General features: G+C 63.9%; 105 protein-coding genes, 2 tRNA genes and 1 riboswitch (2 of these 108 cut by a window edge). Of the genes, 61 read left to right on the forward strand and 46 right to left on the reverse strand.

Going from position 1 to position 114718, the window contains the following annotated elements:
• From ACP15K_RS05575 to ACP15K_RS05625, 11 genes are all read left to right on the forward strand, one after another.
• Window positions 1-376 carry the 3' portion of an adenylosuccinate synthase gene (locus ACP15K_RS05575; protein ID WP_193142480.1) on the forward strand. Its footprint begins 920 nt before the window's first position, so the window shows 376 of its 1296 coding nt (coding positions 921-1296); its start codon lies beyond the left edge, outside the window; its stop codon occupies window positions 374-376.
• A 60-nt stretch (window positions 377-436) separates the two neighbouring features.
• Complete coding sequence (locus ACP15K_RS05580; RefSeq protein WP_193142479.1) at window positions 437-679, forward strand: DUF2842 domain-containing protein; 243 nt, start codon at window positions 437-439, stop codon at window positions 677-679.
• On the forward strand, window positions 676-1362 hold the full coding sequence (locus ACP15K_RS05585) for a thiamine diphosphokinase (protein ID WP_424990027.1): 687 nt from the start codon (window positions 676-678) through the stop codon (window positions 1360-1362). The genes ACP15K_RS05580 and ACP15K_RS05585 overlap by 4 nt, the downstream gene beginning before the upstream one ends.
• A 73-nt stretch (window positions 1363-1435) precedes the next feature.
• On the forward strand, window positions 1436-2215 hold the full coding sequence (rpiA, locus tag ACP15K_RS05590) for a ribose-5-phosphate isomerase RpiA (RefSeq protein WP_424990028.1): 780 nt from the start codon (window positions 1436-1438) through the stop codon (window positions 2213-2215).
• A 24-nt stretch (window positions 2216-2239) separates the two neighbouring features.
• Window positions 2240-3598 carry a glutathione-disulfide reductase gene (gene gor, locus ACP15K_RS05595; protein ID WP_193142476.1) on the forward strand — a complete coding sequence of 453 codons (1359 nt, stop codon included), beginning with the start codon at window positions 2240-2242 and terminating at the stop codon, window positions 3596-3598.
• Window positions 3599-3664: 66 nt separating this feature from the next.
• Window positions 3665-4813: an FtsH protease activity modulator HflK gene (hflK, locus tag ACP15K_RS05600; protein WP_193142475.1), complete on the forward strand. Its 1149-nt coding sequence runs from the start codon at window positions 3665-3667 to the stop codon at window positions 4811-4813.
• 11 nt (window positions 4814-4824) lie between these two features.
• Entirely contained in the window at window positions 4825-5706 is an 882-nt protein-coding gene (gene hflC / locus ACP15K_RS05605) for a protease modulator HflC (protein WP_193142474.1), read from the forward strand.
• Complete coding sequence (locus tag ACP15K_RS05610; RefSeq protein ID WP_193142473.1) at window positions 5703-5897, forward strand: DUF2065 family protein; 195 nt, start codon at window positions 5703-5705, stop codon at window positions 5895-5897. The genes hflC and ACP15K_RS05610 overlap by 4 nt, the downstream gene beginning before the upstream one ends.
• An 80-nt stretch (window positions 5898-5977) precedes the next feature.
• Complete coding sequence (locus ACP15K_RS05615; RefSeq protein WP_193142472.1) at window positions 5978-6862, forward strand: hypothetical protein; 885 nt, start codon at window positions 5978-5980, stop codon at window positions 6860-6862.
• Window positions 6863-6962: 100 nt separating this feature from the next.
• Window positions 6963-8462 carry a DegQ family serine endoprotease gene (locus tag ACP15K_RS05620; RefSeq protein ID WP_193142471.1) on the forward strand — a complete coding sequence of 500 codons (1500 nt, stop codon included), beginning with the start codon at window positions 6963-6965 and terminating at the stop codon, window positions 8460-8462.
• Between the two features lie 188 nt (window positions 8463-8650).
• Window positions 8651-9349: a DUF2270 domain-containing protein gene (locus tag ACP15K_RS05625; RefSeq protein WP_226925932.1), complete on the forward strand. Its 699-nt coding sequence runs from the start codon at window positions 8651-8653 to the stop codon at window positions 9347-9349.
• Window positions 9350-9371: 22 nt separating this feature from the next.
• Here the strand turns inward: ACP15K_RS05625 and ACP15K_RS05630 are convergent, their stop codons facing one another.
• The gene (locus ACP15K_RS05630) at window positions 9372-9734 is read right to left on the reverse strand and encodes an OB-fold nucleic acid binding domain-containing protein (protein ID WP_424990029.1); all 363 of its coding nucleotides are present in this window, start codon (window positions 9732-9734) and stop codon (window positions 9372-9374) included.
• A 126-nt stretch (window positions 9735-9860) separates the two neighbouring features.
• Between ACP15K_RS05630 and ACP15K_RS05635 the strand changes: the two genes are divergently transcribed.
• The 3 genes from ACP15K_RS05635 to ACP15K_RS05645 all read left to right on the forward strand — a co-directional run bounded on the left by ACP15K_RS05635 (window position 9861) and on the right by ACP15K_RS05645 (window position 11373).
• Window positions 9861-10184: a 2Fe-2S iron-sulfur cluster-binding protein gene (locus ACP15K_RS05635; RefSeq protein WP_193142469.1), complete on the forward strand. Its 324-nt coding sequence runs from the start codon at window positions 9861-9863 to the stop codon at window positions 10182-10184.
• 3 nt (window positions 10185-10187) lie between these two features.
• Window positions 10188-10907: an FG-GAP repeat domain-containing protein gene (locus ACP15K_RS05640; protein ID WP_193142468.1), complete on the forward strand. Its 720-nt coding sequence runs from the start codon at window positions 10188-10190 to the stop codon at window positions 10905-10907.
• Window positions 10908-10998: 91 nt separating this feature from the next.
• Window positions 10999-11373 carry a cupin domain-containing protein gene (locus ACP15K_RS05645; protein WP_193142467.1) on the forward strand — a complete coding sequence of 125 codons (375 nt, stop codon included), beginning with the start codon at window positions 10999-11001 and terminating at the stop codon, window positions 11371-11373.
• A gap of 216 nt (window positions 11374-11589) precedes the next feature.
• On the opposite strand, the gene ACP15K_RS05650 is transcribed toward ACP15K_RS05645, so the two are convergent.
• From ACP15K_RS05650 to purD, 3 genes are all read right to left on the reverse strand, one after another.
• Window positions 11590-12825, reverse strand: a complete 1236-nt coding sequence (locus tag ACP15K_RS05650; RefSeq protein WP_193142466.1) for an HlyD family secretion protein — start codon at window positions 12823-12825, stop codon at window positions 11590-11592.
• Window positions 12818-13237 (reverse strand): hypothetical protein, encoded by a 420-nt coding sequence (locus tag ACP15K_RS05655; RefSeq protein ID WP_193142465.1) that lies wholly within the window; start codon window positions 13235-13237, stop codon window positions 12818-12820. The genes ACP15K_RS05650 and ACP15K_RS05655 overlap by 8 nt, the downstream gene beginning before the upstream one ends.
• 120 nt (window positions 13238-13357) lie before the next feature.
• Window positions 13358-14623 (reverse strand): phosphoribosylamine--glycine ligase, encoded by a 1266-nt coding sequence (gene purD, locus ACP15K_RS05660; RefSeq protein WP_424990030.1) that lies wholly within the window; start codon window positions 14621-14623, stop codon window positions 13358-13360.
• Window positions 14624-14696: 73 nt separating this feature from the next.
• Between purD and xseA the strand changes: the two genes are divergently transcribed.
• The 17 genes from xseA to glmM all read left to right on the forward strand — a co-directional run bounded on the left by xseA (window position 14697) and on the right by glmM (window position 37161).
• Entirely contained in the window at window positions 14697-16289 is a 1593-nt protein-coding gene (gene xseA, locus ACP15K_RS05665; RefSeq protein ID WP_193142463.1) for an exodeoxyribonuclease VII large subunit, read from the forward strand.
• A 99-nt stretch (window positions 16290-16388) separates the two neighbouring features.
• On the forward strand, window positions 16389-18086 hold the full coding sequence (locus tag ACP15K_RS05670; RefSeq protein ID WP_193142462.1) for an NAD(P)H-dependent oxidoreductase subunit E: 1698 nt from the start codon (window positions 16389-16391) through the stop codon (window positions 18084-18086).
• A gap of 305 nt (window positions 18087-18391) precedes the next feature.
• On the forward strand, window positions 18392-19459 hold the full coding sequence (ftsY, locus tag ACP15K_RS05675; protein ID WP_193142461.1) for a signal recognition particle-docking protein FtsY: 1068 nt from the start codon (window positions 18392-18394) through the stop codon (window positions 19457-19459).
• Window positions 19460-19546: 87 nt separating this feature from the next.
• A complete protein-coding gene (locus ACP15K_RS05680; RefSeq protein WP_193142460.1) occupies window positions 19547-20449 on the forward strand; it encodes a DMT family transporter in 903 nt (300 codons plus the stop codon).
• 61 nt (window positions 20450-20510) lie between these two features.
• Complete coding sequence (locus ACP15K_RS05685) at window positions 20511-21122, forward strand: inner membrane-spanning protein YciB (protein WP_193142459.1); 612 nt, start codon at window positions 20511-20513, stop codon at window positions 21120-21122.
• A 39-nt stretch (window positions 21123-21161) separates the two neighbouring features.
• Window positions 21162-21239, forward strand: a riboswitch (SAM riboswitch).
• Window positions 21240-21275: 36 nt separating this feature from the next.
• Entirely contained in the window at window positions 21276-22469 is a 1194-nt protein-coding gene (metZ, locus tag ACP15K_RS05690; protein WP_193142458.1) for an O-succinylhomoserine sulfhydrylase, read from the forward strand.
• An 89-nt stretch (window positions 22470-22558) separates the two neighbouring features.
• Window positions 22559-23659, forward strand: coding sequence for a GTP cyclohydrolase FolE2 (folE2, locus tag ACP15K_RS05695; protein WP_193142457.1), 1101 nt, complete (start codon window positions 22559-22561; stop codon window positions 23657-23659).
• Window positions 23660-23986: 327 nt separating this feature from the next.
• Window positions 23987-25432, forward strand: a complete 1446-nt coding sequence (locus tag ACP15K_RS05700; protein ID WP_193142456.1) for a TrkH family potassium uptake protein — start codon at window positions 23987-23989, stop codon at window positions 25430-25432.
• Window positions 25433-25522: 90 nt separating this feature from the next.
• A complete protein-coding gene (locus tag ACP15K_RS05705; RefSeq protein ID WP_193142455.1) occupies window positions 25523-26461 on the forward strand; it encodes a glycine--tRNA ligase subunit alpha in 939 nt (312 codons plus the stop codon).
• A 64-nt stretch (window positions 26462-26525) separates the two neighbouring features.
• Complete coding sequence (locus ACP15K_RS05710) at window positions 26526-26996, forward strand: DUF6446 family protein (RefSeq protein WP_193142454.1); 471 nt, start codon at window positions 26526-26528, stop codon at window positions 26994-26996.
• A 6-nt stretch (window positions 26997-27002) separates the two neighbouring features.
• The gene (gene gltS / locus ACP15K_RS05715) at window positions 27003-28211 is read left to right on the forward strand and encodes a sodium/glutamate symporter (RefSeq protein ID WP_193142453.1); all 1209 of its coding nucleotides are present in this window, start codon (window positions 27003-27005) and stop codon (window positions 28209-28211) included.
• 9 nt (window positions 28212-28220) lie between these two features.
• Entirely contained in the window at window positions 28221-30296 is a 2076-nt protein-coding gene (gene glyS, locus ACP15K_RS05720) for a glycine--tRNA ligase subunit beta (RefSeq protein WP_424990031.1), read from the forward strand.
• A gap of 65 nt (window positions 30297-30361) precedes the next feature.
• Complete coding sequence (locus ACP15K_RS05725; protein ID WP_193142451.1) at window positions 30362-32911, forward strand: putative PEP-binding protein; 2550 nt, start codon at window positions 30362-30364, stop codon at window positions 32909-32911.
• Between the two features lie 274 nt (window positions 32912-33185).
• Window positions 33186-33776: a cell wall hydrolase gene (locus ACP15K_RS05730; RefSeq protein WP_424990032.1), complete on the forward strand. Its 591-nt coding sequence runs from the start codon at window positions 33186-33188 to the stop codon at window positions 33774-33776.
• A 57-nt stretch (window positions 33777-33833) separates the two neighbouring features.
• The gene (locus ACP15K_RS05735; RefSeq protein ID WP_424990033.1) at window positions 33834-34766 is read left to right on the forward strand and encodes a dihydroneopterin aldolase; all 933 of its coding nucleotides are present in this window, start codon (window positions 33834-33836) and stop codon (window positions 34764-34766) included.
• Window positions 34767-34783: 17 nt separating this feature from the next.
• Window positions 34784-35818, forward strand: a complete 1035-nt coding sequence (folP, locus tag ACP15K_RS05740; protein ID WP_193142449.1) for a dihydropteroate synthase — start codon at window positions 34784-34786, stop codon at window positions 35816-35818.
• Window positions 35815-37161: a phosphoglucosamine mutase gene (gene glmM, locus ACP15K_RS05745; protein ID WP_424990034.1), complete on the forward strand. Its 1347-nt coding sequence runs from the start codon at window positions 35815-35817 to the stop codon at window positions 37159-37161. The genes folP and glmM overlap by 4 nt, the downstream gene beginning before the upstream one ends.
• A 10-nt stretch (window positions 37162-37171) precedes the next feature.
• Here glmM and ACP15K_RS05750 read toward each other — a convergent pair whose 3' ends face one another.
• Together ACP15K_RS05750 and ilvC are read right to left on the reverse strand one after the other, a co-directional pair.
• Window positions 37172-38077 (reverse strand): DMT family transporter, encoded by a 906-nt coding sequence (locus tag ACP15K_RS05750; RefSeq protein ID WP_424990035.1) that lies wholly within the window; start codon window positions 38075-38077, stop codon window positions 37172-37174.
• Between the two features lie 75 nt (window positions 38078-38152).
• The gene (ilvC, locus tag ACP15K_RS05755; RefSeq protein ID WP_193142446.1) at window positions 38153-39175 is read right to left on the reverse strand and encodes a ketol-acid reductoisomerase; all 1023 of its coding nucleotides are present in this window, start codon (window positions 39173-39175) and stop codon (window positions 38153-38155) included.
• A gap of 131 nt (window positions 39176-39306) precedes the next feature.
• Here ilvC and ACP15K_RS05760 point away from each other — a divergent pair, with 131 nt between their 5' ends.
• The 3 genes from ACP15K_RS05760 (at window position 39307) to ACP15K_RS05770 (ending at window position 41430) form a co-directional block, all read left to right on the forward strand.
• Window positions 39307-39765 (forward strand): Lrp/AsnC family transcriptional regulator, encoded by a 459-nt coding sequence (locus tag ACP15K_RS05760; protein ID WP_193142445.1) that lies wholly within the window; start codon window positions 39307-39309, stop codon window positions 39763-39765.
• On the forward strand, window positions 39762-40241 hold the full coding sequence (locus ACP15K_RS05765) for an Lrp/AsnC family transcriptional regulator (RefSeq protein ID WP_193142444.1): 480 nt from the start codon (window positions 39762-39764) through the stop codon (window positions 40239-40241). The genes ACP15K_RS05760 and ACP15K_RS05765 overlap by 4 nt, the downstream gene beginning before the upstream one ends.
• A 64-nt stretch (window positions 40242-40305) precedes the next feature.
• A complete protein-coding gene (locus ACP15K_RS05770) occupies window positions 40306-41430 on the forward strand; it encodes an aminotransferase class V-fold PLP-dependent enzyme (protein ID WP_193142443.1) in 1125 nt (374 codons plus the stop codon).
• A gap of 69 nt (window positions 41431-41499) precedes the next feature.
• Here the strand turns inward: ACP15K_RS05770 and ACP15K_RS05775 are convergent, their stop codons facing one another.
• From ACP15K_RS05775 to ACP15K_RS05785, 3 genes are all read right to left on the reverse strand, one after another.
• Window positions 41500-42708: a UbiH/UbiF family hydroxylase gene (locus ACP15K_RS05775; RefSeq protein WP_424990036.1), complete on the reverse strand. Its 1209-nt coding sequence runs from the start codon at window positions 42706-42708 to the stop codon at window positions 41500-41502.
• 78 nt (window positions 42709-42786) lie between these two features.
• Complete coding sequence (locus tag ACP15K_RS05780; protein ID WP_424990037.1) at window positions 42787-42984, reverse strand: hypothetical protein; 198 nt, start codon at window positions 42982-42984, stop codon at window positions 42787-42789.
• 87 nt (window positions 42985-43071) lie between these two features.
• Complete coding sequence (locus tag ACP15K_RS05785) at window positions 43072-43722, reverse strand: pyrimidine 5'-nucleotidase (protein WP_424990091.1); 651 nt, start codon at window positions 43720-43722, stop codon at window positions 43072-43074.
• 93 nt (window positions 43723-43815) lie between these two features.
• Between ACP15K_RS05785 and ACP15K_RS05790 the strand changes: the two genes are divergently transcribed.
• The gene (locus tag ACP15K_RS05790; protein ID WP_193142440.1) at window positions 43816-44469 is read left to right on the forward strand and encodes a GntR family transcriptional regulator; all 654 of its coding nucleotides are present in this window, start codon (window positions 43816-43818) and stop codon (window positions 44467-44469) included.
• Window positions 44470-44476: 7 nt separating this feature from the next.
• Here ACP15K_RS05790 and ACP15K_RS05795 read toward each other — a convergent pair whose 3' ends face one another.
• Entirely contained in the window at window positions 44477-46387 is a 1911-nt protein-coding gene (locus ACP15K_RS05795) for a glycosyltransferase (protein WP_193142439.1), read from the reverse strand.
• An 84-nt stretch (window positions 46388-46471) separates the two neighbouring features.
• Entirely contained in the window at window positions 46472-47614 is a 1143-nt protein-coding gene (gene carA, locus ACP15K_RS05800; protein ID WP_193142438.1) for a glutamine-hydrolyzing carbamoyl-phosphate synthase small subunit, read from the reverse strand.
• Window positions 47615-47783: 169 nt separating this feature from the next.
• On the opposite strand from carA, the gene ACP15K_RS05805 reads away from it, so the two are divergent.
• On the forward strand, window positions 47784-48251 hold the full coding sequence (locus tag ACP15K_RS05805; protein ID WP_193142435.1) for a GatB/YqeY domain-containing protein: 468 nt from the start codon (window positions 47784-47786) through the stop codon (window positions 48249-48251).
• 53 nt (window positions 48252-48304) lie between these two features.
• On the opposite strand, the gene ACP15K_RS05810 is transcribed toward ACP15K_RS05805, so the two are convergent.
• The 4 genes from ACP15K_RS05810 to lipB all read right to left on the reverse strand — a co-directional run bounded on the left by ACP15K_RS05810 (window position 48305) and on the right by lipB (window position 52671).
• Window positions 48305-48871, reverse strand: a complete 567-nt coding sequence (locus tag ACP15K_RS05810; protein ID WP_193142434.1) for a DUF2244 domain-containing protein — start codon at window positions 48869-48871, stop codon at window positions 48305-48307.
• The gene (ctaD, locus tag ACP15K_RS05815; RefSeq protein WP_193142433.1) at window positions 48872-50530 is read right to left on the reverse strand and encodes a cytochrome c oxidase subunit I; all 1659 of its coding nucleotides are present in this window, start codon (window positions 50528-50530) and stop codon (window positions 48872-48874) included.
• A gap of 282 nt (window positions 50531-50812) precedes the next feature.
• Window positions 50813-51934 carry a hypothetical protein gene (locus tag ACP15K_RS05820; protein ID WP_424990038.1) on the reverse strand — a complete coding sequence of 374 codons (1122 nt, stop codon included), beginning with the start codon at window positions 51932-51934 and terminating at the stop codon, window positions 50813-50815.
• Between the two features lie 68 nt (window positions 51935-52002).
• Window positions 52003-52671, reverse strand: coding sequence for a lipoyl(octanoyl) transferase LipB (gene lipB / locus ACP15K_RS05825; RefSeq protein WP_424990039.1), 669 nt, complete (start codon window positions 52669-52671; stop codon window positions 52003-52005).
• A 185-nt stretch (window positions 52672-52856) separates the two neighbouring features.
• Here lipB and ACP15K_RS05830 point away from each other — a divergent pair.
• Window positions 52857-52943 (forward strand) — tRNA-Leu (locus ACP15K_RS05830).
• 60 nt (window positions 52944-53003) lie between these two features.
• Here ACP15K_RS05830 and ACP15K_RS05835 read toward each other — a convergent pair.
• Genes ACP15K_RS05835 through ACP15K_RS05860 form a run of 6 tightly spaced genes read right to left on the reverse strand, consistent with a single transcriptional unit; the run spans window position 53004 to window position 58509 of the window.
• Window positions 53004-53933 (reverse strand): AEC family transporter, encoded by a 930-nt coding sequence (locus tag ACP15K_RS05835; protein WP_193142430.1) that lies wholly within the window; start codon window positions 53931-53933, stop codon window positions 53004-53006.
• A gap of 3 nt (window positions 53934-53936) precedes the next feature.
• The gene (locus ACP15K_RS05840) at window positions 53937-54734 is read right to left on the reverse strand and encodes an MBL fold metallo-hydrolase (protein ID WP_424990040.1); all 798 of its coding nucleotides are present in this window, start codon (window positions 54732-54734) and stop codon (window positions 53937-53939) included.
• Complete coding sequence (locus ACP15K_RS05845) at window positions 54734-55552, reverse strand: TatD family hydrolase (protein ID WP_424990041.1); 819 nt, start codon at window positions 55550-55552, stop codon at window positions 54734-54736. Before ACP15K_RS05845 ends, ACP15K_RS05840 begins: the two co-directional genes overlap by 1 nt.
• A gap of 10 nt (window positions 55553-55562) precedes the next feature.
• Complete coding sequence (locus ACP15K_RS05850; protein WP_193142427.1) at window positions 55563-56681, reverse strand: DNA polymerase III subunit delta'; 1119 nt, start codon at window positions 56679-56681, stop codon at window positions 55563-55565.
• Entirely contained in the window at window positions 56678-57325 is a 648-nt protein-coding gene (gene tmk / locus ACP15K_RS05855; RefSeq protein WP_193142426.1) for a dTMP kinase, read from the reverse strand. Before tmk ends, ACP15K_RS05850 begins: the two co-directional genes overlap by 4 nt.
• Window positions 57322-58509 (reverse strand): D-alanyl-D-alanine carboxypeptidase family protein, encoded by a 1188-nt coding sequence (locus ACP15K_RS05860; protein ID WP_394355474.1) that lies wholly within the window; start codon window positions 58507-58509, stop codon window positions 57322-57324. The genes tmk and ACP15K_RS05860 overlap by 4 nt, the downstream gene beginning before the upstream one ends.
• 357 nt (window positions 58510-58866) lie before the next feature.
• On the opposite strand from ACP15K_RS05860, the gene ACP15K_RS05865 reads away from it, so the two are divergent.
• Window positions 58867-59601, forward strand: coding sequence for a VIT1/CCC1 transporter family protein (locus tag ACP15K_RS05865; protein WP_193142425.1), 735 nt, complete (start codon window positions 58867-58869; stop codon window positions 59599-59601).
• A gap of 333 nt (window positions 59602-59934) precedes the next feature.
• On the opposite strand, the gene ACP15K_RS05870 is transcribed toward ACP15K_RS05865, so the two are convergent.
• Window positions 59935-61326, reverse strand: a complete 1392-nt coding sequence (locus ACP15K_RS05870) for a multicopper oxidase family protein (protein WP_424990042.1) — start codon at window positions 61324-61326, stop codon at window positions 59935-59937.
• Window positions 61327-61701: 375 nt separating this feature from the next.
• Between ACP15K_RS05870 and ACP15K_RS05875 the strand changes: the two genes are divergently transcribed.
• From ACP15K_RS05875 to ACP15K_RS05890, 4 genes are all read left to right on the forward strand, one after another.
• Entirely contained in the window at window positions 61702-63096 is a 1395-nt protein-coding gene (locus ACP15K_RS05875) for a glutamate decarboxylase (RefSeq protein ID WP_193142423.1), read from the forward strand.
• Between the two features lie 40 nt (window positions 63097-63136).
• Window positions 63137-64006: a hypothetical protein gene (locus ACP15K_RS05880; RefSeq protein ID WP_424990043.1), complete on the forward strand. Its 870-nt coding sequence runs from the start codon at window positions 63137-63139 to the stop codon at window positions 64004-64006.
• Between the two features lie 291 nt (window positions 64007-64297).
• On the forward strand, window positions 64298-65074 hold the full coding sequence (locus ACP15K_RS05885) for a DUF2092 domain-containing protein (RefSeq protein WP_424990044.1): 777 nt from the start codon (window positions 64298-64300) through the stop codon (window positions 65072-65074).
• A gap of 268 nt (window positions 65075-65342) precedes the next feature.
• Complete coding sequence (locus ACP15K_RS05890; protein WP_193142420.1) at window positions 65343-66089, forward strand: outer membrane protein; 747 nt, start codon at window positions 65343-65345, stop codon at window positions 66087-66089.
• Between the two features lie 97 nt (window positions 66090-66186).
• Here the strand turns inward: ACP15K_RS05890 and ACP15K_RS05895 are convergent, their stop codons facing one another.
• From ACP15K_RS05895 to ACP15K_RS05920, 6 genes are all read right to left on the reverse strand, one after another.
• Window positions 66187-69807 carry an Ig-like domain-containing protein gene (locus tag ACP15K_RS05895; protein ID WP_424990045.1) on the reverse strand — a complete coding sequence of 1207 codons (3621 nt, stop codon included), beginning with the start codon at window positions 69805-69807 and terminating at the stop codon, window positions 66187-66189.
• 380 nt (window positions 69808-70187) lie between these two features.
• The gene (locus ACP15K_RS05900) at window positions 70188-71696 is read right to left on the reverse strand and encodes a malonate--CoA ligase (RefSeq protein WP_424990046.1); all 1509 of its coding nucleotides are present in this window, start codon (window positions 71694-71696) and stop codon (window positions 70188-70190) included.
• Window positions 71697-71706: 10 nt separating this feature from the next.
• Window positions 71707-73023: a malonyl-CoA decarboxylase gene (locus tag ACP15K_RS05905; RefSeq protein WP_424990047.1), complete on the reverse strand. Its 1317-nt coding sequence runs from the start codon at window positions 73021-73023 to the stop codon at window positions 71707-71709.
• Between the two features lie 153 nt (window positions 73024-73176).
• A complete protein-coding gene (locus ACP15K_RS05910; protein ID WP_424990048.1) occupies window positions 73177-73866 on the reverse strand; it encodes a GntR family transcriptional regulator in 690 nt (229 codons plus the stop codon).
• Between the two features lie 163 nt (window positions 73867-74029).
• On the reverse strand, window positions 74030-75022 hold the full coding sequence (locus ACP15K_RS05915; RefSeq protein ID WP_424990049.1) for an MBL fold metallo-hydrolase: 993 nt from the start codon (window positions 75020-75022) through the stop codon (window positions 74030-74032).
• 31 nt (window positions 75023-75053) lie between these two features.
• Window positions 75054-75440, reverse strand: a complete 387-nt coding sequence (locus tag ACP15K_RS05920; RefSeq protein WP_193142416.1) for a YciI family protein — start codon at window positions 75438-75440, stop codon at window positions 75054-75056.
• An 86-nt stretch (window positions 75441-75526) separates the two neighbouring features.
• Between ACP15K_RS05920 and ACP15K_RS05925 the strand changes: the two genes are divergently transcribed.
• Genes ACP15K_RS05925 through ACP15K_RS05955 form a run of 7 tightly spaced genes read left to right on the forward strand, consistent with a single transcriptional unit; the run spans window position 75527 to window position 81425 of the window.
• Window positions 75527-76411: a fumarylacetoacetate hydrolase family protein gene (locus ACP15K_RS05925; protein ID WP_193142415.1), complete on the forward strand. Its 885-nt coding sequence runs from the start codon at window positions 75527-75529 to the stop codon at window positions 76409-76411.
• The gene (locus ACP15K_RS05930) at window positions 76408-77073 is read left to right on the forward strand and encodes a malonic semialdehyde reductase (protein WP_193142414.1); all 666 of its coding nucleotides are present in this window, start codon (window positions 76408-76410) and stop codon (window positions 77071-77073) included. The genes ACP15K_RS05925 and ACP15K_RS05930 overlap by 4 nt, the downstream gene beginning before the upstream one ends.
• A 14-nt stretch (window positions 77074-77087) precedes the next feature.
• The gene (locus ACP15K_RS05935; RefSeq protein WP_193142413.1) at window positions 77088-77546 is read left to right on the forward strand and encodes an OsmC family protein; all 459 of its coding nucleotides are present in this window, start codon (window positions 77088-77090) and stop codon (window positions 77544-77546) included.
• Window positions 77547-77587: 41 nt separating this feature from the next.
• Window positions 77588-78661, forward strand: a complete 1074-nt coding sequence (locus ACP15K_RS05940; RefSeq protein WP_193142412.1) for a C4-dicarboxylate TRAP transporter substrate-binding protein — start codon at window positions 77588-77590, stop codon at window positions 78659-78661.
• A gap of 33 nt (window positions 78662-78694) precedes the next feature.
• Window positions 78695-79246: a TRAP transporter small permease subunit gene (locus ACP15K_RS05945; protein WP_193142411.1), complete on the forward strand. Its 552-nt coding sequence runs from the start codon at window positions 78695-78697 to the stop codon at window positions 79244-79246.
• A complete protein-coding gene (locus ACP15K_RS05950) occupies window positions 79243-80547 on the forward strand; it encodes a TRAP transporter large permease (protein WP_424990050.1) in 1305 nt (434 codons plus the stop codon). Before ACP15K_RS05945 ends, ACP15K_RS05950 begins: the two co-directional genes overlap by 4 nt.
• Window positions 80548-80558: 11 nt before the next feature.
• Entirely contained in the window at window positions 80559-81425 is an 867-nt protein-coding gene (locus ACP15K_RS05955; RefSeq protein ID WP_424990052.1) for a dioxygenase, read from the forward strand.
• A gap of 269 nt (window positions 81426-81694) precedes the next feature.
• On the opposite strand, the gene ACP15K_RS05960 is transcribed toward ACP15K_RS05955, so the two are convergent.
• From ACP15K_RS05960 to ACP15K_RS05980, 5 genes are all read right to left on the reverse strand, one after another.
• Window positions 81695-82771 (reverse strand): Ldh family oxidoreductase, encoded by a 1077-nt coding sequence (locus tag ACP15K_RS05960; RefSeq protein WP_424990053.1) that lies wholly within the window; start codon window positions 82769-82771, stop codon window positions 81695-81697.
• Window positions 82761-83627, reverse strand: a complete 867-nt coding sequence (locus tag ACP15K_RS05965) for an ABC transporter permease (RefSeq protein ID WP_319022485.1) — start codon at window positions 83625-83627, stop codon at window positions 82761-82763. The genes ACP15K_RS05960 and ACP15K_RS05965 overlap by 11 nt, the downstream gene beginning before the upstream one ends.
• Window positions 83624-84433, reverse strand: a complete 810-nt coding sequence (locus ACP15K_RS05970; protein WP_193142408.1) for an ABC transporter ATP-binding protein — start codon at window positions 84431-84433, stop codon at window positions 83624-83626. Before ACP15K_RS05970 ends, ACP15K_RS05965 begins: the two co-directional genes overlap by 4 nt.
• Window positions 84430-85398 (reverse strand): ABC transporter substrate-binding protein, encoded by a 969-nt coding sequence (locus tag ACP15K_RS05975; protein ID WP_424990054.1) that lies wholly within the window; start codon window positions 85396-85398, stop codon window positions 84430-84432. The genes ACP15K_RS05970 and ACP15K_RS05975 overlap by 4 nt, the downstream gene beginning before the upstream one ends.
• 132 nt (window positions 85399-85530) lie before the next feature.
• Window positions 85531-86457, reverse strand: a complete 927-nt coding sequence (locus tag ACP15K_RS05980; protein WP_319022484.1) for a fumarylacetoacetate hydrolase family protein — start codon at window positions 86455-86457, stop codon at window positions 85531-85533.
• A 135-nt stretch (window positions 86458-86592) separates the two neighbouring features.
• On the opposite strand from ACP15K_RS05980, the gene ACP15K_RS05985 reads away from it, so the two are divergent.
• The 3 genes from ACP15K_RS05985 to ACP15K_RS05995 all read left to right on the forward strand — a co-directional run bounded on the left by ACP15K_RS05985 (window position 86593) and on the right by ACP15K_RS05995 (window position 89040).
• Window positions 86593-87273: a FadR/GntR family transcriptional regulator gene (locus tag ACP15K_RS05985; protein WP_193142406.1), complete on the forward strand. Its 681-nt coding sequence runs from the start codon at window positions 86593-86595 to the stop codon at window positions 87271-87273.
• A gap of 192 nt (window positions 87274-87465) precedes the next feature.
• On the forward strand, window positions 87466-88149 hold the full coding sequence (locus tag ACP15K_RS05990; RefSeq protein WP_424990055.1) for a fumarylacetoacetate hydrolase family protein: 684 nt from the start codon (window positions 87466-87468) through the stop codon (window positions 88147-88149).
• Between the two features lie 63 nt (window positions 88150-88212).
• Window positions 88213-89040 carry a sulfite exporter TauE/SafE family protein gene (locus ACP15K_RS05995; RefSeq protein ID WP_424990056.1) on the forward strand — a complete coding sequence of 276 codons (828 nt, stop codon included), beginning with the start codon at window positions 88213-88215 and terminating at the stop codon, window positions 89038-89040.
• Between the two features lie 39 nt (window positions 89041-89079).
• Here ACP15K_RS05995 and ACP15K_RS06000 read toward each other — a convergent pair whose 3' ends face one another.
• A complete protein-coding gene (locus ACP15K_RS06000; protein ID WP_193142404.1) occupies window positions 89080-89499 on the reverse strand; it encodes a GlcG/HbpS family heme-binding protein in 420 nt (139 codons plus the stop codon).
• Window positions 89500-90053: 554 nt separating this feature from the next.
• Here ACP15K_RS06000 and ACP15K_RS06005 point away from each other — a divergent pair.
• Together ACP15K_RS06005 and ACP15K_RS06010 are read left to right on the forward strand one after the other, a co-directional pair.
• Window positions 90054-92927 (forward strand): FAD-binding and (Fe-S)-binding domain-containing protein, encoded by a 2874-nt coding sequence (locus tag ACP15K_RS06005; protein WP_424990057.1) that lies wholly within the window; start codon window positions 90054-90056, stop codon window positions 92925-92927.
• 10 nt (window positions 92928-92937) lie between these two features.
• Entirely contained in the window at window positions 92938-93621 is a 684-nt protein-coding gene (locus ACP15K_RS06010; protein WP_193142401.1) for a GntR family transcriptional regulator, read from the forward strand.
• A 38-nt stretch (window positions 93622-93659) separates the two neighbouring features.
• Here ACP15K_RS06010 and ACP15K_RS06015 read toward each other — a convergent pair whose 3' ends face one another.
• A complete protein-coding gene (locus ACP15K_RS06015) occupies window positions 93660-94670 on the reverse strand; it encodes a helix-turn-helix domain-containing protein (protein WP_424990058.1) in 1011 nt (336 codons plus the stop codon).
• A 185-nt stretch (window positions 94671-94855) separates the two neighbouring features.
• Here ACP15K_RS06015 and ACP15K_RS06020 point away from each other — a divergent pair, with 185 nt between their 5' ends.
• Window positions 94856-97360, forward strand: coding sequence for an arylsulfatase (locus ACP15K_RS06020; RefSeq protein ID WP_424990059.1), 2505 nt, complete (start codon window positions 94856-94858; stop codon window positions 97358-97360).
• 308 nt (window positions 97361-97668) lie between these two features.
• Here the strand turns inward: ACP15K_RS06020 and ACP15K_RS06025 are convergent, their stop codons facing one another.
• The 6 genes from ACP15K_RS06025 to ACP15K_RS06050 form a co-directional block, all read right to left on the reverse strand.
• Window positions 97669-98028: a RidA family protein gene (locus ACP15K_RS06025; protein ID WP_193142398.1), complete on the reverse strand. Its 360-nt coding sequence runs from the start codon at window positions 98026-98028 to the stop codon at window positions 97669-97671.
• Window positions 98029-98044: 16 nt separating this feature from the next.
• Window positions 98045-98776, reverse strand: a complete 732-nt coding sequence (locus tag ACP15K_RS06030; protein ID WP_193142397.1) for a DUF3726 domain-containing protein — start codon at window positions 98774-98776, stop codon at window positions 98045-98047.
• Entirely contained in the window at window positions 98773-100449 is a 1677-nt protein-coding gene (locus tag ACP15K_RS06035) for a hypothetical protein (protein ID WP_424990060.1), read from the reverse strand. The genes ACP15K_RS06030 and ACP15K_RS06035 overlap by 4 nt, the downstream gene beginning before the upstream one ends.
• 68 nt (window positions 100450-100517) lie before the next feature.
• Complete coding sequence (locus ACP15K_RS06040) at window positions 100518-102080, reverse strand: BCCT family transporter (RefSeq protein WP_424990061.1); 1563 nt, start codon at window positions 102078-102080, stop codon at window positions 100518-100520.
• A 34-nt stretch (window positions 102081-102114) separates the two neighbouring features.
• Entirely contained in the window at window positions 102115-103128 is a 1014-nt protein-coding gene (locus tag ACP15K_RS06045; protein ID WP_424990062.1) for a membrane dipeptidase, read from the reverse strand.
• The gene (locus ACP15K_RS06050) at window positions 103125-104576 is read right to left on the reverse strand and encodes an aldehyde dehydrogenase family protein (RefSeq protein ID WP_193142393.1); all 1452 of its coding nucleotides are present in this window, start codon (window positions 104574-104576) and stop codon (window positions 103125-103127) included. The genes ACP15K_RS06045 and ACP15K_RS06050 overlap by 4 nt, the downstream gene beginning before the upstream one ends.
• 90 nt (window positions 104577-104666) lie before the next feature.
• On the opposite strand from ACP15K_RS06050, the gene ACP15K_RS06055 reads away from it, so the two are divergent.
• A complete protein-coding gene (locus tag ACP15K_RS06055) occupies window positions 104667-105551 on the forward strand; it encodes a LysR family transcriptional regulator (protein ID WP_193142392.1) in 885 nt (294 codons plus the stop codon).
• A 320-nt stretch (window positions 105552-105871) separates the two neighbouring features.
• Here the strand turns inward: ACP15K_RS06055 and ACP15K_RS06060 are convergent, their stop codons facing one another.
• From ACP15K_RS06060 to ACP15K_RS06075, 4 genes are all read right to left on the reverse strand, one after another.
• Window positions 105872-107779 carry a DUF3604 domain-containing protein gene (locus ACP15K_RS06060; protein WP_193142391.1) on the reverse strand — a complete coding sequence of 636 codons (1908 nt, stop codon included), beginning with the start codon at window positions 107777-107779 and terminating at the stop codon, window positions 105872-105874.
• A gap of 277 nt (window positions 107780-108056) precedes the next feature.
• A complete protein-coding gene (locus tag ACP15K_RS06065) occupies window positions 108057-108419 on the reverse strand; it encodes a hypothetical protein (protein ID WP_424990063.1) in 363 nt (120 codons plus the stop codon).
• A 203-nt stretch (window positions 108420-108622) separates the two neighbouring features.
• Entirely contained in the window at window positions 108623-109090 is a 468-nt protein-coding gene (locus ACP15K_RS06070; protein WP_193142389.1) for a DUF411 domain-containing protein, read from the reverse strand.
• A gap of 288 nt (window positions 109091-109378) precedes the next feature.
• Window positions 109379-109468 (reverse strand) — tRNA-Ser (locus tag ACP15K_RS06075).
• 139 nt (window positions 109469-109607) lie between these two features.
• Between ACP15K_RS06075 and hisF the strand changes: the two genes are divergently transcribed.
• From hisF to ACP15K_RS06100, 5 genes are all read left to right on the forward strand, one after another.
• Entirely contained in the window at window positions 109608-110366 is a 759-nt protein-coding gene (gene hisF / locus ACP15K_RS06080) for an imidazole glycerol phosphate synthase subunit HisF (protein ID WP_193142388.1), read from the forward strand.
• A 3-nt stretch (window positions 110367-110369) separates the two neighbouring features.
• The gene (locus ACP15K_RS06085; RefSeq protein WP_193142387.1) at window positions 110370-110687 is read left to right on the forward strand and encodes a phosphoribosyl-ATP diphosphatase; all 318 of its coding nucleotides are present in this window, start codon (window positions 110370-110372) and stop codon (window positions 110685-110687) included.
• A gap of 70 nt (window positions 110688-110757) precedes the next feature.
• Window positions 110758-111399, forward strand: coding sequence for a MarC family protein (locus tag ACP15K_RS06090; protein ID WP_424990064.1), 642 nt, complete (start codon window positions 110758-110760; stop codon window positions 111397-111399).
• Window positions 111400-111633: 234 nt separating this feature from the next.
• On the forward strand, window positions 111634-112413 hold the full coding sequence (locus tag ACP15K_RS06095; protein WP_424990065.1) for a hypothetical protein: 780 nt from the start codon (window positions 111634-111636) through the stop codon (window positions 112411-112413).
• A 240-nt stretch (window positions 112414-112653) separates the two neighbouring features.
• Window positions 112654-113436: a hypothetical protein gene (locus tag ACP15K_RS06100; RefSeq protein WP_424990066.1), complete on the forward strand. Its 783-nt coding sequence runs from the start codon at window positions 112654-112656 to the stop codon at window positions 113434-113436.
• Between the two features lie 53 nt (window positions 113437-113489).
• On the opposite strand, the gene typA is transcribed toward ACP15K_RS06100, so the two are convergent.
• On the reverse strand, window positions 113490-114718 hold the 3' portion of the coding sequence (gene typA, locus ACP15K_RS06105; protein ID WP_424990067.1) for a translational GTPase TypA. Its footprint extends 589 nt past the window's final position; only the last 1229 of its 1818 coding nucleotides appear in the window; its start codon lies off the right edge, out of view; it ends in the stop codon at window positions 113490-113492.

The raw sequence follows: 114718 nt of genomic DNA on the forward strand, positions 1-114718 counted from the left end.
CTGCGGCTGGTTCGACGCCGCGCTTGTGCGCCAGACCTGCGCCACCTCGGGCGTGACCGGCATCTCGCTGACCAAGCTGGATGTGCTGGACGGGTTCGAAACCCTGAAGATCTGCGTCGGCTACGATCTGGACGGCGCGCGGCTGGACTATCTGCCCACCGCCGCCGACCAGCAGGCCCGCTGCAAACCGATCTATGAAGAAATGCCGGGCTGGTCCGAAAGCACCGAAGGAGCGCGCAGCTGGGCCGATCTTCCGGCCAATGCCATCAAGTACGTGCGCCGGGTCGAAGAGCTGATCGACTGCCCGGTTGCGCTTCTGTCGACCTCGCCGGAACGCGAAGACACCATCCTGGTGACGGATCCTTTCGCGGACTGATCCTTGACTTCCCCGCCCCGGCGCACAGTTGCCGGGGCAAAGGATGCGGAGAAATTGCCCATGGCCCTGTCGTACAAAGCCCGCCGTCGCTGGTCGCTGGTGATCCTGCTGGTGGGGATGCCGGCCTATGTTGTCGCGGTGGTCACCGTGCTGAACCTGCTGGACCGGCCGCCCTTCGTGGTCGAATTGCTGGTCTATGTTCTGCTGGGCCTGCTCTGGGCGATCCCGTTCCGCTTCGTATTCCGCGGCATCGGCAAGCCCGACCCTGACGCCGAAACCGGCGAGGAGGGCAAATCGCCGTGACAGCGCCCGAGCCTCTGGTCACCACGCAGACGCCGGTCACGCTGGTGGGCGGCGGCGGGCTGCGCGACAAGGATCTGCACACCTGCCTTACCCGTGGTCCCGTGCTGGTGGCTGCCGATGGCGGTGCCGATGCAATCCTGGGCCGGGGCTTGCGCCCGGACGCGGTGATCGGCGACATGGATTCGCTGACCGCGGCGGGGCGCGCGGAACTGTCCCCGCGGGTGCAGCACCACATCCCCGATCAGGACAGCACCGATTTCGAGAAATGCCTGACCCGAATCGCAGCACCACTGGTGCTGGGCGTGGGGTTCACCGCCCGGCGTCTTGACCACACGCTGGCGGTCTTCAACACGCTGGTCCGCCATCCGACCCGGCGCTGCGTGCTGATCAACAAGTCCGAGGCCATCACCCTGCTGCCGCCCGAGATCGCGCTGCCGCTGGAACCGGGCTGCCGCGTATCCCTGTTTCCCATGGGGGCTGTGACCGGGCAGAGCAGCGGGCTGGAATGGCCGATCGACGGACAGGGGTTCGCGCCGGATGGCGCCATCGGCACCTCGAACCGCGCCACCGGCCCGGTACATCTGACATTGGATGCGCCACGAATGCTGGTCTTCCTGCCGCGTGGACGACTGAATGTGCTGCTGGAAGCGCTGGAGGCCGCGTCTCGGTGGGCCGAAGGCTGAGCTTTTTGCCCTATTGCCCTCGCAGCCGGGTCAAAGGCTGCGTATAGATATGGCCAGTTGCAGGGAGTCACTGATGTCCGAACCTCTTTCTCAGGCTGATGCCGGAAAATTCGCCGCGGCGCGCGGCGCGGTGGATCTTGTCGAAGACGGTATGAAACTGGGGTTGGGCACCGGCTCGACCGCGAACTGGATGGTGCGGGCACTGGCCGCCCGTGTGGCGCGGGAAGGGCTGTCGCTGACCTGCGTGCCGACTTCGACCCGGACCGGCGATCTGGCGCGGGCGCTGGGTCTGAGGGTGGTCACGCTGGACGAAGCCGGATGGCTGGACCTGACCATCGACGGGGCCGATGAATTCGACCCGGCGCTGAACCTGATCAAGGGCGGCGGCGGCGCGCATCTTCAGGAAAAGATCGTGGCGGCGGCCTCGAACCGGATGGTGGTCATCACCGATCCCAGCAAGGACGTGGCGCAACTGGGCGCTTTCCCCCTGCCGGTCGAGATCACGCCGTTCGGCAAGGGCGTCACAAGCAAGCTGATCGACAAGGTGCTGGAAACCGCCGCCGTGGGCGCACGCAGCAGCCGGCTGCGGATGCAGGGTGATGCGCCCTTCGTCACCGACGAGGGCAACCACATCGTCGACCTGGCGCTGGCGCGGATCGACGCCCCGGCGGATCTGGCCGCAGCACTGCTGCAGATCCCCGGCGTGGTGGAAACCGGACTGTTCCTGGGCCTGTGTGACGCGGTTGTGATTGGCCATCCCGACGGGCGCGTGGAAACCCGTCGTGCGGATGGATCGGCGCCAGTTCTTGCCCGGGTCGACCCGGCCGAGGCAGCGGCCCTTCCGGCAGCATGACGACGCAGTTTCAGGAGACGCGGTATGAGTTTTGATTTCGACCTTTTCGTGATCGGTGGCGGGTCCGGCGGTGTGCGCGCGGCCCGCGTGGCGGCGCAGGGCGGGGCCAGGGTTGGTCTGGCCGAGGAAAGCCGTATGGGCGGCACCTGTGTGATCCGGGGCTGCGTGCCGAAGAAGCTGATGGTGTTTGCGTCCTCCTACCGCGCGGTGTTCGACGATGCGCGCGGCTATGGCTGGGACGTTTCCAACGGCGAGTTGGACTGGCCGGGGTTTCGTGGCAAGCTCGAGGCGGAACTGGACCGGCTGGAAGGGGTCTATCAGGGCATCCTGACCCGCAACGACGTGGACTGGCACAACCAGCGCGCCGTGATCCGCGATCCGCATACGGTGGAACTGGCCGATGGCACAACCTATACCGCCAAGCACATACTGGTCGCCACCGGCGGGCGTCCCTTCGTGCCCGAGATGGACGGTGCCGAACATGTCATCACCTCGAACGACATCTTCCATCTTGAGCAGTTGCCCAAGTCGATTCTGATTGTCGGCGGCGGCTTCATTGCATGTGAGTTCGCGTGCATTCTCAATGGTTTGGGCGTCGAAGTTACACAGTTTTATCGTGGCGCGCAGATCCTGCGCGGCTTCGATGACGAGGCGCGCGGGCTGGTGGCCGAAAAGATGATCGAAGGCGGCGTCACGCTGCACACCGGCACCAATGTGGTCGAGATGGAGGATCGCGGCGCCGAAGGCATCTGGGTCAAGGCCACCGACGGCTCGCACCGCACCTATGAGAAAGTCATGTATGCCACCGGCCGCGTGCCCAATACCGAGGGTCTGGGGCTTGAGGAACTGGGCGTCGAGATCGGCCGCCGCGGCGAAGTGGTCGTGGACCAGTATTCGCAGACCGCGGTGCCGTCGATCTATGCTATTGGGGATGTGACCAACCGGATCAACCTGACCCCGGTCGCGATCCGCGAGGGCATGGCCTTCGTGGAAACCGTGTTCAACGGCAACCCCACGGCACCGGATCACGAACTCGTGGCCTCTGCCGTGTTCACCCAGCCGGAACTGGGCACCGTGGGTCTGACCGAGGAGGCCGCCCGCGAACAGGAGCCGATCGAGGTCTACTGCACCTCGTTCAAGGCGATGCAGTCGGCCTTTGCGGGCCGCGACGACCGGGTGCTGATGAAACTGATTGTCAGTCAGGAAACGCGCCGCGTTCTGGGCTGTCACATTGTGGCACCGCAGGCCGGCGAGATGATCCAACTGGCCGCCATTGCGGTGAAAATGGGGGCCACCAAGGAACAGTTCGACGCCACCGTGGCGGTGCATCCGACCATGGCCGAGGAACTGGTCACCATGAAGGACCCCATGCGCACGGCTTGATATTCCCGCTCGTGCGCTCATCTAGAATTCAAGACGTCTTGAGACGAAACAGGAAGAAGGCTTCACATGGCAGGAAACAGCGGAGGTCCCTGGGGAAGCGGCGGAGGCCGTAATTCAGGTAACGGCGGCGGCGGCGATGGCAGCGGCGGCGACAATCGCGGGGGCGGGCGCCGTCCCGGACAGGGCGATCAGCCCCAGATCCCAGAAATCGACGAGATTGTCCGCAAGGGCCAGGAACAGCTCAAGGTTCTGATGGGCGGCCGCGGCGGCAAGGGCGGCGGCTTTGGCGGCGGTCCGAAGATGTCCAAGGGGGCGCTCGGCCTGGGCGCCATCGTGCTGGTGGGCGTTTGGGTGTTCGCCTCGCTCTACACCGTGAAGCCGGAAGAACAATCGGTGGAACTGTTCCTTGGCAAATACAGCCAGACCGGCAATCCGGGTCTGAACTTCGCGCCCTGGCCCCTCGTGACCTACGAGGTTCTGCCGGTGACGCGCGAACAATCCGAGGACATCGGAGACGGCCGCAACACCGGGGATGATGGCGGGCTGATGCTGACCACCGACGAAAACATCGTCGACATCGACTTCCAGGTGGTCTGGAACATCAACGACCCGGCGAAATTCCTGTTCAACCTGCGCGACCCGGTCCAGACCGTGCGCTCGGTGTCTGAATCGGCGATGCGCGAGATCATCGCGCGTTCGGAACTGGCGCCGATCCTGAACCGCGACCGCGGCATGATCGAAGCCAGCGCACAGGAACTGATCCAGTCGACGCTGGAAAGCTATGACAGCGGCATCAACATCGTCCGGGTCAACCTTGCCAAGGCCGACCCGCCGATCGAGGTGATCGACGCCTTCCGCGAAGTGCAGGCCGCCGAGCAGGAACGGGATCGACTGGAACGTCAGGCCGACGCCTATGCCAACCGGGTTCTTGCCGGGGCACGGGGTGAAGCCGCACAGCTTCTGGAAGAGGCCGAAGGCTATCGCGCGCAGGTCGTCAACGAAGCCCAGGGTGAGGCCAGCCGTTTCCTCGCCGTTCTGAAAGAATACTCTGCCGCGCCGGAAGTGACCCGCAAGCGTCTGTACCTGGAAACCATGGAGAAGGTTCTGGGTGACGTCGACAAGGTCATCCTGAACGACAATGGCTCGGGCACAGGGCAGGGCGTCGTGCCCTACCTGCCGCTGAATGAGCTGCGTCGCAACAGCGCCCAGCAATAAGGAGAATGAGCATGAAGAAAGCAACATTCCTGCTGCCGGCTGCGGTTGTGGTCGGGGCGCTGGTGCTGTCCTCGCTGTTCATCGTCGATGAACGTCAGAAGGCCCTGGTGCTGCAATTCGGCCAGATCAAGGCCGTGAAGGAAGACCCGGGATTGGCGATGAAGATCCCCTTCATCCAGGAGGTCGTGCGCTATGACGACCGCATCCTGTCGCTGGACACGCCGCCCATCGAAGTCACGCCGTCGGATGACCGGCGCCTGATCGTCGATGCCTTCGCGCGCTACCGGATCGCCGATGTGGTTCAGTTCCGACAGGCCGTTGGTGTTGGTGGGCTGCGCGTCGCCGAGGATCGTCTGGCCGGCATCCTGACCACCCAGACCCGTCAGGTTCTGGGTGCGGATGGGGTCACGTCGAACACCATCCTGTCGGCGGATCGGGCCGAACTGATGACCCGGATCCGCGACCAGTCCGCCGCGCGCGCCTCGGCGCTGGGGCTGGATGTGGTCGACGTGCGGCTGGTGCAGACCAACCTTCCGGATCAGAACCTTGACGCCACCTTTGCCCGGATGCGGGCGGAACGGGAACGCGAAGCCGCCGACGAGATCGCGCGCGGCGAGGAAGCGGCCCAGCGGGTGCGGGCGCAAGCCGACCGGACCGTGGTGGAACTGGTATCGGAATCCACGCGGGACGCCGAGATCACCCGCGGTGAAGCCGATGCTGAACGCAACCGCGTCTTTGCGCAGGCCTATGGTGCCGATCAGGACTTCTTCGAGTTCTACCGGTCGCTGACCGCCTATGAGCGGGCGATCAAGGGCGGCAATTCGTCCATGGTCATCACACCGGACAGCGAGTTCTTCGACTATCTGGATGGCTCCATGGGGCGCGATAATTGATCGTCCTGACGGCCATCGGGTTTGTCCTGGTGGCCGAGGGGCTGGTGCTGGCACTGGCCCCGAAGCGACTTGAAGATCTGGCCGCCTTTCTGGCCACGCTTTCCATCGACACGCGCCGGGCCCTCGGGCTTGGCGCGTTGGCGTTCGGGGTGTTGCTGTTGTGGCTGACCGGCGGCACCGGTGGCGGATAGATCGCTGTAGTCGTGGCTAATGTTGATCCGAACCGGGTTGGCCTGCGTAATCGAGATACCTTGCCTTATTGGAGTTCGCGATGCGTTCCGTTCTGGTCTCTGCCCTAGCCCTGCTTCCCCTGCCAGTCTTGGCGCAGGAACGTCCCGATCTGGCGACTTACGAGATCACCACGGGCGCGCTGTATCAATCGAAGGCCGATATCGACGGTGGCGGCTCGGTCAGCGCCAGCGCCGGGGTGGTGAACTTCGGCGCGTCCTTCCTGTTGACCCGCCGCACCGGCGTCGGCGTCGGCGTCGAGATCGGCCGGGGCCGCTATGACTTCGACGATGTGCCCGCCATCGGCAAGAGTTTCGACTATCGCAGCGACAGCATTTCGTTGTCTTATGACTTCCGCCTTGGCGATACGGGCTTCGGCTTCATCGCCCCGACCGTGCGCTGGAACGGCGAGATCGACGGCGACATGGACAAGGCGATGACCTGGGGCATGTTTGCCGGGGCGGCGTGGCGGGTCTCGCCCAACCTGGTGATCGGCCCGGCGCTGGGGATCTTCTCCAAGCTGGACGACGACGTGCAGGTGTTCCCCTTCCTGCTGGTGGAATGGGACATCACCGAGCGTCTGCAACTGGCCACCGGGGAAGGGCTCGGCGCCACCCAGGGGCCGGGTCTGGCACTGACCTACGCCCTGAACGACGCGTGGAGCGTCGGCATCGCTGGCCGGGTCGAGAACGTGGAATTCCGTCTGGACGACGACGCCAGCGTGCCGGACGGTATCGCCCGCGACCAGAGCTTTCCGCTGGTGGCCAGTGTCGGATGGGAACCCAACGACCAGGTCCGCCTTGCCGCCTTTGCCGGGGTGCAGACCAATGGCCGCTTCACGCTCAGCGACAAGGATGGCCGCAAGCAGGTGCAGCGCGACTATGACAACGCGCCGATCTTCGGGGCGATCCTGAACATCACCTTCTGACGCGGTTCACATCTTTCACGCAGGTGTGACAGCAATTGCAACGGCGAGGGAGTTGGCTTTTTCGTCGCGACACCCCCATATTGCGTATCAAACAGACCGCATGTTTCCGAGCGGCCTGCCTGAACGAACGAAAAAGGAGATCACAGTGCGCTTCAGCGATATTTCCCAACCCTCTCAGGTGCGGGCGGCCATCGTGGCGCTTGGGCTTGGCTTTGCGGTTGCCCTTGGACAGGGCCAGCCCGTCGAAGCCCGGGGTGCGCCTGACAGCTTCGCCGATCTGGCAGAACAGGTCAGCGACGCCGTGGTCAACATCACCACACGTACCACCGTTGCCACGGCCAGTGGTGAGAACATGCCGATCATTCCCGATGGCTCGCCGTTCGAGGACTTCTTCCGAGACTTCATGGATCGCAACGGCCAGGGCGACCAGCAGCGCCAGCGGCGCGGTTCGGCGCTGGGATCGGGCTTCGTGGTGTCGGAAGACGGCTATATCGTCACCAACAACCACGTCATCGAATCCGCCGACGAGATCATGATCGAGTTCTTTGGCGGCACCGAGCTTCCGGCGGAAGTCATCGGCACCGATCCGAAAACCGACATCGCGCTGCTCAAGGTCGACAGCGACACCCCGCTGCCCTTCGTCACTTTCGGCGACAGCGAAGCCGCCCGCGTGGGCGACTGGGTCATGGCCATGGGCAACCCGCTGGGGCAGGGGTTCTCGGTCTCTGCCGGCATCGTCTCGGCGCGCGGCCGGGCGCTGTCGGGCAGCTATGACGACTACATCCAGACCGACGCGGCGATCAACCGGGGCAACTCGGGCGGGCCGCTGTTCAACATGGACGGTCAGGTGATCGGCGTGAACACCGCGATCCTGTCGCCCAACGGCGGTTCCATCGGCATCGGCTTTGCCATGTCGTCCTCGGTGGTGAAGAACGTGGTCGACCAACTCAAGCAGTTCGGCGAAACCCGCCGCGGCTGGCTGGGTGTGCGGATCCAGAACGTGACCGAGGAACTGGCCGATGCGCTGGGACTTGAGACCGCCGAAGGCGCGCTGGTCACCGATGTGCCGGAAGGTCCGGCGCTGGATGCCGGGATGAAGTCGGGCGACGTGATTCTCAGCTTCGACGGCACCGATGTGAGCGACACCCGCGAACTGGTGCGCAAGGTCGGCAACACCTCGGTCGGCAAGGCCGTGCGGGTCACCGTGTTCCGCGATGGCAAGACCGAAACGCTGATGGTCACGCTTGGCCGTCGCGAGACCGCCGAAACCGTGCCGGCCGCCGCCGCCGCCAACGAACCGATCCAGGACACCGTCCTGGGCATGGATGTGACGGTTCTGAACGACGAGTTGCGCAGCCAGCTGGGTCTGGAAGAAGACAGCACCGGCCTGGTGGTCACCGATCTGGATGAAGACAGCGACGCCTTCGAGAAGGGTCTGCGCAGCGGTGACGTGATCGCCGAAGCCGGGCAGGAGAAGGTCAGCTCGGTCACCGACCTTCAGGATCGCATCGCCGATGCCCGCGAGGCTGGCCGCAAGTCGCTGCTGCTGCTGGTGCGCCGGGGCGGGGATCCGCGTTTCGTGGCGCTCTCGGTGGACTGACACCGATCATGTGATCAACGGATGGGGCGCCTTCGGGCGCCCTTTTTCGTGGCGGACGCCCGGAACGGAGCAACACGGATCGCTTGCCATTCATAGTAGCGCGCCAAAAATCCGGGCAGTTGGTGAACTTGTCCTAGGCGGGTCGCGGATGGGGTGCAATAGTCGGGAGGCACCAGACGGAAAGCCATATGACACATCCAAATTTCAAGCCCCAGGTCCAGGATCAGGCCGGAGAGTTCACGGCCGCTGAAATGGGGGCCTTGGCGCATCTCTATCGCGGCGAGGTTTACCGCAGCACGATCTGGCGCACCCGGCTGGACCAGACCACCAACTGGTCGGTGGTGACCACGGGGCTGGCCCTGTCGCTGACCTTTGCCGGACCCGAGGCGACGCCGCTGCCGCTGTTGCTGGTGGGTCTGCTGGTGGGCGTTTTCCTGATGTTCGAAGCGCGCCGCTATCGCTATTTCAACGTCTGGCGGGCGCGCTGCCGATTGATGGAAACCGACATGTACGGCCCGATGCTGCGCGGCGAGGGCGTGCTCATGGATGGCAAGTGGAACACGCTGCTGGCCTCGGACTATATCCATCCGACGTTTCATATCTCGTTCCTGCGGGCGATGGGGCGGCGGTTGCGGCGCAACTATGCCTATATCCTGTCGGTGCAGGCGGTGGCCTATTTCGGCAAGCTGCTGATCCATCCGGTTCCGGCCGCCGATTTCGCCGAGTTCATCCAGCGGGCCGCCATCGGCCCGGTCCATGGCGGCTGGGTCTTCCTGCTGGGGGTGGCTTTCCACGGCAGCTGGATCATCGTCGCGGTCTGGACGCAGATGATCGAAAAGCGGGTGCGGGCCGCGGCGGGGCGCAAGCATCTGATCTCGATCGCCTGACCGGCTGGCGCCGGGGCGCGGGTCACGAGGTCACAAGCGTGTCCAGCAGGGCCGAGATATCTTCGACCTGTTCGGCGACCACATGGGTGACAGAGTTCTCGCGCTGGATGCGCCCGGTCACCCGCAGCAGCCGCCCGGCGATCACGGCGCGGCGGTGCACGTCGAACAGCGATTTCCAGACCACCACGTTGACCACACCGGTCTCATCCTCAAGCGTCAGGAAGATTACCCCCTTGGCGGTGCCGGGCCGCTGGCGCACCAGCACCAGCCCGGCCACGGTTACCCGCGCACCATTGGGCGGGCGATCCAGCCAGGCGGCCGGCAGGGCCAGCGGCGGGCGGGGCCACTGGATGTCAGACGGGGCTGGGGTCAGGCTGCGGGGCATGTGAACAAAGATAGAACAATGCGACGATTTCACAAGGGCGCGTGCGGCTCTGGAAAATCCCGTCGCGCTGGCCTATGTCCCGCCTCAGCGAGAGTTTGCAAGTGAGCCAGGCAGAAGGGGCAGAACATGCCGAAGATCACCTATATCGAGCACAATGGAACCGAGCATGTCGTCGATGTGCCCGTGGGGCTGACCGTGATGGAAGGCGCGCGCGACAACAACGTGCCCGGGATCGAGGCCGATTGCGGCGGCGCCTGCGCCTGTTCCACCTGCCATGTCTACCTGCATCCCGACTGGATCGAGAAGGTGCCCGCCGCCGATCCGATGGAAGAGGACATGCTGGATTTCGCCTATGAGCCCGAGCCGGGGCGGTCGCGCCTGACCTGCCAGATCAAGGTGACCGACGATCTGGACGGGCTGGTTGTACAGATGCCCGAAAAGCAGATCTGAGCCATGTGTATCGGGCGGGCGGCGGTGCCGGGGCTGCTGGCAGGGGTGCTGGCGATGTTTCTGGCGCTGCCGGTCGCGGCCGAGATCACCGGCGCCCGCTACGCCGATCCCACCACCCGCTATCCGCATGCGGTGCTGGGCGATGGCATCGAACATGGCGCGCTGGTGCTGGAACGTGCCGACGCGCCGCCCCTGCGGCTGGTGTTGCCCGACACGCGGGTGTTCGAGGACACAGCGCCACGTCTGGCGGACGTGGATGGCGACGGGCAGGCCGAGGTTGTGGTGGTCGAAAGCGACCAGCGGCGCGGGGCGCGTCTGGCGATCTATGATGCCACCGGCCTGCGCTATGCCACCCCCTTCATCGGCACGCGGTTCCGCTGGCTGGCGCCGGCGGGGATCGCGGATCTGGACGGCGACGGCAGGATCGAGATCGCCTATGTGGACCGCCCGCATCTGGCCAAGACCCTGCGCGTCTGGCGCATCGAGGATGGGGCGCTGGTGCCGGTGGCAGACCTGCCGGGCGTGACCAACCACCGGATCGGAGAGCGTGACATCTCGGGCGGGGTGCGGGACTGCGGGCAGGGCGCCGAACTGGTGCTGGCCACGGGCAACTGGGGCGATCTGGTGGCGGTGCAGTTGCGAGAGGGTCAGTTGAGTGCCCGCCGCCTGGGCAAGCCCACCGATGCGGCGGGCTTTGACGCGGCCCTGGCCTGTGCCGACTGATCGGCTGGCCTGATCTCAGACTCTTCGGGAAACTCCGGTCCCATGCTAGGCTTCTCCCGGTCCGATGATTTTCGGTAAGGGAGGAGCCGCCATGCGTTACACGATACTGGATGAAGATGCCGAAGGGGTTTCCCACTTTCAGGAGGCCGATTTCCTGCTGGAAGAGACCCATTTCGCGCCGCCCGCAGCACCGATGCTGCTGTCCGAGAAGATCCCCGCAAGCGCGCTGGTGGCCCTGACCCTGCCCGCAGGCTGGGTGGGGGTTCCGCACAATTCGCCGCTGGAACAAGTGGCCTTCATCCTGCGCGGCCTGTTCCGGGTCGAGGCCGGGGACGGCGAGGTCCGTGATTTCGGGCCGGGTGACATCTTCTGGATGAAGGATGTGACGGGCGGTGGCCATGCCTCGCGCGCGATGAACGGCGAAGCGGTCGAGATGATGGTGGTGCAGTTCCCGACCGACGGATAGGGGGCGCTCCCGCCCCCGTTGCGACACCGTGCGGTGTCTGACGGGGTTGGGCCGTGCCGCGCCCTGACGGGCGCGGCGGTTGCGCGCACCGGTCCGCTGTGGGCCTGCAAGAATGCCAAGGGATACTGCTGAGAGGCGTTTGAGCGGCAGGTCTGCCCCTCAAGGCGCCGCGTCCATGGTCAGGGCCCGCCGGACCCGGAAAGCGCCCCGGTTGCCCTAGTGGCCGCCCGAGAACACCAGTGTCCGGACCGGCAGCAACAACACCTGTGCCCGCAAGATGATTGCGTGCAGCAGGCCGACCGTGTCCACCCCGTGCATCCCGAGCCGTGTCAAGAATGGCAGATCGGCGCTTTCCAGTTGCGCGTGAAAACTGGTGTAGGCGTTGGCGACACAGGAACTGCCGGGCGGAACCGCATTGGTCTGCCCTTCAAACAACGGTTGCAGGGTGGCGGTCAGCGACCCCGGTGCCGGCGCATTGCCCGGATCGAGCAGCCGGTCCGAGGGCCGGAACTGCCCCGAGGCGATCACCGGCTGCACCGAAGTCACCACCATCGGGATGATCTTGAACGGTTGCGTGGCGCAGGCGATCTCGGCCAGCATGCCGGGCTTGACGACCTGGCCTGTCAACTGTCCGAAACCTGCCAGAAACACACCCCGATCGAACTCATGCGGGATCAGGATGCCGGCCGGGCGCAGGACGGAGGAGATATAGTCGCCGACCTGCAGCCCGAATTGCTCGACCGTGCCGTCGACCCCGGCCACGACCAGAGTCTTGTCCAACTCGGCCTGTGCTTGCGCCAATTGCGCATTGGCGGTAGCCAGTTGCGCCGGGAGCAATTCGTTGATCTGGGTTTCGATGGCCGCCCGCTGGGCTTGCGCGGCGTCCACGGCGCCTAGCCGGGATTCGACCGAGTTCTGCAGCCGGTCGATCTCGCGCCCGGCCACCACATCGGGGTTGCGCGCCTGCAGGTTCAACTGGCGGGCCAGTTCATCTTCGGACTGTTCGAGCGCGCCGATGGCCTGATCGATGGTGCCTTCGGCGGCCGTGAGCTGATTTTGGGCCACCAGCGCGGCGGCCTCGATCTCGGCAATGCGACGGGTGGCGGTGTCCAGGGCGGTCTGCTGCGAGGAATCCTCGATCTTGAAGATCGGATCACCGGTCTTCACCTCCTGTTTCGAGATCACGTAGACAGCTTCGACCCGTCCGGCGATCTGCGGCAGGATGGTGACCGTGCGATAGTAGGACGATACAGCCGTGGTCGACGGGTGGAAGTAGAACACCGTTGTGATCAGGCCGATGGTCAGCATGAAGCACCCGGTCAGCCCCCAGCGCAATTCGTACCAGACTGTGAACAGGTTGATTTCCTGGCCGATCCGCTTGCCCTGTATCAGGCGGCGATACAGGTAGTCCGGCAGGATCGTGAAGAACGAGCAGAACATCAGTTCAAACATGATCGGTCTCCGCCGCCGGTTTGGCCGCATCCTCGCCGGTCACGGTTTCGGGCAGGCCCTGACGGCCGGTTGCCTTTTCCAGAGAGGCCGCGATGCTGCGTAACGGGGTCATGAAATCGGGGATGTCGAGAAAGACCAGCAGCAAGGCGCCCACCCAGAAGATGTTGTTGTGGGTGAACAGCGCCAGCAGGGTCATCACGCCGATCAACTGGAACTGGGCCGAGTTGGAGCTATGCGCCATCCGGTCGGGCAGGGAGTGCAGGTACAGATACAACACCCCCAGCAGCAGGATGGCGACCACCAGGAAGATCCCGACGTTCACCAGCATCTGGTCGGTCTGGCCCGGGGCGGTGATGAAGCGGGGCAGATGCTCTGGTGCGAGGGGGTGGATGGGCAAAGCGGGGTCGGCCATGGGGGGATATCCTTGTAGATGCGAAGGAGCCCGGGGCCGGGCCATTGCCTGGGGTCTACCAACCCGGATGACGCAAGGGCAAGGGTTCTCGCCCCTGGGGGAGCCAGGGGGAATCGCCCGTCAGTTCAGCGCGCGCCAGCCGATGTCGCGGCGGCAGATGCCCTCGGGCCAGTCGGTGCCATCGACCAGCGCATAGGCGCGGTCGCGGGCCTCGGCCAGGGTTGCGCCGCGCGCCGTGGCATTCAGCACCCTTCCGCCGTTGGCGGTAATCTTGCCGTCGACTTCCTTGGTGCCGGCGTGGAACATCATGTGAAAACTGTCGGCGGGCAGGGCGTCGAGGCCCTTGATCTCGCTGCCCTTGGCATAGCTGCCGGGATAGCCCTGTGCAGCGAGCACCACGGTCATGGCATGATCATCGGCCCAGGTGACCTGGGTGTCGGCCAGACGGCCTTCGGCGCAGGCGTGCAGCAGGTCGAAGGCCTGCGCGCCCAGCCGCAGCATCAGGGCCTGGCATTCCGGATCGCCGAAGCGGACGTTGTATTCCACCAGGCGCGGTGCGCCGTCCTGGATCATCAGCCCGACGTAGAGCACGCCCTGGTAGGGGGTGCCGCGCGCCACCATCTCGCGCAGGGTCGGATAGACGATCTCGGTCATGGTGCGTTCGGCGATCTTGTCAGTCAGCACCGGTGCGGGGGAATAGGCGCCCATGCCGCCAGTGTTGGGGCCGGTGTCGCCTTCGCCGATGCGCTTGTGATCCTGCGCGGTGCCCACGGGCAGGGCGACCTCGCCGTCGCAGAGCACGAAGAACGAGGCTTCCTCGCCCTCCATGAATTCCTCGATCACCACCTCGGTCCCGGCGCCGCCAAAGACGCCGCCGAACATGTCGTCGATGGCGTCCAGGGCTTCGGCTTCGGTCATGGCGACGATTACGCCCTTGCCCGCCGCCAGACCGTCGGCCTTGACCACGATCGGCGCGCCTTGTGCGCGGATATAGTCCTTGGCCGGGGCGGCTTCGGTGAAGCGCGCCCAGGCGGCGGTGGGGGCACCGGCGGCGTCGCAGATTTCCTTGGTGAAGGATTTCGACGCTTCCAGCTTGGCCGCGTCCGCCGATGGGCCGAAACACAGGATGCCGGTGGCGCGCAATTCGTCCGCCACCCCGGCGGCCAGCGGTGCCTCGGGGCCGATGATGACGAAGTCGATGGCGTTCTCGACGCAGAATTGGGCGACCGCCGGGCCATCATTGATGTCGAGGTCGGCCAGTTCGGCGATATCCGCCATTCCGGCGTTGCCGGGGGCCGCGATCAGGCGGTCGCATTTGGGGTTTTGCTGCGCCGCCCATGCCAGCGCATGCTCACGGCCCCCGCCGCCCAGGATCAGAATGTTCATCGCCGCCCTCCTTGGCCTTTTCGGCCTTGGGTTCTAGGGTGCGGGTCCGAGATGCGCAAGCAAAGGCCCGTCAATGTCCGACCTGTTCGAAGATCCAAGCCCCGTACCGGGGGACAATGCCCCCGAATTCACCGTTTCCGAGATTTCCGGCGCGGTGAAAAAGACCATCGAGGGGGGATTCGCCCGCGTCCGGGTGCGCGGCGAGCTGGGCCGTGTGTCGCGCCCGCGCTCGGGCCATGTCTATCTGGACCTGAAGGACGACCGGTCGGTGCTGGCAGGTGTGATCTGGAAAGGCCAGGCGGCCAAGCTGGCAACCCAGCCCGAAGAGGGGCTTGAGGTGATCGCCACCGGGCGGCTGACCACCTTTCCCGGCCAGTCGAAATACCAGATGGTGATCGACAGCATCACACCTGCCGGTGCGGGTGCCCTGATGGCCATGCTGGAAAAGCGCAAGAAGATGCTGGAGGCCGAGGGGCTGTTCGCGCCCGAGCGCAAGCGGCCGCTGCCCTATCTGCCCCAGATCATCGGCGTGGTGACCTCTCCCTCGGGCGCGGTAATCCGCGACATCCTGCACCGGCTGCGCGACCGGTTTCCGTCCAAGGTGCTGATCTGGCCGGTGGCGGTGCAGGGCGAGCGTTGTGCGCCAGAGGTGGCGCGCGCCATCGAAGGCTTCAACCGGATGACCCCCGGCGGTGCGCTGCCCCGGCCCGATGTGCTGATCGTGGCGCGCGGCGGCGGCTCGATCGAGGATCTGTGGGGCTTCAACGAGGAGGTCGTGGCGCGGGCGGCGGCGGCGTCCGAGATCCCGCTGATTTCGGCGGTGGGGCATGAGACCGACACCACGCTGATCGATTTCGTGTCGGACCGGCGCGCTCCGACCCCGACGGCGGCGGCGGAAATCGCGGTGCCGGTGCGGGCCGAGCTTCTGGCCTTTACCGAAGGCATGGGCGCGCGGCTGGCCGGGGCGCACGCGCGCAGCGCCGCACAGCGCGGCCAGCGGTTGCGGGATCTGTCGCGGGCGTTGCCGCGCCCGCAGGATCTGACCCGCCATGCAGAGCAACGGTTCGACGCGGTTTCGCAACGCCTGCCGGTGGCGTTGCGCAGCCGTGTGCATCAGGAACGCGCGCGTCTGAACAGCGCCAAGGGCAGCCTGCATCCGGGCCGCCTGAACGACCGGTTGGAGGCTCAGCGTCAGCGGCTGGCAGTGGCAGGCAAGCGGTTGGACCGGGCGGCCGAGACCTTCCAGTCGCGCCGCAAGCTGGATCTGGCGGGGATCTCGGGCCGGCTCAGCCTGCGCTCGATCCGGCAAAAGCAGGCGGCGGCACCCGGCGATCTGTCACGGTTGCAGGGGCGGCTGCGGCAGGCCTGGAAGGCGCGCATGGGTGAACGGCGGCAGGGGCTTGCGGCGCTGGAACGGTTGCGCGGCTCGCTGGGCTACGAATCCACGCTGGCGCGCGGCTTTGCGGTGGTGCGCGCCGGCGATACGCTGGTGACAAGTGCCGCATCCGGGGCCACCCAGAGCGCCCTGCAGATCCAGTTTCGCGATGGGGTGCTGGAGGCGGTGCCGGCGACCGACGGGGGCGCCGGGCCCGAGGCAAAACCCGCACCCAGTGGCAAACGCCGCAAGATCAAGGATATGCCGCCAGATCAGGGTTCGCTATTCTAGGTGCGAATGGCCCTGGCGGGCCGGAAAGCGTCGCTTCTGAAATGCAGGGAACGGTGCCTGCTGCGTAGCAAGAAACAATGGGTCGGAGGACGGTAGACTATGGCAGGGGACACCACAAAGGCGCTTGGCAAGGGCATCTGGAAATCGGCGCCCGGCAAGGGCCGCACGACGCCCAAGGGGCGGCAACTGAACGATGCCGCCTGGGACGAGGTGCGGGCGCTGCTGGGCGACCGTCCGCGCCGACGGGATCTGCTGATCGAGTTTCTGCACCTGATCCAGGATCGCTATGGCCATCTTGCGGCGGCGCATCTGCGGGGGCTGGCCGAAGAAATGCGCCTGTCACAGGCCGAGGTCTGGGAAGTGGCCAGCTTCTATGCCCATTTCGATCTGGTGAAGGAAGGCGAGACGCCGCCGCCATCCCTGACCATCCGGGTCTGCGATTCCCTGTCATGCGAGATGGCCGGGGCGCAGGCGCTGAAATCGGCGCTGGAGGCCGGCACCGATCCGGCGCAGGTGCGGGTGCTGCGCGCCCCCTGCATGGGCCGGTGCGACACTGCCCCGGTGGTGGAACTGGGCCATTATCACGTCGATCATGCCACGCCTGAAACGGTACTGGCGGCCGTGGCCGAAGGGCGCAGCCACCCGGTGATCCCCGACTACGAAGAACTGGCGGCCTATCGGGCCGAAGGCGGCTATGCGGAACTGGAAGCCCTGCGCGCCGCAGGCGATCCCGAAGAGGTGCAGGACCGCATCCTGCAATCAGGGCTGCGCGGTCTGGGTGGCGCGGGCTTCCCGTCGGGGCGCAAATGGTCCTTCGTGCGGGCCGCGGACGGGCCGCGCTATCTGGCGGTCAATGCCGACGAGGGCGAGCCGGGCACCTTCAAGGATCGCCACTATCTGGAACGCCGGCCGCATCTGTTCCTGGAAGGCATGCTGATCGCCGCCTGGGCGGTCGAGGCCGAGACCTGTTTCATTTATTTGCGCGACGAATACCCCGCCGTGCTGGAGATCCTGCACCGCGAAATCGCCGCCCTGGAATCCGCCGGGCTGATCGCGCCCGGGTTCGTCGATCTGCGGCGCGGCGCGGGCGCCTATATCTGCGGCGAAGAAAGCGCGATGATCGAATCGATCGAGGGCAAGCGCGGCTTGCCCCGGCACCGGCCACCCTATGTGGCGCAGGTCGGGATCTTCGGGCGGCCGACGCTGGTGCACAATGTCGAAAGCCTGTTCTGGGTGGCGCGCATCTGCCGCGAGGGGCCTCAGGTGCTGAATGCCCATGAGAAGAATGGGCGCACCGGGCTGCGCAGCTATTCGGTCTCTGGCCGGGTGGCGCGGTCGGGGGTTTATCTGCTGCCCGCGGGGTCCACCATAACGGATGTGATCGCGGCGGCGGGGGGCATGGCCGAGGGGCATGTCTTCAAGGCCTACCAGCCGGGCGGGCCGTCTTCCGGCATTCTGCCCGCCAGCCTGCATGATGTGCCGCTGGATTTCGACACGCTGCACCGGCACGAGACCTTCATCGGCTCGGCGGCGGTGGTGGTTCTGTCGGACAAGGACCGGGTGCGCGATGCGGCGCTGAACATGCTGCGGTTCTTCGAGGATGAAAGCTGCGGCCAGTGTACGCCCTGTCGGGCAGGCTGCGAGAAAGCCGTGCAATTGATGCAGGCGGAACGATGGGACCGGGGTTTGCTGGAAGACCTGTGTACGGTGATGGCCGATGCCTCGATCTGCGGGCTGGGGCAGGCAGCCCCGAATCCGATCCGACTGACCATGAAGCACTTTCCTGACGAGATCTGATCCTGTTACGCGGCGCGCCCTGACGGGCGCCCCACATGCTGGCCGGACCGGAGGTCCGGCGGCTGCCGCCCCGTGCCCGGCGTCGGGAGGGCGGCAGGGGGGAGACTGTGCTGAGAGGCGTCTGAGGGCGCGATGCGCGTCTTCAGAGCGCCCTTTCAAGGATGGAAGCTTGCCGCGCCCGCCTCAAGGGTGCGGGCTGCGCCCCGGCTGCGCCGCCCTTGATCCGGGCGCGGCAAGCGGGCGTGCTCTTCCATCCGGGGACACAGGCGGGTAGGGAAAGGCAGGTGTATTGAAAGGCTGAGCCGATGTCCTTCTTCTCGAAACTCAAGGATCGCATGTTCAAATCCTCCTCCAGGCTGGAGGAAGGGATCGACGCGATCGTGGAGGAGGAGGCGGAGGCAGCACCGCCCGCGCCCGAGGTGGCTCCGGCGGCAGCGGCACCGGCACCCGAGGCCCCGAAACCCGAGGCCAAACCCGCCGCCGCACAGCCGGGTTTGCTGGGGCGGCTGATGGGGCGCGCCGACACGACGGGGGCGCCGCGCCGGGCGCTGGACGATGACATGCTGGAGCAGATCGAGGATCTGCTGATCACCGCCGACATGGGGGTCGAGACCGCCAGCCGGGTGACGGCGGCGCTGGCGCAGGGCCGCATGGGCAGCAAGCTGTCGAGCCGTGAGCTCAAGCAGCTTCTGGCGCAAGAGGTGGCCCGGATCATGGAACCGGTGGCGCGCCCGATGCCGATCTACAACAAGCGCCCGCAGGTGGTGCTGGTGGTGGGCGTCAATGGCGCCGGCAAGACCACCACCATCGGCAAGCTGGCCAGCCAGTTTCGCGCGGCCGGGAAATCGGTGGTGATTGCGGCGGGCGACACCTTTCGGGCCGCAGCGGTCGAGCAGTTGCAGGTCTGGGGCGAGCGCGCGGGCGTGCCGGTGATGACCGCGCCCGAAGGTTCAGATCCCGCCAGCCTGGCCTTCGAGGCGATGACCCGCGCCGAACGCGATGGTGCCGATCTGCTGATGATCGACACCGCCGGGCGTTTGCAGAACCGCGCCGACCTCATGGAAGAACTGGCCAAGATCGTCCGGGTGATCCGCAAGAAGGATCCCGACGCGCCGCACAACACGCTGCTGGTGCTGGATGCCACCACCGGACAGAACGCCCTGAACCAGGTGCAGGAGTTCCAGAAGCTGGCCGATGTGTCGGGTCTGGTGATGACCAAGCTGGACGGCACCGCGCGCGGTGGGGTGCTGGTGGCGCTTGCCGACCGCTTTGGCCTGCCAATCCATGCCATCGGAGTGGGTGAGCAGATCGACGATCTGGCCCCGTTCGACCCGGAAGAATTCGCCGTTGCCCTGACCGGCCTGTCGGAATGATGCGGCCCGCGCACTCCTGCCATGTGGCCGCGCCGCAATGACGCGGGCATGATTGTGCAGCCGCGCCGAAGCAGGTAGCGACGGCGCATGAGCGAATGGCTGATCTCTCTGGAAGGCACCGAGGCCGGGCAGCAGGTGGCGCTGTTGCTGGCGCTGTCGGCGGCACTGTTGCACGCGGTTTTCGGGGCCTTGCAGAAGGGGCGTCACGATCCCTGGCTCAGCCGCGGGGCGATCGATTTCTGCTATGGTGCCATGGCCGCGCCCATCGCCCTGTTCGTGACGCCCTGGCCCGAGCCGCACATGTGGATCATCTTCCTGAGCGTCTTCTTCATCCACGCGGGCTACAAGATGCTGCAGGCGCTGGCCTATGAGCGCGGCGCCTATACGGTGGTCTATCCGGTGGTGCGGGGCACCGGGCCGCTGTTCACCGTGGTGGGGGCCTGGCTGATCTTCAACGAAAGCTACACCCCGATGCAGTGGATGGGGGTGGCTGTGCTGGTCTCGGGGATCTTCGGGTTGGCGATCTACAACCTGATCCACGTACAGCTTGACCGGCACACGCTGGTGCCGGCGTTGTGGCTGGCGGTGGCGACGGGGGGCTTCGTGGCGCTGTATACGACCTATGACGCCTATGGCATCCGGGCGACGGCGAATCCCTTCACCTTCCTGGCGTGGTTTTTCTTCCTCGATGGGCTGCTGATGCCGGTGTTGGCGCTGCGGCGCTGGCGGCGCATGGACGTGCGTCCGGCGCTGAAACCGCTGATGCTGCGCGGGCTGATCGGCGCTTTCATCGCCTATGGCAGCTTCGGCTCGGTCATGCTGGCAACGCGCATCGGCAAGGTCGGGCAGGCGGCGGTGTTGCGGGAAACCTCGCCGGTGTTTGCCGCCCTGATCGGCTGGCTGGTGCTTAAGGAAACCGTGGGGCCGCGCCGCATCGCGCTGATGTCGCTGATCGCCATCGGCGCGGTCATCGTCGAGCTGGGGGCTTGACCCCGGCGCGTGGGCATCCGATGTGACAGGCGACCCCGCGTGATCAGAGCAAGGAAGACCCATGGCCGGCCGCAAGATCAATCCCTACCTGAAACTGGCGCTGGAACTGGGCCCCGTGGTGCTGTTCTTCGTCGGCTACGTGCGGCTGAAGGAGCAGGTCTTCACATTCGGCGGCACAGAATACTCGGGCTTCATCCTGGTCACCGCGCTGTTCATCCCGATCCTGCTGGCGGCAACCGCCACCCTGTGGGCGCTGACCGGACATCTGTCGAAGATGCAGGTGGTCACGGCGGTTCTGGTGGTGGTCTTCGGCGGCATGTCCGTGGCCTTCAACGACGAGCGCTTCTTCAAGATGAAGCCCACGCTGATCTATGCGCTGTTCGCGGGCGTGCTGGGCTTCGGCTTGCTGCGCGGCCAGTCCTACCTGCGTTACGTGATGGAGGAACTGGTGCCGCTGGAGCACGACGGCTGGATGCTGCTGACCCGGCGCGTGGCGCTGTTCTTTGCCCTGCTGATGGTCGCCAACGAGGTGATCTGGCGCAGCTTTTCCACCGATGTCTGGGTGAATTTCAAGACCTTCGGCCTGCCGCTGGCCACGATGGCCTTCTTCATGGCGCAGACCCGCCTGTTTGCCACCTATGGCATCGAAGACGACAGCAATCCCGAGGCCTGAAACGCCATCCCCCTTGACGCAAGGCGCGGGGATTTGTATCGCGCCACCTGTGGCGCTTTGTTGCCGGATTGCGGGCCACGTTAAATATACCGCTAAAGAGGTCAGGCTTCGGCCGTCTTTTCTCCCGGTACATTGGTGAAAGGAGTTGGCCCGATGGCCAAGAACACGAATCCGTCCTGGAACACCCGCACCAAGCTGGTGCACAGCGGAACCCGCCGCAGCCAGTACAACGAGGTCTCCGAGTCGATCTTCCTGACCCAAGGCTTCGTCTATGACACTGCCGAACAGGCCGAAGCGCGGTTCATCGAAAGCGGCCCGGACGAGTTTATCTATGCCCGCTATGGCAATCCCACCGTGCGCATGTTCGAAGAACGGATTGCCGCACTGGAAGGGGCCGAGGATGCCTTCGCCACGGCATCGGGCATGGCGGCAGTCAACGGCGCGCTGGCGTCGATGCTGAAGGCCGGGGATCACGTGGTGTCGGCGCGGGCGCTGTTTGGATCGTGCCTGTACATCCTGGAAGAGATCCTGACCCGTTACGGTGTCGAGGTGACTTTCGTCGATGGCACCGATCTGGATGCCTGGAAAGCCGCGATGCGCCCGGACACCAAGGCGGTGTTCCTTGAGGCGATCTCCAACCCGACGCTGGAAGTGGCCGACATTCGCGGGATTTCGGACATCGCCCATGCGGTGGGAGCCCAGGTTCTGGTGGACAATGTGTTCGCCACGCCGGTGTTCCAGCGCTCGCTGGAACTGGGGGCGGACGTGGTGATCTATTCGGCCACCAAGCATATTGACGGGCAGGGCCGGGTGCTGGGCGGGGTGATCCTTGGTACGCAAGAGTTCATCCGCAAGACCGTGGAGCCCTACATGAAGCACACCGGCGGCTCGATGTCGCCGTTCACGGCCTGGGTGCTGCTGAAGGGGCTGGAGACGCTGGACCTGCGTTGTCGGGCACAGGCCGATGCCGCCACGATGCTGGCCAACAGCCTGCATGGACATGCCAAACTGCGCCGGGTGCTTTATCCGACGCTGGCCGATCATCCCCAGAAGGACGTGGCCGCGGCGCAGATGGAAGGCGGCGGCACGGTGTTGTCGATCGACGTTGCAGGCGGTCAGGATGCGGCGTTCAAGCTTCTGAACGCACTGGAGATTTTCACCATCTCGAACAACCTTGGCGATGCCAAGTCGATCGTCACCCATCCCGCCACCACCACCCATCAGCGGCTGCCGGATGACCAGAAGGCCGAACTGGGCATCACGCCGGGGCTGATCCGCATCAGCTGCGGTCTGGAGGATGCGGGCGATCTTCTTCAGGATCTTCTGAACGGACTGGAAGTGATCTGAGTCACGCCTGCTCACGTATGCTTGTGTGAGGCTGATTTTGTCCGGGGGATCGGGCATGATCGGCCAAGCGCCAGCCGAGGAGCCCAAGGATGAATATTCATACGCCGATGCAGGATCGTGAGCCGACAAGGGAAGACGCCGCCGAGGCGCTGGCGCTGTTGCGGCGCTGGGCGCGGCAGAGCGGTGTGCAGGAGGTCGACACCCTGCACCCTGGCATCGGGGCGCTGACCGGGCGCAATGCGGGGGCCTATCCCGATCTGGCCCGCGACTACCCGGCGGATTTTCAGGTGACACCGGCCTACAAGGCGGCTTTGCCGGACCTGCAGAACGGTCCGGCCAGCCTGATCAAGGGCGCGCGGCAGCAGATCCAGCACGTGGGCATTTCCAACTTCCGCCTGCCGATCCGCTTTCACACGCGCGACAACGGCGATCTGACGCTGGAAACCTCGGTCACCGGCACGGTCAGCCTTGAGGCCGAGAAGAAGGGCATCAACATGTCGCGCATCATGCGCACCTTCTATCGCCACGCTGAAGAGACCTTCAGCTTCGAGGTGATCGAGGCAACGCTGGATGCCTACAAGACCGATCTGGACAGTTTCGACGCGCGCATCCAGATGCGGTTTTCGTTCCCGGTGAAGGTCGACAGCCTGCGCTCGGGCCTGTCGGGGTACCAGTATTACGACATCGCGCTGGAACTGGTTGAACAGGCGGGCGTGCGCAAGAAGATCGTGCATCTGGACTTTGTCTATTCCTCGACCTGCCCGTGTTCGCTGGAACTGAGCGAACATGCCCGGCGCGAGCGGGGACAACTGGCGACGCCGCATTCCCAGCGCTCGGTGGCGCGGGTGTCGGTGGAACTGGCCGAGGATGCGCCCTGCCTGTGGTTCGAGGATCTGATCGATCTGTGCCGCCGGGCGGTGCCGACCGAGACACAGGTGATGGTCAAGCGCGAGGATGAACAGGCTTTCGCCGAGCTGAACGCCGCCAACCCGATCTTCGTGGAAGATGCCGCGCGCCTGTTTTGTGCCGAGCTTCTGGGCGATGCCCGCGTGGGCGATTTCCGGGTTGTGGCCAGCCATCAGGAAAGCCTGCACAGCCACGATGCGGTCAGCGTGCTGACCGAAGGCCCGACCTTTGCCGCCGAAAGCCTCGACCCCCGCCTATTCAATTCCCTGTACCACGTAGGGTGAGCGGCGTCCCGCAAACGGTCCGGGGGACCGTTTGAGCCGCGAACGGGCGGAGCCCCGGAAGAGCGGCGTCCCGCAAACGGTCCGGGGGACCGTTTGAGCCGCGAACGGGCGGAGCCCCGGAAGGGCGGCGTCCCGCATGCACGCGGGGCGCGGCAACGACCGCGGTGTAGGGCCGTGGCCCTCTGCGCCGGTGGTCCCGTAACCCTCAACCCTTGCGCCGAACACGGGGGCTGAAACCGGGGCAGAGGCGGCGCTGGCCCGCGCGCTGTTCGCCAAGGCATTGCGCCACTGCTTGACAGGAACCGGCGCGCGCCGCAGGACTGACGGATGATTGATATTCGCCCTGTTTCCTATGTGGTGGGTTTGCTGGTTGCGGTTCTGGGCGCCACGATGCTGGTGCCCATGGCCTTCGACCTGTCGCGCGGCGACGAGAACTGGCTGCCGATGCTGGTCAGCGCCGTGGCCTCGATGGCGGTGGGGATGTTCGTGGCGATGACCAGCGCCAATGGCGCGGGCGGGCGGCTGAACCTGCAACAGATCTTCCTGCTGACAACCACGGTCTGGCTGATCCTGCCGATTTTCGGCGCCCTGCCGTTCTATCTGGGTGCCCCCGAGGCGCGCTATGTGGATGCGTTCTTCGAGGCGATGTCGGGGCTGACCACCACTGGCGCGACCGTCCTGTCGGGGCTGGATACCATGTCGCAGGGGATTCTGCTGTGGCGCGGATTGCTGCAGTGGTTCGGCGGGGTCGGCATCATCGTCGTGGCCATGGTCTTTCTGCCCGCCCTGGGCGTCGGGGGCATGCAGATCTTCAAATCCGAAGGCTTCGAGACCGATGGCAAGATCCTGCCACGGGCCAGCCAGATCGCCTCGCAGATCTCGGTGATCTACCTTGTCCTGACGGTGTCCTGCGCGCTGTGCTACGCCGGGTTCGGCATGTCCGGGTTCGATGCGGCGGTGCACGCCATGACCACTGTGGCCACCGGCGGATTTGCCAACTACGACAGTTCCTTCGCCGCCTTCGGTCCCGCCGTTCAATATGTGGCCGTGGGGTTCATGATGCTGGCCGCGCTGCCCTTCGTCCGCTACGTGCAATTCGTGGCCGGTGCGCCCGAGCAGTTGTGGCGCGATCGACAGGTGCGCGGGTTCTTCATGGTCGCATGCGTGCTCGTGGTTTGCCTGTCGCTGTGGCAGTGGCAGCGGGCCGGCGTGGGCGAGGCCCCGTTTCGCGAGGCGTTGTTCAACACCGTTTCGATCCTGACCGGCACCGGCTATGCCAGCGCCGATTACATGCTGTGGGGCAGCTTTCCGGTGGTGTTCTTTTTCATCATCGGGCTGATCGGCGGCTGCGCGGGCTCGACCGCCTGTTCGATCAAGATCTTCCGGTTCCAGTTGCTTTTTGCCTCGCTCAACTCGCAGATCCGGCGCATCCATTCGCCCAACGCGCTGGTGATCCCGCGCTATGACGGCAAGCCGGTGAGCGAGGAGGTCCTGTCCTCGGTCATGGTTTTCTTCGCCGCCTTCATCCTGAGCATCGGTTTTCTGTCGGTCGGGCTGGGGATGACCGGGCTGGATCTGATCACGGCGGTGTCGGGCGCGGCCACGGCGGTGGCCAATATCGGCCCCGGTCTGGGGCACACCATCGGACCGGCAGGCAACTTCGCCTCGCTCAACGATCTGGCGAAATGGATGCTGTCGGCGGGGATGCTGCTGGGGCGGCTGGAACTGCTGGCGGTCTTTGCCCTGATGACCCCGCAATTCTGGCGCGCCTGACGGCTTTGCCGGGCACCGGGGGCGGGGCTTGATTGACCCTGTCGGGCCTCTTGCCTATGGAGAGGCGCGACCCGTTGCGAAAGGTGCCCCATGGATCCGAAATCCCGCCCCCGCAGTTTTCAGGACATCATCCTGCGGCTTCAGAATTACTGGGCCGAGAAGGGCTGCGCCATTCTGCAACCCTATGACATGGAAGTGGGCGCGGGCACGTTCCACCCCGCCACCACGCTGCGCTCTCTGGGCTCTCAATCCTGGGCGGCGGCCTATGTGCAGCCGTCGCGGCGGCCTACCGACGGGCGCTATGGCGAAAACCCCAACCGCCTGCAGCATTACTACCAGTACCAGGTGCTGATCAAACCCAGCCCGCCGGACCTTCAGGCGCTGTACCTCGGCTCTCTGGAAGCCATCGGCATCGACATGGAGCTGCACGACATCCGCTTCGTCGAGGATGACTGGGAAAGCCCCACGCTGGGTGCCTGGGGCCTGGGCTGGGAGGTCTGGTGCGACGGCATGGAAGTGTCGCAATTCACCTATTTCCAGCAGGTCGGCGGCCATGACTGCAAGCCGGTCTCGGGCGAGCTGACCTATGGGCTGGAACGTCTGGCGATGTATGTGCTGGGCGTCGATCATGTCATGGACATGCCCTTCAACGATCCCGACGCGCCCATCGCGCTGAAATACGGCGATGTGTTCCGCCAGACCGAGCAGGAATATTCGCGCTGGAACTTCGATCAGGCCAACACCGAGGTGCTTTTGAAGCAGTTCGAAGAGGCCGAGGCCGAATGTCAGGCCATCCTGAGCCAGCCCGCCGAGGATCCCAAGACCGGGCGGCGCATCGTCATGGCGCATCCGGCCTATGACCAATGCATCAAGGCCAGCCACATGTTCAACCTTCTGGATGCGCGCGGGGTGATCTCGGTCACCGAACGGCAGGCCTATATCGGCCGGGTCCGGACGTTGGCGAAGCTGTGCGCCGATGCCTTCGTGCAGACCGAGGCGGGTGGCTTCGTGGCGGGGGACGCGGCGTGACCCCGCAGCCCAATCGTTCCCGGCAGCCGCGCAGTCCGGCGGCGCGCCCGGTCAGAGGTGCCGCATGAATGGCAAGATCGTCGGAGGGGTCATCTTGGCGTTCGCAGTGATCGCGGGGGTGTCGCTCTACTACCTGCAGGTTTATCATTTCTACGACGAAGTCGCGACCGAGACCGTCGAGATCCGCCTGACCCCGATACAGGAAGGCGCGCCCGAGCCGATCCCCGCCGCAGGGATCGAGGCCATCGACGCGACCAGTTCACCGATCCGGTTTCGGGCCTGTTTCACCACGCCGCTCAGTCAGGCATTGTTGACCGAGACCTTCCGGCTTTACGACGGGGCCGAGCCGCTGAACGCACCCGCCTGGTTCGAATGCTTCGACGCCACCGAGATTGGCGCGGCGCTGCAAGAAGGGCGGGCCATCGCCTTTCTGTCCGAAGAAGGCGTCTCGCAGGGCGTGGACCGGGTGGTTGCGGTGTTTGACGATGGCCGCGCCTTTGCGTGGCACCAGCTGAACGCGGAATTCCGGGACTAGGCGCGCATGGACAGCTCCCCCCTGGTCATTCCCGAGTTTGTCGCCACCACGCTTGGCCTGCTGGTGTTCCTTGTGGGTGTGCAGGTCACGCGCAAGGTCCGGTTTTTGCGCGACTTCAACATTCCCGAACCGGTGTCGGGCGGGCTGGTCGCGGCGGCGATCACCTGGGCGATCTTCCTGGTGCTGGATCGCAGCGTCGAGTTCGAACTGGCCTCGCGCAACTATTTCCTCGTGGTGTTCTTCTCGGGCATCGGGCTGAACGCGCGGCTGTCGGATCTGGTGTCGGGCGGCAAGCCTTTGGCGATCCTGCTGGGGCTGACGCTGGTGTTCATCGGCGTGCAGAACGTGGTGGGCATCGGTGCGGCGCTGGCCTTCGGGATGCCCGCGCAACTGGGGGTGCTCATGGGCTCGGCCGCGCTGATCGGGGGCCATGGCACGGCCATCGCCTGGTCGCCCATGGTCGCGGACCAAAGCGGCTTTGCCGGAGCGGCGGAACTGGGCATCGCGGTGGCCACCATCGGGCTGGTGCTGGCGGCACTGATCGGCGGGCCGATTGCCAAATTCCTGATCGAACGGGGCAAGCTGACCCCGGACCGCCCGGAACAGAGCCATACCGTCGGCCTGGCCTTCAATGAGGTCGGCGAGGCCCGCATCACCCATGTGGATGTGATGCGCGTGCTGTTCGTGCTGCATCTGACCATCATCCTGGGCTATGTGCTGAGCCAGGCCATTGCCGCCACCGGGCTGAACCTGCCGCTGTTCGTGCCTTGCCTGCTGATGGGGATCGTTGTCGGCAATCTGCTGGGGTTGACCCCCCTCGGGCCACGGGTGTCGCGGACCCCGACCCTGGCGCTGATGTCGGATTTCTCGCTGGGCATCTTCCTGTCGATGTCGCTGATGTCGCTGCAATTGTGGACACTGGCTGGAATGGGCACGCTGATGGCGGTAACCATGGGGCTGCAGACCCTGGTAACAGTCCTGTTTGTCCTGCTGGCGGTGTTCCCGCTGATGGGATCGGGCTATCGCGGCGCGGTGCTGGCCGCCGGGTTTGCCGGGTTCGGGCTGGGCGCCACGCCCACCGCCATTGCCAATATGAACGCCGTGACAAAACGTTATGGCCCGTCGCCCATCGCCTTCGTCATCCTTCCGCTTGTCTCTGCCTTTTTCGTCGATCTGGCGAATGCGGCGGTGATCCAGACCCTTCTGAGTTTCTAGGACCCTTCCATGCCTGACCTTCTGATCGAGCTGTTTTCCGAAGAAATCCCCGCGCGGATGCAGGGCAAGGCCGGGGCGGACCTGAGGCGCATGGTCACCGACGGGCTGGTCGAGGCCGGGCTGACCTATGCCGGGGCGCAGGCCTTCACCACGCCGCGCCGGCTGGCGCTGACCGTGCAGGGGCTGAGCGCCGAAAGCCCCACCACCCGCGAAGAGCGCAAGGGCCCGCGCGTCGGCGCGCCGGACAAGGCCATCGACGGCTTTTGCCGCGGCGCAGGCGTCGCCCGCGAGGATCTTGAGGTGCGCGACGAGAAGAAGGGCCAGGCCTATTTCGCGATGATCGTGAAGGAAGGCCGCCCGGCGGCCGAGATCGTGGCCGAAGTGTTGGAAACGACCGTCCGCAACTTCCCCTGGCCCAAGTCCATGCGCTGGGGCAGTGGAGAGTTGCGCTGGGTCCGCCCGCTGCAGTCTATCCTGTGCCTGCTGAGCGATGAGGCTGGGGCCGAGGTGGTGCCGCTGGAGGTGGATGGGATCGTTTCAGGTGACGTGACCCATGGCCACCGTTTCATGGCACCCGATGCCTTCACTGTGACCTCGTTCGACGATTACGCCGCCAAGCTGAAGCGCGCCCATGTGATACTGGATGCCGAGGAACGCGCGGCGCAGATCTGGCATGATGCCACCAACGCGGCCTTTGCGCGGGGGCTGGAAGTGGTCGAGGACAAGGGCCTGCTGGCCGAGGTCGCCGGGCTGGTCGAATGCCCGGTGGTTCTGCTGGGCGAGATCGACGAAGCCTTCCGGGGCCTGCCCGCCGAGGTGCTGCAAACCTCGATGAAGGAACACCAGAAGTTCTTCTCGGTAGGCAAGGACGGCCAGATCACCCATTTCATCACCGTCGCAAATCGGGTGACGGCGGACGATGGCGCAACCATCCTTGCGGGCAACCAGAAGGTGCTGTTTGCGCGCCTGTCGGATGCCAAGTTTTTCTGGGAAAACGATCTGCGCGAAGCCCGCGCCGGCATGGGCACCTGGCTGGCGGCGCTGGACAATGTGACCTTCCACAACAAGCTGGGCAGCCAGAAGGCCCGCATCGACCGCATCGCCGCGCTGGCCCGCGAGATCGCGCCGCTGGTCGGCGCCGATCCCGAGGCTGCCGAGAAGGCCGCACAGGTGGCCAAGGCCGATCTGTCGTCGGAAATGGTCTATGAATTCCCGGAACTTCAGGGGGTTATGGGGCGATATTACAGCGAAGCCGCGGGCCTGATCGCCGATGTGGCGGCGGTGGCGCAGGAGCACTACGCCCCGCTTGGTCCCTCCGACGATGTGCCCACCGCGCCGATTTCGGTCGGCGTGGCACTGGCCGACAAATTCGACACGCTGACCGGGTTCTGGGCCATCGACGAGAAACCCACCGGGTCGAAAGACCCCTTTGCTCTGCGGCGTGCCGCGCTGGGGATAATCCGGCTGGTGCTGGAAAATGGGGTTCGGACAGGTCTGTCGTCGGTGTTTGCGGCCGGCCTGTCGGCGCAACCGGGCGATGTCGAAACCGATGTGGTTGCGGCGGATCTGCTCTCCTTCACCCACGACCGCCTGAAGGTCTATCTGCGTGACCGGGGCATTCCGCATGACGTGATCGACGCCTGTCTGGCGATGCCGGGCAATGACGATCTGGCGCTGCTGGTCAAGCGGGCCGAGGCGTTGGCGGCGGTGCTGAAGACCGACGATGGCGAGAACCTGATCCAGGGGTTCAAGCGCGCCAACAACATCCTGACCCAGGCAGAAGAGGCCGACGGGGTGGAATATTCCTATGGGGCAGAGGTCAAGCTGGCCGAAACCGAGGAAGAGAAGGCGCTGTTCGCGGCGCTGGAATCGCAGGGGGCTGCGATCTCCTCGGCCATCGAAGCCGAGGATTTCGCCGGCGCCATGGGCGCCATGGGCACCCTGCGCGGGCCGATCGACGCCTTCTTCGAGGCCGTGCAGGTGAATGCCGACAACCAGGTCGTGCGCCGCAACCGTCTGAACCTGTTGCACATGATCCGCCAGACCTGCGGGCAGGTGGCCGATCTGACACGTCTGGCGGGGTAATCCCCGCCGGGCCGCTTCCCATGACGCTGACGGAAGGCTAGGCTCTGCGCCAGGAGTACCCCCCGATGCAGAAGCTTGTCACCTTCAAGGAATTCACCACCATCACCCGCAGCGCGTCCATCGACACGCGCCAGCACGGGTGGCGGGCGGGGCGGTTGCAGACGCTGGTCCAACTGGACCTGCCGGTGCCGCGCACCGTGGCCCTGTCGTTTGAGACGGTGCATGGCATTGCCGCGGGGCGGATGCCGGATGTAGAGCGGATCCTGACCGCCTTTGGCGATGCGCCGCTGGTGTCGGTGCGCCCGTCCTCGCAAGAGGCACGCTGGGGCGGGCCGGGGGCGGTTCTGAACATCGGCATGAACGACGCCCGCTATGAAGACATGGTGAAAACCCTGGGCGAGGCCGCGGCCAGCGCCCTGTACCTGCGGTTCATCCAGACCTACGCGGTGCAAGTCTCGCATCTGGATGACGACCTGTTCGACAGCCCTGACAGCCCGTCGCGCACGGCGGTCGAGACGGCCTTGCGGGAATACGAGATCGAGACCGAGGTCTATTTCCCCCAGGATCCCGCAGAACAACTGATCGGCGTGCTGCGCTCGATGGCGCGGGCCTGGGAAAGCACCTCGGCACGGCTGTTGCGGCAGGCGCGCGGCGCACCCGCCGAGGCGGGGCTGGGCCTTGTGGTGCAGGAAATGGCGCTTGGGGTCGGGGCGGATGAAAGCGGCTCGGGGGTGATGCAATTCATCGACCCGGTCACCGGCCAGTCGCAGATCACCGGCCGCTACCTGAGCCAGAGCCAGGGCCGCGATGCGCTGGTCGATCGGGAACGGGCGCTGTACCTGACCCGCGATCCGCGCGGCCCCTCGCTGGAGGAGCTGTGTCCGGATATCTTTGACCGACTGGTGCTGTACGGCGAACGCTGCCGGACCGCGCTGCGCGACGAGGCGCAGGTGGAATTCACCATCCATGAAGGCGATCTTGCGATCCTGGATGCGATCCCGGTGACCCGCAGCGCCCAGGCGGCGGTGCGCGTGGTGGTCGGTCTGGCCGAAGACAACATCATCTCGCGCCACGAGGCGCTGAGCCGCATTCCACCGCGTACCCTGAACGAGGTTCTGCATCCGCGCATCGACCCCGAAACGCCGCGCACCCGGATCGTGCAGGGCATTGCCGCCAGCCCCGGTGCTGCGGCGGGCAAGCTGGTGTTTTCCTCGACCATGGCGCAAACGATGGCGGCGCAGGACGAAGCCTGCATCCTTGCCAAGCGCGAAACCACGCCCGAAGATGTGCGCGGGATGCACGCCGCGCGCGGTATCCTGACCGAACGCGGCGGCACCACCAGCCATGCCGCGGTGATTGCGCGCGGTCTTGGCGTGCCCTGCGTGGTCGGCGCGTCCAGCGTCACCATCGATCGCCGGGCCCGCACCATGACCACCGCCGATGGCACCGTGTACAAGGAAGGTGAGATCGTCACCCTGGACGGCACTGCCGGCGAGGTGCTGAAAGGCGCTGTTCCGATGGTGGCGGCGGGCCGCGACGATGCCTTCGAGTCCTTCCTTGGTTGGGCCGACGAGGTGCGCGACATCGACGTGCGGGTCAATGCCGACACGCCCGAGGATGCCGCCCTGGCCCGCCGGTTCGGCGCCGATGGCATCGGCCTGTGCCGCACCGAGCATATGTTCTTCGCCGAAGATCGTCTGACCGCCATGCGCGAGATGATTTTTGCCGATCTGCCCGAGGATCGTGCCGACGCGCTGGCGCAACTGCTGCCGATGCAGCGCGCCGATTTCACCCAGATCTTCCGGATCATGGCGGGCAAACCGGTCTGTATCCGCCTGTTCGACCCGCCCCTGCACGAGTTTCTGCCGCACGACCGCCAGGGCATCATCGAACTGGCCGAGGCGCTGAACCGCCCGGTGACCGACGTGCAGCGCCGCATCGACGCGTTGACCGAGTTCAACCCGATGCTGGGCCTGCGCGGGGTGCGCCTTGGCCTGACCCTGCCGGAAATCTACGACATGCAGGCGCGCGCGATCTTCGAGGCGGCGCTGGATGCCTCGGATGACGGCGCGCCGGTGGTGCCGGAAATCATGATCCCGCTTGTTTCGGCCTGCCGCGAGGTGGAAATCGTCAAGGCGCGGGTCGAGGCGATCTCGGCCGCCGTGCAGACCGAACGCCGGGGCAAGCTGACCTATCGGCTGGGCGTCATGGTGGAAACCCCGCGCGCGGCCCTCAGGGCAGGCGATATCGCGGCCCATTGCGAATTCCTCAGCTTCGGCACCAACGATCTGACGCAGATGACCTATGGCCTGTCGCGCGACGACGCGGGGCGTTTCATGGGCGCCTATGTCCGCCAGGGGGTGTTTGCCGAGGACCCGTTCCTCAGCCTCGACACCGATGGCGTCGGCGAATTGTTGCAGATCGGGGCGGCGCGGGGACGGTCGGCGCGCCCGGATCTGACGCTGTCGATCTGCGGTGAACACGGCGGCAACAGCGAATCTATCGCCTTCTGCCGGGGCGAGGGATTCGATTATGTGTCATGTTCGCCATACCGGGTGCCTCTGGCACGGCTTGCGGCGGCCCAGTCTGCGCTAAAATCCGCTTACGCAGCCTAGCGACCTAAGTGCCTGCAAAACCGGCATCTTCGCACCTGCAGCATTTCAAATTGTAGTTCTATGACAACGGCTTTGACCTTCCGCGTGGTCAAGGATTTGCCAACAGGGGGTCAACTTCGGTAGCACCCTCTTGGTTCCAACAAAATTTGGGAAAAAAGCCGTGAATATTCGTGCTGCCGCTGCCTTGTTGTTTTCGATCTGTGTGTCCCCTGCCGCTTACGCGGGTGCAACAGTCAGTACTTCCAACGATCCGTCGGTCAGTGTCAACGGCCAGTTGAGCGCTCTGTTCGGTCAGGAAAAATCCGAGATCTCGCGCCTTGAGGAAGGCGACCTGCTGCGCCTCGTGGTGCCGCAGCCGTCCAACGCGCCGGTGCAAAGCGCGACGCCGTCCAAGCGCGAGAAGGTGCAGGTCAGCTACACCAAGGCGTGGCTGGCGGCCCAGCCTGCGCCGAAAGCCAGCGAAGATCTGCAATGCCTGTCCGAGGCGCTGTACTTCGAAGCGCGCGGCGAAAGCGTGAAGGGCCAGTTCGCGGTGGCCGAAGTCATCATGAACCGTGTGTCCTCGCCCAAGTACCCCAACTCGGTCTGCGGCGTCATCAATCAGGGCACCGGGCGCAAGTACCAGTGCCAGTTCACCTACACCTGCGATGGCCATCCCGAAGTGATCCGCGAGAAACGCGCCTATACCAACGTCAGCAAGGTCGCGGACGCGGTGCTGCGCGGCGTTGTCGAAGATCTGACCCAGGGTGCGACGCATTATCATACCAAGCAGGTGCGCCCGTCCTGGTCGCGCAAGTTCCCGCGTACCGCCACCATCGGCGTGCACCATTTCTATCGTCAGCCCTCGCGGGTGGCGACGCGCTGATTTCTGGTCTAAACCGGCCTTCTCCCGCCGCCGCGCCGTAGCAGAGAAGGACCGACCGTGACCGACCAGCCCACTGGCTTGAACCAGCGCCCCGTTGCGCCCGTGGATGTCCAGATGACCGCGCAAAGCGGGACGGCGGACAAGCTTCTGCTGCACGACCATATCCTTGAGGTCGAGATCGGCGCGTTCCAGCAGGAACGCGGCCACACCCAGCGGGTGCGTTTCAACATCGTGGCTGACCTGAAGCAGACCGCGCCGGGGGCCGCCCATGACGATGTGGACGGCATTCTCAGCTATGACGTGTTGCCCGAAGCGATCGAGGATGAACTGGCTGCTGGCCGGTTGAACCTGATGGAAACCCTGGCCGAAGGCGTCGCCGCGCGGGTTCTGGCGCACAAGCAGGTGGCGCAGGTCTGGCTGCGGGTGGAAAAGCTGGATCGTCTCAGCGGTGCCCTGGGGGTCGAGATCGTGCGCGCAGCACCTCTGGCCCCGGTGGCCGAGGCGCATGCCGTCCCCACCATGATTCTTGTGGATGACACGGTTCTGGCCGATCCCCGGCTGGTGGACCGGCTGGCCGAACTGGCCGGCGACGCGCCGACGGTGCTGTGCGTCAATCCGGTTTCCCAGGAACTGCCCGACTTCGACGGTCTGATTGCCCCGGTGGCGCGCCGCATCACGCTGCTGGCCTATGAGCAGGCGGCCTGGCGTTTGGCGTCGCTTGATCCGCGTTTTGTCGTGGTCGATTCGCGGACCGAGATGGACTGGGCGTTGCGCCACGACAACATCTCGGTCTGGGCGCCGTCGAAGATCGTCATTGATGCCCGGGACAACGCGCCGTCGTCGCTGACGATGCCGGTGCTGGCCGCGTGGCTGGCGCGACGGTTGGAGGCTGCGGAGGTTCTTTGGCTGACCACGGACCGCGAAACATCCCTGGACTTGGGGCAGGATCTTCCGCCCTTGCGGCCTGTGCCCCTGTCGTCCGGGACGTGATGGGATAGACTGCGGCCATGACCGCGTATTACCGCCCGCTTGTACAAACCGATGCCGCCCGTCCGCAAGACGCCCTGCCGCTGGCCGGAGGCTGGGGCTGGTTCACCCATGTTGAGGTGCTGCACCGGGACGCCCCGCCGCGCATTGCCAACGCCGATATCTTGCCACCGGATGTCCGGGATCGTCTGTGCACGCCCCGTGCCCCGCTGGCCGGGCTGACTCTGACCGACTCGCCGCGTCTCATGGGCATCGTGAATGTGACGCCCGACAGTTTTTCGGACGGCGGGCAGTTTCTGGCCGCCGAAACCGCCATCGCCCACGGACGCCAGTTGCGGGACCAGGGCGCGGACATCCTGGATATCGGCGGCGAATCGACCCGCCCTGGTGCTGTGGAGGTCTCGGTTGCGGATGAAATCGCCCGCACCGCGCCGGTGGTTTCGGCGCTGGCGGCGGATACATCAGTGCCGGTGTCCATCGACACCCGCAAGGCCGCTGTCGCCGCGCAGGCGCTGGCCGAAGGGGCGGCGCTCATCAACGACGTCTCGGCCATGGGCTTCGATCCCGAAATGGCAGCGACCATGGCCCGGGCCGCCGTGCCGGTCTGCCTGATGCACGCGCAGGGTTTGCCCGACACCATGCAACGCGATCCGCGCTATGGCGATGCGCTGCTGGATGTCTATGACGCGCTGGAGGCCGCCATTTTGCGTGCCGAGGCCGCAGGCATCCCGCGCGCCCGCATCCTCGCCGATCCCGGTATCGGGTTTGGCAAGACCACCGCCCACAATCTGGATCTTCTGCGCGGGCTGTCGCTGTTCCATGGGCTGGGCTGCGCGCTGCTGATCGGCGTGTCGCGCAAACGCTTCATCGGCGAGATCGGCGCGGCGCCCGAGGCGGCCGACCGCGTCCATGGCTCCATTGCCGTGGCCCTTGCCGCCGTGGCACAAGGGGCGCAAATCATCCGGGTCCACGATGTGGCGGCCACCAGACAGGCGCTCAGCCTGCACCGCGCCGTTACCGGCCCCCGCGAGACGAGGCAAGGAGCAATGCCATGAGCCAGCGCAAGCTTTTCGGAACCGACGGCGTGCGGGGGCGGGCCAACAGCCACCCGATGACCGCCGACCTCGTGCTGCGTCTGGGCGCCGCCGTGGGCCGCTATTTCCGTCGCGACGGATCGAACGGACACCGTGTGGTGATCGGCAAGGACACGCGGTTGTCGGGTTACATGCTGGAAACCGCGCTGACGGCGGGGCTGACCTCGACCGGCATGAACGTGCTGCTTCTGGGGCCGGTGCCGACCCCGGCGGTGGGGTTCCTGACGGCTTCGATGCGGGCCGATCTGGGGGTGATGATCTCGGCCAGCCACAACCCGTCCACCGACAATGGCATCAAGTTCTTCGGCCCCGATGGGTTCAAGCTGTCCGATGAGGCCGAGGTCGAGATCGAGGCGCTGGTCGAGGGGGAAATCGAACCCGCCCGTCCCGAGAACATCGGCCGGGCGCGGCGCATCGACGAAGGCCGGATGCGCTATGTCGAATACACCAAGACCACCTTTCCCCGCTCGTTGCGGCTGAACGGGCTGAAGATCGTGGTGGATTGCGCCAATGGCGCCGCCTATCGGGCCGCGCCTGAAATCCTGTGGGAGCTGGGCGCCGAGGTCGAGGCCATCGGCGTCACACCGGACGGGTTCAACATCAACAAGGGCGTCGGTTCTACCGCGCCGCAGGCCGCGGCGGCACGGGTTCTGGAAACCGGGGCCGATCTGGGCATTTGTCTGGATGGCGATGCCGATCGCATCATCCTGATCGACGAAACCGGGCAGATCACTGATGGCGACCAGCTGATGGGGCTTCTGGCCAGCCGCTGGGCCGACGAGGGCCGGCTGGCGGGCAACGCTCTGGTGGCGACGGTGATGTCGAACCTCGGGCTGGAACGGTTCCTGCAGGGCCGGGGGATTGGCCTGCAACGCACCAGGGTCGGCGACCGCTACGTGGTCGAGGAAATGCGCCGGGGCGGCTACAATCTGGGCGGCGAGCAGTCGGGCCATATCGTGATGACCGACTATGCCACCACCGGCGACGGGCTGATGGCCGGGTTGCAGGTCCTGGCGGCGATGGTGCAAAGCGGTCAACCGGCCTCCAGCCTGACCCGCGTGTTCGACCCGTGCCCGCAATTGCTGAAGAACGTCCGCTATGCGACCGGGGCCGATCCGCTGGACAGCGAACAGGTCAAGGCCGCGATCCGCGCGGCTGAAAGCGATCTGGAAGGGCAGGGCCGGCTGCTGATCCGCAAGTCCGGCACCGAACCGCTGATCCGCGTCATGGCCGAAGCCGAGGACGAGGGCCTGATGACCCGCATCGTCGATGGTCTGGTCGGAGAAATTCAGGCTGCGGTCTGATCCGGTCCGATCAGCGGCGTGACCGCACACGGGTCAGGGCAATCCCCGCCAGGATCAGTGCCATGGCCATGATCAGGTTCAGCGAGATCGGTTCGTCCAGCAGCAATGCGCCGAAGATCACCGACCAGACCGGCACCTGATAGGCGGTCAGGCTCATGAAGCCGGGCCCGGCGCTGCGCACGATCAGCACGCGGATCAGGTTGGCGATGCCGGTGGGCAGCACGCCGACCCAAAGCAGCGCCAACAGGGGCAGGCCGCCGGGAACCGTCGGCCACCCGTCGAAAACCAGGGCCAGAATCACCAGGACGATGGCGGCAATGCCGGTCATCAGCCGGGCCAGGCGGATCGGGTCGATGGGTGGGCAGCGGCGCGTCAGGATCGAGGCGCCAGCATAGCACAGCGCGGATCCGATGCAGGCGATGCGGCCGCCCATGGCCTCGCCGCCGCCAGCCAGCAAGTTACGCGGCCCGATCAGCAGGACAACACCCAGAAACCCGGCCACAACCCCGAAGGTGCGCCAGCGGGTCATGGTCTCGCCGGGCACGAAGACATGGGCCAGCGGCAGCACGAACAGGGCGACGGCAGCCATGGAAACGCCCGCGAAGGACGAGGGCACGGTTTGCAACCCCCAGGTCAGCAGCGCCATGGGCAATGCCGAACCCAGCATCGCGATGGCCAGGACAAAGCGCCAGGGCAAGGGGGTTGGGGGTCGGTGTTTGCCGGCCGCGGCCATCCCGGCCTCGATTGCCAGCAATGTCGCAGCACCGATCACCAGCCGTCCGGCGGCCAGCCACAGCGGCGACATGCCTTCCAGCGCCACGCTCATGCCCATGAAGGCGGTGCCCCAGATGATCCCGAGGCTGATCGTTCCGGCCCAGTGGACCGGGCGCGGATCGGAAGGGGCGGGGCTGGACATCAGGGTTCCGAAAGGGGGGCGGCGCCTGCCGCGAAAAAGGGCCCGGCGCGCCTGCAAGCGCGCCGGGCGGATCGCTTAGTTCTTTTCCTTGTCGACCATCTTGCCGGCCGAGATCCACGGCATCATGCCGCGCAGCTTGGCGCCGGTTTCCTCGATCAGATGCTCGTCGTTGGCCCGACGCGACGCCTTGATGGTCGGCTGACCGACGGCGTTTTCCAGCATGAAGTCACGCACGAACTTGCCCTGCTGGATGTCGGTCAGAACCGCTTTCATCCGGGCCTTGGTTTCGTCGTAGTTCAGGATGCGCGGGCCGGTGACGTACTGGCCGTACTCGGCGGTGTTCGAAATCGAGTAATCCATGTTGGCGATGCCGCCTTCATAGATCAGGTCAACGATCAGCTTCACTTCGTGCAGGCATTCGAAATAGGCCATTTCCGGCGCATAGCCGGCTTCGACCAGGGTTTCGAAGCCGCAGCGGATCAGTTCGACCAGACCGCCGCACAGAACCGCCTGCTCGCCGAACAGGTCGGTTTCGCATTCTTCGCGGAAGTTGGTCTCGATGATGCCCGAGCGGCCGCCGCCGATGGCCGAGCAATAGGACAGGCCGATCTCCAGCGCCTTGCCGGTGGAATCGGTGTCCACGGCCACAAGGCAGGGCACGCCGCCGCCCTTGACGTATTCGCCGCGCACGGTGTGACCGGGGCCCTTGGGCGCCATCATGATCACATCGATGCCTTCTTTCGGCTCGATCAGGCCGAAGTGCACGTTCAGGCCGTGGGCAAAGGCAATGGCCGCGCCGGGCTTGATGTTGTCGTGGACATATTTCTTGTAGGTCTCGGCCTGCAGTTCGTCGGGCATGGTGAACATGATCACGTCACACCAGGCCGCCGCTTCGGCGATGCCCATCACTTGCAGGCCTTCGGCTTCGGCTTTCTTGGCCGAGGCCGAGCCTTCGCGCAGGGCAACGACAAGGTTCTTGGCGCCGCTGTCGCGCAGGTTCAGCGCGTGGGCATGGCCTTGCGAGCCATAGCCGAGGATGGCGACTTTCTTGTCCTTGATCAGGTTCACATCGCAGTCACGGTCATAGTAGACGCGCATAGGGATCTCCTTCCCGATTGAATATGGGCGCAGCATAGGGGCTGATATCCGCAGGAACAGGAAGGAAAGGTTCGGAATATTGCCCCGCATCGAAATTGATATTCGTCAAAACCGGTGATACGCGGACAATCATGCAAATCGATGACATGGATCGCAGGCTGCTGCGTTATTATCAGGCCGACCCGACATTGTCGGCCGCCGCCCTGGCCGAAACCGCCGGGCTGACCCGCGCGGCCTGCTGGCGGCGGCTGGAAAAACTGCGCGCGGCGGGCGTGATCCGGGGCGTGCGCGCGGTGATCGACTGGGGCAAGCTGGGCTATGCGGTCGAGGTCTCGCTGCGGGTGGCGGTGGACAAGACCCAGCCCGGCGCCTTCGACGCGGTGGTGGCGCGGGCCCGCGAGATCCCCGAAGTGATCGAGATCCAGACCTTTCTGGGCCGGGTGGATATGCGCCTGTCGGTGCGGGCGCGCGACATGGCACACTACCAGCAGATCTACCACGACCGTATCCTGACCCTGCCGCATATCGCCGATATCGAAGGGCTGATGCGGGTGGCCACCATCAAGGATGACGAAAGTCTGCCGCTGTGATCGACCTGGACGATCTGGACCGCGCCCTGCTGCGGGCGTTGGCGGAAGATGCCAGCCAAAGCGCCGGGGCGCTGGGGCGGCACCTCGGCCTGTCCCAACCGGCCACCTGGCGGCGCATCCGGCGGCTGGAACAGGCGGGCATCCTTGCCGGGCGGCGGCTGGATCTGGACAAGACGCGGCTGGGCTTCGGCGTCACGGTGTTCCTGGGCATCAAGCTGGCCGCACGCGGCCGCACCAGCCTTGAGGATTTCGAACGCGCCATCAGCGCCATCCCCGAAGTGCAGGCCGTGCACCATGTGCTGGGCCGCTTCGATTATCGCGTGCGGGTCGTGGCGCGCGATCTGGCGGATTTCGAACGGGTACTGCGGCGGCGGATCATGACCCTGCCGTCGGTGGGCGATATCGAATCCAACGTGGTGCTGAGCGAAGAGATTCGCCCCGGTCCGCTGGAGGCCGCAGCACCGCCCGACGACTGAATCCCCTTTGCACCGGCCCCCCTCCCGCGTTAGCCCTTGAAGCAACACGCAACAGGAGGCTGCCATGGCACTGCTCAACACGATCGATCCCGAGGGTCTGGACGAATTCTCGGTGGTGTTCACCGATCGCTCGCTTAACCACATGTCCGCCACCTTCCAGCAGGTGATGCGCGACATCAGCACGATGCTGAAAGAGGTCTATCATGCCGAGGCCGTTGCGCTGGTGCCCGGCGGCGGCACCTACGGGATGGAGGCGGTCGCCCGCCAATTCGCCCGCGGTGCCCGCACGCTGGTGGTGCGCAACGGCTGGTTTTCCTATCGCTGGAGCCAGATTTTCGAAGCCGGGGCCTTTGCCGCCGACAGCACCGTGTTGAAGGCGCGCCAGACCGGAAACGGACCGGCGGCCCCCTTTGCCCCGGCGCCGATCGAGGACGTGGTGGCCCGCATTCACGCCGAAAAGCCCGATGTGGTGTTTGCCCCGCATGTAGAAACCTCTGCGGGCGTCATCCTGCCTGATACCTATGTGACGCAAATGGCCGCCGCCGCCCATGAAGTGGGCGCGCTGATGGTGCTGGATTGCATCGCGTCGGGCTGTGTCTGGATCGATATGGCCGCCACCGGGGTGGATGTGCTGATATCGGCCCCTCAGAAAGGCTGGTCGGCCTCGCCCTCGGCCGGGCTGGTGATGATGGGACCGCGCGCTTTGGCCCGGTTGGAACAGACCCAGTCGGACAGTTTCACGCTGGACCTGAAGAAGTGGCACCAGATCATGCAGGCCTATGAAAACGGCGGCCATGCCTATCACGCCACCATGCCCACCGATGCCCTGCGCGCCTTCCGCGACACCATGGCTGAAACGCGGGACTATGGGTTCGACCGGCTGCGCACGGCGCAATGGGCGCTTGGCGACGGGGTGCGGACGATTCTGGCGGACAAGGGCGTGACCTCGGTCGCCGCCGAAGGTTTCGGCGCGCCGGGCGTGGTGGTGAGCTATACCAGCGATCCGGCGATCCAGAACGGATCGAAATTCGCCGCCGAAGGTCTGCAGATCGCCGCCGGGGTGCCGCTGGCCTGCGACGAGCCCGAGGGGTTCATGACCTTCCGGCTGGGCCTGTTCGGGCTGGACAAGCTCTATGACGTGGAGGCCACGCTGGGGCGGTTGAAACCGGTTCTCGACAAGGTTCTGTGAGCGCGACCCTGGCCGGGGGCGGGAGCCTCCGGCAGGAGTATCTGCGCCAAGAAAAAGGGCGTCGGCGCGCTATCCCTTGGCGCCGAGGCCCAGTTGCATCAGGCGTTTGCGGACCGGGGCCAGACCATAAAGCGCGGCCAGACCGCTGCGGCGCAGGTCGCGCAGGGGTTGCGGGCTGAGCATCGAGGCGCGGTTCAGAAGGTCGACGCCGGCGATGCGGGCCAGCACCTCGGGGCGGCGGGCACGGGCGTAGCGGGCGAGGCTGTCAGGGCTGCCCAACTCCTGCGGGGCGGCGTCGATCAGGTCGAGCAGCGTGGCAAGGTCGGCCAGCGACATGTTCAGCCCCTGCGCACCAATAGGCGGCACCACATGCGCGGCCTCGGCCATCAACGCGACGCGGGGGGCGTCGAACCGGTCGGCGATCTGGCTGATGATCGGCCAGAGCGTGCGCTGGCTGGTGAGCGTCAGCGGGCCGTAAAGCCCGCCCGAACGCGCGGTGGCGGCGGCGGAAAACGCGTCCTCGTCCAGCGCCAGCAAACGGTGGGCTTCGGGCCCGTGCTCCATCCAGACCACGGCAGAGCAGGGCAGACCCTTGTGGTCGGGCAACGGCACCAGGGTGAAGGGGCCGCCCGAGCGGTGGATCTCGGTCGAGACGTTGTCGTGCGGGGCATCATGGGTGACGGCGAAGGCCAGCGCCTTTTGCGCATAGCGGGTGGTGCGGACGCCGATGCCGGCCTGTTGGCGCACCGTAGAGTTGCGGCCATCGGCGGCCACCACCAGACGGGCGCGGGCGCGGCTGCCGTCGGACAGTTGCACGATGGCCTCGGCGCTGCGGGGCAGCACATCGCGGACCCCGACGCCGGTGCGATGGGTGACGGTGGGCTGATCGGCCACGGCCGCAAGGAACTCGCGCCGCAGAAGCCAGTTCGACAGGTTCCAGCCGAAGGGGCGGCTGCTGATGTCGGCGGCGTCGAAATCGCGGGTCAGGCGCGGTTCGGTGGTCACCCCGCCTGCATCGACGATGCGCATGATCTGCAGGTCGGCGGCATGGGGTGCCAGACGGTCCCAGACACCGATGCGATCAAACAGATCGCGGGACGGTTGCAGGAAGGCGGTGCTGCGCAGATCGGCGCCTTGCACGTCGCGCTCGGTCACCGGGACGGCGGGATCGACGCAGAGGGTGCGCAGGCCGAGATGGCCAAAGGCCGTGGCCGCCGCAAGACCGGCGATGCCGCCGCCGGCGACCACGATGTCAAAGTCCTGGATTGCGCTGCTCATGGTGTTCCCCGCCTGGTTCCGTTGCACAAGATAACGGTTTCTGCGGCGGGGGCGAGAGCGGCGTCTGGCCGCGCAGGCTCAGCCGCGCGAGATCAGCACCAGAACCAGCGCCATGACGCCGACCAGGGTCAGGGCCGGAACGATCAGACCGGCAAAACCAAACAGCGCGATGGACCCGCCCCAGGTGGCAAGGGCCAGAACGGCGACAAGCAGGGTAACGAATTCGGTTCCGGTCCAGCGTTGGCTGTGGATCGGGTGATCGGGTGTGGCGGTCATGGAAGGATCCTCGTGGCAGGGGGCGTGATGCCGCCAGATGCCACAAGAAATGCTGCAGGTGCAAACATGTTCGCCGTCGCAGCGACCCTAGTCGCGGATCTGCAACAGGAAGCCCGTCAGATCGTCGGTGTGATAGTGGATGTGATCGGCCTCCGTGGCCTCGTGTTCAGGCGCCACATGCACCGTGCCAAGCCCCAGCCTGTGCGGCACGGCAAGGTTTCGCGGATCGTCTTCGAACATCACTGCCTGCTCCGGCGCAATCCGGGCGCGGGCGAAGACGGTTTCAAAGGCTTCGCGGGCCGGCTTGGGATGATAGGCGGCGTGTTCGATGCCGTAGATGGACTCGAACAGGCCCGACAGGCCACGGGCCGCCAGAACCCGTTCGGCGTAGGGGGCAGAGCCATTGGTATAGACCAGCTTGCGCCCCGGCAGCGCCGCGATGGCAGCGCGCAGGTCAGGGTCGGGCGACAGCGGCGCCATGTCGATGTCATGCACATCCACAAGATACGGCACCGGGTCGAGGTCATGTTCGGCCATCAGCCCGGCAAGGGTGGTGCCATACAGATCCCAGTAGTGCTTGCGCAGGCGGTCGGCTTCGGCGCGGGGCACGTCCAGCGCGGTCATCACGTAGTCTGTCATCCGCACCTCGATCTGATCGCACAGCCGGGCCTGCGGCGGGTAAAGCGTGTTGTCGAGATCGAAGATCCAGACGCGGCGGGTGTTCAGGGCGCGGGGCATGATGCGGGTTTGGCGCAGTTCTGCCGTGGCCGCAAGCATCGGCTTGCCCTTTTGCCGGGGAAAACGGTAGTTTGGGCCGCGAGGAGGACCGCAATGTCCGTCAGCAAACACCCCAACAAGGATGCCTACGAGTTGATCCTGGATGCGATCGACGTGGGCGTCTTCCGGCCCGGCGACCGTCTGGTCGAAAGCGAACTGGCCGAGCGGTTCGGCGTGTCTCGGACCCCCATCCGGGAGGCCCTGCAGCGGCTGGAAACCCAGTCCCTGCTGGCGCGCGACGGGCGTAGCCTGATCGTGGCCTCATTGGATCACAACCAGTTGGCCGAGCTCTATGTGGTGCGGGCCGAACTGGAAGGGCTGGCCGCGCGCCTGGCCGCCCAGCATTCGACGCTGGAGGAGATCCGGGTATTGCGCGACATGGTGGCCAGCGATCTGGAGCTGATCGACGATCCCAGCGCCCTGTCACGGGCCAACAAGCGGTTTCATCGGCAGATTCATCTGGCCTCGCACAACCGCTACCTGGTGCAGCAACTGGACCTCGTGCATCGGACCATGGCGCTTCTGGCCTCGACCTCGCTGGCGGTGGAGGGGCGCGGGGAGACCGCGCTTGCCGAACATGCCGCCATTGTCGATGCGATCGCGGGGCGCGACGGGGACGGGGCCGAGGCGGCCCTGAAGGTTCATATCTCGAAAGCCTTCGAGACCCGGCTGAAGCACGATTCGGCCAATATGGACGCGGTGTCCTGATCCCTCCTCAGGCGGGCAGACCGGTGCCGGGGGCCGGTGTCTCGTCCAGCCCATGTTCGGTCTTGTCCCAGAAGAACGGCCGGTAGGCCATCTCGACCAGCGCCTTCAGAGCGGCCAGAGATTGCAGCATGAAATAGGGGTTCAGCGCCAGTATCCACGGCGTCAGGGCGCGGTGATGGCTGCGACGCAGCGCAAGGACGGCCAGCGCCAGATTTATCCCCTCGCACAAGATCAGCACGGCGGTGATGGCGATCAGCGCCCCGGTCGACAGCAGGTCCTGCAAAGGATGCGGCAGACCCAGGGCGATCAGCCACCAACTCCACAGCGCGGGGGCCAGCAGGGCCTGCACCAGCGCGCTGAGCAGGATCACCTGAACCGCGAAGAAGCCGCGCGGGCCAAGGTCGCGCCAAAGTTGCCGTGGCCGGCGCATATGCGTGGCATAGGTCATGGCATAGCCCTTCATCCAGCGCGAACGCTGGCGGATCCACGGCCAGATGCGGCAGTTGGCCTCTTCCATGGTGGTGCTGACGATCAATTCGGTCCGATAGCCGTGACGATACAGTCGAATGCCCAGATCCGCGTCCTCGGTGACGTTGAACGCATCCCAGGCGCCGATTTTTTCCAGCACCTCGCGGCGGAAGAACAGGGTGGTGCCGCCCAGGGGGATCGGCAGGCCCATGCGTGAAATGCCAGGCAGCACCATGGTGAACCACACCGCGTAGTCGATGGTGAAACAGCGCGACAACCAGTTCTGTCGGGCATTGTAGAACGACAGCCGACCCTGCAGGCAGGCGATGTCGGGCGGGGCCTCGTTGAAACGGGTGACCACATGGGCAATCTGGTCCGGGTCGGGTGCGTCCTCGGCATCATAGACCCCGACAATGCTGCCCCGGCAGTGATCCAGCGCGTGGTTCATGGCCCGAGGCTTGGTCTTCACCATCCCTTCGGGCACGGTCAGCACCCGGATGTGCACCGGCAGAACCGTGCGTTTCAGGCAATCGCGGGTGACGGTATCGTCGGATTCCACGATCAGGCAGATGTCCAGAAGGGCGGCGGGATACTTGATCCGTTGCAGGCGGCGCAGCAAACGCTCGGCAATGCGATCCTCGCGGTAGAGCGGCACCAGAAGCGACACCACCGGCCGCTTCAACCGCGTTGGCGGGTGCAGGCGGATGATCTTGGCGCCCTCGTGTGCGGCTGGTCTGCGAAACGCTGCAACCCCCGCCATGGTCTTGAGCGCGGTCAACGAGATCAACGCCAGCAGGGCCAGACAGGTCAGCAGCCAGAAGGCCAGAACCGGCGCGGCGACAAATCCCGCGACAACGCCAAGGGAAAGGCCGATGGCGGCGAGGCGGAACGGACGGCAGGTCCAGGCGCGGCAGCTGTGCAACGCGGTCAGCCGGGCTTCGTTGCGATGGCGGATTTCCAGTGGCAGGCAGCGGTTGAGACTGCGCCGCAATCCGGTTTCCGAAGTCAGCGCCAGCATGACCGGGCCGAACAGGGCCTCCAGCGCCGGGCGCTCGGCCTCGAACCGTTCGGGATAGACGGCGGCGATGACCGTCGCCGCGCCAATGCGGCGCCAGGGCACCATGCGATGCTGCAGGCAGGCCTCCAGCCCCATCGCCTGGATCAGCGTGGGATCGGGGGCATGGGCTTCCAGATCGATGCGGCGTGCGCCCCATTGGTCTTCCAGCGCCGCAAGCAAATCGTGTTCCGCCAGTCCGTTTTCCACCTGAAGCAGCGCGCCCAGATGCGCGGCCATGGTGCGCTGACGCAGCAACAGGCTGGCCAGTTGCGGTTTGGTGATCAGGTGTTTCGCACACAGGATTTCCCCCAAACGTGTGCGGGGGGGCGACACAGCCGTTGTGGACGGGCGGGTGCCCGTGCCTGCGACAACAGAAAGAAGCTGGCCTTCCATGGCGGGTTCCTTGTGTAGGACCCGCCAAGGGTGTCGCCAGCTTGGTTAAATCGCCCTTAATTCAAAAGCGACTCACCCGTGCGCTCAGGCCATAGCGGCGCGAAACCGCTCAAACAGGTAGAAACTGTCCTGCGGGCCGGGGCTGGCTTCGGGGTGATGCTGCACCGAGAATACCGGGCGATCGGCCATGCGGATGCCGCAGTTTGAGCCATCGAACAGCGAGACATGAGTCTCGATCACGCCTTCGGGCAGAGTTTGGCTGTCGACGGTGAACCCATGGTTCATCGAGGTAATCTCGACCTTGCCGGTGTCCAGATCCTTGACCGGGTGGTTGGCGCCGTGATGGCCGTGGTTCATCTTGACCGTCTGCGCCCCCAGGGCCAGCGCCAGCATCTGGTGGCCAAGGCAAATGCCAAAGACCGGCAGATCGGTGGTGTCCAGGATCTCGCGGATCATCGGCACGGCATAGGTGCCGGTGGCGGCCGGATCGCCGGGGCCGTTCGACAGGAACACGCCTTGCGGGTCGTGGGCCAGAACCTCCTCGGCGGTGGCGGTGGCGGGCAGCACGGTCACATCGCAGCCCGCAGAGGCCAGACAGCGCAGGATGTTGCGCTTGGCACCATAGTCGATGGCCACGACCTTGGGGGCTTCTCCCTCGCGCTTGCCATAGCCATCGGGCCAGGCCCAGCGGGTCTCATCCCAATTGTAAGACTGGGCGCAGGTCACATCCTTGGCCAGATCCTTGCCCACCAGCCCGTCGAAACCGCGCGCGGCAGCCACCAGTGCCTCGATGTCGAAATTTCCGTCGGGATTGTGTTCCAGCGCCACATGGGGCGCGCCCTGCTGGCGGATGGCGCGGGTCAGGCGGCGGGTGTCGACCCCGCCCATGCCGATCCGGCCCTGCTTGGCCAGCCACGGTCCCAGCTCCTGCTGGGTGCGCCAGTTCGAGGCCAGTGTCGGATCCCATTTCACCACCATGCCCTCGGCCACCGGTTGGGCGGTTTCGTCATCCTCGGCGTTGGTGCCGACGTTGCCGATATGCGGGAAGGTGAAGGTCACGATCTGGCCCGCGTAGGAGGGGTCGGTCATGATTTCCTGATAGCCGGTCATTGCCGTGTTGAAGCACAGTTCGGCGGTGGTTCGCCCGGTTGCTCCGAACCCGATTCCGTAGAACAGGGTGCCATCAGCCAGGGCGAGGCAGGCGGTAGGCGCGGGCGTTGCGGACATGGCGCATCTCCGTGGGAAGCAAAGGGAAAAATCGTACGATCCCTAAGGGGGGGCGCAGGGCGGGTCAAGGGTTCGTGAACACGACCACCCGCGCGAGTCATCGAACCCTTGTCACATTCCTGTCACCGACCTACAACGCGGGTTGGAGTTTTATGGGGATGAAGCACCGATGGACCTTAAAACCAAGGTTTCGAGCCAACTCAAACAGGCGATGAAGGACAAGGACACCCGCCGGTTGTCCACCCTGCGCCTGATCAATGCCGCCATCAAGGATCTGGAGATCGCCAAGCGCAATTGCGAAGAGGGCGATGACGCTGCCCTGGGTAATGACGAAGTGCTTGGCATTCTGACCAAGATGGTCAAACAGCGCCGCGAAAGCGAACGCGCCTATGAAGAGGGCGGTCGTCTTGAACTGGCCGAGCAGGAGCGCGAGGAAGCCGAAATCATTTCGGAATTCCTGCCCAAGCCGCTGAGCGACGCGGAAAAGGAGCAGGCCATCCAGGAAGCCATCGCCGACAGCGGCGCGGGTTCGTTGCGCGACATGGGCAAGGTGATGAGCCTGCTGAAACAGCGCCACGCCGGGCGGCTGGATTTTGCCACCGTCGGGCCGGAAGTGCGCGAGCGTCTGGCCTCGTAGCACCCTTGGCACCGTGACGATCTGATGGGAAAGGGCCTTTCGGGGCCCTTTTTCTATGTGCGCGGCCGATGACCCGGCGCAGCGCTGGCCGCAATGCGGGGCAGAAGGTCGGCGAGAATCAGGTAAAGATCCGCGCGTTCGTCGCTGGACAGGAACGCGCCCAGTTCAACCTCGCGCCCGGCCCCTTTCAGGGTCAGGTATTTCTCTACCGGTCCGGTCTTGTCGTGCAGATGCACCGACACCCAATAGGGATTCGCCTGCCAGGATTGATCCGACGCCCGGCGGGCGCGGCGGGTAAGGGTCACGAGATCGGACCACAGGGTCAACTCTTCCAGGATCTCGCCATCGCGATAGTTCTTCTGCAGCAACGCCCACATCAGCCCCAGTGCCAACATCACGAAGGGCAACAGCCCCCACAGCACCGGCGTACCGATCACCGCCAGAAGCGGCAGCAGCACCAGTCCGAAGGTGATGGCGATGAACAGCACGAATCCCTTCTTGGGCAGGGATCGGTGCGGCCACAGGTGCAGCACCGCCAGCGGCGTCTGCCCCCGGTCATGAAAAGAGGCCCCGGAAATCTCCGGGGCCTCCTTCGTCTCATTGACCCATTCGATGGGCATTCAGTGCGCGTGGCCCTTGTCCCAGTCGCTCTGCTTGGGGAGCGTCTCGAACGTGTGCTCCGGCGGCGGCGAGGGCAGGGTCCATTCCAGCGTGTCCGCGTATTCGTTCCAGTAGTTGTTCTCGGTCACCTTCTGGCCGCGCGTCAGCGTGTACCAGACGATGTAGATGAACAGAACGAACGAGGCGAAGGAGATGAACGCGCCGATCGAGGAGACCGTGTTCCAGAAGGCAAAGGCTTCGGGATAGTCGATGTAGCGGCGCGGCATACCCTGACGGCCCAGGAAGTGCTGCGGGAAGAAGGTCAGGTTGGAACCGATGAACATCATCCAGAAGTGGATGCGGCCCAGTCCCTCGGGATACTGCCGTCCCGACATCTTGCCGATGTAGAAGTAGATCCCGGCGAAGATCGCGAAGACCGCCCCCAGCGACATCACATAGTGGAAGTGTGCCACCACATAGTAGGTGTCATGATAGGCCCGGTCCACAGCCGCCTGGCTGAGCACGATGCCGGTCACACCACCCACGGTGAACAGGAACAGGAAGCCGAAGGCCCAGAGCATGGGCACCTTGAATTCCACCGAACCGCCCCACATGGTCGCGATCCAGCTGAACACCTTCACCCCGGTGGGCACGGCGATCACCATCGTGGCCAGCATGAAGTAGGACTGCTGCGTCAGCGACATGCCCACGGTGTACATGTGGTGCGCCCAGACGACGAATCCCAGAACCCCGATGGCCACCATCGCCCAGACCATCGGCAGGTAGCCGAAGATCGGCTTGCGCGAGAAAGTCGCGATGACATGGCTGATGATGCCAAAGCCGGGCAGGATGATGATGTAGACTTCCGGGTGGCCGAAGAACCACAGGATGTGCTGGTAGAGGATCGGGTCACCGCCACCGGCCGGGTCGAAGAAGGTCGTCCCGAAATTGCGGTCGGTCAGCAGCATGGTGATGGCGCCTGCCAGAACCGGCAGCGACAGCAGGATCAGCCAGGCCGTGACGAAGATCGACCACGAGAACAGCGGCACCTTGAACAGGGTCATCCCCGGCGCGCGCATGTTCAGGAAGGTGGTGATCATGTTGATCGCGCCCAGGATCGAGCTGGCGCCCGACACGTGGACCGCGAAGATCGCCAGATCCATCGACATGCCGGCCTCGGTCGTCGAGAGCGGTGGATAGAGCACCCAGCCCACCCCTGAACCAAGCTGGCTGTTGCCCCCCGGTGTCAGCATCGAGGCAACGCCCAGGCAAACGCCGGTGACATAGAGCCAGAACGACAGGTTGTTCAGACGCGGAAACGCCATGTCCGGCGCGCCGATCTGCAACGGCATGAAATAGTTGCCGAAACCGCCGAACAGGGCCGGAATCACCACGAAGAACATCATCAGGACGCCGTGATAGGTGATCATCACGTTCCAGATATGTCCGTTCGGGGTGCAGGGGTCGGCCATGAAGCCTTCCATGCACATGAACTGCACACCGGGGCTCATCAGCTCCAGCCGCATGAACACGGTGAAAAGGACCGAGATCAGACCGACAACACCTGACACGAACAGGTAGAGGATCCCGATATCCTTGTGGTTGGTAGACATGAACCAACGAGTGAACCAGCCGCGCTGGTCTTCATGGTCATGGCCGTGAATGGCTGCGTCCGCCATACGTGCCTCCCGATTGCTAATTCCTACCGGACGCAGGGGTCCGGACTTCACGATGTTTGTAGTCGTCCGCCCATGCCGGTGCAATGACAGACAGCGGTTTGATCTGTGTCATTGTACCGCCACTGTGTGCGCCCTTAGCGTGGCAGTCTCGGCGCGTAAAGCGCCATTGAAGCTTGGAAAATCAGACTATCGCATATGAGCATGCGAAGGCCGCGACATTTTGTTACGGTTGTTTCGGGCAAGTCTGTATCCAACGGTGTGTGACGCCCTGCGGCATTCGCCTCACCCTCGTTGTGCTTGATCCAGTTTGCACAATCGGCGCAGCAGATCCGCGATGCTCTTGTCGGCGCACGTGACATCGACACCTTTGGACCAGCCCTCCACTTCCGCAATCAACTCTGCCGGCAGCGCGCAATCGCAGGACTGCAAGCGATCGATCATGGCCTTCGCGAGGTTTTGCAACGCCGGAGGCTGGTTGTAGGTGTCGGGATCCACAAGGGTGCGGGCCTTGTAATACTCATAGTCCCACCACTTGGGATCCTTGTCGACGGCGGTGCGGTCGGCGGGACTCATCCGGCCCATCAGGTTCCGGTTGGCCGGATACAGATGGTGGAGCGCATAGGCTACAAGATCCTCGCGCAACACCCAAGGCGTCGGTTCTTTCCAGTTCAGCTGCCGCGCCGCGATGAATTCCACCTGTGGTGTGTGCGCGTTTTCCCGGAATTCCCGGTTGCGTGTCATGAAGTACAGCAACGACGTCGGGATACCCGAGTTGCTGTTGGCCAGCGCCGGCGGCTCTGCATCCAAAATGTCATAGAAGGAACTGACCGCATCCGAACTGGCCAGCCGGACAGTCACACGTTCCACGCCCGGAACCTGGCTCCAGGCATGTACAAGCCAGTTCCAACGGGCCGTGTCGATATTGCCGCGCACGAACCGGTCCAACGAGATATCGGACCACACACCCCACTGCCACCAGGCGCTGTTGAGCCATTCCACTGGCGGCCGGACAAAGACCACCGCATGGGCTGACAGGTTTTCCTTTTCGAGGAAACGTGCTTCGGCGAACTGTTTGGCGCGATTGATCCAGCCCTCGGCGGACAGGATGGGCGTGCGGCCGTCCTCGACAATCTTGCGCAGGTGGCCCGGCATCTGTTCCATCCAAGGGTTGGGCTGGTTCGGGCTGGCATCGGGGGATGATGTATACCCGAAGACCGACTTGCGGGCGTCTTTGGTGATGTCATCGCCCGCGATCAACCCGCCACGATGATGCGCCGCGACATAGGAAAATCGTTGTCCCGTGCGCGACTGGAAGTCCGGCTGTTGCGACAGCGTCGCCTGCAGCGAACTGCTGCCGCATTTCGGCGCGCCAATGTGCAGGACAATGTCTTCCTTGATACTCATGACTGCAACTTTCCATGTCGTGCCCATGGGGCGGGGCGTCACCACTTACATCGTGGTTTGGTACGATTTCAGTTCCGACCGTTCAAACGTCTTGCAAACGTCTTGCGCAGGGCAGCGTCCACATCGTCCATGGTCACCGGAAGCCCCAGATCCACAAGGCTGGTGACGCCATGTTCACGAATGCCACAGGGGACAATGCCGTCGAAATGGCTCAGGTCGGGTTCCACGTTGATCGACAGGCCGTGGAAGCTGACCCAGCGGCGCAGGCGCAGGCCGATGGCGGCGATCTTGTCCTCTTGCGGGGTGCCATCCGTGTTCAGGGGTTTGTCGTGGCGCACCACCCAGACCCCGACGCGGCCCGCGCGGCGTTCGCCCTTGACGTTGAACTCGGCCAGCGTGTCGATGACCCAATCCTCGACCTGCGCCACGAACTGGCGCACGTCGCGCCCGCGCTTTGTCAGGTCCAGCATGACATAGGCCACGCGCTGGCCCGGCCCGTGATACGTGTATTGCCCGCCCCGGCCTGCATCAAAGACCGGAAAGCGGTCCGGATCGGTCAGGTCGGCGGGATCGGCGCTGGTTCCGGCGGTGTAGAGGGGCGGATGCTCCAACAACCAGATCTGTTCATCGGCGGTGCCGTTGCGGATGGCCGCGGCACGGGCTTCCATGGCCGCCAAGGCGTCCGGGTAGGGCGTCAAGCCGTCTGTGATGGTCCAGGTAACCACGCGGGTCCTCATGCGTTTTCGGGGGTTCTAGCGGGCGCCGGGGGGCGGGGCAATCGGCAAAGCCGCGCGGTTTGACGGTGTGAATATCCGTCCCAAAGGCCGGGATCCCATGCTGCGAAAAAAGTGCCTTTCGGGCCGGGAAAACCGCTTCACATCCTTGAAACGGTCGGATACACCCCCGCCACTGTCACTGAGATGCGGTCGTGGCGGAATTGGTAGACGCGCAGCGTTGAGGTCGCTGTGGGGTAACTCCCGTGGAAGTTCGAGTCTTCTCGACCGCACCAGGACAGTCCTTCGGACATGATGACTTTGCTTCTGCCCGACCTGGCAGAGGTCGACGGTCTCTAGCCGAGCACTTGCAGCCAGAACCAGACTGTTCCCACCGACACTGTCGTGCCCAGCAAGACCGCTGACGCCGCGACCCGGCGGGCCGAACCGTACATGTCGGCAAAGACATATGTGTTGACGCCCGGCGCCATGGCGGCGGTAAGAACAGCGGCGCGGAACGCGTCGGGCGGCAGGTTCAGAACCTGTCCCATGATCCAGACGATGGCCGGATGCACCAGCACCGAAATCGCCACGATAAAGGCGATGGCCTTGGCGTCGCCTTCGGGGCGATAGCGGGTCAGAACGCCGCCCAATGCAAACAGCGCCGCCGGAAGGGCGGTGCGGGCGATCAGGTCGGCGGAGTCGTTCAGTGCGCCGGGCACCGGCAGCCCGGTCAGGTTGACCAGCAGCCCCAGCGCCAGCCCGATCACCAGCGCGTTCGAGAACATCGCCTTCAGGATGCGCAGCGAGGTGCGCCAGGTGCTCTGGCTGCCGCCGCGCACAATCTCCATCGCGGTGATGCCCACCAGGTAGCAGAACGGCGCGTGGATCGAGATGATGGCGAAATTCGGGGCCAGCGACTCGGCCCCATAAGCGCGTTCAGCGATCGGCAGTCCCAGCATGACCGAATTGGAAAACAATCCGCAAAAGCCGATGGCAACGCAATCGCTCCAGGATCTGTGAAACAGGAAGCGCGCGCCCAGAAGGCCCAGCACGAACCCCGAAAACGCGCCGACATAAAAGCTGGACAACAGGCGCAGATCAAAGCCTGCCGACAGGTCCAGCGTGGATATCGCGCGGAACAGCAGGCAGGGGATGGCGAATTTCTGCGTGAACTGCATCAGCCCGTTCACGTTGCTGTCACTGAACAACCCGCGCGCCGTGGTCAGATAGCCCGCCCCGATCACCAGAAAGACGGGCAGGACGACCTCGATCAGCGCGCCCAAGGATCAGACCGGAAAGCTGAGGGTGAGGCCGTCATGCGCCGGTACCACGTGGTCCGGGGTTTCGGCGGCCACCGTGGCATAGTCCAGATCGATATGCATGTTGGTCAGCACCGCGCGGCGCGGGGCCAGCTTGGCGATCCATTCCAGGCTGCGCGCCAGATGCGCATGGGTGGGATGGGGTTTGCGGCGCAGGGCATCGACGATGAAACAGTCCAGCCCTTCCAGCATTGGCCAGGCAGCATCCGGAATCTCGGAGACATCCGGCAGATATGCCACGTCCCCGATGCGAAACCCCAGCGCCTCGATGCCGCCGTGGGCCACCGCGAAGGGCCGCAGCACCACATCGCCGCCGGGGCCGGGCACCACCACATCACCGCGGATGAGCTTCAGGTTCAGGATCGGCGGATAGGGAGAGCCCTCGGGCTGCACGAAGGCATAGCCGAAGCGCGACAGCAGGTTGTCGCTGGTTTCCTCGTCGGCCCAGACATCCAGACGCTCGCGGGTGTTGAACACGACCTGGCGCAGGTCATCCAACCCGTGCACATGGTCGGCGTGGCTGTGGGTATAAACGACGCCGTTCAGCACACCGACGCCGGAACTCAGCAATTGGTCGCGCATGTCGGGCGAGGTGTCGATCAGCACCGTCGTGGTTCCCGCGTCGCCCTCACGCTCGACCAGCAGTGAACAGCGCCGCCGCCGGTTGCGGGGGTTGTCGGGGTCGCATTCACCCCAATGCCCGCCCAGTCGGGGGACCCCGCCCGACGATCCGCAGCCCAGGATGGTCAACCGGATCTCGCCCATCAGGCGGCATCCGCGGCACGCCAGGCGGCGGCCTTGGCGAACAAGCGGTCGAAATTTTCGCTGGTCTGGCGGGCGAACTCTGCCGTGCTGACGCCGAAAACCTCGGCCCCGACGGCGGCGGTCTTGGCGACATAGGCCGGTTCATTGCGCCTGCCACGATGCGGCGGTGGCGCGAGGTAGGGGGCGTCGGTTTCGACAAGGATGCGGTCCAGGGATGCTTCCTTGAAGATGTCGCGCAGCTCTTGCGAGCGCGGGAAGGCCGCGATGCCTGACATGGACAGGTAGAAGCCCAGCTCCAGCATCGCCAGTCCCAGGTCGCGCCCCGACGAGAAGCAGTGCATCACGCAGTCGAAGGCCCCGGCCCGGTGTTCCTCGGTCAGGATGCGGGCCATGTCGTCGTCGGCGGCGCGGGCATGGATGATCAGCGGCAGGCCGGTCTGACGGGCGGCCTCGATATGGATGCGCAGGCTGTCCTGCTGCACGCCCGCGCTGTCCGAGGTGTAATAGTAGTCCAGCCCGGTCTCGCCGATGCCCACGAATTTCGGATGCGCGGCCAGCGCCACCAGATCCTCGACCGCGGCCAGCGGTTCCTCGGCCGCGCTCATCGGGTGGGTGCCGCCTGCCCAGAACACTGGATCATGGGCCTCGGCAATGGCGCGCACCTGCGGGGCGTTGCGCAGCCGGGTGCAGATGGTGACCATGCGGCTTACGCCAGCCTCGGTGGCGCGGGCAATCACTTCGGGCAGCTCGTCCTGGAAATCCGGGAAATCAAGGTGGCAATGGCTGTCGACCAGCCGGGGCTGTGGGGAATCTGTCATGACGCGATGGTTACCTTCCGGCGGCGCAGTCGGCTGCCAGCTTGTCTATTCTCAGAACCATATCGAGGATGAGGCTGTGAGCGTCAAGATTGACCGCCAATCCGCGCCGAACCCGCGCGGATTCGTCCTGCTGTGCCTGCGCCCATCGGCGACCCGCATCCGGGCCGGGCGCCAACCGCGCCAGCGGGTCGTCACCGCCCAGAACACCGGCGCGGGCGATCCGCGCCATGGCCTGATCCATCAGGTCCAGACACAGGCTGCGCTTGTCCTGGGCATCGCGCGCCGACAGACCCGCGGCCAGCGCCACCGCCCGCATCCGGTCGACACCGGGCATGGAGGCCAGAAGCGCGTCGATCTCGCGGCCCAGCGACACCCCGTCATGGACCTGCAGGCGCAGCGCGCCGCCGGGGCTGCCGTCGGCCAGTTGCGCAAGTGCTGTGCGTTCTTCCGCAGGCGTGTCGGGCAACAGGCGCGCCAGCACCTCGGCCATCTGCGCCTCGGGCAACCGGGCGCAGGGCAGGGTGCGGCAGCGTGAACGGATGGTCGGCAACAGGCGCGAAGGCATGTGGCTGACCAGCAGGAAAACCGTCTGCGCGGGCGGTTCCTCCAGCCGTTTCAGCAGCGCGTTGGCGGCATTGGCGTTCATCTCGTCGGCGGCATCAACGATCACCACGCGGCGGCCGCCGTCGGGCCGCGACAGGGCGAAAAACCCGTTCAAGGCGCGCACTTCGTCCACGGTGATGACCGTGCGCAGCTTCCTGGTCTTGGCGTCCCAGCCGCGCCGCAACAGGAACAGGCCAGGTTCGGAAAGCGCCTCGATCCGGCTGAGCGGCGCGGGATCGGGACCGGGGTCAAGGCTGGTCAGCGGCTCGGGTGCCCCGAACAGGCCCGCATCCGAGGATGGCTCGGGCGAGGTCAGTAGGAACCGCGCCAGCCGCCACGCCAGCGTGGCCTTGCCGATACCGGGCGGGCCGGTGATCAGCCATGCATGGTGCAACCGGCCGGTATTCACCGCTTCCAGAAACTGGCCTTGTGCCCGCTCATGGCCCACCAGCGACGGCGCAAACCTTGGATGCGCGGCCCCTTCGGCGCGGTCGGGTTCGGGCAGGTCCGGGGCGGTGCCGATCATGCCTTTTCGGTCTCGAACGCTGCCCGTACACGGGCGGCCACGGCGTCAAGCGACCCGGTGCCGTCGATCAGGCGCACACGCTCCGGCGCTTGTCGGGCAAGATCGTGAAACCCGGCGCGCAGACGTTCCTGAAAGCTCAGGCCGAACCCTTCGAACCGGCTTTCATCCTGCGCCGCGCCGGCCTCGCGCGCGACAGCGCGGTCCAGGCCTTGCGCCGGGGGCAGATCAAGAACGAATGTCAGGTCAGGCTGCACCCCGATCATCAGCGTGTGCAGCCGGTCCACCATATCGGTCAGGTCGCCGCGCGTGGTGCCCTGATAGACCCGCGTGCTGTCGGCGAAGCGGTCGGTGATGACCGTGGCACCCCGGTCAAGGGCCGGCTGGATGGTGCGTTCCCAATGATCGCGCCGGGCGGCGGTGAACAGCAGGATCTCGGTTTCCGGCGACCAGCGGTCGGGTTCGCCGCCCAGGACCAGACGGCGGATGTCCTCGGCCCCGGGCGAGCCGCCGGGTTCGCGGGTCAGCACCACCTCGCGGCCCTGCGCCCGCAGATGCTCGGCCAGCAACCGCGCCTGTGTGGACTTGCCGCTGCCGTCGATGCCTTCGAAGCTGATGAACCGGGGCGGCTGGTGCGCGGCGCTCAAAACAGCCCTTCCGCCTGACCGATGACCCGCGACACCAGCACCTGACCGGCGCTGCGCAGGCGCGGGACGAATCCGCCGAAGGTCACATCCTGATCCGACACCAGCGGCAGGCGGGCCTCGGGCAGGCCGGGGCGGGTGATGACCAGTTCGGCCACCGGCTGACCTGCGGCGATCGGCGCCTGCAGCGGGCTGTCAAAGACCACTTCTGCCGCGACATCGTTCTGCACAGCGCCGGTCAGGACCTTCAGGTCATCGGGGACCACCAGTCCGATCTTCTGGACGTTGCCCATCCAGACATCCGCCTCGGCGATGCGTTCGCCTGCCTCGGCCACCTCGACCTCGACGAACTGGCGGAAGGCCCAGCTGACGATGCGCTCGGCCTCCTGCGCGCGGGCGGCCGCCGACGTCAGGCCGGTGACGACAAAGACAATGCGCCGGGTGCCCTGCCGGGCCGAACCGACCAGCCCGTAACCGGCTTCCTCGGTATGGCCGGTCTTCAGCCCGTCGGCGCCGATATCCAGCTTCAGCAGCGGATTGCGGTTGAACCGGTTGTCCGGCGCGCGGCCGTCGAATTCATACTCGGGCATGGCGAAGAAACCATAGTATTCCGGGAAATCCTCGATCAGGTGCTCGGCCAGAATGGCCAGATCCCGCATGCTCATCCGGTGGTTGGGATTGGGCCAGCCCGACGCGTTGGCGAAGGTGGAATTTTCCATCCCCAGCTCTTTCGCACGGGCGTTCATCATCCGGGCAAAGGCGTCTTCGGTTCCCGCCAGCCCTTCGGCCACGACCACGGTGGCATCATTGCCCGATTGCACGATGATGCCCTTGATCAACTCTTCGGACGAGGGGCGGTCACGTTCGTTCAGGAACATGGTCGAGCCGCCCATCTGCCGCGCCTTGGTGGACACGCCAAAACGGGTGTCCAGCGTGACGTTGGGATTGTCGCGCAGGGCCTCGAACAGCATCAGCAGGGTCATCAGCTTCGACATGGAGGCCGGCGGCAAGGCAATATCGGGCTGCTTTTCCAGCAGCACGGTGTCGGTGCCAAGATCCACGACAAAGGCCGCTTTGGCTTGCGTTTCGAACGCGGTCTGAGCCGCGGCCGGAAGGGAGAGAAGGGCCAGAGTAAGGCCGGTGGTCACGAAGGCGCGCAGCATGTCAGGTCCTTGTCTGATCCGCATGGCGGCACCCTAGCACCGGGTTTGGGCAAGTCCAACCACGCCGGGCGCGGAGAATCGGGATCCGGTCCGGTGCGGTGACGTACCGGGGAGGGCCGTGGTCTTCGGATCAAAGGTCTTTCGGTTGCGAAAAGTGCGGCGTTCGGCACGCGGACGGCGGCAAGGCAGGGGATCCGGGCGCAATGCCACCCTTTCCTGACGCGGGCAGTTGGCGGCTTGCGACAAAAACCGCGCCCTCCAGCGACAGCATTGCCTGCCGCGGGTCAGGGGATCAGGATAACATCAACGGCGCATGACAGCGGCACGACCTTGGGTCGTTTCCCGAAGATGCCGCCCGAACCCTGTTGGAAAGGCGTGCCAATGGCAGAGATCAACTGGGACACGCATCGCCGTGAGGAACACGGGCTGGGGCGGCTGCAGGAGTTTCTCAAGCAGATCGTCTACGGCGGCAATGACGGGATCGTCACGACCTTCGCCATCGTCGCGGGTTTCGCCGGGGCTTCGGCCGAGGGGGCTGCGCAGATCGGGGCGCTGGCGGTTCTGGTGTTCGGTCTGGCCAATCTTTTCGCCGACGCGGTGTCGATGGGGCTGGGCGAGTTCCTGTCAACCCGGTCGCAGCGGGATCTGTACGTGTCGCAGCGCCGGGTCGAACTTGCGGAACTGCGAACCAACCCCGAGCAGGAGCGGCGGGAGATCGTGCAGATGCTTGCCGAACGCGGGATGCCGCTTGAAACGGCAGACCGTGTCTCGCACGACCTGATTGATTGCCCGGAACTGGTTGCCGACATGATGATGAGCTACGAATTGCAGATGCAGGACATGCGCAACGGCTCCCCGGCGCTGGATGGCCTGATGACCTTCCTGTCCTTCGTCGCCTTCGGGGTGATTCCGCTGACGCCCTATTTCCTGTTCGATCCCAGTCAGGCGGTGTTCCTGGCCTCGGTCTTGGCAACGTTCACCGCCCTTGTATTGCTGGGTCTGCTGCGCTGGTGGTCGACGCGGGAAAGCGTCTTGCGCTGTGTCGGAGAGACGGTTCTGGTGGGCACCACCTGCGCCATCGTGGCCTTTGCCGTGGGCGCGATTGTGGCAGGCTAGAACGATCAGGGGTCAAGGGCCGTGCCGGAGTTTGCGGGGATAAGGTGCCGCGCCGCCGCGCGGTATCCGTTCGGAAAGCAGGCGTGATGCGTCTTCTGTTTCCCGGCGGGTCCGGAAACGCCGGGCGGCATGTCGGCCGGCACCTGAGGGATCTCGGTCAGCAGAAGGTCAACACGGACCTGCTGCCCGTGGACAGGGATCAGGGTGTTTCCAACCGCAAGATCAGGACGATGCCGGGCTTCAAGGAACAGCCCGACGGGCAAACCCCCATCGCAGAGGCTGACCGGAAAGCGTGCGATCCGCGCCAATGTGCGAGGGATCAGAGCCGGCCAGCTAGGCCAGCACCTTGATGCGGGTCATCATGCCCGAGGCGGCATGGGCCAGCATGTGGCAATGGAACACCCAGTCGCCGGGATTGCTGGCCACGAAGGCGATCTCGCGCTGCTCGTCCGCGAACATCAGCAGCGTGTCGCGCAGCGGACCCAGGGTGCCGTCGGGGTGAACCTCGCGGAAGTGATGGCCGTGCAGATGCATGGCGTGCGGAAACATGGTGTCGTTCTGCAGTGTCACGCGCACCGTCTGGCCCCGCTCGGCCACGAACAGCGGTTCCTCCGGCATGCCGACCATCCCGTTGAAAGCCCAGAACTGGCCATTTTCCGCCGCCTCCCGGAAACTGGCCTTGCGGTCGTCCATCCGGGCCGAGGCAAAGCCCCGCATCGCGCCGCCATCCATCTGAAGATGGCTTTGCAACGCGCCGTCCAGCCCCGCGACCACCATGTCCGGATTGGGCGGCAAGGGGGACGGGGTGCCCCTTGGCTGAGTCGCGGCCACGCCACGCACCTCGAAAAGAACCTGCGAAAATGCTTCGTCGCCCTCGATCCGCACAAGATGCGCGGCGCTGCCATCCTCGGCGGTAACGTCGACGATCAGGTCGATGCGTTGCGCCGGGGCAAGCAGAAGTGACTCGTTCAACGGGCGCGGGGTGTCGAGCGGCATTCCGTCCAGCGCAACGACCCAACCCGCCAGCCCCTGAACGTTCAGGTCGAAAATCCTGGCGGTGGCCACATTGATCAGGCGCAGGCGCAGGCGTTCGTTCTGACGGGCCTGCAGGGTCTTGTTGAAGACGCCGTTGGTTATGGTGATGTTGCCGATCCGGCCAGCATGGCTGAAGTCATGCATGTTTCCGAAACCGGCGATCTGGCCGGTCTCGGGATCCAGCCGGAAATCGTCCAGCATCAGGATCTCGTCGCGATCCACGTCGGGGCCTTCGCGTTCCTCAACGATCAGCGGGCCGTGCAATCCGCGCGCCACCTGTTCGTAGGACTGGTTGTGTGAATGGTACCAGTAGGTGCCGGCATCGGGCAGATCGAAGTCATACAGAAAGGTCTCGCCCGGTGGCACGGCCGACTGCGTGACCCCCGGCACCCCGTCCATGGCATTGTCGATACGGATGCCATGCCAATGCACCGAGGTCGGCGCGGACAACGCATTGACCAGCGTGCGGGTCAGGCGGCTGCCCTGGGGCGCGCGGATCTCGGATCCCGGCAGTTTTCCGTCAAAGCTCCAGACCTGCGTCAGCGGATAGCCTTCCGGCGCGATCTGGGCCTGCGCCAGTCGCGCCTCGATCACCTCGGCGGTCGGTGCCGCGGCCTGCAGGGACTTTGGCACCAACGGCAGGGCCGCAAAGCTGGCACCGGTTTTCAGTAGCGTTCTGCGGGCGATCATCGGGCAGGTTCCTTGCAAGTGCGCACAAGTGGTCTGGGTGTTGGCACAGTGTCGACCACGTCTGGATATTCGGACAATAGCACCGCTGGGGCCGCTGGCCAGAGGGCTGGGGCAAACCCCGGCGGAGCGGAGGCAGTTTGCAGGTGTTCGTCAGTGCAGCCCATGAAATCGCCAGCCGTCGGAAACTCCCCTTGCGGGCCGCAAACACCGCCGCGTAAGCTTTGACCATTCAACAGTCAGGCCATGCGACACCCGAAGACTTCACGTTAATCCAGTCAGTTAATCGCGGACGCGCCATGGGGTAACCGGAGAAATCCCGGTCCGGAGCCGGTTCGCCATTTCACTGCGGGCGCCGCAGCACAGGGAGATACTGCTTTGACCACGGAAAAATCGACGGCCGCCACGGACAGCATCGAGGACGAGATCTACGGCGCGAGCGATCAGGCGCGGCAACTTCCGCGGGCACAATTTCCCGATGGGGCACGCCAACCGCAGCATGTCTATGCCGCGATCCGGGATGAATTGATGCTGGACGGCAATGCCCGTCAGAACCTTGCCACCTTCTGCCAGACCTGGGAGGAGCCGGAAGTTCACCAGTTGATGGAAGATTGCATCGACAAGAACATGGTGGACAAGGACGAATACCCCCTGACCGCCGAGATCGAGGCGCGCTGCGTGCGGATGCTGGCGCACCTGTGGAACGCGCCCGAAGGCCCCGCGGTCGGCACCTCGACCACCGGATCGAGCGAGGCGGCGATGCTGGGCGGGCTGGCGATGAAGCGCCGCTGGGAAGCGCGCCAGAAAGCCGCTGGCAAACCCATCGGCAAGCCCAACCTGATCACCGGACCGGTGCAGATCTGCTGGCACAAGTTCACCCGCTACTGGGACATCGAGCACCGCGAAATCCCCATGGAAAACGGCCGCCTGCTGATGACGCCGGAAGAGGTTCTGGCGCGCTGCGACGAGAACACCATCGGTGTCGTGCCCACTTTGGGCGTCACCTTTACCGGGGAGTACGAGCCGGTGCAGGCGGTCAGCGATGCGCTGGACCGCTATCAGGCCGAAACCGGACTGGACATTCCGATCCATGTGGACGGCGCCAGCGGCGCTTTTCTGGCCCCGTTCTGTGCCCTGGATATCCCGTGGGATTTCAGCCTGCCGCGGGTAAAGTCGATCAACGCCTCGGGCCACAAGTTCGGCCTGGCGCCGCTGGGGGTTGGCTGGGTCATGTGGCGCGAGGCAGCGGATCTGCCCGAGGACATGGTGTTCTGGGTCAACTACCTTGGTGGCAACATGCGCGACATCGCGCTGAACTTCTCGCGGCCGGGCGGGCAAGTGGTCTGTCAGTATTACAACTTCCTGCGGCTGGGGCGCGAAGGCTACCGCAAGGTGCATTCCGCCTGCTACCAGAGCGCCGCGTTCATTGCGCGCGAGATCGCCGCGATGGGCCCGTTCGAGATTGTCTTCGGCGGAGAGCCCGACAAGGGAATCCCGGCAGTGTCGTGGAAACTGAAAGACGGTGCAGACCCCGGTTTCACGCTGTTCGATCTGGCGGATCGCTTGCGCGTCCGTGGGTGGCAGGTGCCGGCCTATACGCTTCCGGCGAACTGTCAGGAACAGGCGATCCAGCGGATTCTTGTGCGCAACGGGGTCAGCCATGACCTGTGTTCGCTTCTGATCATGGACATGAAAAAGGCCATGGAGCACTTCAAGGCGCACCCGATCCAGCGGCCCATGACCGATGAAGATGCCACGGGTTTCCATCATTGAGGACAGGGATGGCGGCAGGCCGGCTGGCTGAGGGCATCGCATGACCGGACATCCGGCGGATTTCAGAACTGCGGGGGCCTGGCGCTTTGTCACCCTGCGCCGGTATTCCCATCGCGACCGCCCCTTGGTCTGGCGCGCCCGCCAGAACCGCAAGGGTCTGCTGCGGGACGAGCGCGGGCACGAGGCCCTCGCCATTCCGTTCTGGCACAGCAGCACCTACAACTGGATCATCGGACTGGTGTTCGCCATCGGGGCGATGCTGTTCATGCTGGGCGCGGGGGCATCCTTGCTGCCGACAAGTTGGGGCGGCATCCCTTCCGGCACCCAGATCGCGGTGATTTTCTTCCTTGGCTCCATCCCGTTCACCACGGCGGGCTACCTGCAGCACTTCCAGGCCGCCAATGCCGATGACTTCCGCCCAGATCCGAAGGACATTCGCCGAGGCGACCGCATCGCGCTGATCGGCTGGCATCCGAAAAACCCCGGCTGGCTGAGCACCTTTGCGCAGTTCGTCGGCACAGTCGCCTTCAACTTCAACACCTTCGATGCGATCAACGCACCATCGCAATGGCTTCTGCAGGACCTGGTGATCTGGGGGCCGGGCATGATCGGCTCGATCCTGTTTCTGCTGTCCGGCTACCTGGCCTTCATCGAGGTCTGCCACGGCTACTGGGCCTGGCGACCCAAGGACCTGGACTGGATCATCGTGAGCATCAACATGCTTGGATGCGTCTTTTTCCTGGTGTCCAGCCTGTTGGCCTTCGTGCCCGCGCAGGCAGAGCCGGGATGGATCCTGATCGTGGCCAATGCGCTGCTCGGGCTGGGCGCGCTGTGCTTTTTCATCGGGGCGGTGCTGCTGATGCGTGAAAGCGCCCAAGCTCGCAGGGCGGGAGCGCCCACATCAGCCTAGGGTGACCATCACAACCGCCCCGCTGTCAGCTTGCCTTCCGGGTGAGGTAGATTGGACGGTACGCGATCTGGGGCGCAATTCTGGCCTTTGAAGTCAAACCACGCCCCCATCGCTTGATATGTATCAAGCGGGGAGATGCTTGCGGCGGCGTATCATGCCCTAACGAAGCCGTTTGAGGCCGTAAGAATGACACGGACGAAATCGGAGACCGGGCGTTGCCACCGGCTCTGGCCGTTCCGCAGAGGCACTTCGCCGGTCGTCACCAGAGGCAGCAGAAATGAAGAGGTCCAGATGAAATCCACAGCCCTCACCGGGACAATCGCGGCGACATTGATTGCCAGCGTCCTGCCGGCCGCCACACGGGCCGACGAGGCGGACGCGCGGCGCATCCTTCAGTCCATGTCGAATTACCTTGGGGCGCTCGACGCGTTCTCTTTCAACTTCGACACGGAACAGGATGTGGTCACCGTCGATGGCGAGAAACTGGGGCTTGCGCGCTCGGGCCATATCGCCGTGGCGCGCCCCGGTCAGGTCCATGTGACCAGCAAGGGCGGCTTCACCGATCTTGAGATGGCCTTTGATGGTACGATCCTTGCCGTGGCCGACGCCGACACCGCGCTCTATACCAGCGTGCCGTTCGCGGGCGATCTGGCCGGTCTGATCGACGCCCTGCGCGACACCTACGCCCGGCCGCTTCCGGCGGCGGATCTTCTGATCCCCAATGCAGCGGCAACGCTGATGGAGGGGGTGACCGAGGTGAAGGATCTGGGCAGCGGTGTGATTGGCGGCATCGAATGCGATCATTTGGCGTTCCGCAACCCCCAGGCCGACTGGCAGCTTTGGGTCGCGCAGGGGGACACGCCGTACCCGTGCCGCTTTGTCATCACCTCGCGCGACGTGGCCCAGGCCCCGCAATACCGCGTCACCGTGGGCGACTGGCGCGAAACAGCTGACGGCGCCGCGTTTTCCTTCGCACCCGCCGACGGGATGATGGAAGTGGACATGGAAACCTTCGCCCTCAAAGCCCCGAATTTTCCCACCCATCTGACGCTGGAGGCCAGCCAATGACCCGTACTGCGCGCTTTGCTTGTGTTCTCGCCGGCCTGTTCGCCCTGACTGCCGCTGTCGAATTTGCCGGAACCCAATTCGGAACCGGCTCCATTGTCCCGGCGGCAGAGGCGCGCGTCGGACGCCCGCTGACCCCGGTCAGTGTTGCGGGTGTTGGCCGACGCACTGTGCGCCGCTGCGCCGTGGGTGTATACGATTGCTAAGGCCACAGGGGGGCACGCCGTGACATCCCGGCTGTTCCAAGAGTCTCTTCGAAAGGAATGATGACATGATCAGACCGAACTCAAAACTCATCGCATTCTGCGCCGGTCTGGCATTGGCGCCGGCCTGTGCGGGCGCGCAGGACTGGAATTACGCGGCCTCGATCTATGGCTGGCTTCCCGGCCTTGGCGGATCCGTCGACACTGCGTACGGCAAGGTTGATCTGGAAAGCAGCGGCGGCGATATCCTGGACAACCTCAAGGGCGCGTTCATGGGCACCTTCGAGGCCCGCAATGATCGCTGGGGCTTCGTTCTGGACGGGGTCTATGCCAATCTTGGAAAGAAGGAAGACGCCCCCGCAGGAACCGCTTTCGACACCGTAGAAGTGAACACCAAGGTCACGGCGGTCAGCGGCTATGCGCTGTATCGGGCCTATGATGCGCCCAATGCGGATTTCGACGTCGGGATCGGCTTTCGATCCTTCGGCGTCGAATTGGAGACCGATTTCAACGCGTCAGGGTCTTCGGGCAGCCAGTCCAACAAGGCCGACTCCAACTGGACCGTTCCCCTGGTGGTCGCACGTCTGCGGGTGCCTTTCGGCAACGATTGGTACGGCAGGGTGGTCGCCGATGTGGGCGGATTGTCGTCCGACACCTCGACCTGGCAGGCGCTGGCCAGCGTCGGCTACCAGTTCAATGAAAGCTGGTCGGCGGAAGTCGGCTATCGCTACATGGACATCCAGAAGAAGATCGGCGGTTCGCAAGCCGATCTCGGTCTTGGCGGTTTCCTGATCGGCGGCACCTATCGCTTCTGACGCACCGTTTGATCCCGGATGATCCAGACAAAACGCCCGACCGAAATCCGGTCGGGCGTTTCTTGTTGGTCGCATCAATGCGTGCCGCAGAGAGTGCTCAGAACATGAACTCGTCGACCGGCGCATAAAGCTGGCTGGGATTGTACCAGGCCGGATCCATGTTGACGTTTTCAACCGACAGGGTGGTGCCGTCGTACCGGTAGAATTCCCAGCCGGTTTCATAGGTGGCGGCGCGGAACACCAACTCGCCATCGATGACATCCAGGTTGGTGACGCCGGATCCGCCGGGACCGTCTGCGATGTTGAAGACCATCTCGTCGACGCCAGTGGTGCCGTCGATCCGCCAGAGCTCCTGTCCGTGTATCCCGTTGTCGGCGGCGAAATAGAGGTCGCCGTCGAACACGGTCAATTGCTGCGGGTTCGATCCCGCGCTGCCGCTGTTGATGTCGGCCACAAGGCTGACCGCGCCGGTGGTGCCGTCCATCTTGTGCAATTCGGTGCCGCTGGTCGGACTGTCGGCGGTGAAATACAGATCCCCGTTGAAGGCGGTCAGTTCCGCCGGGTTCGAACTGGCGCTGCCGGGCTGAATGCTGGTCACGGTGGTGACGGTGCCGGTGGTGCCGTCCATCTTGCGCAACTCGACCCCGGTGGTCACGGTTTCGGCGGTGAAATACAGATCCCCGGCAAATTCGGTCAGTTGCGAGGGGTTCGAACTGCCGATCCCCAGATACAGGTCCGCAACAAGACTGACCGCGCCGGTGGTGCCGTCCAGCTTGCGCAACTCGGTGCCGATGGTGGCATCGCTGGCCCGGAAATAGAGGTCGCCGTTGAATTCGAACAGGTTGCTGGCATAGGAGCTGCCGTTGCCGGCATTGATGTCGGCGACAAGGCTGACGGTGCCGGTGGTGCCATCCATTTTGCGCAGCTCGAATCCGTTGGTCGGATCGAAGGCCGAGAAGTAGAGATCGCCGTTGAACGCGGTCAGATCCATGGGGCTGGAACTGCCGCTGCCGCTGCTCAGGTCGGCCACAAGGCTGACGGTGCCCGTGGTGCCATCCAGCTTGCGCAACTCGGCCCCGTTGGTCAGATCGAAGGCGGTGAAATACAGGTCGCCGTTCAACGCGGTCAACTGGCTGGGGGTACTGCTGCCGCTGCCGGTGAAGATGTCGGCGACAAGGCCGACATAGCCAGTGGTGCCTTCCAGAATATGCAATTCCGTGCCGCTGCTGCCGTTCGACGCCGTGAAATAGAGATCGCCGTTGAACTCGGTGAACAGGGCCGGGCTGGAGAACCCCGCACCGGGATTGATGTCGGCCACCAAGCTGATCGTGCCGGTGGTGCCGTCCCGCTTGTACAACTCTGCACCGCTGGCCAGATCGTAGGCCGAGAAATAGGTGTCGCCGTTGAAGGCGAAAAACCCGGTGGTGGCGGCATTGGAGGACGCGTCGTTGATCGGCGCGACCTTGGTGGTCGCCGTGCCATCGTGAGAGAACAGGGCATTGCCAGAGCCGTCGTTGGCCTGGAACACAAGCTTCCCGTCGACCACCACCAACTCGCTGGGGAAGGAACTGCCGCTGCCTGCGAACAGATCGGCCACCAGGCTGACCGCGCCCGTGGTGCCGTCCAGCCTGCGCAACTCATAGCCGCTGGTGGCGTCATAGGCGCTGAAATACAGGTCGCCGTTGTACGCCGTCACATGCGCGATGTTGGAACTGGCGCTGCCGCTGTTGATGTCCGCGGCAAGGCTGACCCCGCCGGTGGTGCCGTCCAGCTTGAACAACTCGGACCCATGGGTTGCATCCGTGGCGCGGAAGTACAGGTCGCCGTTCAACTCGGTCATGTCCGAGGGCGAAGCGCTGGCGCTGCCGGGGTTCAGGTCCGTCACAAGTCCGACCATGCCGGTGAGGCCGTCCAGCTTGCGCAACTCGGCGCCGTCGGCATCCGAGGCGGAGAAGTAGAGGTCGCCGTTGAACACGGTCAATTCCTTGGGCGACGACCCGAAGCTGCCCGGTTCAAGGTCGGCCACAAGGCTGACCGCGCCCGTGGTGCCATCCATGCGGCGCAATTCAGTGCCGTTCGCGGCGTCCTTGGCTGTTAAATACAGATCCCCGTTGAACCCGATCAACTGTGCTGGGTTCGACCCGCTGGCACCAGCGTACAGATCGGCCACCAGGCTGACGGCGCCGGTGGTGCCGTCCATCTTGCGCAATTCCTGCCCGTTGGCCGGATCGCTGGCGCTGAAGTAGAGGTCGCCGTTGAAGGCAAACAACTCCTTGGGGGCAGAGCCGCCGCTGCCGGGGTTCAGATCGGCCACCAGGCTGACCGCGCCGGTGATGCCATCCATCTTGCGCAACTCGGTGCCATGGGTGGGATCGGAGGCGGTGAAATACAGATCGCCGTTGAGTGCCAGCAGATTGGCGGGTGTAGAACCGCCGCTGCCGGCATTGATGTCGGCCACCATGGAAATCGCACCGGTCGCGCCGTCCAGCTTGCGCAACTCGTTGCCGTTGATCGGATCGCTTGCGGTAAAATACAGATCCCCATCCAGTTCCGCGAAATTCTTGGGGAAGGTGCTGTCAGTGCCGGCGGCAGAGTCGGCAATCCGGCGCGCGACCCCGTCCTCGTCCAGCCCCCACAACTCGTAGCCGCCAGACACATCGTAGCCCTGATAGAACAGGACATAGCGGTCCGCGCCCGCGATGGTCACGGTCACGGTTGCCGTATCGGTGCCGCCGTGGCCGTCGTCGATGGTATAGGTGAAGCTGTCCAGGGCGCTTTCGCCGCCGTGCAGGGCGTCGAACTGGCCGTTGGGATCATAGGTGAAGGTGCCATCGCCATTGTAGCTGACCAGCCCGCCTTCCACCGAGACCGCGTCGAAACCCGTCACCGTCAGCGTGTCCGAGGTATCCGGATCGGTGTCGTTGGCCAGCACATTGATGGTCACGACGGAAGAAGCCTCGCCGGTCGCCGCAGTGTTGTCCTCGGCGGTGGGGGCATCGTTGGTGCCGGTGATGGTGATGGTCACGGTGGCGGTATCGGTGTCGCCATTGGCGTCGGTGGCGAGATAGGTGAAACTGTCGGTCAGGGTTTCGCCCACCGCCAGCGCCTGCACGGCCGGATCCCCATTGTTCAGGCTGTAGGAATAGCTGCCATCGCCATTCAGGGTCAGGCTGCCCAGGGCAGGGCCCGTCACCAGACTTACCGTCGCCGGGGCGTCCAGAAGGCTGTCGTTGTCGGTGACATTGCCGGACAGGTCAGGGCCATCCTCGGCCACGGTCACCAGATCATCGACAGCGATGGCAGGCGGGTCGGTGGGATCGACCGGGTTGCCATCGACGTAGACCTCCAGGTTCTCCACCCGGTTGACCCGCAGCGTCTGTCCTTCGAAGCAGGTGAAGTAGAAGAATTCCTTCTCGGCTTCCTGGGTGCCGCCGGCGGTCTTGTCGGACATGAAGACCAGGTAGGCGGCGATCTGCGTCTGAACCTCAGGATCCAGCCACTCGGCCGATGACATCAAAAGTCGCAGGGTGTCGTAGCCAAGACCGCCATCAATGGTGTCCGTTGCGCCAGCATTGGTGGCCACGTCATAGAGCAAGACGTCATCGCCCCGTCGCCCGCGCAGCGTGTCGCTGCCCGCGCCGCCCGACAGCACATCGTCGTCGCGGGTACCATGTATGTCTTCATCCGCCGGTGTGCCGTTGATGATAATTCCGGACATGGGCAATTCTCCTTGAACGTCATGCCTAAAAACAACTTAGAGGATACACAATCTTTACCTATGATTGTGCGGAGATTTGGACAGATTCGTATCGATCTGGCGCTGAAATCTAGGGAAAATGCTGATTTGAGGGTGAAAACTGGTCGGGAGGGGGCTGCTGGACCCCGTGGTGCCTGCCCGAATCGCACAGTGCCCTGCTGTGCGCGGAAGGCCGCCACGTCCCGCGCGAACGCGGCAATTCCGAGGGATTTCAGTTCACGATCGCGACCCGGATGCGGTCGATGTCCCAACCCGCGTCACATTGGGCGGCGGCCCGTCACCGCTGTTGTAAAGGCGGCGGTCGGGGCAGTCCCGGCGGTATCGCAGGGCGGCCCGGAGGGTCAGGCGGTTTTCCCGGTGAATGCCTCGCGCAGCAGGTTCTTTTGCACCTTGCCCATCGTATTGCGGGGCAGTTCATCGAGAATGCGAATGGCGCGCGGGTGCTTGAACCGGGCAAGTTGCGGGCGCAGCGCCTCCAGCAACGCTTCCGGGTCGGGGGTGGCGCCGGTGGCGGGAACAACGGCGGCGATCACCGCCTCGCCGAAATCGGCATCCGGCACGCCGACCACGGCGGATTCGCCCACGCCGGGCAAGGTGTCGAGCAGAACCTCGATTTCCTTGGGGTAGATGTTGTAGCCGCCCGAGATGATCAGGTCTTTCTGCCGGCCGACAATCGACAGATACCCAAGCTCGTCGATCTGGCCGAGATCGCCGGTGATGAAAAAGCCGTTCTCGCGCAGTTCCTCGGCGGTCTTTTCCGGCATCCGCCAGTAGCCCTTGAAGACGTTTGGACCGCGCACTTCGATCATGCCGATGTCGCCGTCGGGCAGCACCTTGCCGGTCTCGGGGTCGGTGATGCGCAGATCGACGCCCGGCAGTGGAAAACCGACGGTGCCGGCGCGGCGGGCGCCGTCGTAGGGGTTTGAGACGTTCATGTTCGTCTCGGTCATGCCATAGCGTTCGAGGATCCGGTGACCGGTACGGCTTTCGAATTCCGTGTGCGTTTCTGCCAGAAGCGGCGCCGAGCCGGACACGAAAAGCCGCATATGCGCCACCAGATCCCCGGTGAACCGATCGTCGCCGAGAAGCCGGGTATAGAAGGTGGGCACGCCCATCAGCGCCGTGGCGCGGGGCAGGTCGGCGATGATGGCATTGATTTCGAACGCGGGATGAAACAGCATCGCGCCGCCCGTCAGCGCGACCACATTGACGGCCACGAACAGCCCATGCGTGTGAAAGATCGGCAGCGCATGCAGCAGCACGTCGCTGTCCGAAAAGCGCCACAGATCGGCCAATGCCTGGGCGTTCGACAGCAGGTTGTCATGGCTCAGCATGGCGCCCTTGGAGCGTCCGGTGGTGCCGGATGTATACAGGATCGCGGCCAGGTCTTCGGGGCCGCAGGGCAGGGGCGCCTGGTCCGCGCTTGCCGCCTGTGCCCGGTCCATCAGGCTGCCCGCGCCTTGTGCGTCGAGGGTCAGCAGGGTCGTGTCTTGCGACAGCAGAGGCGCAATCGCGTCTTCCTTGCCCGGATCACAGATCACCAGTCCCGGCTCGGCGTCGCCGATGAAGTACCCAAGCTCGGACGGCGTATAGGCGGTATTGAGCGGCAACAGCACCAGACCGGCGCGCAAACAGGCGGCGTAGATGGCCAGCGCCTGCGCGGACTTTCCGGTTTGCACCGCAACCCGGTCCCCCTTTTCCAGCCCCAGATCGGTAAACACATTGGCCATGCGCGCCGAAAGCGTGAGGAAATCCCTGTAGGTCAACGCCTCGCCGTCGGGCAGCAGCAGAAAAGGCGCCTCGCTTGTCGCGTGGCGTCCGAAAAGGCTGTCGAAAAGATAGTTGGTCATGTCTGGTGTCTCAGTTCTTTGTCTTGGCGGCATGTGATTTCAGCAGGCTGGCCAGCGCGCGTGTATGGGCGACCGAACCGCTGGCCGAATGGCCCTCGATATTGCGGTCGATCTGGGCGGGATCATAGAGATAGTTGACCATCGCCCCGCAGGATTGCCGCAGCCCGTTGGCGGACAGATCGGCGCCGAGGTTGATCTCATGCACCAGTGCGCCATTGCCGAGGTGAAAGCGCGCCACCGGATCGAGCGGTCCGCCGCGCGGGTGTTTTTCCTCGATCAGGTAGCGGGCCACATAGCCGCGCAAGGCTTCGGCCCCGGCTTCACCGTCTTCGGCGGCGGCCATGGCGCGGGCCAGCGGGGCGGTGTCTGCCGCACCTTCTGGCAGTTCGGCAAGCTGACGTTCAGCCCAGCAACGAAAGCCGGGGATCGGGGAAAGGGTGACGAAGGTGGTCAGGCCGGGCAGGGCGGTCTTGAGGTCTTCGACCACCTGCTTGATCAGCGAATTGCCGAAGGAAATGCCGCGCAGCCCCTTCTGGCAGTTTGAGATCGAATAGAAGACCGCGGTATCGATCTTCTCGGGCGACAGCGCAGGCCGGTCCTCGGCCAGCACGTCCTGGATGTTGCCCGCAATACCCTCGGTCAGCGCGACCTCGACGAAGATCAGCGGCTCATCCGGCATGGCGGGGTGGAAATAGGCGTAGCAGCGGCGATCCTCGGGCAGAAGTCGCCGGCGCAGTTCTTCCCAACTGTTGATCGCATGGACCGCCTCATAAGCGATGATCTTTTCGAGAATGCTGGCGGGGGTGTCCCACGAGATTCGGCGCAGCACCAGAAAGCCCTGGTTGAACCAGGACCGGAACAGATGCAGGTAGTCGAAATCAATCACCTCAAGTTCGGGTGCTTCGCGCATGGCGGCCAGAAGTTCCAGACGCATCGCAACCAGATCGGCCGTGGCCCCGGACACCCGGTTCAGCCGGCGCAGCAGTTCCTGACGGCGTGGCTCGGCGCAGGCGATGACCTTGGCCAATGTGTCGGCCGATTTTTCTGCGGCGTACTGCGTCGCCAGGTCGGCAAGTTGTGGGGCATCAATGTCGAAATCTCGCGCCAACATCTCGAAGAAGGCAAGTTTTTCTTCGGCGGTCAGGTCACTGTATTTCGCCAGCAGGGCGCGCGAGACCTGGCTTGACTGCACATCGCCAAGATCGGTCAGCAACAGATCACACAGTTCTCGCAGAGAGCGGCGGTCGGACGGCCGACCACCCAGACGCGGACGGGCCGTGATGGTCGAAAGCAGGTCGACCAGATAGCTCGATTGGATTTTCTGCATGTCGATCTAGAGCCTCGCGCTATAAAATCGATAATTCAAGACAAATAACATTTTTGTCGTCAATATTAAAGGAAGAGGGCCAACGGATCGCGCCGTCCGACCGCCTTTCTGCCTTCCGGACCGGGGCGACGGCGCGGCCCGCCCAGACTGGGATTACTCCTGCAACGCATCCGGGGTCTCGGCCAGAAAGGTTCCGGTCTTTTGGTAGTGGTCGAGCAGCCGTTCAGAGGCGAGATCGGCATCCCGTGCCACGGCGGCGTCCAGGATGCCCTGATGTTCCCCGGCTACGTCGCGACGAATGTACTTGCGCGACCGCGCCGCAAGATACCGGTAGCGCACGTTGAGATCATAGAGCTGGCTGCAATAGCGCAGCAGGATCGGCGAGCGGCACCGCGCCAGCAGCGCCATGTGGAACGCCTTGTGGCAGGTTTCAAAGGTGGTCAGCTCGCCGCCGTTGACACGGGCCATGCGGTGATGGGCCAGCACCAGCGCTTCTTCCCACGGGTTGTCGCCGCAGGCGAGGGAGTCGCGCAGGGCCATATCCTCCAGCGCGCAACGCAGCTTGAGGATTTCGCCGAAATTCTCCTGGCTGACCGGGGCGGCGCGAAAGCCGCGCTGGTCAAGCCGCTCGACCAGTTGGTCCGAAACCAGAAGCGTCAGCGCCTCGCGGATCGGCGAGGCACCGGTTTTCATCCGGTCCTTCAGGTGCTCGATCTTCAGCTTCTCGCCCGGCGCCAACTCGCCGGTGATGATCATCTGACGGATCGCCTGATAAGCGCCTTGCGTGGCCGACACGGACGCTGGCGGTGCTGCGGGGGAGGTCTCTGGAAGCGGCTCGATCATGAACATCTCGTATCCTGCTCGATCTGCAAAGCAAAGCGCTTGCGTTCGTCGTGCGGGGCGAAGCGCGAATAATCGCAATCAAAATAATACTGTTGAATGGCCATTGTCATGCCTCGGTTGTCGCAAGCGCCGGATGTTCCCGGCGCCTGCCCGATAGGAGTTTTCAGCGTGTGTCAGCCGTGCCGACCCGGATTTCGTCGCCAATGGTGATCGTCATCAGATCCTCGCCGATCTCAAGCGGACCGTCATAGGTCGTACGTGTCAGGGCCAGAACGTCGCTGGCCGTCGGCGCGGCACCCGGCGGGCCAAGCAGAACGAAGTGCGAGAAGACCGCAAGCCCCGGTTCCGCCGAGGCGAACACCTCGCCCGCTTCGTTGGGCAGGGTATGGTGCCCCATGATCGCCTTGATCGGGGGGCTGTCAGCGATGGCCTGTGCCGCCATGGCCACCTGGTGCACAAGCAGGTCCGCGCCGGTGGCGGCGTCGATCACCGCGTTATCCTTCCTGGTGTCGCCGCTGAGCACCACCGAGTGCCCCGCGTAGTCAATCCGGTAGCCGACGGCAGGCTTGATCTTCTCGCCATGGTTTACGGTAAAGGCGGTGACGGTCACGCCGTCCTTGTCAAAAACCACCCCATCCTCGGAGAACTCGTTCAGGTCAAACGCGACCCCGGCGGCGGGCAGGTTCTGATCGGCGACGCGGATCCTGATATCGTCACCGTAGGCCATGGTCAGGCCTTCTGTCAGCTTGGACAGACCCGTGGGCCCGGTGATGCGGAACGGCTCGGAATTTGCACCATAGGGCACCAGCCAGGACGTCAGCCAGAGGTCGGGAAGACCGATCACATGGTCCGAGTGGTAGTGGGTGACAAAGACCTCGTCCACGTCGCCGGGCAGAAGGCCGACCTGCCACAGCCGCTGGGTGGCGCCGCGGCCGATGTCAAACAGCAACAGATGCCCGCCAGCCGAGACCAGCGTGGAATAGCCGAAACGCGTCAACACCGGTGCCGGCGTGCCAGTGCCAAGAAGGGTGACGACCATGTCGGTTCCGGTTGCGGTGACGCTGTCGGCCTCGGCGAGCGAGGGCAGTTGCGCCATGCCCAGGGTGGCAAGGGCCGCAGCAAGCGCGGTCAGGCGTCGTTTCGGGCGTTGGGTCATGATCTTCCTCCAGTTGCGGTGTCGGGCCGGATCACGACAGGGCCACGGCATTCGTGGACAATCCGACAGTCAGGGTGATGGACCCTTCATTGATCATCCAGCGACGAAGCACATAGGACCGGGCGCCGGACAGGTGCATCGGATCCTTGTCAGCAAGCGCACGCGCTGCCTCCAGGCTGTCGGCGCGATAGATGATCAGTCCCATGCCTTCCATCTGCTGGCCGCTTTCGTCGGACATGGGGCCGGCAAAGGCGAGGCTGCCGTCACGCTCCAGCTGACCCTGGTAGGCCAGATGATCAGGCAGGGAGGCCTTGACGTCCTGGGGAGCTTTCGCCGGCGTGGATATCGCGACGTAGAGCTCCAGCGCCAACGCCCCGCGTGACTTGGCTTCTGCCTTGTAGTCCGCCCATGCAACCATGGTTGGCCTCCCTCTAAAAAATCGATATAAGTTGACTTATACAGAAATAGTAGGCAAAAATCCTTCAACTGACAAGGAAGAAGAATATGCGATATCTGGTTGGTTCTGACCATTCTGGTGCGGCGGTGTACGCTGTAGAGGGCGATACAGCGGTGAATCTGACCGCACTGAACCCGGCGATCGGGGTCGATCTCATGGCACTGATCCGCGATCCGTCCTTGCTGGATTCGATTGCGGGAGACCTTGCCGACGCCCCCCGTGTTGCGGTCACGTCAATCATTCCTGCGCTGCCCGTTGCGACACCGGGCACGATCATCTGCCTCGGCTTGAACTACACCGACCACATCAAGGAAGGGGGCTATGACATCCCCGACTACCCGGCACTGTTCATGCGTGGCCGGAATTCGGTCATGGCTGCCGGTGCGCCCATGGTGCGTCCAAGCTGTTCGGAACGGCTGGATTACGAGGCCGAGCTGATGCTGATCGTCGGCAAGGGCGGGCGGCATATTTCCGAAGCCGATGCGCTGGATCATGTCTTTGGCTACACGGTGTTCAACGACGGCTCGGTGCGCGACTACCAGCGCAAGACGCATCAATGGACCCCCGGCAAGAACTTTGACAACACCGGCGCGATCGGCCCGTTTGTCGTGACGCCGGATGACCTGCCCCAGGGTGCTGGCGGTCTGAAGATCGAAAGCCGGGTCGGGACGGAGATCCTCCAGTCCTCCAACACCGGCAACATGATCTGGTCGGTGGCCCAGACCATCGCCACGATTTCCGAATACACCACGCTGGAACCCGGCGATCTGATCGCAATGGGCACACCGCCGGGTGTTGGCCATGCCAAGAAGCCCAATCCGCGCTGGCTGAAGCCCGGAGAGGTTGTCGATATCGAGATCGAAGGCATCGGCATCTGTTCCAGCCCCGTCATCGACGAAAAGGACCTGCCCGTGAAAGTGGCTGCAGAATGACCGCGCCCGTCGGCAAGGCGCTGGAAGAGGCGCGGGCGAAGGCGCAGGCCGATGTTCGCGACTTGCGGCAGCGGCTTGAACGCCTGTCTGACGACGCGATCGACGTGGTGCTGCGCGGCGCCCGCTCACACTATGCGTGGACGGACAAGCCGGTCAGCGATGAGCTGCTGCACGAGCTGTTCGAGATCACGATCAACGGGGCCACCAGCATGAACACGCTGCCGGCACGCTTCGTTTTCGTGAAGTCGCCAGAGGGCAAGGCGCGGCTGGCCAAATCCCTCAAGGCAAAGAACATCGACAAGATGATGGCCGCGCCGGTCACGGTGATCGTGGCCTATGACATCGATTTTTGGAAGCATCTGCCGTTCCTCTTCCCGCACGAAGACCGCCGCCCGCATTTCGAAGGCAAGCCCGAGCATTGCGAGACCACGGCGTTTCGAAACGGCACGCTGCAGGGCGCGTATCTGATGATCGCGGCGCGGGCGCTTGGTCTGGATGTGGGCGCGATGTCAGGGTTTTCGAACGCCATCGTGGATGAGGAGTTCTTTGCAGGCACACCGCTGAAATCGAATTTCCTGTGCAACCTCGGCTACGCCGACGAAAGCGCGTTGTTCCAGAAGTTGCCGCGGTTCTCGTTCGATCAAGTCTGCAGCTTCGCCTGAAGGTGGGAAAGACCATGGCAATCAAACCAAAGTCTGTCGTGACATATCGGACCACGGCGCAATGTCCGACACATGCGCGCACCGAAATTCCCCTGCGCGATCTGCAGGTGGTCATCGATGAGCCAAAGGAACGCGGCGGCACCAATCTGGGACCGTCGCCGACCGAGGCCGCGGTGGCGTCCCTGATCGCCTGCACCAATGTGATCGGCCACAAGAACGCGCACCGTCTTGGCATCGATCTGGGCGACGTGACCATCGACGCGGCCGCCCGGTTCGATCGGCGCGGCGTCCTGATGGAAGAGGAAATCGACCTGCCTTTTCCCGCGATCGCCCTGACCGTGAACTGCACCACGCCGGCGAACCAGAAGGACCTGGATCGCGTCGGTGCCGAAACCGCAAAGTACTGTGCCATCGCCAAGCTTTTCGTGGCGGCAGGGACGGACCTGACGGTGACCTGGGTGAAGACCAACTGAAGCAACCGGGCGAAACGTCCGAATTTCTGGGAGGAAAACAAATGATCAACTGGAGCAAACGCTGCCTCATGGGGGTTGCCCTGGCGGGCATGACCGCGATGCCCGTCGTCGCGCAAGAAACGATTTCCGCGGTCGTGATTGACGGCTACCCCGACCGCTCGCTCTGGGTGCGGGAATTCAGCAATTTCTTCATTCCCGAAGTCGACCGCCGTCTGGCCGAGAACGGCAACTACGTCATGGACTGGCAAGAGAACTATGGCGGGTCCATCGTGAAGCCGCGCGGGGTGCTGGAAGGCATCCAACTGGGGCTGGGCGATATCGGGATCGTCACAACGATCTTCCATTCGTCCAAACTGCCCAGCCAGGGGATTTCCGCCGTGACGCCCTTCGTGTCATCGGATGCCCGCGCCGTGGCAAAGGCCGTGGACGAGATCGCGCGCGAATTCCCCACAATGCAGAACGAATTTGCGGCCCAGAACCAGGTCTACCTGGCCACCGGAGTGGTGCTGGACAGCTATCAGGTGTTTTCGTCGTCCGAAGTCGCCAGCCTCAAGGATCTTGAGAACAAGAAGATCGCGGGCGCGGGGATGAACCTGCGCTATCTCGAAGGCATCAATGGGGCAGCCGGCGTGCGTGGCGGGCTGACCGATTTCTACAACATGGTGCAGACGGGCCTTGTCGATGCTGCCATGCTTTGGCCCGAAGCCGGCGCGACGTTCAAGATCTCGGAGGTTGCCCCCTATATGCTGAGCGTCGATCTGGGCGCGGTGAACACCAAGACGGTCACGGTCAACCAGGACTATTGGAATGGCCTGCCCGACGAAGTGAAAGGCGTGCTGCAAGAGGTTGCCGTTGCATACCGCGACCATCTCGCCGGCATTGCCATGGATATCGCGGCGGACTCCGAAGCGGCCTATGTCGCGGCAGGTGGCACCATTGTCGAAGTCTCGCAAGAGGATCGCGCGGCCTGGGCAGCAGCGATGCCCAACATTGCGCAGGAATGGGCGCAGACCCTGAATGATGCGGGCGAACCGGGCAGCGAAATGCTGGCAGCCTATCTGGCCAAGCTGGAAGCCGAAGGCTTTGTCGGCGTGCGCGACTGGACCCAGCCCTGATCCCATGGCGACCCGACAACCGAGGCCGACAACATGCTGAAAACCGTGACGCTCGGCCTGAGCCGGGTCGCCAATGCCCTTGCGATCGCTGCCAACGCCATCGGAACCCTCGCGGTTCTGGCGTTGGTGGTCATCCTCAACGTCGATGTCATTGCGCGGGGGGTCTTCAGTTCCCCGCTCAAGGGCACCTACGAAATCGTTCAATTCTCGGTGGTGTTCATCGTCTTCCTGCAACTGGCCGATGTGGTGCGGGTTGACCGGCTGACTCGCTCGGACGGGTTTCTGAACCTGCTGCACGACCGCAGGCCGCGCCTGACCTCTGGACTGCGGCGGATCATCAACGCGGTCTCGGCCATCTTCATGGCGCTGATCGCCTACATCATGTTCCCCGAGTTCCTGCACATGTGGGAAACGCAGGACTATTTCGGCGTTCCGGGGCTGTTCACCCTGCCGTGGTGGCCGGTGAAACTGGTGATCGCGCTCGGCTGTGCCCTGTCCTGTGTGATCTTCATCCTCAAAGTTGTCTCAGCGCAGGATCGGCCGCAACTGGTCCGCGTTCCCGAACATGACGAGCCCAAAACATGAGCCCGATTGAAATTGGCCTGATCTCGGTCGCCGCGATCGTTTTCCTGATCTATGCCGGGGTCTACATTCCCGTGGCCCTGGGGATGGTGTCGTTCATCTCGATCTGGTTGATGCGCGACAACTTCACCCTGGCCCTGAACCTGCTGAAAGTCGCCGTTGGCGATTCGGCGATGGAATACAGTTTCGCCACGATCCCGCTGTTCACCTTCATGGGGCTGATCGTTTCAAAGGCCGGATTGGGCAGGGACATCTATGAAGTCATGACCTTGCGGTTCCGCAAGGTGAAGGGCGGCATCGGCATGGCAACGGTTGGCGCCAATGCCGTCTTCGCCGCGGTGACCGGATCCTCGATTGCCTCCGCCGCGGTCTTCACCAAGGTCTCGGTTCCGCAGATGATCGCCCAGGACTACAACCCGCGCTTTGCGGTGGGCGTAGTCGCGGGATCCTCGGTGCTGGGGATGATCATCCCGCCCTCGGCGATGCTGATCATCTATTCCTTCGTGTCCGAGCAATCGGTGGGCGACATGTTCCTGGCCGGTGTCATCCCCGGCATCATGCTGGCCATTGCCTATGTGGGGGCGATCTGGGTCATGGGCCGCTACACGCCCGGTTTCGTCGGGGGCCGCATGGTCGAGGACACCGAATGGATGTCGGGGCGCGAGATCGCCTCCAAGACCCTCCCGACGGTTTTCCTGATCACCATCGTACTGGGGGGCATCTACACCGGCTGGCTGACCGCGGTCGAGGCCGGCGCCGCCGGTGCTCTGGTCGCCCTGATCATCGCCCTGGTGCGCCGCTCGATGAGCCTGCGAACCTTCTGGGACGCCTTGCTGGAGACCGGCCACATCACCGCGGCGATCCTGTTCCTGATCACCGCCGCCTCGATCTACAGCCGGATGCTGGGCATGGCCGGTCTGCCGAACCAGTTGCAGGACCTGCTGGCAGGCAGCGAGGCTTCGTTCTGGGGCATCATGATCCTGTACATCCTGCTCATGCTGTTTCTGGGCACGCTTCTGGACACCGCCTCGATCATCCTGATCGTCGTGCCCCTGTTCCTGCCGCTCGTCGAAGCCCTTGACATGTCCCTGATCTGGTTCGGCATCGTCACGGTCGTCGGTGCCGAGATCGGGCTGCTCACGCCGCCCCTGGGGATCTCGTGCTTCGTGATCAAATCGACGCTGAATGATGACAGCATTTCGCTCAAGGACGTGTTCATGGGCGCGCTGCCCTTCGCCTTCGTCATGCTGATCATCCTGCTGATCCTGATCCAGTTCCCAACTCTCAGCCTTGCTCTCATCTAAGGAGACATCCGATGCGCAACGTCACCAAGGACAACATCACGGACGTGTTCAAAGGCTATCTGGCTAACGACATGGCACCCCGAACGCGGGAGGTCATGAGCGCATTGGTTCAGCACCTTCACGACTTCGCGCGAGAGACCAACCTGACGCACGAAGAATGGCGTCACGGCATCGCGTTCCTGCAAGGCTGTGCCGCGGTCGAGGCCGAGGACAGGCACGAATTCGTTCTGGCCTCGGATGTGCTGGGGCTGTCGTCGCTGGTGGACATGCTGCATTCCCAGGACAACGCGACATCCTCGTCGGTGCTGGGGCCGTTCCACGTATCGGGGGCCCCGCCGCTGGCGGTTGGCGGCGACCTGAAGCGCGATTTCGGCGGGCCGGTGTTGCTGGCCGAAGGGGTTATTCGGGATACCGATGGCAATCCCATTCCGAACGCCGAGATCGATATCTGGCAAACCGCCCCGAATGGTCTTTATGCCAGCCAGGACGAGAACCAGGACACCTATTCCTTTCACGGTCTCATGACCGTCGGTGCGGATGGCCGCTATGCCTTCACGACGGTCAAGCCGGTAGAATACACCGTGCCGTCGGATGGTCCGGTCGGTGAAATCCTGCGGGCCTGCGGTCGCCATCCGTGGCGGCCATCGCACCTGCATTACATCGTGAAGGCGCCCGGATTCCGGACGCTCGTGACGGAAATTTTCCCCGACGATGATCCGTATCTTGACGAGGATACCGTCTTTGGCGTGCGCGAGGATCTGGTCATGACCTATGTCGAAAAACCCGCCGGTGAATTCCCCGATGGGATAGAACTGTCGGGCAAGATCGATGCGCCCTTCCTTTACGTGAACTTCGACGTCATCCTCGCGGCTGAATAGAGCGGGCGGCGGCTTGACGACCGTTAAGGGGGCGCCGTGAACGGCGTGTCCGGCACGCGATCACCCCAGTGTCACCTTCACAGCGCACCACGCAACAAGGGGCCGACGGAGCGATCCATCGGCCCTTTATCCTGCCCACAAGCTTCGGGCCACAGCACTGCCAGCGGCGGCGGGCTCTTTTCCTCAGCCAGGTTCGTGGTTTTCAGAATTGCGCAAGATCCCGGATGCCCCGCGCGAACCCGCGCTGTGACGTCCAGGTCAAAAAGTGTTCAGGCTGTCTTGTCGTCCGGGAAAGGAAGGGCAATCCCGCAATCCGCCGCCAGGGTGTTCAGATCCCGGCGCAGCGCCGGGTTCAGCGTCAACCCGGTGGTGCGGCGCATCGCGGCCATGGCGGTCTTGCCATCCCCCGGTATGCGCACGGGATCACGGTCGGGCAGCGGGGTTGACGCGCGCATCTCGGCAAAGACCCTCGCCGCGGCTTCCGCGAAATCGCCGTGCAGGCCAAAGGCTGCCGGATCCAGCGCCACGACGAATTGCCCCGTGTTGGTGGAAGATGTCGTATCCTTGGTGAAATCCACCACGTCAGACCCGAAGGCGGCGCCGTTCAGCACCCCGGCCAGAAGGCCGATCGCCAGCGACAGGCCGTATCCCTTGGGCCCGCCGATGGGGAGAAGGAAGCCTTCGGACTTGCGGGCGGGATCGGTCAGGGGTTGACCGTCGCGACCCACCATCCAGCCCTCGGGCATGGGTTCGCCCTGTTGCAACAGGGTCTTGATCTTGCCCATGGCCGCCACGGTGGTCGCCATGTCGAAGACAAAGGGATCAGGCCCGGTCGAGGGGGCAGAGAAGGCAATCGGATTGGTGCCGATCAGCAGATCCGTGCCTCCATAGGGGGGCACGTGGTTGGCACTGCCCACGGCGGCCGAAAAGCCCAGCAAGCCGGCCTCGGCCAGCGGACGGACGTAAAGCGCCAGTGGGCCTGCGTGGTTGCCGCGCCGAACGCCCACCCATCCGACACCGACGGCCCGGGCCTTTTCGATGGCCAGATCGCGGGCGGCAACCATGGACAGGTGCCCCAGACCGTCATCGCCATCGATCACTGCCGTGGCGACGGTTTCCTGCGCGATGGTGATGTTGGGGGCGGGGTTGCAGCCGCCTCCCGCAAGCCGGGCAAGGTACTGGCGCAGACGAAAGACGCCATGGGTGCCGTAGCCGTAGATATCCGCCTCGACCATGAGGGATGCGACCGTTTCCGCATCCGCCGCAATGACACCGCGCGATGCAAGCGCCTGCGCCACGAACGCACGCAGTCGGTCGACGGCAATGGGAGAAAGCTCAGTAGTCACCGGCGCCAACCCTTTCCTTGTGCCAGAAGACAACCTTGCGTTGGGTCCATTGCACGATCAAGTACAACGCCAGTCCGACAAGGCTGAGATAGAGGATCAGGGAAAACACCCGGGGCGTGTTGAGCTGCGAGGCCGCGACCCGGATCAACTCGCCAAAGCCCTTGCCGCCACCCAGAAATTCCCCCGTGATCGCGCCAGCCATGACGCCAACGGCGCCGATTTTCACACCGGTGAAGATCTGCGGCAGGCCCGTTGGCAGCTTCATCTTGATCAGGGTCTGCATCCGGGTCGCCCCCATGGTCTTGAACAGCATCCGCGCGTTTTCATCTGCGGCGTGCAGACCCGCCGCGGTTCCGACGACGATGGGGAAGGTCGCGATGAAGGCCGCCAGGGCGACTTTGGATTCGATGCCAAAGCCCAGCCAGGCGACGAACAACGGCGCGAAGGCGACCTTGGGCATGGTGTCGATCGCCACCAGATAGGGCATCACGGCTTTTTCACCAAAGGCCGTTTCACCGACCAGAACGCCCAGCGAGAACCCGATGGCGATGGCCAGCGCGAAGCCATAGATCACTTCCTTGATCGTGATCCAGAGCGAGGTGAGCATATAGCCGCCGGTCAGGAGGTTCTTGCCCACGAAGATCATGTCGTTCAGCGTTTCCAGCGGCGTCGGCAGGATGATCGGGGACACAAGGCCAAAGCTCGTCACCAGTTGCCAGGTGCCGATGAACATGACGAAGACGAAGGTCATGGCGATCGAACGCGGAACCGAGTCGATGAAGGCGATTTCCTGGACCCAGACAGTGTCTTGCACCGTCTCGACGTCGGCGGACTGGTTGGTCTGAAGCTCGGTCACATGTCCTCTCCCTTGTCCAGCATGCCGCGGATGTGATCCACGATTTCGCCGAATTTCGGCGTCGTCATCATGTCGAGCGTGCGTGGGCGCGGCAGGTCGACCTTCACGATCTCGGCGATCCGGCCCGGCCGTGGTTTCATCACGACGATGTCGTCGGACAGGATCACGGCTTCCTGAATGGAGTGCGTGACCAGAAAGGCCGTCGCGTTCTGCTCCATGCAGATACGCTGCAATTCCATGTTCATCATGTCTCGCGACAGCTCATCCAGCGCGCTGAACGGTTCATCCAGCAATAGCACGGCGGGTTCGGTGATCAGCATCCGGCAGATCGAGGCACGCTGTGCCATGCCACCCGACAGCTCGTTCGGATAGACGTTTTCGAACCCTTTCAGACCCACGATGTCCAGAAGCTCATGCGCCTTGTCCATGGCCTTCCGGGCAGCGGCCTTGCCGTCGCGGATTTCGATCGGCAGCACGATGTTCTCGACAGCCGTCTTCCAAGGAAACAGCGTCGCCTGCTGGAACATCATCCCGATGTCGCGGCGGGGGCCGGTCACCGGCTTGCCTTGCAAGACAACACGGCCCTGCGTCGGCGGGATCAGTCCCGCCATGACCTTGAGAAGGGTAGATTTTCCACAGCCACTCGACCCGATGACGGACGTGAAGCTGCCTTTCTTCAGGGTCAGATCGACCTTCTCCAGCGCGACCACCAGGTTGCGCGCATAGGTCTTGCTGACGTTGGTCAGCTCATAGACCGGCGCGCCTACGGGCGCGCCGGAGTAATCAGTTGCCACTTCAGCGTTCATCCGCCGGCGGCCTCGCTGCCCATGGCGGCGAACTCGTTGGTCCAGGCGGCATCCAGGTCATCAAGAGGGGCCGCAATCTCGCCCCCGGCGACAAGGGCATCCTGCCATTCGGCCCAGACCTCTGCCGGGTACCAACCCAGATGCGGGCTGCCTTCGGGCGGGATCGTCTTGGACCGGACCGCATCGAACAGGGCGGACTGGAATTCAGGATCTTCGCCTTCCTGCGGATTGCCCGCTGCCAGATGTGCAAGCACGGCTTCCCGATTGGCGTCATCCAGTGCGAATGCATGACCACGGGCGAAGGCCCGGCTCCAGGCCTCGACCAGTTCGCGGTCATTGGCGATGGTGCCGGCCATGGTTGCAATGCCATTGCCGAAGAAGCGTCCGAATTCAGGGGGCGTGATGTCACGAACCTTCATGCCACGCTGGTTCAGGATGGCCGTGTCGGCGGTCGAGGCGGAATAGGCCGCGATTTCATCGTTCAGGAAGGCCGCAGTTGCGGGGCCGCCATCGCCTACGGTGAGGAATTCGAAATCTTCACCTTCGACCATGCCCGCGCTGGTCAACACGTTGCGGGCAAAGCCCACTTCTGCGCCATCGGCGGTGCCGGTGCCGATGATCTTGCCGCGCAGTTCCTCGACGTTCTGATAGTCGGAGTCTTCCTGCACGGAGATCCCGAAGTTGCTGCGGGCGGCCACGTTGTAGATGTGCACGGCCTCCACTCCGCGCGAGCGGGCCGCGATAAGCGGGCCGGGGCCGGGTCGCCCGAAATGGGCCTGACCTGCGGACAGGGCCTGCAACACCGCGCCGGAGCCGTTGATCGCCTCGACCGTGACCTTCAGACCTTCCTCTTCGAAGTAGCCTTCGCCAATCGCGACAAAGACAGGGAACGAGTTAATTGCGGACGGGCTTGGCTGAACGAAGGTGATCTCGCGCAAGTCCTGCGCGAAGGCGGTTGCTCCCATCAGGCATATTGCCGGCACAGCCGACAGCACCGAGGCTGTAAATGCTCTTCTCTTCATCATGGTGTTAGGTCCTCCCATTGGTCCTTTGATGAATCCCTTCCTCAAGCCACGCGGTGGCGAGGAAGAGACCTTTTATACGGCGCGCACGGTGTTGCTGAGCGTGCCGATCCCTGAAACTTCACAGACCACCGTGTCGCCGTGCTTGAGGAACTTCGGTGGGTCCATCGCATAGCCGACGCCCGAGGGGGTGCCGGTGGCAATGATGTCGCCCGGTTGCAGCGTCAGCCCTTCGGACAGGGCCGCAACAAGGGTCGGAATGTCGAAAATCATGTCGGCGGTGTTGCCGTCCTGACGTTGTTCGCCGTTGACCTTCAGACCGATCGACAGCGCATGCGGATCGGCAATCGCGTCGGCGGTTTCGATCCAGGGGCCCAGCGGGCAGGAGCCATCGAGCCCCTTGCCCTTGAAATACTGGCCACCGTGACGGCGCTGGATATCCCGCGCGGTGATATCGTTGAGGATCGTGTAGCCGAACACGTGATCCATGGCGTCCGCCTTGGAAATGTTGCGGCCAGCCGTGCCGATGACCACGGCCAGTTCGACCTCGTAGTCGATGCTGGTGGACACCTGCGGAAAGATCAGGACATCGCCACCGGGTGCCACGATGGCGGTCGGGGGCTTGGTGAAGAAGACCGGATGTTCGGTCACGCCGACGTTCTGCTTCTGGGCACGGTCGCCCTCGGCGATATGTTCGGCATAGTTTCGGCCAACGCAAAAGACGTTCTTGCGCGGTGTCGGGATCGGTGCTTGCAGGACAGCCTCTGCCGGGACAATCGCATCGGCGTGCTTGCCGGCCTCGGCATCGGCCACCAAGTCCTTCAGGGCAACAAGCGCATCGGCCCCGCCTTCGATGAGGCGCAGCATCGAGGCCCCTTGAAGCGCCCCGGCGCCGGGGCCTGTCAGACCCTGAGCCGCCTTGGCAATGTCCATCATCTTGTCGTTGTTCAATACCGCGGCGCAAACCTCTTGCCCGTCCACGGAAACCGTTGCCAGTCGCACTCGGCAATCCTCCCTCGTGCTGATTTCTGTGGTGGTTGCGCAAGAAAGCCTGCGACTCACCGCCACACTCCTTGCATGTAGTTTGAACGAGTCAGAGAGTGGATCAATCAACCAATCACTGAATTGGGCGGGCTAATGGCCGGGACGAACGACCTGTCGCAACGACTGCGCGACCTCATCGACAACGCGGGATACCGGCACAATGACCGCATCCCGCCTGAGCGCGAGTTGTGCAAGCGCCTGGGGACGACGCGGAACCAGATGCGTAAGGCGCTGTCCGAACTCGAAGCCCAGGGCCGCATCTGGCGTCATGTGGGGCGGGGCACCTTTGTGGGCGCGCGGCCGGTGCTCAATCTTCAGGACGTTACCTTTCTGCGCGACCTGATAAAGCCCGAACAGGTGGTGGCGGTCCGCCTGAATATCGAACCGGAGCTGAGCCGACTGGCGGCGCTCCACGCCCGGAAATCAGACCGCGAACAGATGAAACTCTGCGCTGACAAATGCCGGAACGCCGTGGATTGGCGCACGTACGAGGCTTGGGACAACAACCTGCACCACGCAATCGCCCGCGCCACGCAGAACCAGTTGTTCCTGTATTTTTTCGAAACGTTGAATTCGGTGCGGCGGTCCATCGTCTGGGGACAGCCGCGTGAAACGCTCGGGCCGGATGCCGACTATTCCAGTTTCCGCGAACATGATGAAATCGTGGCGGCCATCACGGCCGGAAAGGGGGATCTTGCCGCCAGCGCGATGCGGCGTCACCTGCATTCGGTCTACTCTCGTGTCTTGCCCGAAAGCGTTTCGGAGGAGGACTGACCGCGCCGAATGCCTGAACCAATCGGGAAAATGGTTGGCGTCACGGCCGTTGTGACGGCTTGCAAATCCCGCGCATACGCATCGAATAAACCGACATTGGCCGTGTCATGCCGGGGGAGTGCGACGCGTGTCATCACCGGTTCGACGGTTCCGCAACCGGAACCTGGAAATCAAACGCCCAGGAGGAAAGTAATGTCCGACTATGTGATTCCCGCGCCTCAGGTCCATGTCATCCCGACGGAGGGTGGCAAGGAATTCCCGGTGCGGCGCGTCTATTGCATCGGCCGCAACTTTGCGGCCCATGCCGTGGAAATGGGTCACGATCCAGATCGTGAACCGCCGTTCTTTTTCCAGAAGAACCCCAACAACCTGGATGCATCGGGGGAGTTTCCCTATCCGCCGCATTCTTCGGATGTGCATCACGAAGTGGAACTGCTGGTCGGCCTGAAATCCGGCGGCACGAATATTCCGCTGAGCGAGGCGCTGGACCATGTCTGGGGCTATGGCGTGTCGCTCGACATGACCCGCCGCGATCTGCAGGGCCAGATGAAGAAGATGGGGCGCCCGTGGGAGATTGGCAAAGCCTTCGAACGCTCCGGTCCGGTTGGCTCGCTGCGCCCGGTTTCGGCGGTCGGTCATCCAGATCAGGGGCGCGTGGCGCTTCTGGTGAACGGTGAATTGCGGCAGGAAGGCGACCTGAACCAGATGATCTGGAAGGTGCCGGAAATGATCTCCTACCTGTCGGAGTATTTCGAATTGGCAGCCGGTGATGTCATCATGGCGGGCACGCCGTCGGGTGTGAACGCTGTTGTGGCGGGCGACGTCATGGAAGCCACCATCGAAGGTGTCGGGACGCTCAACGTCAAGGTCGTGTGATCCTGCCACGATATCGGGTCGTGGCACGCCTTGACCCTATTGGCGCAGCCTTGGGGGGCAAGCGTGCCCGATCTTTCTGAAGCGGTGCCATTGCTGGCATTCCTTGTGGCCATCGGCGCGATGGCCGGCGTCCTTGCCGGCCTTCTGGGCGTCGGTGGCGGCATCATCCTTGTGCCCGCTTTCTACTATGCGTTTTCCTCCCTGGGATACGGGGGCGACTACATCATGCAGATTTCCATCGCGACGTCGCTGGCAACAATCGTCGTGACCTCGCTGCGGTCGGTCGCCAGCCACAACCGCAAGGGCGCCGTTCAATGGGACACCTTGAAAGGCTGGGCGCCGGGCATCGTGGCAGGCGCCATCCTTGGCGTGTCCGTAACCACCGTTTTGCGCACGTCCGTTCTGCAAGGTGTTTTCGGTGTTCTGGCGTTGCTGGTTGGAAGCTACATGCTGCTGGCGCGGGACAGCTGGCGACTGGGAAGGGCGATGCCCACCGGTGCGCTACGTCATGGCTTTGCCATGGCCGTCGGGGGGCTGTCCGTCGTGATGGGCATCGGGGGCGGGGCCTTCGGGGTCACGCTCCAGACGCTGTTTGGCCGGCCGATTCATCAGGCCGTTGCGACTGCGGCGGGGTTTGGCGTGTTGATCGCCGTGCCGTCGGTTGTGCTGTTCCTGTTCGTCAATCCGCCGACACATGCACTGCCGCCCTACACGGTCGGTGTGGTCAACCTGATCGCCTTTGCCATCATCGTGGGGATGACCTTGCTGACAGCACCCTTGGGCGTCTGGTTGGCGCATCGGACAGACCCCCGACCGCTCAAGCGGTACTTTGCGGTGTTCCTGATCTTCATGGCGCTGAACATGATCCGGAAGGCCGTGGGCTGGTCATAGCCGGCTTGCTGGTCCGGCAACCCGTCGCGCGGGGCTGGCTTACCCGGTGTTGGCGCTGCATCCATTCCGCTCGATGGCCGCGACGGCGCAGCGTTCATCATTGTCCGAACTGTCGCCGGTGATCCCGATGGCCCCGATCAGAATGCCGTCGCGTTCGATCAGGACACCGCCGGGAACCGGAACAAGATGGCCTCCGTTGAGCGCGTTCATCGCATCGATGAAATACGGCTGCTCCTGCGCGCGGTTGAAAAGCGCGCGCGACCCAAGACCCATGGCCACCGCGCCCTTGGCCTTGCCCTGCGCGATTTCGGGTCGAAGATTGCTGGTGCCGTCTTCGCGTTGCAGCGCCACCAGATGCCCGCCGGCGTCGATCACGGCGATTGTCAGCGGGTTCATGCGATTTGCGCGGCGATGGTCAAGCGCGGCGGCGATCAGGGCGTTGGCGAGGTCAAGGTTCATGTCAGGGCTTTCTGAAGGTCAGGTGGCCCGCTGGCAGTTTGTCTGCGCGCGGGGGCACCCATGGGCTTGTGGAAACGGTCAACCAAGAACTGGGACAGGGGGCGAGGTATTTCCGTTCCCATGGTCCCCATCCTAGCGGCATTCTTCTGCGGTGTGCCGGGATTATTCCGAGGTCTTGAGACACGGCATTGCGGCCAGCGGCGCGCCGGGGCCAGATGAGGGCAGGAGGAACACATCCCGCTCGGTTCTGAAGACCAACTTCATCCCCGCAAGGGCCTTCTTGCCGACCGGGGCCAAATCCGGCCTCCGGTGGTTGATGGTTGATGGTTGATGGTTGGCTGGTCGATGGCCTTCAGGCTGCGGTCTGGCACCGCGCTTGGCCCCGGAACCTGGAAGAAGTGTTTTCCCGCCTGACGCATCGGATTTGATCCTCCCAAGGCGCCGTAGGCTGGCGCGAACCCCTGTTGCCAGGGTGTAATTATGAATTCATAATTCAGTCAGTCGCCAATTTCTGCAGTGAAATCGGTGCCGGAATAGGGGAAACCCAAAGACACATGCGTGAAAATGCCCGTCTTTCCAGCCGTTTGCGCGGGGCTGTCACGGGCGATGTGATGGCCGACGCCGCATCACGTGCGCGCTACGCGACCGATGCCTCGATCTACCACATGGTGCCAGAGGCCGTGGTTGTGCCGCGGTCGGTGGAGGATATCGAGGCAACCATGGCCATCGCCCGCGAAGAAGGCACTCCGATCCTTCCACGCGGTGGCGGCACGTCGCAATGCGGGCAGACGGTCAACCGCGCCATCGTGCTGGACAACACCCGCCACCTGAACCGCATCCTGGACATCGACGCCGAAAACCTCACCGCACGGGTTCAGCCCGGCCTGGTTCTGGACGAGTTGAACCGCGCGCTGAAGCCGCACGGGCTGTGGTTTCCGGTCGATCCCTCCACCGCCTCGCGCTGCACGCTTGGGGGCATGGCCGCGAACAATTCATCGGGCGGCAAGTCCCTGCGCTATGGCATCATGCGCGACAACGTGCGGGCGATCTCGGCCCTTCTACCGGATGGAACGAAGGCGCAGTTCAACCGGGATGATCCCGCGCCGGGGTCCTATGCCGATCTGGTCAGCGACATGCGTGCCCTGGGGCGACGCGAGGCCGATGAAATTGCGGCGCGCTTTCCCACCGTGCAGCGCCGGGTGGGTGGCTACAACATCGACGTGCTGACCGGTGCGGATGTGAACATGGCGCATCTGCTGGTCGGCTCGGAAGGCTCACTGGCCTATTTCACGGAACTTGAGCTGAGCCTTGCGCCGCTGCAGGGGGAAAAGGTCATCGGTGTCTGCCACTTTCCGACCTTCTATGCCGCGATGGAGGCCGCGCAGCATCTTGTCACGCTGATGCCGCAGGCGGTGGAGTTGATCGACGACACGATGATTGCCCTGGGCCGCGAGATCCCGCTGTTCCGCAAGACCATCGAGGCCTTCGTCGAAGGCGACCCGGCCGCGCTGCTTCTTGTCGAATTTGCACAAGGCAGTGCTGCGGCCAATGCCGCCAAGCTTGCAGAACTGGCGCAGCTGATGGGCGATCACGGCTTTGCCTTCACCGGCGCAGGCGACCGCTGGGGCGGCGTTGTTCTTGTAACCGACACCGCCTTGCAGAACGCCATTGCCGAATACCGCAAGGCGGGCCTGAACGTGATGATGTCGATGAAAGAGGCAGGCAAGCCGATTTCCTTTGTCGAGGATTGCGCCGTCGCGTTGCCCGATCTTGCCGACTACACCCAAGGGGTGACCGAGATCTTCGCACGGCACGGCACCAAGGGCACATGGTATGCCCATGCGTCGGTCGGCTGTCTGCATGTGCGTCCCGTCCTCAACATGCGGCAGGACAAGGACGTCAAGACCATGCGGGCGATCGCGGAAGAGTGCTTTGACCTGGTCAAACGCTACAAGGGCTCGCATTCCGGCGAACATGGCGACGGGATCGCGCGCTCGGAATTCCATGAAAAGATGTTCGGCGCGCGGATCGTTTCGGCCTTCGAAGCGGTGAAATCGCGCTTCGATCCGGACGGCCTGATGAATCCCGGTAAGATCGTGCAGGCCCCGGCCCTGGATGACCGCAGGGTCTTCCGCTATGGCCCCGACTACGCCGTGCCGGAGTTTGAAACCGCGCTTGACTGGTCGGCATGGCCGGGTGCCGGCGGCGGGTTTCAGGGCGCCGTCGAGATGTGCAACAACAACGGCGCCTGCCGCAAGCTGAAGGGCGGCGTCATGTGCCCGTCGTTCCGCGCCACCCGCAATGAACGTGACACCACGCGCGGACGCGCCAACACCCTGCGCTTTGCGATCAGCGGGCAGATGCCCGGCGGGCTGACATCTGATGCCATGAACGACACCCTGAAATACTGCGTGTCCTGCAAGGGCTGCCGGCGCGAATGTCCCACCGGTGTGGACATGGCACGCATGAAGATCGAAGTGCTGGCCGCACGGCGCAAGCAACGGGGGATGACCCTTGCCGACAAGATGGTCGGCTACTTGCCGCACTATGCGCCGACGGCTGCGAAATTCGCGTGGCTGATAAACCTGCGCAACAGGATCGGGCTGGTGCGCAAACTGACGGAGCGGATCACTGGCATTTCGCACCGCCGCGCTGTTCCGGTCTGGTCCTCAAATCCTTTCCGTGATGACGAGGCGCAGGAGGCCAACCCGGACGTCCTGCTGTTCGCCGACGTCTTCAACAGGTACTTCGAGCCGGAGAACCTGGGCGCCGCCGTGCGTGTGCTGCGTGCAGCAGGCCTGCGGGTTGCGGTTGCGCGGGATGGCTCGGGCAGGGCGCTGGATTGCGGGCGGACCCTTCTGGCCGTGGGCTGTGTGGAAGAAGCAAGGGCCGAGGTGGCGCGGGTGATCGACGCGACGGCGGCAGCCGTCGCCAAGGGCATTCCGCTGGTGGGGCTTGAGCCGTCGTCGATCCTGACCTTCCGAGATGAAGCCTTGGGTTTGTGTCCCGGACCGGAGGCCGAGGCACTGGCGCAGTCCGCGCTGACATTCGAAGAGTTCCTTGTCCAACGGGCGAACCTGCCCCTGAAGTCTCTGAACAAGACGATCTATGTCCACGGCCATTGCCACCAAAAGGCCCATGATGCGGTGACGCCCTTGCTCGATCTGCTCAACCGTATCCCGCAGGCCGAGGTTTCCCTGATCGAAAGCGGGTGTTGCGGCATGGCGGGGGCCTTCGGCTATGCGCCCGACACCATCGACATCTCGCTCAAGATGGCGAACCTCGACCTGTTCCCGGCGCTTGCAGCGGCTCCGGAAGTCGCGGTTGTTGTGGCCAACGGCACCTCGTGCCGCCACCAAATCGCCGACGGCACCCCGCGCCGTGCGATGCACCTTGCCCGTCTGCTGGATCAGGTGATTGATGATTAGGCCGAAACCCATGCCCCTGACCGAGACCATCAAACGGCCCAGCCTGCACGAGGAACTTGTCGACAGGTTGCGCAACCTCGTGGTCGAAGACGCGTTGAAGCCCGGCGAGAAGGTGCCCGAGAAAGCGCTGTGCGAGTCTTTCGGCGTATCGCGCACACCGCTGCGGGAAGCGCTCAAGGTGCTCGCCTCGGAGGGCTTTGTCGTGCTGCAAGCCAATCGCGGCGCCCGCGTCGCAACAGTGACGCGGCAGGAGTTGGAAAACACTTTTCCGGTCATCGCGCGGCTGGAACAACTGGCCGGGGAACTGGCCTGCGACCATATCGATGCCGCGGGCATGGCATGGATCGAAGCGCGCCACGACGCGATGGCCAAAGCCTTCGACGCAAGAGATCGGCAATCGTATTTCCAGGCCAACCAGGATATTCACCAGGCCCTGATCCATGCCGCGAACAACGACATCCTGAAAGCGCATCACAAGCTTTTGGCAGCAAGGGTGCGCCGCGCCCGCTTCATGGCCAATCTGTCCGACGACCGCTGGGCGCAGGCCATCGAAGAACACGGCCGCATGATGGAGGCCCTGCGCCGGCGTGACGGCGAAAGCCTCGGCCAGGTGATGAAGCAGCACATGATGAACAAATTCGCCGCGCACATCAAAGCGATAGAGGACGAGGCTGACGAAGGCCCGGACAAATAGCACTGGCGGGGACTACCCGGCGCCGAACGCCAGCAGTCTTATCGATGGCGAAGAAGCGCGCTGGGGAGTTGCCCGGTCCAGCGCCGCATGGCACGGGTCAGGGTCGCCTGATTGGCATAGCCAAGGTCGTCTGAAAGCTCCTTGAGGGTCTGCACTTCGCCGCTTTGCAGGCGCTCCAGGGCGATGCGGGCGCGGGTGTTTTCCAACACGTCTGAAAAGCTTACCCCTTCGTCGCGCAAGCGGCGACGCAGGGTGCGCGGGCTCAAGTCCGCAGCGGCGGCGATCTTGTCCACCGTGGGCTTGGTATGGGGCAACATGGCGCCCATCAGCACCGACGCGGATCCCGCCAGACCGCAGCCGTGTGGCACAAGGGGGTGATCCGCGGTCGGGCTTTCCATGGCCGCCTTGATGACAGGCGCCGGGATCGGCCGGCTCGCGACGTCCCGATCGACCCAGATATCCAGTGCCCGGTTGTCCGAAGCCTGCAGGGACTCGCCCAGCCATGGGCGCAGATGCGACAGCCCGGCCCGCGGATGCGGGATCATCGAGACACGTGCGATGCTGGAAATATCCGAAGTGCCGCTTCGGCAGACCACGTCCACGAAGGCCGCGACGTATTGCTGGACCAGATGCAGCACCTCGTCCGAGCCGATGTTCAGGGTCCAGCCATCGCGTACATGCAGCGCGTCCCCGACGCTTTCGACAGAAAACAGCTCGTGCGTCACATGCAGCGGCATCATCCCGACCACACGCAGCAGCCCCTCGCGTACGGTCGGCCCGCGCAGGGCGGCATGGCCGATCAGCCCGATCTCGGCCACACTGCCAGCCCCGACGATGCGCCAAGCGACGTCCGGCCCTTCGGCCTGCGCGACGGCAACCAGCAACCGGATGGCACCCCGCAACGGCATCGGCAGCAACGGATCGGACTCGGGCAGCCACTCCAGTCCGGCCTGGGCCATGAACGGGGCGGGATCCTTGCCTTGGGACCGCAGCCAGCGGCGGATCGGGGTCACCGTTGCACCACGGATCAGGGGAATGCAGATGGACATTGGGGCGGTCCCCTTCCAATGGCCCACGCAATGGCCAGAAAAGTCAAATCGTGCACAAGTTGGCCTTCGGGATCAAGAGGCACAGGCATAGCCTGCGCCAAGTATCATTTCTGTTTCACCGCAGTTTCATCGCAATGCCCGGCGGGCTGAACCCGGCGGTGCCTTGTGCACAGGAGGCCAAATCCATGGCGCGAAGAAGAACCTTAGTATCCCTGGTCTGTTCCGGCTTGTTCCTGGCGACCGCAGCGGCGACACCGGCGGTCGCGCAGGCCCCGGTCGGATCCCCCGATGCGACCCGCACTCTCAGCGGCACGCAACTGCCCGCCCCGCCCATGGAATTCGGCGGCAAGATCGAACACGAAGCCCTGAAGTCCGAACCATGGTGGGCACCGCGCATCGTGCCGCCCAAGGATGCGCCCAACATCCTGCTCATCATCACCGATGACTCGGGCTTTTCGGTGCCCAGCACTTTCGGCGGGGTGATCCCGACCGACACCATGGACAAGCTGGCCGCCGAAGGGTTGAGCTATACGGCCATCCACTCCACCGCACTGTGTTCGCCGACCCGTGCCGCGCTGATCACCGGGCGCAATCACCATTCGGCAGGCTTCGGGGTAATCTCCGAGCAATCCACCGGGTACCCCGGCTACAACAGCATCATTTCCAAGGACAAGGCGACCATCGGGCGGATCCTGCTCGACAACGGTTATGCAACGTCGTGGTTCGGTAAGGATCACAACACCCCCGCCTTCCAGGCCAGCCAGGCCGGGCCCTTCGACCAGTGGCCCACGGGCATGGGGTTTGAGTATTTCTACGGGTTCGTCGGCGGCGACGCCAACCAGTGGCAGCCCAACCTGTTCCGCAACACCACCCAGATCTATCCGTTCAACCAGGCCGAGGGAGAATGGAACCTGGTCACCGCGATGGCCGATGACGCCATCGAGCACATCACGAACCTGCATCAGATCGACCCGTCGAAGCCCTTCTTCGTGAAATACGCGCCCGGCGCCACCCATGCCCCGCACCACCCGACCAAGGAATGGGTCGAGAAGATCGAGGCGATGCACCTGTTCGACGATGGCTACCAAGCGTTGCGCGAGACCATCTTCGAGAACCAGAAGAAAATGGGACTGGTGCCGCAGGATGCCACCCTGACCGAATGGCCCGCCGGCAAGCTGAAGCCCTGGGACGCGCTGACCGATACCGAGAAGAAGCTGTTCATCCGCCAGGTCGAGGTTTTCGCCGCCTATACCGCCTATAGCGACCACGAAATCGGCCGTGTCATTCAGGCGGTCGAAGACATTGGCGAACGCGACAACACGCTGATCATCTATATCAACGGCGACAACGGCACGTCGGCCGAAGGCGGCCCGCTGGGTACCTTCAACGAGGTGGCCTTCTTCAACGGGCTGAACGAAATCCCCGCCGAAACCCAGATGAAATGGTACGATGTCTGGGGCACCGAAGCGACCTACAACCACATGGCGGCAGGCTGGGCCTGGGCCTTTGACACGCCCTTCGACTGGTTCAAGCAGAACGCCTCGCGACTGGGCGGCATCCGCCAGAACATGGTGGTGTCCTGGCCCAATGGCATCGAGGAAAAAGGCGGACGCCGCGACCAGTTCATGCATGTGATCGACGTGGTGCCGACCATCCTTGAGGTCACCGGCATTGCCGCGCCCGAGGAGGTGGACGGGATCGCCCAGAAACCCATCGAAGGCACCAGCTTTGCCTATACCTTCGACGCTGCCAATGCCGACTCCCCCAGCCAGCACACGACCCAGTATTTCGAGATGTTCGGTCAATGGGCGCTGTATCACGAAGGCTGGCTGCTCAGCACCAAGGTGAACCGCGCGCCTTGGGAAATCAGCGGCGCCGCAAACCCCGATCCGCTGAACAATCAGGTGCTGGAGCTTTATGACCTGACCAGCGACATGAACCAGACAACCGACATCGCCAAGGATCACCCCGAAAAGGTGAAGGAACTGAAAGCGCTGTTCATCGATGAGGCGAACAAGTACCAGGTGTTCCCGCTGGATGCCTCGGTTCAATCGCGTCTTGTTGCGCCGCGTCCGAATATCACTGCCGGCCGTGACGAATTCGTCTACATCAAGCCGATGGTGGGTCTGCCGCAGGGCGACTCGCCGCTGCTGCTGAACACCTCCTACACGATCACCGCCGAGATCGACGTGCCGGAAGGCGGCGCCGAGGGCATGATCCTGACCTCGGGCGGGCGTTTTGGTGGCTATGGTTTCTACCTGAAGGATGGCAAGCCGGTGTTCCTGTGGAACATGGTCGATCTTGAGCGCATCAAATGGGAAGGCAAGGACGCCCTTGCGCCGGGCAAGCATACCGTCGAATTCGACTTCAAATATGACGGGCTGGGCACCGGGACGCTGGCCTACAACAATTCCAGCGGCATCGGCAAAGGCGGCACGGGCACCCTCAAGGTCGACGGCACAGTGGTCGACAGCAAGGCGATGAAGAACACCTTGCCGATCATCCTGCAGTGGGATGAGAGCTTTGACATCGGATCCGACACGCTGACCGGGGTCAATGATGCCGACTACACGCCGCCCTTCGCCCTGACCGCAAAGCTGGACAAGCTGACCGTCAAGATGGATCAGCCACAGTTGAGCGAAGCCGACAAGAAGACGCTGGAAGAAGCGCTGCAAAAAGCCAGCGATTGATCCGCAACGTCGGCCGGGGTGTGACCCGGCCGACGTCTCCCTTCGGGGTTTGGGTCATCGAGTTCGCGCCAAGCGCGGCCTTTGGCCAAAAGCTCCCGAGGTGGCATCACTGCCCAAATCGCCTTGAGGGAGACACCGCGTGATCCCAGCATGTGCGGTAGGCAACCGGGTTTGTGGAAAGCCTCTTGCGGCTGGCAAGGAAAGCTGAACGAGAGAGTGCCTTGGCCCGCTGAACGTTCTGATCCACAGCACCGGCATCAAGGCCGCCAGCAAAGTGGCACACGGGTGCCACTTTGCCTGTTGGCAGCTCAACTTTCGTCGGGCAGCGCCACAACGGCGATCATTTCGACCCGCATGCCCGGACGGGCCAGTGCAACACCGCCGGTCGCGCGGGCAGGCGGGGCGTCACGGCTGACCCATTCATCCCAGACGGCGTTCATGCCCTGGAAATCCGCCATGTCGGACAACCATACCTGGACAGAGGCGATATCGGCCTTGGTTGCGCCAAGTTCTTCGACAACCTTGTCCAACTTGCCCAGGACCTGGCGGGTCTGCTCCGTGATATCCGCGGCCAGATCATCCGGAACCTGCCCGGCAAGGAAGGCAACATTTCCGATACAGACCGCTTGGCTCATGCGGGGACCTGGGGTGAGGCGTTTGAGTGACATCTGGTTTCCTTTCGAGTCAATCGTTGTCGTCAAGAGTAGATCCAGCGCCTGCGCGCGACTGTTCCGACGCCGGAACCGTCGTGCGCATGGCAAAGGTGTTGAGCATGGAAATGGTGTCAGCGCCGGTGTTGGCTTTGGGCGATTGGCCTGCGGGCGGGTCTGTCGCCACACCCTGCTGTGCGGTCAGCGAAAGCTCAGCCTCGGACGGCAACGCGGCAAGCGCGCCTGATGCTGTTTCCGGCCAATCTGACCCCTGCCCAACAACGACCGAGCCGCCGGCCCAGGACACGGTGATCGAAACACCGTTCTTCTGGGCGATGTTGGCAAGGAAGGGCAACATGAGGATCGGACAATCCACCTTGCCTAGGGTGATCGAACAGTCCGCCACGGGACCGTCCGACAAGGCGGCGTAGTCGCACAGCGTTGCACCCAGAACGATCGGACACAGCGCGCGACCGCCTGCGGCGCGCCAGTCGCCCCGCGCAACACTCGGGCACAGCTCTGCCCATTCGCGCCCCTGGGCCTGCTTGAGATGGGTGCAAAGATAGCCGGGGCCGTCGATCCCGTGCATGGCCAGCCAGGCGGCAGCGAACCCGGCCTCTTCGGCCATGCCCCAGCTCATCCCCGCGCCGCGGGCCGCCTTCATGCAAAGCGATGCAACTTCATTGCGCGACAAGGGTGCTGCTTGGTTGTCCTGGAAAAAAGGCGTGGAATCGCCGCGCGTCTGGTCGTGAGGTTGCGTGTTCATGTGGACTTCTCCGCTTGGACGTCGTCGGGATAGGGCGCGCCCTGAAACAGGTTGATGCGAACCCAGCGATCCGACCGCGGATCGAACTGGTTTGCCCCGAAGAATGCCAACTTGCAGCGCAAAAGGTCGATGGGCAGCATGTCGGCCGCTATCAGGTTGTCATGGACTTCCGCAAAGGGGTGGTGCTGCGCGATCTGGGCACGGCGCACGGTGTAGCGATGCTCAGGGTGGGCCAAAAGAAGGGATGCGACCGGGGTCGCGTCGTCAAACCCCTGCAATGCCGCATACAACTCGGCGATCAGTCGGGCGATGCACAGCGGTTGTTCCAGGGTCGCCCCTTCTTCCGAGGCGCGCTCGCCCAGGCGAGGTTCCAGCTTTTCCTCGGACACGTACCAGAACCGAGCGATGTTCTCGGGCGAGGTGAAATCGATCGACAGCGCCCAGGCGTATTCGGATTCCAGGATGGCCCGCAAATCCTTGATCGGCATTGACCCGTTCAACCGGAAGGTTGCCGCTTCGTCGGCCCCCATATGATCGGCAAGATCGTCCACCAGGTCTCCATGCGGCTCCAGCATCAGAGCCAACAGCGCCTCTTGCCCTTCGTGACTCAGGGTCTCGGAGCCCCATGTCCACAGCGCATCCCAGGGACGGGGTTGCTGTGTATCCCAGTCAGACAGTTTGTCCGATACCATGGCAAGATCACGGCGCAGGTCGTGCAGTTTTTCGACTTGAACAGGATGCACCGACCGCCAGATGTCGGCATTCCGGATCGCCGCATCCAGGGCTTTGCCCATCCCGGCCACGGCGTCGTCTGCCGCGCCGGGCTGAGCGCGCACCCGCGCCAGTGCCTCTTCGCGGGCCATGATCCAGTTGTTCAGGAGCACCGGATGCCGGACGATGAACGGTGCCATGCCCAGCCCGGTGGAGTTGCCGACACCAAGCATCCGGCGGATCTCGGGGCTCAGCCCGACCGCGCGATCCCCGCCTTTGACGGCCGCCATGTGTTCAGCAATATCGACCGTAAAGGCACGGATCAGCCACACTGTCAGCATCTCGACCTGAAACGGGGCCGCAAGTTCGGGGCGCGCGGCAATGTCGTCACGGTCCGCCGCGCCGAATTTTCCGGAACCGTAGACAGCCGTCGTCCGCATTAGATAGCCGACAGCGGCGATTTCCTCGGGGTCCGGCTGTTGGCCTTGCGAGAGCGCGCCGACCACATGGTCGAACAGCCGAACCGAGCGGTTCGCGCGGGCCAGGGTGAGTTCCGTGGGGCTGATCCGGCCGGCTTCCTGCAAGGGGACATTGTCGCCAAGCCGGACAATATCCTCGGGCGACGGATCACCGTCGAACAGTGTGAAAGTCGCATCCCAGGCGGTCGCGATCACCCGGTCCGAGCGCATCTCGGCAGGCAGGTCATGGGAAAATGCGACAAGGCTGTAGGTCCGTTCGGCACCCTTGACCCGGTACACCGCATGACCGACCCCCTTCGCATCAACTTCCCAGACCGGACGGTCGATAACCCAATCCTCGTCGGTCAACCGCCGCAGAAGCACACGGAGGAAGGACAAACGGGTCGGATGGCTGCTGCCCATCCGCGCAAGTCGCATGACTTCTGATGCCGGACGCCGGAATGCGGCGGTTTCCGAAGACGAATTCTGATCTTGTAGGGACATCGCATTTCCTCCTGGTGTTTCTGGGGTGAAGCAGGTGTGGCGCAGGCGCGCCGCGCCACACCGAGATGTCAGGTCTGCACCGGTTTCGGCGAGCGTCCGAGCATCCAGGTGATCCGCAAGGCATCCCAAAGCGAGGGCAGCAGGATCAGGGACACGGGCACCGCCGTGATCACGATGAAGCTCTGAAGCTTTCCGATGCCACCGGCGCCGGTCGAGATCAGGATCAACGCCATCACCCCCATGGCAATCCCCCAGAACGCCCGCAGTCCGGTCGAGGGTTCCCCGTCGCACATGGTGGTCGAGATCACATAGCTCATCGAGTCGCTGGTCGTGGCCACGAAGCACATCGTCAACGCCAGGAACAGAACCGACAGGATGAAGCCCAGCGGCATCGCCTGGGTGATCGCCAGCAGGCCGGCGGGCAGGTTGAAGCCCTCGAACGGCCCCGAAATGATACCGGGCTCGGCGATTTCGAAGAAGATGCCGGATCCACCGATGATCGTGAACCAGAAGTTGGTGATGATCGGTGCGACGATCGACAACATGATGATGATTTGGCGGATCGAGCGCCCTCGGCTGACGCGCGCAATGAAGATCGCCATCAGCGGTCCGTAGCCCATGAACCAACCCCAGAAGAACACGGTCCACCAGCCCAGCCAGCCGGGATCACCGAAAACGCCCGCGTCGCCACGGTAGAGTGTCAGATCGATGAAATGGGCAAGATAGACCTGCATACCGCCAAAGAAGCCGGAGAATATGTCGGTTGTGGGACCAGCGATCAACATGAACACCAGCAAGGCAACCGCAAGGATCACGTTGATCTGGGACAGCACCTTGATGCCTTTGGCCAGACCGGTGATCGCGGACACCGTATAGACCCCCACAAGCGCCAGGACCGCGACGGCCTGCGTGGTGAAATTGTCGGGAATTCCCGTCAATGCGTTCAGGCCATAGGACATCTGCAGACCCAGAAAGCCAATCGGCCCCACGGTGCCCGCGACCACCGCGATGACACAGGATGCGTCGGCGATCAGGCCGATCGGCCCGTGCAGCGCGCGGTCTCCGAACACCGGATAGAGCAGGGTGCGCGGTGCCAGCGGCAGACCCTTGTCATAGTGATAATGCATCAGCATGACGGTGGTCAGCGATCCCAGGATCGCCCATGCCAGAAATCCCCAATGCAGGAAGCTCTGTGCCAGCGCCGCGTTCGCGACGGCCTGCGGATCGTCGCCCAGATCACCAAAGACCGGTGGCGTCGACAGAAAATGTGCAATCGGTTCCCCTGCGGCCCAGAACACGCCCCCGCCTGCAAGCAGGGTGCACATGATCATGGCGGCCCAGCTGAAGGTGTTGAATTCCGGCATGGTCAGCCCGCCCATCACGGTCTTGCTGCCAGGCAGAACACACAGCACAAGGCCGATCAGGAAAGTCGCCAACAGCAGGATTTGCCAATACAGGCCGAAATACCGCGCCGAAAATCCGAACCCGGCATCGACAAGCGCAGAAAGCCCTTCGATGTCAAAGAATGCATAGGCGCAGAACAGGGCGATAAACCCGCCGGTGATGGCAAAAAGCGCTTTGTCTATCCCTCCGGATACGGCGCCTGATTGTGGTGTCGCTGAACGTGTCATCTGTGGTCCTCCCAGATCATGTGAATGCTGCGCCTTACTCGGCGGCGCGCGTCTTGTCGGTTGATTGCGCAGAGAGTGCGCCGAAGCTCTTGCCGAAAAAGGCGTGCCAGTTGTTGCCCATCACGCCGTCAGTCGTTGCCGCATCCAGCCCTGCGGCGCGCAATCCGTGGCGGATCGCAGCCAGATCGCGGTTGTCATGGAACCAGCTGGGCATGGGCGGGAAGCCGGGTGCATCCGCACTGCCTTCGCCATAGTCGATGGTCTTGGTCCACCGGCCGACGCGCATCCACTCGACAATGCTGTCTGGATGGTCCTGGCAAAGATCAGTTCCGATCCCGACGCTGCCCGGTCCGACCAGATCGACCGCAAGAGCCGCCATGTCGCACCAGGATTGCAGCGTGCAGCCGCTGCCGTCTTTCAGGTGGTGCGGATAGGTGGAAAGCCCCAGAAAGCCGCCGCTTTCCCCCAGTGCACGTAGCAGAGCATCGGATTTGTTGCGCAAAGCGGGGTGCCAGCTTGCCGGGTTGGCATGGGTGATCGCGATCGGGCGCGTCGAATGCTCGATCGCCTCCAGAGTGGACTTCTCGCCCGAATGGCTCATGTCGACCACAAGGCCGACGCGGTTCATCTCGGTGACAACGGCGCGGCCCATGCGGGTCAGACCGGTGTCCTCGTCCTCGTAGCAACCCGATGCCAGCAGCGACTGGTTGTTGTAGGTCAGTTGCATGAACCGCAGGCCGAGCGTGTGCATCACCTCGACAAGTCCGATGTCATCCTCGATGCAGGACGGGTTCTGCGAGCCAAAGAAGATCGCCGTGCGCCCGGTCTTGCGCGCCAGGTCTACGTCGGCGGCTGTCCGACCCTGAAAGATCAGGTCCGGATAGGTCTCGAACCAGCGGTTCCACCGCTCGATCTGCAGCACCGTTTCGCGGAAGGTTTCGTGATAGGTGATGGTGACGTGGACAGCATCCACGCCCCCCTCTCGCATCTGGCGAAAGATCTTTTCGGACCAGTTGGCGTATTGCAGCCCGTCGATCAGAAAGGTCATTGCGGCTCTCCCGCGGCGACATAGGCGGTCTTGACGGTGGTGTAGAATTCGGCGGCATAGGTGCCTTGCTCGCGTGGGCCAAAGCTCGACGCGCCGCGCCCGCCGAAGGGAACGTGATAGTCCGTGCCCGCCGTCGGCAGGTTCACCATCACGCAACCCGCCCGCATGTTCGCGCGGAAATGGCTGGCCCGGGCGAGCGAGCGGGTCATGATGCCCGCCGTCAGCCCGAATTGCGTGTCATTGGCCAGCGACAGAGCTTCCTCGTAGCTGTCGGCCCGTTGTACCGCGGTGATCGGCGCGAACATTTCCTCGCGGTTGATCTGCATGTCGTTGCGGGTGTTCGCGAACACGGTGGGGGCCATGTAGTAGCCGTTTGTCGGCATATCCAAACGATCACCACCACACAGCAACTCGGCGCCTTCGGATTTTCCGATCCCAACATATTCGAGGTTCTGCGACAGTTGCCCTTCACTGACGACCGGACCGATCTGGGTGCCGTCCTCCAGCGCGTGACCGACCTTCAGCGCCTTGGCCGCCAGAACCAGCTTTTCAACGAAGGCGTCATGCACCGAGGCATGCACGATCAGGCGGCTGGCTGCGGTGCATTTCTGCCCCGTGCCCCCAAAGGCAGAGCCGGCGGCCAGGGTGACCGCCAGATCGAGATCGGCGTCATCCATGACGATCAACGGGTTTTTCGAACCCATTTCCATCTGCACTTTGGTCATGTTCTGGATGGCCGTCGCCGCGATGCCGCGCCCGACAGGCACAGATCCCGTGAAGGTGATTGCGTCGACCTGATCGCTTTCCACCAAGCGTTGGCCGACATCGCGGCCCGGTCCGGCGACCAGGTTGAACAGGCCCTTGGGAATGTCCTGACGTGCAATGATCTCGGTCAGCGCGACAGCGCTGGCGGGCGTGACGTTGGCAGGCTTCCAGACCACGGCGTTGCCAAAGGCCAGCGCCGGCGCGATTTTCCACGCAGGCGTGGCGACGGGGAAGTTCCACGGGCTGATGATGGCAACCACGCCGACAGGCTCGCGGCGCACGTCAATCTCGATGCCGGGGCGTACACTCTCGGCCAGATCGCCGTGCTGGCGAAGGACTTCGCCGGCAAAATAGGTGAAGAACTGCCCGGCGCGGTACACTTCACCCTTGCCCTCGGCGAGCGGCTTGCCTTCTTCGCGGGACAACAGGCGGCCGATTTCTTCGGCACGGGCCATCAGTTCGGTCCCGATCGCCATCAGCACATCATGCCGTTTCTGGATGCCGGCGGCCCACCACTGTGGCTGCGCGCGGCGGGCTGCGGCGAGAGCCTCGTCAAGCTGCGATGCGTCGGCCTGCGCATACATCCCGATCAGGTCGGATGTGTCTGACGGGTTGCGGTTTTCAATTTGCGAGGCGCCGTCGCTCCAAGTGCCATCGATATAGAGTTGCGTGCGATCGGTCATGGGAGTCTCCTGTTTGGCTTACAGGCACCTAGACCATTCAGGAGAATTCAGTCATTCTAAAAGAAATGAAGTTTTCTTCAGGATTTTTGAATGAACATCAAGCTAGAGATGCTCCGGACCTTCTGTGTCGTGGCTGAAAAGGGCACGCTGTCCGGCGCCGCCAAGGCGTTGGGGCGCACGCCTTCTGCCATCTCGATGGTTCTGACCCAGTTGGAAGAGCATGTCGGCGCACCGTTGTTTGAAACGGACCGGAAAAGCCGCCTGACCCCTTTGGGGCAGCTTGTGCTCGAAGAAAGCCGTCGCGCAACGGATGTCTTTGACAGGAGTATAAAGGCGATTGGTCGGCACGCGGTTTCATCGGTTGGAATCGTGCGCATCGCAGCGGTGCCTTCGGCGACGGTTGCGCTGTTGCCAAAGGTGATCGAGATGTTTCGGGAGACCCACCCGGATGTCCGCATCGAAATCAGTGATGTCGACAGCGCCGCTGTGCGCCGCCGGGTTCAGCGTGATGAAGCCGATATCGGCATCGTCTCTGCCCGACCGGACGATACCGTGGAGGGTGAGCCAATTCTCTGCGATGACTTGGGCATCGTGTGTGCCGAAGGCGGCCCGGTTCACAAAGCGCACCTTGCAGCCAAAGGTCACTCGGACTGGAGCCTGCTGACGCATGAACCCCTGATCGCGAATCCGCTTTGCAATCTGGTGGACGACCCTTTGATCCCTTTGCTGCTGGCTGGCAGCACGCTCGAGGCGCGCAACACGACGGCAATCCTGTCATTTGTCCGGCGCGGCCTTGGGGCCAGCATCCTGCCGTATGATGCCGTCAGGAACCAACCGGATGGGGTCGAGTTCTTTGTCCCATCAACGCGCGTGAACAGCCGTGAGTTGCGCAAGATCAAACAAGACAAGGACCGCACCAGCGCGCCAATCACCGTGTTTTGGGCGCTTTTGAAGGAATATCCAAGACCCCCTTGAACCAAGACAAGACGGTCACGGCACGTCTGGATGCTCGGGTCGATATTCGTTCAACACATCCTGGCGCTGAGCATTCAGGCGGGAACTCATGCTGTTTGGAATGCTCTCCTGACTTTCGTTGAATCCTGTTCGGAGCGCCCCTGGCCCAGCAGTTTTCTTGGGCTGTAGCGGCAGTGTGAGGCGCACCTGGATTCACAAACGCTGGACCCTCTTGCTTTGACGCGAGGAAGCGGACATGGGAGCAAGCATCTACAGCGACGAGTTCAAGCGGGATGCGGTGCAACAGATCACGCTGCACCGCGCCCATCGCGGGTGCATCGTCATCCTGGCGTGTACCAGATCGGCGACGTGTAGGCGCGCTCCTGATGGGTCGGGTCCACGAAGTCGGGAATGTCAGTGCCGAAGAAGACCGCGTCATAGGTGGTCCAGCGCGGTGTCGGGATCTCGAGCACGCGGACATAGTAGAAGGCGCGCAGGGCCGGATCGAAGTCCGGATCCTCCCAATAGGTTTCAAGGAACGGCGCGCCAATGGCGTTGGTGTAGGTCGCGGTGGCCACGTCCACGGTGTTGCCTACATCACCGTCACAGGCACCGTTCTCGATGGCACGGGCGTCCGAGCACGCCACGTCATAGACCCGCTCCTGCGTTTCGCCGGCGGCATCAACCCAACCCTTGATGACCTGAACCCGGTCGATATTGGCCCCATCGGGATCGCGCAGCGCGCGGATCAGCATACCCGGCGTGTCACCCTCGTCGAACCCGGTCAGGTCGCCGCCCATCGGCACGCCGTTGTCATAGCCGTAGGCCGCAAAATCGGACCGTGCGAGGTCATCCGCGCCGAACATGGCTCCGGCGAAGACGCGCACGCGCAGGCGGGTTCCGGTTGTGGCATAGACTTCCTTGTTGTTGAGAGAGTCCCAGATCGCCTCGCGGGTGTTTTCGCGCGCCCAGACAGCCGCAACGCCGGAAGCAAGGCCGATGCCGTGAATCTGGTCATCGGCGGGATCGTCGGGCGTGAGGCGGCCGGTAATCTCTTCCTCCCAGCGCAGCGGTTCGCCGGTCGGTTCGACCATCGGAGCCTTGCCGAAGAAATTGTCCTCTTGCGCGGTCGACAGGCCGGTATGGGAATCCGTCGAGCCGACCATGCCGAACTTGAACGGGTTGGCGCCAAGTTTGGCTTCGTAGGCCATGCCGCGCTTCAGCGCCTCGCGGGCATATTCCCGTGGCAGCATCTTGGGGGTCTTGAGCTCTGGACCAAAGCTGCCGACATCCCATGTTCCGTAGTCTGCGAAGGCATCATCGGGTGACAGCATCGGGTGTGCCTCGCCGTCGCCCTTGATCTGGGTGACTTCGTACAGTGGTTCCCACCGCATCCGGCGCTTGGCATAATCGGCGTCGATCGGGGTCTTGTCCGTCAACGTCACGTCATCAAACATCAAGCCATTCGACAGATTGCCATTATGAGGAATGGCCAGCACCTGCCCGCCGGTTAGCGTTTCGTACCGCTCCATCCAGTCCCAGAGATCTTCGGGGTCGTCACTGTCATAGGCGCTGAACGGGGTAACCTGATCGGCCTCTGCCTTGCTGTCCCTGAAAATGAGGTTGCGGTGCAGGTTGTTGCCGTCCGGGCCGGACGTCCATTCATAGCCGATCAGGGCGGTAAATGCGCCAGGATCGTTGTGCTGCTCGGCGGCCTCGGTAATGCGATTCCACATGGTCTGGACAAGCGGACTGTCAGCCAGTGGATCGCCGCCACTTGGACCGGACGAGAATGCGCTGCCCCAATAAACATAGGCTTCGTCCTTGGCCTCCTTGGTCCGGGGCGCAAAGATGTCGCGCAAACCGGCGGCCCAGTCGTTGCCCTCGAGTAGCGGGCTCTCTTCGTCGAGCGCGAGATAGAGACCGAGATTTTCGGCGTGGTCGGCAACAACCAGAAAATCCAGCGGCCGCTGCAGGCGCGCCGGGATGCCGTTCGACGACGTGACGACCTGCCCCTTGGCAAAGCGATAGGCATCGTCAGGTGTGGTTGTTGCACCGGTAAGACCTGCATCAGCGGAATATGCGGTGTGCAGATGCGTATCGCCAAACAGAACCTGATCGGGATAGTCGTGCTGGAGATAGGGCACGTAGTCTGTATTGGGGCTGGGTGAGAGCGTCCCTACGTCTTGTGCGGCGACCGGCACCGCTGCGGTTGCACAGACCAGAGCCGTGATTGATGTCCTGAGCATCTAAATTTCTCCTAATTCGAGCGTCCGCCTTGACGATTGAACGGGTCAGGCGACCTGTGCGATCTGCTGGATCCACGAAAACGACCCGACCGATGAATCCCGCCATCCGTCGGCGGAACCATGGTCAGCGTCCGTCAACGGCGATTGGAACCAGACGTAACACAGCCGCTCCGGTCATTTTGCGACAATATTCTGACCCATAAGGCCGGTTTCATCGTTGTCAGCCGGCACAACGTCCGGATGATCAATCGGATGGCTCCGCGGGTTGATGGGCGATTCAGCCGCGCCTGAGATGCGTGGTCGGCGGCGCGGAGGGTTTCTCTTCTGCAGTCGCTTCGTCTATTGGGGCATCGTCGTCCAAGCCCGCCGCTTCATCGGCCTCGGTCATGGCGACTTGCAGATCCTCAAGCGCCGGTTCCAGTTGTTCAATCTCGCGATCGATCTTTTCGGAATTCTTCCCAGACGCGTGCTTTTGCAGTTTGGCAATGCGCATCTGCAGGGTATGAGCCGACGGATCATGGGCCCGCAGCGTGGTTGAGAGTTTGGCTGTCTCAGCCTCCAAAGAGACGACGACCGTCTTCAGAACGGCCGGATCGTTGGACGGAGTTGGCGTGCCGCCGGACATGAGCATGACTGCCATGGCACCCCACTTGCCTCCACAAAATTTAGCAATATCAGTGCAGAAGGTTGGCCTGCTCGCGCAGGCAGTACGCCCCGGTCCGGCCGGTGCCAGTCAATCCTATCCCACAGCATGGCCAAATGCGCAGACGTCAGGCGCATACCTTCAAGGGACAGGACGGACCGTAGCTGGCCGGAATTTTCTGACCAAGGGCTATTGTATCCCTATGCCGCGTCGTAGCTTGTAAACACCTCGGTGCTGCCGTCGCGTCGGATCAAGAATACGTCGTATGCTTCGCGCTGCTCTTCAGGACCCATGCCGGGTGACCCGTAAGGCATGCCAGGAACAGCGAGGCCGACAGCATCTGGTCGTTCTTCCAGTAGACGGCGGATGTCGGCAACCGGCACGTGCCCCTCGATCAAGTAGCCTTTGACCCTGGCTGTGTGGCACGAGATCATGTCTTGCGGGATACCGTTGTCCAACTTGTAGCGGATCAGCAGCGTCCCAGAGCTGCGCTCCACGGTAACACGAAAGCCCTCCTGGCGAAGGATGTCGACCCAAACTTGGCAGCAGCCGCAATTGGGGTCTTTGAGAACCTGCACAGCGGGCGCGTCCTGCGCAAACGCTGCGAACGGCGCGGTGCTGGCAAAACCTGCCATGGCGGCGACAATCTGGCGGCGCGTCATTTGCATCACGAACTTCCTTCTTCCGTGTCTTGGTGTAGATGGGAGCATGGCCCGATATTGCTGGTTCCGGGGACATCCTGGCCATCAGGCATGCTGTTGTTCTTCCGTCTCTTCGTAGTGAATGACCACTTGGTGCGCAATCTGGAACGCGGAAGGTACTTGCGGCAAACCGGGCTCAGAGCAATGGCTTGAGCGAGATCGAAGTATCGGCACTGCGGAGTGGGGGGTGAAACGGGGGGCAAAAGAATGCCAGTCACACCCAAATCATTGCAATAACTGGAATTTTTGGGGTGATGGCGGAGACGAAGGGATTCGAACCCTCGAGACCCTTCCGGGCCTACTCCCTTAGCAGGGGAGCGCCTTCGACCACTCGGCCACGTCTCCGCGGACGGGTCTATCGGGAATTGCGGGGCAGGGGCAAGAGCAAAACCACAGGTTTCGCGACAAAGCGGCGGCCCTGCGGCTCTTTTCTTTTGGCAGGCGGCTGCGTATCACCGGCGCAACACGAACACAGGATGCCCCCATGCTGAAAACCCGCATCATCCCCTGCCTGGACGTCAAGGACGGCCGCGTGGTGAAGGGCGTCAATTTCGTCGATCTGATCGATGCCGGCGACCCTGTCGAGGCCGCCAAGGCCTATGATGCGGCGGGTGCTGACGAGCTGTGTTTCCTGGACATCAACGCCACCCATGAAAACCGCGGGACCATGTACGATCTGGCCACCCGCACCGCCGAGCATTGCTTCATGCCGCTGACCATCGGCGGCGGCGTGCGGACCCACGAGGATGTGCGCAAACTGCTGCTGGCGGGGGCCGACAAGGTCAGTTTCAATTCCGCTGCCGTGGCCAATCCCGACGTGGTGGCCGAAGCCGCGGATCGTTTCGGCAGCCAGTGCATCGTGGTGGCCATCGATGCCAAGACCGTGGAGCCGGGGCGGTGGGAGATCTTTACCCATGGCGGCCGCAAGCCCACGGGTATCGATGCGGTGGAGTTTGCACGCACGGTGGTCGAAAAGGGCGCGGGCGAGATCCTGCTGACCTCGATGGATCGGGACGGGACGCGGGCCGGGTTCAACCTGCCGCTGACGCGGGCGATCTCGGATGCGGTGCATGTGCCGGTGATCGCTTCGGGCGGGGTCGGCACGCTGGATCATCTGGTCGAAGGGGTGACCGAGGGCAGGGCCAGCGCGGTGCTGGCGGCCTCGATCTTTCACTTCGGCGACTACACCATTGGCGAGGCCAAGGCGCATATGGCGCAGGCCGGAATCCCTGTGAGGCTTTGAGAGATGCACACGCTGGACCGTCTGTTCGAAACCATCCAGACCCGCCGCGACGCTGATCCCGACAGCTCCTGGACGGCACGTCTGTTCGCCAAGGGACCGGAAAAATGCGCCGAGAAATTCGGCGAGGAAGCGATCGAGGCCATCATCGAAGCGGTGAAGGATGACAAGCCGGCGCTGACCAGTGAAGCAGCCGATGTGCTGTATCATCTGCTGGTCATGCTGACGGCGCGCGACGTGGCGCTGGCCGACGTGCTGGACGTGCTGGAAGGCCGGATGGGGACCTCTGGTGTGGCAGAAAAAGCCGCCCGTCCTTCCGTATAGACGGTTGACGCATCTTGCCCTGACCGGTCATTGATCACAGGCCCCTTGGATCAGGATTTGAAGCCGCGCCATGTTCAACACCCTTCTTGAAGAATTCATCACGTTGTGGGTGGTGATCGATCCCATCGGCACAATCCCGGTCTTCATCGCCGTGACCTCGGCCCTGACCGCCGCCGAGCGCCGCAAGACCGCGCTTGTGGCCTGTCTGGTCAGTGCCGCGATCCTGATGTTCTTCCTGGTCTTCGGCCAATTGCTGATCGATGCCCTGGGCATCGGCCTGCTGTCGTTTCAGGTTGCGGGCGGCATCATCCTGTTCCTGTTCGCACTCACCATGATTTTCGGGGAATCCAAGGCGGAAACAGATCGCAAATCAATCGAACTGGAAGAAGGGATTACATCAGATCGCCCGTCCCCGGCGGTTTTCCCTCTGGCCGTTCCCTCGTTGGCCTCGCCCGGCGCCATGCTGGCCATCGTGATCCTGACCGACAACCACCGTTTTTCGGTCGGGGATCAGGCGATGACCGCAGGGGTCATGGTGCTGATCGTGGCCATTGCCTATGCCTGCATGCGTCTGGCCGATCCGATCATCCGGCTGATCGGAATATCGGGGAGCGCCGTTGTCAGCAGGGTGATGGGGATGGTTCTGGCGTCCGTGGCGGCCAATGCGGTCCTGTCGGCGATGCTGGAGATCGTGAAGACCGGGGCGCTGTAGCCCCGCACGGGCCTTCCAGGATGAGCTTGCCAAGTCGCGAAGGCGTGGCACCGTGGCCCTTGTGCGTCTCTTGGGCGGGCATCGGTGGTCAGAATTCCTCCAACTACAAAATCGCATATGAGATTGCATTTACATATTAAAGAAACATGTTCTTTTGTTCCGTCTCGTTATTTACCATAGGTAAGGCAGGGTGCATTGCCTGCGATCCGGCAATGACCGGGAGGAGATATTGACATGGAAATTGATCGATTGAAGGGGCGGATCGGGCTTGCCATAGCAAGCATTCTTGCCATTGCCAGCGCGGATCCTGCCGTGTCGTTGAGTCTGGAGTTCTTTGAGTCGGGCAACCCGACGTCCTTGTTGAGGTTTACCGATGGCGACGCGACGGATCAGAACGGCAAGGTTCGGAACTTTCAGTTCTCATCCACATGTACCACTTGTCCGGGGGCACTCTCGGTGGGCGGATTTCAGATTTCTAAGATCAGCGCAAAGAGAACCAGGCCCGGCAAAGGCCTCGGCGCGCACCTGAGTTTTTCGTTTGAGGGAACAAGTTCTCCGGGGACAGATGCCGACCTTATTGCCAGAGTGTCCGACATCAATTTCTACAGGATCCTCCACCACTTTGACACAACTCAAGCAACGCTGTTCGGATATGCAGCCACGCCGGATCGTGGCAACAAGATTTCAGTCGTGAATTGGACATCATGGATCTCCAGTTCCAACTATCTTTTTGATCCGCAGCAGGTTGTTGGCAGCGTCACGGCAACATCGTCCGACTTTTTCGATGTGGGGAGTGTGAACGCAGCTTTCGCCTCGGCGGGAAACCCTGCCGTGATCATACCGTGGGGTACATACTCGATGACCCAGACGGTGCGCATTGGTACCGACACCAATGTCGATTTTACGGCCTTTGCATCCACACAGGCTGTCCCGCTGCCAGCGGCACTGCCGGTGCTTGGTGGGGCGCTTGGCGCGCTTGGTCTGCTGGGCTGGCGGCGCACACGGTCCACCTGAACAACGTCCGCATCGCAAGACATCCCTTTTGGTTGCGTGTCTTTCCCCCGGTCTTTCCGGGTCCAGAAGGTGTGCGCCCACTGGGCCAACGGACGACTACTTGTTCAAGTTGAAATCAAATATTCGAATTAATTAACACAACGGAAGTACATGTTTTTCTGACACCTTCTTGCCGATTACGCTTGGTCAGGCGGATGCTCAAAGCCCGCCATCCGGAAGAAATCGGGAGGAGTTTGCAAAATGACACACGGAATTTCAAAATTTCGGACGGGGATCGCCGCGGCAAGTTTGCTGACGCTGGTCGGCGCCGGGCCCGCCTTGTCTCTGGGGTTGGAGTTTTACGAGGCGGGAAACCCGGCGTCGTTGCTGACATTGATGGACAACGACCTGACCGACCAGAACACCAACAGCGGTGTCTTCCAGTTCTCGTCGACCTGCGCGGGCTGTCCCGGACCGCTGATGGTCGGGGGCTTCCAACTCTCGCAGGTAATTGCCAATAGCGGGATTGGCGGGGCCGCGCAGTTGAGCTTCAGCTTTTCAGGCTCCAGCCCGGCACAGGGCGATGCCGACCTGTTCGCACGGGTGACAGACACCGGCTTTTACGCCTCGCGCGGATTGCCAACGGGCAGCCCCTTCGTGACATTGGCCACGCTGAACGGCAATGCAGCGACGCCCGACACCGGGAACAAGATCGCGGACATGAGCTGGCGGTCCTGGGTGGCCACATCGAACGCGCCCTTCGACACTTCGCAGATCGTCGGAAACGTGGTCGCGACATCGGCGGATTTCACGGACATCGGCAACGTCAACGCAGCTTTTGCGTCTGCGGACAATCCGGTGGCGGTGATCCAGGGGCAGCCGTTTTCCCTGACCCAGACCGTCCGGATCGGGACCGAGAACGACGTGGACTTTTCGGCCTTCGCGTCGACCCAGGTGGTGCCCCTGCCGGCGGCGCTGCCGGCCCTCGGTGCCGCACTTGGTGCACTTGGTCTGTTGGGCTGGCGCCGTCGCACGGCGGCCTGACCTGCACCCACAAGGCAAGAAAAAGGGAAGGCGCGATGCCTTCCCTTCGTGTCTCAGTTGCCAGAGCGGGCTTGCCGCTTGCGCTCGTGCGGATCCAGGAACCGCTTGCGCAGACGGATGGCCGTCGGCGTGACCTCGACCAACTCGTCATCGTCGATATAGGCGATGGCCTCTTCCAGCGAAAACTCGATATGCGGGGTCAGGCGCACCGCGTCATCGGTGCCCGACGCGCGCACGTTGGTCAGCTTCTTGCCTTTCAGCGGGTTCACTTCCAGATCGTTGTCGCGCGAATGCTCGCCGATGACCATGCCCTGATAAATGGGGGCCTGTGCACCGATGAACATGCGGCCGCGCTCTTCGAGGTTCCACAGCGCATAAGCCACCGAAGTGCCGTTTTCCATCGAGATCAGCACGCCAGCGCGGCGGCCCGGAATCGGGCCCTTGTGGGGCGCCCATTCGTGGAACACGCGGTTCAGCACGCCGGTGCCGCGGGTGTCGGTCAGGAATTCGCCGTGATAGCCGATCAGCCCGCGCGACGGCACATGGGCGATGATCCGGGTCTTGCCGGCATTCTGGCGCATCTCGGCCAGCTCGCCCTTGCGCACGCCGGTCAGCTTTTCGATCACCGCGCCGGAGTATTCGTCATCCACGTCGATGGTGACTTCCTCGATCGGTTCGACGCGCTCGCCGTTGATTTCGCGGAACAGAACCTGCGGACGCGAGATCGACAGCTCGAACCCTTCGCGGCGCATGTTCTCGATCAGCACGCCCATTTGCAGTTCGCCGCGACCGGCGACCTCGAAGGCTTCGCCGCCCGGCGTGTCCTTGACCTGGATGGCGACGTTGCTTTCGGCCTCTTTCATCAGGCGGTCGCGGATGACGCGGCTTTGCACCTTCTTGCCGTCACGGCCTGCCAGCGGGCTGTCGTTGATGCCGAAGGTGACCGAGATGGTGGGCGGATCGATGGGCTGGGCCGGGATCGGATCGTCCACGGCCAGCGCGCAGATGGTGTCGGCCACGGTGGCCTTCTGCATTCCGGCGATGGACACGATGTCACCTGCGTGAGCTTCGTCCACGGGCTGCTGCGACAGGCCACGGAAGGCGAGGATCTTGGAGACGCGGAAATGGTCGATCTGCTCGCCCAGACGCGACAGGCCCTTCACGGTGGCGCCGGTCTTCAGGGTGCCGGTTTCGATGCGGCCGGTCAGCAAGCGCCCCAGGAAAGGGTCGGCCGACAGGGTCGTCGCCAGCATCGAGAAATCTTCTTTGACATGGGCCAACT

It is taken from the genome of Fluviibacterium sp. S390 (assembly GCF_049800695.1).
In the GTDB taxonomy this organism is placed as follows: Bacteria; Pseudomonadota; Alphaproteobacteria; order Rhodobacterales; family Rhodobacteraceae; genus Meridianimarinicoccus.

Coding starts and splice junctions, on each gene's coding strand:
- folP (WP_193142449.1), top strand. CDS start 34,784: ATGACCGCGTATTACCGCCCGCTTGTACAAACCGATGCCGCCCGTCCG.
- rpiA (WP_424990028.1), top strand. CDS start 1,436: ATGTCCGAACCTCTTTCTCAGGCTGATGCCGGAAAATTCGCCGCGGCG.
- ctaD (WP_193142433.1), bottom strand. CDS start 50,530: ATGGCGGACGCAGCCATTCACGGCCATGACCATGAAGACCAGCGCGGC.
- ACP15K_RS05890 (WP_193142420.1), top strand. CDS start 65,343: ATGATCAGACCGAACTCAAAACTCATCGCATTCTGCGCCGGTCTGGCA.
- ACP15K_RS05760 (WP_193142445.1), top strand. CDS start 39,307: ATGCAAATCGATGACATGGATCGCAGGCTGCTGCGTTATTATCAGGCC.
- ACP15K_RS05785 (WP_424990091.1), bottom strand. CDS start 43,722: ATGCCCCGCGCCCTGAACACCCGCCGCGTCTGGATCTTCGATCTCGAC.
- xseA (WP_193142463.1), top strand. CDS start 14,697: ATGTCCGACCTGTTCGAAGATCCAAGCCCCGTACCGGGGGACAATGCC.
- ACP15K_RS06085 (WP_193142387.1), top strand. CDS start 110,370: ATGCACACGCTGGACCGTCTGTTCGAAACCATCCAGACCCGCCGCGAC.
- ftsY (WP_193142461.1), top strand. CDS start 18,392: ATGTCCTTCTTCTCGAAACTCAAGGATCGCATGTTCAAATCCTCCTCC.
- ACP15K_RS06095 (WP_424990065.1), top strand. CDS start 111,634: ATGGAAATTGATCGATTGAAGGGGCGGATCGGGCTTGCCATAGCAAGC.
- purD (WP_424990030.1), bottom strand. CDS start 14,623: ATGAACATTCTGATCCTGGGCGGCGGGGGCCGTGAGCATGCGCTGGCA.
- ACP15K_RS05930 (WP_193142414.1), top strand. CDS start 76,408: ATGACCGCGCCCGTCGGCAAGGCGCTGGAAGAGGCGCGGGCGAAGGCG.
- ACP15K_RS05705 (WP_193142455.1), top strand. CDS start 25,523: ATGGATCCGAAATCCCGCCCCCGCAGTTTTCAGGACATCATCCTGCGG.
- ACP15K_RS05725 (WP_193142451.1), top strand. CDS start 30,362: ATGCAGAAGCTTGTCACCTTCAAGGAATTCACCACCATCACCCGCAGC.
- ACP15K_RS05635 (WP_193142469.1), top strand. CDS start 9,861: ATGCCGAAGATCACCTATATCGAGCACAATGGAACCGAGCATGTCGTC.
- ACP15K_RS05885 (WP_424990044.1), top strand. CDS start 64,298: ATGAAATCCACAGCCCTCACCGGGACAATCGCGGCGACATTGATTGCC.
- ACP15K_RS05710 (WP_193142454.1), top strand. CDS start 26,526: ATGAATGGCAAGATCGTCGGAGGGGTCATCTTGGCGTTCGCAGTGATC.
- ACP15K_RS06050 (WP_193142393.1), bottom strand. CDS start 104,576: ATGACCGATCGCACGCAACTCTATATCGATGGCACTTGGAGCGACGGC.
- ACP15K_RS05955 (WP_424990052.1), top strand. CDS start 80,559: ATGCGCAACGTCACCAAGGACAACATCACGGACGTGTTCAAAGGCTAT.
- ACP15K_RS05915 (WP_424990049.1), bottom strand. CDS start 75,022: ATGACCCAACGCCCGAAACGACGCCTGACCGCGCTTGCTGCGGCCCTT.
- ACP15K_RS05580 (WP_193142479.1), top strand. CDS start 437: ATGGCCCTGTCGTACAAAGCCCGCCGTCGCTGGTCGCTGGTGATCCTG.
- ACP15K_RS05985 (WP_193142406.1), top strand. CDS start 86,593: ATGGCCGGGACGAACGACCTGTCGCAACGACTGCGCGACCTCATCGAC.
- ACP15K_RS05685 (WP_193142459.1), top strand. CDS start 20,511: ATGGCCGGCCGCAAGATCAATCCCTACCTGAAACTGGCGCTGGAACTG.
- hflC (WP_193142474.1), top strand. CDS start 4,825: ATGAAGAAAGCAACATTCCTGCTGCCGGCTGCGGTTGTGGTCGGGGCG.
- ACP15K_RS05790 (WP_193142440.1), top strand. CDS start 43,816: ATGTCCGTCAGCAAACACCCCAACAAGGATGCCTACGAGTTGATCCTG.
- ACP15K_RS05990 (WP_424990055.1), top strand. CDS start 87,466: ATGTCCGACTATGTGATTCCCGCGCCTCAGGTCCATGTCATCCCGACG.
- metZ (WP_193142458.1), top strand. CDS start 21,276: ATGGCCAAGAACACGAATCCGTCCTGGAACACCCGCACCAAGCTGGTG.
- lipB (WP_424990039.1), bottom strand. CDS start 52,671: ATGAGGACCCGCGTGGTTACCTGGACCATCACAGACGGCTTGACGCCC.
- ACP15K_RS06040 (WP_424990061.1), bottom strand. CDS start 102,080: ATGACACGTTCAGCGACACCACAATCAGGCGCCGTATCCGGAGGGATA.
- ACP15K_RS05975 (WP_424990054.1), bottom strand. CDS start 85,398: ATGGGAGCAACCGCCTTCGCGCAGGACTTGCGCGAGATCACCTTCGTT.
- ACP15K_RS06025 (WP_193142398.1), bottom strand. CDS start 98,028: ATGTCACTCAAACGCCTCACCCCAGGTCCCCGCATGAGCCAAGCGGTC.
- ACP15K_RS05860 (WP_394355474.1), bottom strand. CDS start 58,509: ATGCGGATCAGACAAGGACCTGACATGCTGCGCGCCTTCGTGACCACC.
- ACP15K_RS05935 (WP_193142413.1), top strand. CDS start 77,088: ATGGCAATCAAACCAAAGTCTGTCGTGACATATCGGACCACGGCGCAA.
- carA (WP_193142438.1), bottom strand. CDS start 47,614: ATGTCCGCAACGCCCGCGCCTACCGCCTGCCTCGCCCTGGCTGATGGC.
- ACP15K_RS05945 (WP_193142411.1), top strand. CDS start 78,695: ATGCTGAAAACCGTGACGCTCGGCCTGAGCCGGGTCGCCAATGCCCTT.
- ilvC (WP_193142446.1), bottom strand. CDS start 39,175: ATGCGCGTCTACTATGACCGTGACTGCGATGTGAACCTGATCAAGGAC.
- folE2 (WP_193142457.1), top strand. CDS start 22,559: ATGAATATTCATACGCCGATGCAGGATCGTGAGCCGACAAGGGAAGAC.
- ACP15K_RS06000 (WP_193142404.1), bottom strand. CDS start 89,499: ATGAACCTTGACCTCGCCAACGCCCTGATCGCCGCCGCGCTTGACCAT.
- ACP15K_RS06035 (WP_424990060.1), bottom strand. CDS start 100,449: ATGTCCCTACAAGATCAGAATTCGTCTTCGGAAACCGCCGCATTCCGG.
- ACP15K_RS06055 (WP_193142392.1), top strand. CDS start 104,667: ATGAACATCAAGCTAGAGATGCTCCGGACCTTCTGTGTCGTGGCTGAA.
- ACP15K_RS05910 (WP_424990048.1), bottom strand. CDS start 73,866: ATGATCGAGCCGCTTCCAGAGACCTCCCCCGCAGCACCGCCAGCGTCC.
- ACP15K_RS05805 (WP_193142435.1), top strand. CDS start 47,784: ATGGACCTTAAAACCAAGGTTTCGAGCCAACTCAAACAGGCGATGAAG.
- ACP15K_RS05655 (WP_193142465.1), bottom strand. CDS start 13,237: ATGGCCGACCCCGCTTTGCCCATCCACCCCCTCGCACCAGAGCATCTG.
- ACP15K_RS05870 (WP_424990042.1), bottom strand. CDS start 61,326: ATGATCGCCCGCAGAACGCTACTGAAAACCGGTGCCAGCTTTGCGGCC.
- ACP15K_RS05820 (WP_424990038.1), bottom strand. CDS start 51,934: ATGAGTATCAAGGAAGACATTGTCCTGCACATTGGCGCGCCGAAATGC.
- ACP15K_RS05625 (WP_226925932.1), top strand. CDS start 8,651: ATGACACATCCAAATTTCAAGCCCCAGGTCCAGGATCAGGCCGGAGAG.
- ACP15K_RS05850 (WP_193142427.1), bottom strand. CDS start 56,681: ATGATCGGCACCGCCCCGGACCTGCCCGAACCCGACCGCGCCGAAGGG.
- ACP15K_RS05630 (WP_424990029.1), bottom strand. CDS start 9,734: ATGCCCCGCAGCCTGACCCCAGCCCCGTCTGACATCCAGTGGCCCCGC.
- ACP15K_RS05925 (WP_193142415.1), top strand. CDS start 75,527: ATGCGATATCTGGTTGGTTCTGACCATTCTGGTGCGGCGGTGTACGCT.
- gltS (WP_193142453.1), top strand. CDS start 27,003: ATGGACAGCTCCCCCCTGGTCATTCCCGAGTTTGTCGCCACCACGCTT.
- ACP15K_RS05810 (WP_193142434.1), bottom strand. CDS start 48,871: ATGCCCATCGAATGGGTCAATGAGACGAAGGAGGCCCCGGAGATTTCC.
- ACP15K_RS05750 (WP_424990035.1), bottom strand. CDS start 38,077: ATGTCCAGCCCCGCCCCTTCCGATCCGCGCCCGGTCCACTGGGCCGGA.
- hisF (WP_193142388.1), top strand. CDS start 109,608: ATGCTGAAAACCCGCATCATCCCCTGCCTGGACGTCAAGGACGGCCGC.
- ACP15K_RS05640 (WP_193142468.1), top strand. CDS start 10,188: ATGTGTATCGGGCGGGCGGCGGTGCCGGGGCTGCTGGCAGGGGTGCTG.
- ACP15K_RS05645 (WP_193142467.1), top strand. CDS start 10,999: ATGCGTTACACGATACTGGATGAAGATGCCGAAGGGGTTTCCCACTTT.
- hflK (WP_193142475.1), top strand. CDS start 3,665: ATGGCAGGAAACAGCGGAGGTCCCTGGGGAAGCGGCGGAGGCCGTAAT.
- ACP15K_RS05905 (WP_424990047.1), bottom strand. CDS start 73,023: ATGCAGAAAATCCAATCGAGCTATCTGGTCGACCTGCTTTCGACCATC.
- ACP15K_RS05845 (WP_424990041.1), bottom strand. CDS start 55,552: ATGACAGATTCCCCACAGCCCCGGCTGGTCGACAGCCATTGCCACCTT.
- ACP15K_RS06065 (WP_424990063.1), bottom strand. CDS start 108,419: ATGGCAGTCATGCTCATGTCCGGCGGCACGCCAACTCCGTCCAACGAT.
- ACP15K_RS05840 (WP_424990040.1), bottom strand. CDS start 54,734: ATGGGCGAGATCCGGTTGACCATCCTGGGCTGCGGATCGTCGGGCGGG.
- ACP15K_RS05880 (WP_424990043.1), top strand. CDS start 63,137: ATGACCGGACATCCGGCGGATTTCAGAACTGCGGGGGCCTGGCGCTTT.
- ACP15K_RS05670 (WP_193142462.1), top strand. CDS start 16,389: ATGGCAGGGGACACCACAAAGGCGCTTGGCAAGGGCATCTGGAAATCG.
- ACP15K_RS06100 (WP_424990066.1), top strand. CDS start 112,654: ATGACACACGGAATTTCAAAATTTCGGACGGGGATCGCCGCGGCAAGT.
- ACP15K_RS05780 (WP_424990037.1), bottom strand. CDS start 42,984: ATGACCGCCACACCCGATCACCCGATCCACAGCCAACGCTGGACCGGA.
- ACP15K_RS05795 (WP_193142439.1), bottom strand. CDS start 46,387: ATGGAAGGCCAGCTTCTTTCTGTTGTCGCAGGCACGGGCACCCGCCCG.
- ACP15K_RS05970 (WP_193142408.1), bottom strand. CDS start 84,433: ATGAACGCTGAAGTGGCAACTGATTACTCCGGCGCGCCCGTAGGCGCG.
- ACP15K_RS05865 (WP_193142425.1), top strand. CDS start 58,867: ATGGCAGAGATCAACTGGGACACGCATCGCCGTGAGGAACACGGGCTG.
- ACP15K_RS06005 (WP_424990057.1), top strand. CDS start 90,054: ATGCGTGAAAATGCCCGTCTTTCCAGCCGTTTGCGCGGGGCTGTCACG.
- ACP15K_RS06060 (WP_193142391.1), bottom strand. CDS start 107,779: ATGCTCAGGACATCAATCACGGCTCTGGTCTGTGCAACCGCAGCGGTG.
- ACP15K_RS06090 (WP_424990064.1), top strand. CDS start 110,758: ATGTTCAACACCCTTCTTGAAGAATTCATCACGTTGTGGGTGGTGATC.
- ACP15K_RS06010 (WP_193142401.1), top strand. CDS start 92,938: ATGCCCCTGACCGAGACCATCAAACGGCCCAGCCTGCACGAGGAACTT.
- ACP15K_RS05940 (WP_193142412.1), top strand. CDS start 77,588: ATGATCAACTGGAGCAAACGCTGCCTCATGGGGGTTGCCCTGGCGGGC.
- ACP15K_RS06015 (WP_424990058.1), bottom strand. CDS start 94,670: ATGTCCATCTGCATTCCCCTGATCCGTGGTGCAACGGTGACCCCGATC.
- gor (WP_193142476.1), top strand. CDS start 2,240: ATGAGTTTTGATTTCGACCTTTTCGTGATCGGTGGCGGGTCCGGCGGT.
- ACP15K_RS06045 (WP_424990062.1), bottom strand. CDS start 103,128: ATGACCTTTCTGATCGACGGGCTGCAATACGCCAACTGGTCCGAAAAG.
- ACP15K_RS05615 (WP_193142472.1), top strand. CDS start 5,978: ATGCGTTCCGTTCTGGTCTCTGCCCTAGCCCTGCTTCCCCTGCCAGTC.
- ACP15K_RS05920 (WP_193142416.1), bottom strand. CDS start 75,440: ATGGTTGCATGGGCGGACTACAAGGCAGAAGCCAAGTCACGCGGGGCG.
- ACP15K_RS05775 (WP_424990036.1), bottom strand. CDS start 42,708: ATGAGCAGCGCAATCCAGGACTTTGACATCGTGGTCGCCGGCGGCGGC.
- ACP15K_RS05950 (WP_424990050.1), top strand. CDS start 79,243: ATGAGCCCGATTGAAATTGGCCTGATCTCGGTCGCCGCGATCGTTTTC.
- ACP15K_RS06070 (WP_193142389.1), bottom strand. CDS start 109,090: ATGCAAATGACGCGCCGCCAGATTGTCGCCGCCATGGCAGGTTTTGCC.
- ACP15K_RS05700 (WP_193142456.1), top strand. CDS start 23,987: ATGATTGATATTCGCCCTGTTTCCTATGTGGTGGGTTTGCTGGTTGCG.
- glmM (WP_424990034.1), top strand. CDS start 35,815: ATGAGCCAGCGCAAGCTTTTCGGAACCGACGGCGTGCGGGGGCGGGCC.
- ACP15K_RS05895 (WP_424990045.1), bottom strand. CDS start 69,807: ATGTCCGGAATTATCATCAACGGCACACCGGCGGATGAAGACATACAT.
- ACP15K_RS05900 (WP_424990046.1), bottom strand. CDS start 71,696: ATGACCAACTATCTTTTCGACAGCCTTTTCGGACGCCACGCGACAAGC.
- ACP15K_RS06030 (WP_193142397.1), bottom strand. CDS start 98,776: ATGAACACGCAACCTCACGACCAGACGCGCGGCGATTCCACGCCTTTT.
- ACP15K_RS05620 (WP_193142471.1), top strand. CDS start 6,963: ATGTTTCCGAGCGGCCTGCCTGAACGAACGAAAAAGGAGATCACAGTG.
- ACP15K_RS06020 (WP_424990059.1), top strand. CDS start 94,856: ATGGCGCGAAGAAGAACCTTAGTATCCCTGGTCTGTTCCGGCTTGTTC.
- ACP15K_RS05680 (WP_193142460.1), top strand. CDS start 19,547: ATGAGCGAATGGCTGATCTCTCTGGAAGGCACCGAGGCCGGGCAGCAG.
- ACP15K_RS05770 (WP_193142443.1), top strand. CDS start 40,306: ATGGCACTGCTCAACACGATCGATCCCGAGGGTCTGGACGAATTCTCG.
- glyS (WP_424990031.1), top strand. CDS start 28,221: ATGCCTGACCTTCTGATCGAGCTGTTTTCCGAAGAAATCCCCGCGCGG.
- ACP15K_RS05650 (WP_193142466.1), bottom strand. CDS start 12,825: ATGTTTGAACTGATGTTCTGCTCGTTCTTCACGATCCTGCCGGACTAC.